Below are 111,776 nucleotides of genomic sequence, written 5' to 3' on the forward strand. Positions count from 1 at the left end.
TAATCTCGTTCATGGGGCTTCTCCTTCCAAAGGTTTCAGATTGACTTCGCACATCAATCTTGGTACTCGATACCGTGACCAGGAAGCGAGAAGTCCCTTTGCATTCATTTCTCGAAAAGAGGCACCGCATCGGCGCGAGCCCTCAGGGCCGTCGTTGATCGGCCGCGCCCCGAACGCAAGCACGACCCAAAGCCAAAGCAGCACAAAAGTCATTGCACGAAGGAAACTGACATGACGGCAATGGACAAATCCAGCCCCTTGGTGGAACTCAAGGACATCCGCAAGTCCTTCGGTGGCGTCAAGGCTGTGGATGGGGTGAGCATCAACCTGTATCCCGGCGAAGTGGTCGCGCTGCTGGGCCACAACGGCGCGGGCAAGTCGACGCTCATGAAGATGCTCGCGGGTGCGTACCCGATCGATTCGGGCGACACCCTGATCGCGGGCGAGAAGGTCAACATCCGCACGCCGGCCGAGGCGCAGGCGCAAGGCATCGAGACCATCTACCAGACGCTGGCGCTGGCCGACAACCTCGACTCGGTGGCCAACCTGTTCCTGGGCCGCGAGAAGATGACCGCCTGGAACACGCTGGACGATCACTTCATGGAGATACAGGCGCGCAAGGTGTTCCAGCGCCTGAACAAGAACTTCACCAACATCCGCATTCCCGTGCGGCGCCTGTCGGGCGGGCAGCGGCAGGTGGTGGCCATTTCGCGGGCGCTGTACTTCAACGCGCGCATCCTCATCATGGACGAGCCCTGCGCCGCGCTAGGCCCCGAGGAAACCGCCATGGTCGGGCGGCTGGTGAAGCAGCTGAAGGACGACGGCGTCGGCATTTTCCTCATCACCCACGACATGCCCGACGTGTTCTCGCTGAGCGACCGGCTCGCCGTGATGAAGAACGGCAAGCTCGTGGGCACCTACCGCACCGCCGACGTGACCGAGGACGAGGTGCTCGGCATGATCATCGCGGGCAAGCGGCCCGAAGGCAGGGAACAAGCACCGCATGCAGCGACCGCTGCCCTCGCTTCAGCCGCCTCCGGCGCCGCAAGGACCACGGCGGCCTGACGTGACCACCATCGGCGACCAGCAGCTGCTGAAGCGCATGAACCGCAGCGTGCTGCTGCGGCTGCTGCGCGCGCAGCCCGGCCTGTCGCGCGCGCGGCTGGCCACCGAAAGCGGCCTCACCAAGTCGACCGTGAGCCTGCTGGCGCGCGAGCTCATCGACGAAGGCTGGCTCAGCGAGGCCGACACCGCCGTGGCCGACGGGCTGGGGCGGCCGTCGACGCCGCTGCAGATCAACGTGGGCGTGCGCGCGCTGATGGGCGTGGAGATCGCGGTGGAAACCGTGCGCCTGGTGTGCGTGTCGCTGCAGGGCGAGGTGCTGTACTCGAACACCCACGCGCTGACCGACAGCGCGCCCGCCGGCGTGTGCGCGCAGGTGGCGCGCATGGCGGCCATCGGCCACGCGATGCTGCAGCGGCTCGGGCTGCAGCTGTCGAGCATCGGCGTGTGCGTGCCCGGCGCGGTGGACGACTGCACCGGCGTGGTCCGCTTCGCGCCCAACCTCGGCTGGCGCAACGTGAGCCTGCTGCCCGCGCTGGAAAAAGCCTTCGGCGCCGTCGGCCTGCCGGGCGTGACGGTGCAGCTGCAGAACGATGCGGATGCGGCGGCGCTGGGCGAGTACGAGTTCGCCGCTGGAGAGCGTCGCGCGGGCCAGCCGGACGCACAGGGGCAGGACGGCGAAGACCCGCTCATCTTCGTGAACTGCGACGTCGGCGTGGGCGCGGGCGTGGTGCTGAACGACCGGCTCTTCACCGGCGCGCAGGGCATGGCCGGCGAAATCGGCCACACCATCCTCGAACTCGACGGGCCGCGGTGCTCGTGCGGGCGGCGCGGCTGCGCCGAGGCCTTCTTCGGCTCGCGCGTGCTGGAGCGCCAGGGCGCCGACCTGCAGCGCGCCGCCGCGTTCTTCGGCGTGCTGCTGCAGAACCTGTGGGTCACCTTCAATCCGCGCGCGATCGTGCTCGGCGGCAAGGCGTGCGCGGACCATCCGGGCTTTGCGCAGGCGGCCTTCGAAAGCGTGAAGCGGCACGCCGACGGTGCCGGCATGCCGCCGCCGGACCTGCGCACCGCACGCTACGGGGCACTGGCGCCCGCGGTGGGCGCGGCGGCGCTGGCGCTGCACGAGTACCTGCGGCCGCTGCAGCCCGATGCCAAGGCGCGCCGGGCGCGTGCGCTGGCGCGCGCGGTGGCCTGATCAGCTGCAGGGGGAGGAAGAGGGCAACGCGGCGCCTTGCTCGGCGTCTTCCGAAGAGGGCAACGCGGCGCCTTGCTCGGCGTCTTCCGCAGCCCCTTCCCGCCAGCCACGCATGCGGCGGTACAGCGTGCCGCGCGACACGTTGAGCTGCCGCGCCGCCTGCGACACATTGCCGCCGTGCGCGGCGAGCGTGTCCTCGATCAGCTTGCGGCTGTGCTCGCGCAGCGTTTCCGCATGCGGCGCGGGTTCGTCGTTGTCGGTGACGCGCGAGACGGTATCGGCATCGAGGGCCATCGCCTGCGCGCCATGTGCAGCATGCGACCCATTCGGACCATGCGCGCCGTGTACGCCATGCGAGATGCCGCTCGATGCCTCCCCCGGCATCGCCACCCCATGGCGAAAGTCCGCGCCGTCCGGCCCCTTCAGGTGCGCCTGCACCCACACGCCCAGCCCGCTCGCCAGCCGCAGCGGTTGCGCGGCCTCGCGCCGTCCCAGCCGCAGCAGGCTCGCCATGTCGTGCCCCAGCAGGCACTCGACGTCGCGTTCATCCGCCGCCTCGGGCAGCCGCCCAAGCAGCCGCGCGCCGGCGTTGTTGAGCCAGGCGATGGTGCCGTCGGGCGCAATGCCGGCCAGCGCTTCCAGCGGCGTGCCCAGCAACGTGGGGCTGGCCTGGAAGCGCAGGATCAGGTGGTCGCGCGACTGCGCCTGCAGCAGCCGGTTCTCGATGGTGGTGGCATACAGCGCCACCATCGACGCCGCGTCGAAGCCGAAGCGCCGCGCCTCGGCCGTGAGGTCGAGCACGCCGGCCAGCTCGCCGCTCACGTCGCGGATGGGCGCGGCCGCGCACTGCATGTGGCGCAGCACGTCGAAGTAGTGCTCCGCGCCATCGACCGTGCAGGCCTGCCCGGTGCTGGCCACGATGCCCGGCGCCGTGGTGCCGACGATGCGCTCCGAAATGTTCACGCCCACGCGCGCCGTCTTGCACAGCACCGGCTGGTGCGCGGCGGGCGGCTGGTCGGTGACGTGCACCACCACGCCTTCGCTGTCGGTGAGGATCACGCGGCAGTCGGTGCCCGCGAGCATGTTCTCCATCTGCGCGAGCTCCTTGCGCGCCACCTCGAGCAGCTCGCGGTTGCGCGCCAGCGTGGCGTGCAGCCGGCTCGGTGTGACGGGGTCGAAGGGCACCAGCCGCTGGCGGTCGGCATGCGTGCGGGTGCAGCGCAGCCACGACTGGATCACCGCCTCGCCGACCAGGCCCGACGGGCGCACGCCTTCTTCGAAGAACTGCTGCCGCGCGAGCGCCACGCGCTGCGCGGGCGTGCTGGCGAAGAGCTGGCGCGGCGCATCCGCGGTGCCGATTCTGTCGAGTGCCATGGGGTCGTCGTCTCCCGGTTCGGGGCCAGCGCTGAATGTGTTCCGCAATGGAACATCGCCGGACTGGGGAAATCCCGGGGGTGAAGGCGAAGCCCCGGCGGACCATCCTTGCGGCACACAAGGAGACCTGCGATGACCACAACACACTCCGGGCTGCGGATGCTCGCCGGCGCATTGCTGTGCCTGGGCGGCACGGCCCTGGTCGCCATGCCGGGCGCGGCACAGACGGCGCAGACTGCGCAGGAGCGCGCCGCGAGCGCCACGAAGCGCGTCGACGGCGGCTTCATCCGCGCCAACGCGGCGCAGAAAACCCCCGACTGGCCCAGCGTGGGGCTCGACTACTCGGAGTCGCGCTTCAGCAAGCTCGACCAGGTGAACGCGGGCAACGTGAAGGACCTGGGGCTGGTCTGGTCGTACAACCTGGAGTCCACGCGCGGCGTGGAGGCCACGCCGCTGGTGGTGGACGGCATCATGTACGTCACCGCCTCGTGGAGCGTGGTGCACGCCATCGACACGCGCACCGGGCAGAAGCTGTGGACCTTCGATCCGCAGGTCGATAAATCGAAAGGCTACAGGGGCTGCTGCGACGTGGTGAACCGCGGCGTGGCAATTTACGAAGGCAAGGTCTACGTGGCGGCGTACGACGGCCGCCTCATCGCGCTCGACGCGGCCACCGGCCAGGCCGTGTGGGAGAAGAACACGCTCGAAGGGCAGAAGGGCAGCTACACCATCACCGGCGCGCCGCGCGTGTTCAAGGGCAAGGTCATCATCGGCAACGGCGGCGCCGAGTACGGCGTGCGCGGCTTCGTGACCGCCTACGACGCGAAGACCGGCGACCAGAAGTGGCGCTGGTTCGTGGTGCCGGGCGACCCGGCCAAGCCCTTCGAGGACGCCTCGATGGCGCGCGCCGCCAAGACCTGGGACCCGTCGGGCAAGTACTGGGAGGCCGGCGGCGGCGGCACCGCGTGGGACAGCTTCGCCTTCGACCCCGAGCTCAACCTGATGTACGTGGGCACCGGCAACGGCTCGCCGTGGTCGCACAAGGCGCGCAGCCCCGGCGGCGGCGACAACCTCTACCTGGGCTCGGTGGTGGCGCTGGACCCCGACACCGGCAAGTACAAGTGGCACTACCAGGAGACGCCCGGCGACAACTGGGACTACACCTCCACGCAGTCGATGATCCTGGCCAACGTGAAGCTCGACGGCAAGCCGCGCAAGGTGCTGCTGCACGCGCCGAAGAACGGCTTCTTCTTCGTCATCGACCGCACCAACGGCAAGTTCATCTCGGCGAAGAACTTCACCGAGGTGAACTGGGCCACCGGCTACGACAAGAACGGCCGGCCCAACGTGGTGGCCTCGGCGCGCGACGGCACCAGGCCCAACGACGCCATTCCGGGCCCGTTCGGCGCGCACAACTGGCACCCGATGTCGTTCAACCCGCAGACCGGCCTGGCCTACCTGCCGTCGCAGCACGTGCCGATCAACCTGATGGACGACAAGGACTGGAAGTTCAACGAAGACGTGCCCGGCCGCCCGCATGCCGGCCTGGGCTGGAACCTGGGCAAGTTCGCCAACGTGGAGCCGCCCAAGAGCAAGCCCTCGGGCCGGCTGGTGGCCTGGGACCCGGTGACGCAGAAGGAAGCCTGGGGCGTGGACTACGTGTCGCCCTGGAACGGCGGCACGCTCACCACCGCCGGCAACCTGGTGTTCCAGGGCACGGCCGACGGCCGGCTGCTGGCCTACAACGCCAAGACCGGCGACAAGCTCTGGGAGTCGCCCACCGGCACCGGCGTGGTGGCCGCGCCCTCCACCTACATGGTGGACGGCAAGCAGTACGTGTCGGTGGCCGTGGGCTGGGGCGGCGTGTACGGCCTGGCGCAGCGCGCCACCGAAAAGCAGGGCCCGGGCACGGTCTACACCTTTGCCGTGGGCGGCACCGCCAAGATGCCGGAGTTCGTGCAGTACCGCATGGACAAGCTGGTGCAGGGCGTGAAGTACGACCCCGCCAAGGTGCAGGCCGGCACCATGCTGTACGTGAGCAACTGCGTGTTCTGCCACGGCGTGCCGGGCGTGGACCGCGGCGGCAACATTCCCAACCTGGGCTACCTGGACGCGGCCTACATCGAGAACCTGGACAAGTTCATCCTGAAGGGCCCGGCCATGGCGCGCGGCATGCCCGACTTCACGGGCAAGCTGTCGGGCGACGACATCGAGAGCATCAAGGCGTTCATCCAGGGCACGGCGGACGCGATCAGGCCGAAGTAGCCTGCTGGCGGGCGAGCGTCATGGGCGCTCGCGGTGTGTCCTGCTATCGCCCGCCGTACCAGTACTGCGTGCTGGCCGCCCAGGTCGACTTCGGGTAGTTCGCGTGCAGGGCCTGCAGGCCCTTGCGCGACCAGTCGCCCACCGCCTTGTCCTGGCAGGTGTAGCGCGCCATCTTCACGGCCACCGACAGCGCCTGCGGCACCAGCGGGTCGGCGCGGTCGCGCTGCATCAGCGCCAGGCTTTCCTGCGTGAAGTACACCGAGTCCTGCGGCACCGTGCGCAGCCTGGCGACCAGCGCCGCCTGCTGCGCGCGTTCTTGCTGCGGCAGGAACGCGGGCATGTCGAAGTCGGCCTGCCCCGCGGCTTGCGACCCCGTGGTCGGCACGCCGAGCGTGTTGCACCACTTGCCGTAGCTGCCGACGGTCGCGCCGCGGTCGTAGGTGCGTACCAGCCCGGGCTTGAGCGGCGTGGGCCGGATGTCCCAGCCGGCGTCGGGCCAGTGCGGCGGCTGCAGCGTCTCGGTGGTGCTGGCCATGCGCTCCAGCAGCAGGCGGTGCCAGGCGGCCTTGTCCGTCGTCGCCAACGCGATCGAGCGGCGCATGCCGGCGATGGGGTCGGGGCCCGGACCTGAACGCCCGGCCGCCGCCGGCGCCTGAGCGGGAGGCTTCTGCGCGGACGCGATGCGCAGCTCGGCCGCGCGGCGGGCCGCGGCGTAGTCCTCGGCCAGCACGGCGCGCGTCCATGCGGTTTCCAGCAGCGTGTCGCGCAGCGCGGGCGCCAGCGCCGGGTCGGCGGCCAGGCGCAGCCACATGGCCAGCGGCGCGCGCGTGTTCAAGAAGCGCGCCACGTCGTCGTCGAAGGCACTGGCCAGCGGCACCGCGCTCGGCCTGGCCTCTTGCGACTCGGGGTCGCTGCGCGCCACCACCGGGCGGATCGCCAGGCGGCGCCATTCTTCTTCCGACGCGGCCGTGGGCAGCAGCAGCGCCTTCACGAGGTTCTGGCCCGAGAGGCTGTGGGCGATCAGCGGTGAATCCAACGACGGCGCGACGAGCTCGCGCGCCGCCTTGAAGCGGCCCTGCGCGAACAGGCGCTGCGCCCGCAGTTGCGTGGCGGCGAAGCGCGCGGGGTGGTCCGCGGGCACGGCCGCCAGCGCGGCCTGCAGCTGCGCCTCGCGCGGGTCGTCGGCCGCGGCGCTCACCGGCACCAGGCTCGCCGCGGCCATCAGCCAGGCGAGTTCGTGGGTGCGCTGGTAGCTGCTCCAGCTGACGGTTTCGCGCCACGTCGCTTGCGAGCCGAGCCCGCCCGACGGCCCGTCGAAGCCGCGCACCGTGCTGAGCCACTGCACCAGGTCCGACTTCTGTTCCGGCCCCACGTACGCGCAACCGGCGATGGCGCAGGTGCGGAACTCGTGGTTCAGCAGCAGCAGCCTGGCCGCGGCTTCCTCGGGTGTGCCCGGCGTCTTCAGGCTGTCGGCCAGGCGCTGCAGCCGCGTGCCCGGCGTGAGGTAGCGAATGCGCAGCGCCTCGGCCAGCCGGTGCACCGACGCGTGCAGCGGCTGCACGCGCGGGTTCTTCAACAGCGGCAGCGCGATGGCGTCCACCGCCTTGGTGAGCGCGGCCTGCTGGCGGAGCGCCTCGGGGCTTTCCTTGCCGGGGCCGTCGCCCTCCGAGAACGAGGGCTCGCTGCCGGGGTTCTGGCGGGCCAGCACGCGCAGGCGCATGTACGCCGCGAGGTCGCGCCAGGGGCTGGCCTTGCTGGCTGCGCTGTCTGCAATTTCGGTGAAGGCGGTGTCCGCGCCGGCCAGGTCATCGGCGTAGAAGCGCTGCGCGGCCAGCTGGTAGGCGTGGTCATCCTTCAGCCACGCGGGCGCGCGGGCGGGCAGCTCGGGCGCCGGGGTGGCGGCGGCCTTCTCGTTGCAGGTGTCGAACACGCTGTCCTGCATCTGCAGCCAGTGCAGCACGAAGGGCGCGGCGGCCTTGTCGCCGGCGGCCAGCGCCAGGCGCTGGGCGAGCGTCTTCGTCGCGTTGCGGAAGGCGTCGCCGTAGAAGCAGTTGGGGCTGGCTTGCAGGCTGTCGGCGTTCCACTGCGGGGCTTGCTGCGACGGCGGCGTGGCAGGCTTTGCCGTCTCCGCCAATGGACGGCCCAGCTTCGCGTAGGCGCTGCCGCGGGCCTCGCGCCATGCGGTCCAGGCGGTGTCGGTGTCGTCCATGCCGTTGTCCTCGCGCGGCAGCTTTTCCAGCAGGTCGGAAAAGACGCGCATCGCCTCCGGCGAAAGCGCCTGGCCGTGCAGGCGCCAGTACCAGAGCACCTGGTAGGGCACGAGGTAGTCGGTGTAGTAGCCGGCGGGCCGTTCGACGAACTCGCGCACCGGCTGGTCGGGCCGGGCGGTGGCGAAGAACAGGTCGACGGGGTCGCCGCCGCCGCTGGCGTGCGCGGTGGCGGCCATCAGCGATGCGGCCAGTGAGGCCGCCAGCGCGAGCCACCTGAAGCCGGCGCGCGTCGCACGCGGAATGGAGTGAATCATTGTTTTGCGTCCCTGGATTTGTTGGTGTCGGTGGTGTTGTTCGGGTCGTCCGTGTTTTCGGTACGGAGCTTCTGCAAGTCTTCGTTCTTCCACGCGCCCGTGTGGAACACGTAGCGCCGCTTCACGTTCTTCAACGCGGGCCAGGGCTCGCCGAGCAGCAGCCCGGCAGCATCGCGACAGGCCGCCACCGGCGCCTCGCCCGTGGCGGCCAGCCGCTGGCGAATGCGCGCAGATTCGGCCCCCATGCGGAAGTACATCGGCACCACCTCGTCGAGCAGGCCGGCCGGCAACCAAGGGTCGCCCACGCACCACGAGGCCAGCGCCGTGGCCGAGAGCCGCACGCGCGCGCGCATCGGCTGCAGGCGCTGCAGCAGCGCGACGTAGGCCTCGCGCTGGCTGCGGCGCGCCTCGAAGTCCAGCTGCACCCACCCCGAGCGGCTGTGCGCCGCCGCATGGTCCAGCGCGGCGCCGATCGCCTGCTGCTGCGCCTCGTCGACGGGCGAGGGTGCGAGGTTGTCGAGCGAGACGTGCACCACCGGAATCAAGGTGACGCCCGGGGCAATGCGCAGCGGCCACTGGCGCCAGGCCGTGCGGCTCTGCGTGCCGCTCAGGCGCACCGTGGCGTGCAGGTAGGCGATGCCCGTGCCCGCGGGCGGCGAGGTGAAGAGCTGGGGGCGGTCCCACACCCAAAGCAGTGTTCGAGCGGGTTGCGAGGCCTGCGGCGGCAGCGCTTGCTGCGCTTGCTCCGCCATGGCCGCAGCTCCGGCCAGCAAGGCCAGCACAGGCAGGGTGCCGCGAAGACGCATGAAAGAGGGGAGGGTGGCGTGCAGGAAAGCCCGGCGAGCATAAACAAAATCGCCGGCAAAAATGCCAGCAAAAAAGCCGCCTGGCCCCGGGGGGCGCAAGCGGCTTCGCGCGGCCTCGCGGCCGTGGATGCGGAAGGCGGCTGCGTCAGTCGGCGTACACGCCCGCGGCCTTGATGATCGGGCCCCACTTGGCGATCTCGGCGGAGACGAACTTCTTGTGTTCCGCCGGCTGGGTGCGGCTGTCGGTGGTAATCACGGCGCCCAGCGCCTCTTCACGCTTGATGAAGCCCGGGTCCTTCATGGCCGCGGTGATGGCGTCGTTGAGCTTCTTCAGCACCGGCGCGGGCGTGCCCTTGGGCGCGTACACGCCGTGCCAGATCGAGACCTCGAAGCCCTTCACGCCCGACTCGTCCAGCGTGGGCAGGTCTTTCAGCGCGGGCGTGGTCAGGCGCTTGGCGGTGGTGACGGCATAGGCCTTCACCTTCTTGGCCTCGATCTGCGAGGTGGTGTTGGTGGTCTGGTCGCACAGCAGGTCGATCTGGCCGCCCAGCAGGTCGGCGATGGCCGGGGCCGTGCCCTTGTAGGGAACGGGCGTCATCTCGACCTTCAGCGCGCTCTGGAACAGCAGGCCGCACAGGTGCGACGCGGCGCCCAGGCCGGCGTTGCCCAGGTTGATCTTGCCCTTGTTGGCCGCGATCCAGGCGGTCAGTTCCTTGTAGTTGTTGGCCGGCAGCGTGGGCTTGCCGATGAGCGTCATCGGCACTTCGTTGACCATGCCCAGGTACTCGAAGTCGGTTTCCACGTTGAAGGGCAGCTTGCGGTACAGCGCCGGCATGGTGGACATGCCGATGTGGTTCAGCAGCAGCGTGTAGCCGTCGGGGTTGGCGCGCGCCACCTTGGCCGTGCCGATGGAACTGCCCGCGCCCGCGGTGTTGTCCACCACGATGGTCGTGCCCAGCGTCTTCTGCATGGCTTCGGCCAGGTCGCGCGCCACGCGGTCGGTCGGGCCGCCGGCCGCGAAAGGCACCACCAGCGTGACGGTCTTGCCCGCCGGAAAGTCCTGGGCGTGGGCACCGACGGCTGCGGCGGCAATCGCCGCGAGGGCGAACAGTTTCTTCATGTCGTCTCCGAGAGGGGGTAAAAATGGCCGCGATCTTAAGGGCTGACTGGAGCCTGACCTATACCCAATAGCCCTTAGGCGAGCGGCGGGATTCGCGCGGCGGCCCGGGCCCGCGCGGGGCGCGAAAGAACCGCTGACCGAGCGGTTTTTCGCTCGGGCCGTGGCACTTCTTGCGCACCCGTCTGCCCGTCGTTCAGCCCGTCGGTCTGCCCGTCGACTTGTCCGACAAACGGACCCGACGCAGGACGATGCGGCCGTGCCGCGCAGCCCTTAGGGTGGGTCTTCATTGCCCGTTTTTCTGCAACCCCATGGAGATCCCACACATGCCCACCACCTCCTCTTGCCTTGACGGAATGAAGGTCGCCATCCTCGTGGCCGACGGCTTCGAGCAGGTCGAGCTGACCGAGCCGCGCAAGGCGCTGGACGGCGCCGGCGCGCACACGCAGATCGTTTCGCCGGCCGACGGCCGCGTTCGCGGCTGGAAGCACCACGACCCGGCCGACAGCTTCGAGGTCGACGTGCCGCTGAAGAGCGCCAACCCCGACGACTTCGATGCACTGCTGCTGCCCGGCGGCGTGGTCAACCCCGACACGCTGCGCATCGACGAGAAGGCTGTCGCCTTCGTGCGTGCCTTCGTGGAAGCGGGCAAGCCCATTGCGGCGATCTGCCACGGGCCGTGGACGCTCATCGACGCGGGCGGCGTCAAGGGCCGCAAGCTGACCTCGTGGCCCTCACTGCGCGCCGACCTGCAGAACGCGGGCGCGCAGTGGAGCGACGCCGAGGTGGTGGTCGATCACACCCTGGTGACCAGCCGCAAGCCCGACGACCTGCCGGCCTTCAACCGCGAGATGACGAAGCTCTTCGAAGTGGCGCACGAGGCGGAGCTGCACTGACCGCTGGAGCCGCAGGGCCCAGTGCCGCCGGTCCCGTGTAGCGGGCGCGCGGCCGTATCAGCTGGCCCGCCGCCTGCTGTTCCAGCACATGGGCGGTCCAGCCGACCGTGCGCGCGAGCGCGAACAGCGTGAGCGGCGCGCCGGCCGGCAGCTTGTGCACGGCCGCGAGGGCGGCCAGCGCGAAGTCGATGTTCACGGCCTCGCCCAGCAGCCGTTCGCCCACATCGCGCAACTCGGCGAACGACGCGGGCAGTTCGATGTTCGCCAGCAGCGCGTTGCAGCGCACGTCGCCGTTGGCGTACAGCGGATGCCCGAAGGCGGCGAGCGGCCGGTCGTGCGCCAGCCATTCGCGCACCGCGGCCTCGGTGCCGATGGCCGTGGCGTTGCGCATCAGGGCCTGCACCGCGGCGGCGGCGCCGCCATGCAGCGGGCCCGTCAACGTCGAAAGACCCGTGAGCAGGCACGCCGCCACCGAGGCGCCCGTTGATGCCGTCACGCGCGCCGCGAAGGTCGATGCGTTGAGCTCGTGGTCGGCCAGCAGCACCAGCGCGCGGCGCAGGTCGTCGGCGGCGCGCGGGCGGCGCCATGCCGACGCGATGCGAAGGTGCATTGGCATTGGCATCGGCAGCGGCAGCGGCAGCGGTGTGGTGCGAGAGGGCGCGGGGCCGAGCAGCGCATCGGCCAGCGTGCCGATCACCTCCGCGGCTTCCGCCTGCAGCACGGCGCGTGAGCGGCCGCGCGTGGGCAGGTCGGTGGCGGCGCGCGATGCCAGCGCGACCAGCCCGGCCTGCAGCGGCAGCGTGTTTTTCGGTGCCGATGCGGTTGCCAGTGCCGGTGCCGATGCCTTGATGTGCGCGCGCGAAACGAAGCCCGGCGCCGCGCTGTCCCACAGCACCCCCGCGGCTTCTTCGAGCGTGGCGTGCGCGGCCAGTTCGCACGCGTCCTGCCCGCGGTACAGCAACCGGCCCTCGGCCACCGTCGACACGCCCGAGGCCAGCACCGGCTCGCCCCACTGGATGGCTTCGCTCGCCACCGTCTCGCTGCTGCGCCGGCCGCGCGTGCGCGCCGCGACGCGCTGCACGTCGTCGCGGTGGTAGAGGCTGCGGCGCGGGTCGGCGGCGTCGGGCTTGGCGCGGATGCGCCCGCGGCTCACGCTGGCATAGAGCGTTTGCGGGCGCACCTGCATCAGCGCGAGGGCGTCGGCGGCGGGCAGCCACAGCGGTGCTTGGGTCGATGTCATGTTGACAGAATAGATCAAGATTGACGTCAATGTCCGTGTGGCCAGAATCGGGTTCATCGTGAACACAGGAGCAAAGACGATGAACGACGACGATGGCAGCCTCGAAGGCGTGGTGGCTGCGCGCACGGTGCTGTCCGAGGTGGACGGCGAGGCCGGGCGGCTGGTGATTCGCGGGCACGAGCTCGACGAGATCGCGCAGCGCTGGCGCTACGAAGACGTGGTGGCGCTGCTGTTCGAGGGCTTCTTCGACACACTGCCGCCGCAAGACGGCCTGCGCGCCGCCATCGGCCGCGCGCGCCGCGAAGCCTTCGAGCGGCTGCAGCCCAACGACGACGCGGTGTTGCGCCGCATGCCGCCCATCGAGGCGGTGCGCGCGCTGATGGCGCGCCTGCCCGATGGCGACGACCTGCCCACCGCCCTGCGCCTGCTGGCCGCGCCCGCGGTCTACACCGCCGCGGTCATGCGCTGGCGGCTGGGGGTGCAGGCGCTGCCGCCCGACGAGTCGCTGCCGCACGCGGCCGACATGCTGCGCATGCTGCACGGCCGCGCGCCCACGCCGGTGCAGGCCGCGGCGCTCGACACCTACCTCGTCACCGTGTGCGACCACGGCCTGAACGCCTCGACCTTTGCCGCGCGCGTGGTGGCCTCGACCGGCGCGGGGCTCGCCTCGGCCGTGCTGGCCGGCATCAGCGCGCTCAAGGGCCCGCTGCACGGCGGCGCGCCGGGCCCGGTGCTCGATGCGCTCGACGCCATCGGCACCGCCGCCAACGCGCGCGCCTGGCTCGAGGAGGCGGTGGCCGGCGGCCAGCGGCTGATGGGCTTCGGCCACCGCATCTACCGCGTGCGCGATCCGCGCGCCGATGCGCTGAAGGGCGCGCTGCGCAAGCTCGGGGCCGAGGGCAGCGTGAACGCGGCGCGCTTCGAGCTCGCCGAAGCCGCCGAGCAGGCCGCGCTCGCCATCCTGCGCGAGAAGAAGCCCGGCCGCGCGCTGGAAACCAACGTGGAGTTCTACACCGCGCTGCTGCTGGAGGCGCTGGGCTTCGGCCGCGAGAGCTTCACCTGCGTGTTCGCCGCGGGCCGTGTCGGCGGCTGGCTGGCGCATGCGCGCGAGCAGGTGAAGAAGGGGCGGCTGATTCGCCCGCAGTCGGTGTACGTCGGCCCCGCGCCCCGAAAGACGGAGGGCGAAGCCGCACTCGCGCACTGAACCTACACGGCGCGCGCGCCGTCATCCGATACCCTCGCTGGGTTCGCGTGCCCCTGCGGCACGCCTGATTCAAAGCGAAAGTATTCCTATGTCGGCGACCCCTTCCTACGTGCGCGCACTGCGCCTGCCCCGCGACTTCGCGCTCATCGCGGTGGGGCTGGACGCGGCGATGTTCGTCATCAACATGGCCTTGCTGCTGGTGCCGTCCAGGCCGGAGTCCGAGCAGCTGCGCAGCGCCTACGCCACGCCCGACGTGTGGGTGACGCTGCTCATCGGCATGGTCATGTCGTGGACGCTGGTTTCCACGCTGGCGTGGAGCCACGGCCGCAGCGCGCTCGAACGCATGGGCATGGCCCGCGTGGCGCTGGCGCACGACGCGCGGCTGCGCTTCGGCGGCGTGTGGGTGCTGGTGATGGTGCTGAACTACTACGCGCTGACGCCGCTGTTCTACGAGCTGCAGGTGATGTTCATGCCGGGCGGCCGCTTCGAGGATGCCTTCGCGTACTCGCCGCGCGTGTACATGGGCGTGGCGATGCTGCTGCAGTCGCTGGTGCAGCTGGTGGTGCTCGTGCTGGGCGTGTGGCTGGCGGCGTGGATCGCGCTGGCGAAGAGCCGGGTGGCGAACGCGAGCGTGCCGCGCATGGAGGCGCTCGATGCCGGGGAGGCTGTCGCCGTCGATGCGCCCGAGGCCCTCGGCGTGCCACCGCGCCGCGCCGTCGCCCTGGTGGTCGCCGCCATGTTTTCCGCGCTGCAGCTCTGGGGCAGCCTGGCCGCGGCCCGCTGGGCCTTTCCGGCACCGGGCTTGAGCGTCGTGGTGCTGCTGCTGACCTGGGGTCTGCCGCTGGTGGTGGGCTTCGCGCTGGCCTGGTGGGGTGCATGGCTGGGCACCCGGCCGGGAACATTTCCCGCGCTGCCCGCGGTGCGCCCGTTCAGGGCCGTGGCCGCGGGCGTGCTGTCGTTCGCGCTGGTGCAGGTGGGCTGCATCGTCATCGCGCTGGCATGGCTGTTCCTAGCGGCGAAGGCGTCGTTCAGCTTCTACAGCGGCGGCGGCATCGTCGGCTTCGTGCTGGCGCTGGTGCTGGTCTACATGGCGCTGGTGATGACGCTGGCGCGCTCCGTCACGCGCCGGCTCTACAAGAACAGCCTGTAGCCGCTGCTGCTACTTGTAGCTGCGCGCGTCCTCGATCACCTTGCCGTCGTTGGGCAGGCTGCCCGGCGCCACCTGCTCGATGGTGGCGCGCAGCTTGGTCACCTCGCGCGCCGCGTCGGCAATGCGCGCGTCCAGCCCTTCGGGGGCGCTCGCGCATTCGATCTTCAGCGTCATGCGGTCGTCGCCCATCTCGCCCGACACCACCAGCCGCGCGCGCTGCACTTCCGGAAAGCGCCGCACCACGTCGGCCACCTGCGAGGGGTGCACGAACATGCCGCGCACCTTGGTGGTCTGGTCGGCGCGGCCGAGCCAGCCCTTGATGCGCTTGTTGGTGCGGCCCGTGGGGCAGGTGCCCGCCAGCACCGCGGAAAGGTCGCCCGTGCCGAAGCGCACCAGCGGGTAGTCGGGGTTGAAGGTGGTCACCACCACCTCGCCGACCTCGCCGTCGGGCACCGGGTCGCCGGTGCCGGGCCGCACGATCTCTACCAGCACGCCCTCGTCGATCACCAGCCCTTCGCGCGCCGTGGTTTCGTAGGCGATGAGGCCCAGGTCGGCGGTGGCGTAGCACTGCGTGCCCTGCACGCCGTGCGCGGCAATCCAGTCGTGCAGGCTGGGCGGAAAAGCCTCGCCCGACACCAGCGCCTTGGTGAGCGAGGGCAGCTTCAGCCCTTTCTCCTCGGCCTTCTCCAGCAGTATCTTCAGGAAGCTCGGCGTGCCGGCATAGCCTTCGGGCTTGAGGTCGACCATGGCCTCGAGCTGCTGTTCGGTCTGGCCGGTGCCGCCCGCGAACACGGTGCAGCCCATGGCGCGCGCGCCGCTTTCCATGATCGAGCCCGCGGGCGTCATGTGGTAGCTGAAGCTGTTGTGAATGAGCTCGCCGTTCCTGAAGCCCGCGGCGTGCAGCGCACGCGCGGTGCGCCAGTAGTCGCGCGCCTCGCCCTCGGGCTCGTAGATGGTGCCGGGGCTGGCGAACACGCGCGGCATGCGCGCGCCGCGCCCGATCGAAGAGAAGCCGCCGAACGGATCGTCCTCGCGCCTGGCCTTCTGCAGTTCGAGCAATTCCGACTTGCGCGTGACCGGCAGCCTGGCGAGCGCTTCGCGCGTCGTGACGTCCGCGGGCTTCACGCCGTCGAGGATCTTCGTGAACGCGGGTGCGGCGGTCTGGGCCTGCGCGACCTGCCGGGGCAGTGCGGCGAGCAGGTCGCGTTCGCGTTCGGCGGGGTCACGGATTTCTAGGTTGTCGTAGTGGTCGGTCATGTCCGTACCCTTGGTCTTTCAGTTCGGTCTTGCGACGCGGGTGCACCCATCAAGCCAGCCACCTCTTGCGCCGCTTGTAGCTCTTCACGTCGCGAAAGCTCTTGCGGTCCGCGCCGCCGACGCCGAGGTAGAACTCCTTCACGTCCTCGTTCTCGCGCAGGCTCCTGGCCTCGCCGTCCATCACGATGCGGCCGTTTTCCAGGATGTAGCCATAGTCCGCGTAGCGCAGCGCCATGTTGGTGTTCTGCTCGGCCAGCAGGAAGGTCACGCGCTCCTTGGTGTTCAGGTCTTTCACGATCTCGAACACCTCTTCGACGATCTGCGGCGCCAGGCCCATCGACGGTTCGTCGAGCAGCACCATGGTCGGGTTGGCCATCAGCGCGCGGCCGATGGCGCACATCTGCTGCTCGCCGCCCGAGGTGTAGGCCGCCTGCGAGGCGCGCCGCGTCTTCAGCCGCGGAAAGTACGCGTAGACCTTCTCCAGCGTCTGCTGCACCGCGGCCTTGCCGTCGGTGCGCGTGTAGGCGCCGGTCATCAGGTTTTCCTCGATGGTCAGGTGGGCGAAGCAGTGGCGGCCTTCCATCACCTGGATCAGCCCGCGCCGCACCAGCTCGGCCGGCGACAGCGCCTCGATGCGCTCGCCGCGCAGCTCGATGGTGCCCTTGGTGACCGCGCCGCGCTCGCCCGCCAGCAGGTTGCTCACCGCGCGCAGCGTGGTCGTCTTGCCCGCGCCGTTGCCGCCGAGCAGCGCCACGATGCCGCCGTCGGGCACCGAGAGCGACACGCCCTTCAGCACGAGGATCACGTGGTTGTAGATCACCTCGATGCCGTTGACGTTGAGAAGGATGTTGGGTTCGCTCATGGTGATGTCCGAAGCATGTGGAAGGCGGCCGTGGTCGTGTGCGTGGTCGTGCGCATGCCCCGCCTTTCAGATGCCGGCTCGCGACGGAGCCGACGGGGAGGGCCGCGCCGCGCGCAGCCCCCGTGCGGTGCCTTACGAGCAGGCGCGCGGCTTGACGTTCTTGTCCTTCGCGTACTTGGCCGCGTATTCCTTCACCAGCGGGTCGATGTGGGTCTTGTCCGATTGGTACCAGTCCGACTTGATCTCCCACTTGCCGCCGTCCCACTGCACGATGCGCGCCCAGTCGTCGCCCATGTGGTTGCTGCACGAGGTCTTCACCGGCCGCATGACTTCGCCGAAGCCCAGCGCCTTGAGCTTGTCGGCCGTGAGGTTCAGGTTCTCGAAGCCCCAGCGCACCTGCTCGGGCGACAGCGGCTTGCCCTTGCCGTACTTCTCTTGCGCGGTGCGGATTGCCTCGACCTGCAGCATCGAGATCATCATGCCGCGGGTGTGCGCGATGGAGCCGATGCCGTCGGCCGGGCCGGTGCCCTGGCCCTTGTCGTACACCAGCTTCTTCAGGTCGTCGTGCACCTTGTCCTTGGCCGCGCTGTTGTGCAGCGTGATGGCGTTGTAGCCCTTGGCGCCGGCGCCGATGTCCTTCACGTCATGGTCCGATCCGGCCCACCACACCGCGTAGATCTTCTCGCGCGGGTAGCCGCTGGCCTGCGCCTCGCGAATGCCGGCGGGCGTCATCACGCCGGCCGACCAGAACAGCACGTAGTCGGGCTTCTGCTGGCGAATCTGCAGCCAGGTCGACTTCTGCTCCACGCCGGGCGGCGTGACCGGGAACAGCGAGAGCTCGAAGCCCTCGGCCGCGGCGCGCTTCTGCAGCAGCGGAATCGGTTCCTTGCCGTAGGGCGAGTCGTGGTAGACCAGCGCGATCTTCTTGCCCTTGAGGTTGCCCTTCTCCTTCTTCGCAATGTCCTGGATCATCACGTCGGCCGCGGTCCAGTAGGTGCCCAGCAGCGGAAAGTTCCACTCGAACACCGTGCCGTCGGCCGACTGCGACAGGCCGTAGCCCGGGGTCTCGACGACCACCTTGTCGACGAAGGCCTTGTCGGTCACCGCGAAGGTGATGCCGGTGGACTGCGTGTCGAAGCCCGAGGCGCCCGAGCCCTTGGCCTTCAGGCGCTCGTAGCACTCCACGCCCTTGGCCGCGTCGTAGGCGGTTTCGCATTCTTCGTACGTGAGCTTCACGCCGTTGACGCCGCCGTCGCGCGCGTTCACCAGCTTCAGGTAGTCCTGCTTGCCGTCGGCCCATGGAATGCCCAGCGGTGCGAACTGGCCGGTGCGGTAGACCAGCAGCGGCACGAACTGCTCGGCCGGCTGGGCCTGCGCGAGCGAGCCCGCGACGGCCATCGAAAGCCCCGCAGCGGCAAGTGCCGCGGTGCGTGCGAGTTTCCTGAATTGCATGGCTTGTCTCCTTTTATTGAGCACGTGAGTGCGTGGTGAAACGGGATGCGGTAACCGGATGCGGTAGCTGGATGCCGGGGGTCAGTGCGGGAAGGGCCACAGCCGCAGCTTCTGCCGCGCGGTGGACCACAGCCGCGCCAGGCCGTGCGGCTCGACGATCAGGAAGAACACGATGAGCGCGCCGAAGATCATGTGTTCCAGGTGCGACGCGGTGGCCGTCGAAATCGACAGCCCCAGCCAGTGCGGCACGTAGTTCAGCAGCAGCGGCAGCAGCACGATGAAGGCCGCGCCGAAGAAGCTGCCGGCAATGGAGCCCAGCCCGCCGATGATGATCATGAACAGCAGCTGCAGCGACTTGTCGATGCCGAAGGCCGCGGGCTCCCACGCGCCCAGGTGCACGAAGCCCCAGAGCGCGCCGGCCACGCCCACGATGAAGCTGCTCACCGCGAAGGCCGTGAGCTTGGCGTACACCGGGCGAATGCCGATCACCGAGGCGGCCACGTCCATGTCGCGCATGGCCATCCATTCGCGCCCGATGGCGCCGCGCACCAGGTTCTTGGCCAGCAGCGCGAACACCACCACCAGGCTCAGGCACAGCAGGTACTTCTGCGTGGGCGTGTTGAACTCGTAGCCCAGCATCTGCAGCGAGTTGACGCTCACCGAGCCCGAGGACGAATCGTTGGTGACCCACTTCACGCGGTTGGTGAACCAGTCCATGAAGAACTGCGCGGCCAGCGTGGCCACCGCCAGGTACAGCCCGCGGATGCGCAGGCTCGGTATGCCGAACAGCACCCCCACCACCGTGGCCGCCAGCCCGCCGCCGATGAGCGCCACCAGCAGCGGCATGCCCTCGATGCGCACCTGCAGGTTGTAGGCCGCGTAGGCGCCCACCGCCATGAAGGCGCCGGTGCCCAGCGAGATCTGCCCGCAGTAGCCCACCAGCACGTTCAGCCCGATGGCGGCCAGCGCCAGGATGAGGAAGGGAATGAGCACCGCGCGAAAGCTGTAGTCGCTGGCCAGCAGCGGCACCGCCACGAAGGCAATGGCCGCCAGCGCCAGCATGGCCCAGCGGTCTTGCGCCACCGGGAACAGCGCAAGGTCGGCGCGGTAGCTGCTCTTGAATTGGCCGTTTTCTCTGTAGAACATCTTTGTGTGCCTTTAGACGCGGTCGATGATCTTGTCGCCGAACAGGCCCTGCGGCCTGACCAGCAGCACCGCCAGCGCGAGCACGTAGGCAAACCAGTTCTCGATGCCGCCGCCCAGGAACGGGCCCAGGTAGATCTCCGACACCTTCTCGCCCGTGCCGATGATCAGCCCGCCCAGGATGGCGCCGGGCACCGAGGTCAGGCCGCCCAGGATCACCACCGGAAACGCCTTCAGCGCCACCAGCGAGATGGAAAACTGCACGCCCAGCTTGCTGCCCCAGATCATTCCCGCTACCAGCGCGACGATGCCGCCGATGGACCACACGATGACCCAGATGCGCGCCAGCGGAATGCCGATCGACTGCGCGGCCTGGTGGTCGTCGGCCACCGCGCGCAGGGCGCGGCCGGTGCCGGTCTTCTGGAAGAACAGCGTCAGCGCCACCACCAGCGCGGCGGCGATCACGGCGGCGTAGAGGTCTTCCTTGCTCAGCAGCAGGCCGCCTTCGAACACGTTCTCAAGCACCAGCAGCGGGTCCTTGGGCATGCCGATGTCGATCTTGTAGGTGGCGCTGCCGAAGATCAGCTGGCCCGCGCCGTCGAGCACGTACGAGATGCCCAGCGTGGCCATGAGCAGCGTGATGCCCTCCTGGTTGACCAGCCGGCGCAGCGCGAGCCGCTCGATGAGCCAGGCCACCGCCACCATGCACGCCGCCGCGGCGATGAAGCCGAGCACGGCGCCCAGCACCACGCTCTGGAAGCCCAGCCACTTCGGTATCCATTCGGCGAAGCGCGCCATCGCGAGCGCGGCGAACAGCACCATCGCGCCCTGCGCGAAGTTGAAGACGCCCGAGGCCTTGAAGATCAGCACGAAGCCCAGCGCCACCAGCGCGTAGAGCATGCCGGCCATCAAGCCGCCGAAAATCGTTTCGAGAAAGAAACCCATGGGGCCCGCCGTTCCTAGTGTTCCGCGCCGAGATAAGCCCGGATCACGTCTTCGTTGTTCCGAACCTCGTCGGGCGTGCCGTCGCCGATCTTCTTGCCGTAGTCCAGCACCACCACGCGGTCGGAGATGTCCATCACCACGCCCATGTCGTGCTCGATGAGAACGATGGTGGCGCCGAACTCGTCGTTCACGTCGAGGATGAAGCGGCTCATGTCCTGCTTTTCCTCCACGTTCATGCCGGCCATGGGCTCGTCCAGCAGCAGCACCTGCGGCTCCATGGCCAGCGCGCGGCCCAGGTCCACGCGCTTCTGCAGGCCGTAGGGCAGGCGGCCCACCGGCGTCTTGCGGTGCGGCTGGATCTCCAGGAAGTCGATGATGTGCTCGACGAACTCGCGGTGCCGCAGCTCTTCGCGTTCGGCCGGGCCCCAGCGCAATGCCTGCGCCAGCAGGCCGCTCTTCATCTTCAGGTTGCGCCCCGTCATGATGTTGTCGAGCACGCTCATGCCCTTGAACAGCGCCAGGTTCTGGAACGTGCGCGCCACGCCCATCTCGGCCACCTGGCGCGAGTTCATGTGCTTGAAGGTCTGGCCGCGGAAGGTGATGGAGCCCTGCTGCGGCCAGTACACGCCGTTGATGCAGTTCAGCATCGAGCTCTTGCCCGCGCCGTTCGGCCCGATGATGGCGCGCACCTCGTGCTCGCGCACGTTGAAGCTGATGTCTGTCAGCGCCTTCACGCCGCCGAAGCTCAGCGAGATGTTCTGCACGTCGAGGATGACGTCGCCGGTCTTTCGCGCGCTCATGCCGCTGCCTTCACGATGGGAAAGGTCTTCGCCTCGACGATCTTCAGCGTGGCGCTCACCGCGCCCGTGCGGCCGTCCTCGAACTTGACCTGCGTCTCGATGAACTGCTCGGTCTTGCCACCGTACAGCGCCTCGAGCAGCACCGCGTATTTCTCGGCGATGAAGCCGCGGCGCACCTTGCGCGTGCGGGTGAGCTCGTCGTCGTCGGGGTCGAGTTCCTTGTGCAGCACCAGGAAGCGCGCGATCTGCGTCTCGCCCATGCCGTCCTCGCCCGCGAGGTCGGCGTTGACCTTGCCGATGCACTCGGCAATGAGCGCCAGCACGTCGGGCTTGCCCGCCAGGTCGACGTAGCCGCCGTAGGCGAGCCCGCGCCGCTCGGCCCAGTTGCCCACCGCCTCGAAGTCGATGTTGATGGCCGCGCACACCTCGTCGCGCCCGTTGCCGAAGCACACCGCTTCCTTGATCTGCGGGAAGAACTTGAGCTTGTTCTCGATGTAGTTGGGCGCGAACATGGCGCCGCCCACGAGCTTGCCCACGTCCTTGGCGCGGTCGATGATGCGCAGGTGCCCTTCGCTGTCGAGCACGCCCGCGTCGCCGGTGTGGAAGTAGCCGTTGGCGTCCAGCACCTCGGCGGTGGCGTCGGGGCGCTTGTAGTACTCCTTGAGCACCGACACGCCGCGCACCAGCACCTCGCCGTCGTCCGAGATCTTCAGCTCGATGCCCGGCGCGGCGGTGCCCACGGTCTGCAGCTTGACCTTGCCGTCCTGCTGCAGGCACACGTAGGCGCAGGTCTCGGTCTGGCCGTAGAACTGCTTCAGGTTCACGCCGATGGAGCGGTAGAAGCGGAACAGGTCGGGCCCGATGGCCGCGCCCGCGGTGTACGCCACGCGGATGCGGCTCATGCCCAGCACGTTGCGCAGCGGCCCGTAGACCAGCAGGTTGCCCACGGCATACATCAGGCGGTCGCCCGCGCTCACCGGCGCGCCGTTGAGGATGTCGGCGCCCACGCGCTGCGCCAGCGCCATGAACTTCGCGTACAGCCAGCGCTTGGGCGCGGCCGCGTCTTCCATGCGGATGGACACGGCCGTGAGCAGCCCTTCGAAGGTGCGCGGCGGGCCGAAGTAGTAGCTCGGGCCGATCTCGCGCATGTCGTTCATCACCGTCTCGCTCGACTCGGGGCAGTTCAGCGTGAAGCCGCCCACCAGCCACTGCGCCACCGAGAACAGGTGGTCGCCCACCCACGCCATCGGCAGGTAGCTCATGATGTCGTCGCCGGGGCCGAGCCGGTCGGTCTCCACGCCGCCGCGGCCCGCCGCGATGAAGCTCGCATGCGTCTGGCACACGCCCTTGGGCCGCCCGGTGGTGCCCGAGGTGTAGAGGATGACGCCCACGTCGGTCGCCTCGCCGGCGGCCACCGCGCGGTCGTAGTAGCCCAGGTTGGCCTTGTCGAACTCGCGGCCCAGCGCGCGCAGCTGCTCGTAGCTGATGAGCCCGGGCTGGTCGTAGTGGCGCAGGCCCTTGGGGTCGTCGTAGATGATGTGGCGGATGCAGGGGTAGCGCTCTTTCTGCAGCTCGCGGCACTCCAGCAGCTTGTCGACCTGCTCCTGGTCTTCGACGACCACGAACTCGATGGCGGCGTCCTGCAGCATGAAGACCATCTCGCCGGCCACCGCGTCCTGGTACAGCGGCACGGGCACGCCGCGCAGGCTCTGCGCGGCGACCACCGCCATGTACAGGTGCGGCCGGTTGGCGCCCACGATGGCCAGGTTGTCGAAGGCCTTGAAGCCGAGGCTCGCCAGGCCGCAGGCCATTTCGCGCACTTCCTGCGCCACGGCGTTCCAGGTCCAGGTTTGCCAGATGCCGAGGTCCTTCTCGCGCACGGCGGGCGATTCGGGTCGGGCCTCGGCATGCGCGAGCAGCAGACGGGGGAAGGTGGGAGCGGTAGTTTGCACAGTGGGCGGATCGTAGGTCTCACTTTGACGCCCGGTTGTCGTTCCAACGACAATCCTAGGGACACTACTCCCCGGAGTTTCCCGATGCCTGCTGGCAACCTTTCCTCCAACAACGTGCTCGGCGGTTCCATCAAGGACCGCGTGCGTCCCCCCAACGGTGCCGAGCTCGGCAGCATTCCCTGGCTGCACACGCTCACGCCCGCCGAGCGCCGCCGCGCCGAGGCCACGCTGGTGGTGGGCGAGGCCGAGCCCGGCGACCTGGTGTGCCGCGTCGGGCGCTCGCCCACCTACTGGTTCGGCGTGGTCGAGGGGCTCCTGAAGATGAGCAACGACAACGCCGACGGCGGCTCGGTCACCTACACCGGCGTGCCGCCCGGCGGCTGGTTCGGCGAAGGCACGGTGATGAAGCGCGAGCCCTACCGCTACAACATCCAGGCGCTGCGCCGCAGCGTGGTGGCGGGCCTGCCCATCGAGAGCTTCCACTGGCTGCTGGACCACTCCATCGGCTTCAACCGCTTCGTGATGAACCAGCTCAACGAGCGGCTCGGCCAGTTCATCGCGGCGCTGGAAATCGACCGCCTCAACAACCCCGACGCCCGCGTGGCGCGCAACCTGGTGTCGCTGTTCAACCCGGTGCTGTATCCGGGCGTGGGCGAGGTCCTGCGCATCACGCAGCAGGAGCTGGCGTACCTGGTGGGCCTGTCGCGCCAGCGCGTGAACGAGGCGCTGAACGGCCTCTCGGCGCAGGGGTTGATCCGCGTGGAGTACGGTGGCCTGCGCGTGCTCGACCTGCCGGGCCTGCGCGTGAGCGCGATGTCGAACAAGAAGAACAACCCCGCTGCGAACCCCGCCGCGAACCCTGCTGCGGGCAGTGCCGCGAACAGCACCGCTGAAATGGAAACCCAATGAGCCTCGAAGACCAGATCCAGATCGTGCCCGCCAATGCGCAGGCCGCTTTCATCCCGCCGCCCGAAACCGCGAAGGCCAAACCAAAGCCCGACGGCCCCACGCTCGAGGAAGCCTTGGAGCGCAACGAGCAGCTCACCGAGCAGCTCGACGCGCTCCACCAGGTGCTGGCCAAGCCGCTCGCCGAGATCCTGGCCGACCGCGAGAACGCCGACGAGGCCGCGCTCGCCTGGGACCGCTTCGGCGCCATGTGGATGCTGTCGCAGCGCGCCATGCGCCGCGTGGCGCTCGACCTGGCGGCGCAGCTCGGCGTGAGCGAGCAGGAGGTGGTGGCGCGCGCCATGGACAACGCCAACGCCGTGCTCAACGGCGCGGACGAGGTCGACCTGGGCGGCACCGTCGCGCCCGCGCAGCTGGAGCACATCGCGCGCCACCGCGCCTTCTTGCGCAAGCAGTTCAAGACCGGCTGAGCGCGCCGCGCCGTTATTCGATTGCCCTTACCCTTGCCGCCTTCGTTCCAGAAAGACTTTTCCAGATGACCGCTTCCCACCTCACCCTCATCACCGGCGCCTCGCGCGGCCTGGGCCAGGCCATGGCCGAACAGCTGCTGCAGGCCGGCCACGTGGTGCTGGGCATTTCGCGCAAGCAGAACCCCGAGCTCGCGGCGCTGGCCGGCAAGGCCGAGGCCGCCGGCGCCGAGCTCACGCAATGGGAGCAGGACCTGTCCGACCCCGTGGCCGCCGCGGCGCGCCTGTCGGACTGGCTGAAGACGCTGGACGGCCAGCGCTTCGACAGCGTCACGCTCATCAACAACGCCGGCACCGTGGGCAACCCCGCGCCCCTGTCGGGCGCGGTGGCCGCCGAGCTGTCGCTGGCGCTGCGCATCGGGCTGGAGGCGCCGATGTTGCTGACCTCCGCGTTCCTGGGTGCCACGCGCGAATGGCGCGGCGCGCGCAAGGTGCTGAACATCTCGTCGGGCCTGGGCCGCAACGCCATGGGCAGCCAGGCGCCGTACTGCGGCGCCAAGGCCGGCATGGACCACTTCTCGCGTGCCGTGGCGCTCGAGGAGGCGCAAGCGCCGAACGGCGCGCGCATCGTCTCGCTGGCGCCGGGCGTGATCGACACCGACATGCAGGTGCAGCTGCGCGGCGCCTCGGCCGAGAAGTTTCCGGACCGCACGCGCTTCGAGAAGATGAAGAACGAAGGCATGCTCGACAGCCCCGCCACGGCCGCGGCCAAGGTGCTGAAGTACCTGGCGCGCGAAGACTTCGGCGCGAACCCCGTGGCCGACGTGCGCGACCCGGCCTGAACGGCACCCTCACGCAAGAAACGGCAGCACACCATGGCCACCGCCAAGTCGATAGACACCAACGACTACAAGCTCTTTCCGTCGCCGCGGAACGTGCACCGCGTCATCTTCGAGCACCAGGTCTTCGTGCCGTACCCGTACGCGCTGATCGTGATGGACGAGTTCTATTTCAAGGGCCGCTTCAGCCTGTTTTCTGCGTGCAGGATGAGCGACGGAAAGATGGGGCAGGTGGCGACGTTCGAGCTGGAGACGGACGTGGATATCTTCAATACGAAGTTCGTGCCGGACTGAGTGCAGCCTTCGTGGGCTTGTCCCCTCTCCCCCTGGGGAGAGGGTCAGGGTGAGGGCCGGCGGCCCGACAACATCGCGCAGTCTTCATTGCCGCCACCCTCACCCCAGCCCTCTCCCCGAGGGGAGAGGGAGCAAGAGCCGCGGTTCGCACGCGCGCGCTCTCGGACGATCACTTCTGCATCGCAAACCGGTCACGCTGCGCCTGCGCGCATTCCCCCATCACATTCAACGCCCGCTCCACCGTCGGCGTCCCCAGCACGAACGGGTTCGCCCCCGCCGGCTGCTGCCGCAGCGCCGCCAGCTTGGCCTGCGACCCATCGAAGCCCGAGTGGTTCGACACCAGCACGTCGATCTTCTGCGCCTGCGCCAGCGTGCCCATGCGCCGCGTGGCGTCGATGTAGCTGCCCAGGCGCGGCACGTTGTTGCCGAAGTTGAACGACGTGCCGCCCCACAGCATGGCGCGGTGCACCTGCCCGCCCGCGCGCACGTCGAACACCGGCGAGAGCGTGCCCATGGTGTGTCCCGGCGTGAGGTACAGCGTGACGGTGGTGTCGCCCAGCGTGAGGCGGTCGCCATCTTTCACCGACAGGTCGCGCGGGCCGCGCTTGGGGGGCGCGCCCCAGATCGGCGTGGCGAACTCCAGCCGGGTCTCGGTCATCGTCCAGTCGGCCTCGCTCATGACCACGCGCGCGCCGTATTTCTGCGCGAGGTAGGGCACGCCGCCGTAGTGGTCGCCGTGGCCGTGCGTGACCACCACGTACTTGATCTGCGCCGGGTCCAGGCCCAGCTTGCGCATGCCGCCCTCGATGAGCGCGGCCGCCTCCACCTGGTTGTTCAGCGCATCGATGAGGATGATGCCGTCCGAGGTCTTCAGCGCCCAGGCGCTCACCCAGTCGGCGCCCACGAAGTAGAGGTTGTCGAAGGCCTTGCCGGGCGGCGGCGCGGGCTTGTCGATGAGCGCGGTAAGGCTCCTGTCGAGCTCGGCCTGCGCCGGCCGCGTGGAGGGGGCGGGCTTGCACAGCGCGAGCAGGGCGCCGAGGTCGCTGCCGGCGTAGCGCGTGGCGGCGGCGACGTGCGATGCGACCGAAGCATCGCTGGGCGCGGAAGCGCCCGCAACCGGCGCCTGCGCGCAGCCTTGAATGAACGCGGCCACCGCGGCCAGCGCGGCGGTCTTCAGAAGCGCGTGCGAAGAATGGAAAGTACGGGAAGGCGAAAGAACCATCGGTGTCTCCATGCCGTCGGTGCGGCTTGTTCTGGAGACACCATTCTGCGGCGCGGGGCGTTATTCGATTGTCGCGCCCGAGGCTTGCACGATGCCCTTCCACTTCTCGTAGTCGGTCTTCAGCAGCGCGCCGAACTTCTCGGGCGTCATGCTCTGCGGCTCCGCGCCCTGGGCAATGATGGCCGCCTGCATCTCGGGCGTGGCCAACAGCTTGTTGATCTCTGCGTTCAGCGTGGCGACCACGTCCTTGGGCGTCTTGGCCGGCACGAACACGCCGTACCAGGTGCTCACGTCGAAGTCCTTGTAGCCGAGCTCGGCCACGGTGGGCGTGTCGGGCAGCGAGGTGCTGCGCTTGGCCGAGGTGACGGCCAGCGGACGCAGCTTGCCCGCCTTGATCTGCGCCATGGCCGAGGGCACCGACGACACCATCAGGTCGACGTTGCCCGCCAGCACGTCCATCATGGCCGCGTTGGAGCCCTTGTAGGGCACGTGGCGCATCTTGATCTTGGCGGCGCTGTTGAAGATCTCGCCGGCCAGGTGGATGGTGGTGCCGTTGCCGGGCGAGCCGTAGGTGATGGTGTCGGGCGCGGCGCGCGCGGCCTTCACCACGTCGTCCAGCGACTTGAACTTGGAGTTGGCCTGCGTGACGATCACCACCGGCGTGTAGGCCACGTGGGCCACGGCGGTCAGGTCCTTCACCGGGTTGTAGCTCAGGTTCTTGTAGAGCCAGGGCGCGACGACCATGTTGTCCTTCTGGCCCATCACGATGTCGTAGCCCGTGGGCGCCGAGCGCGCCGCCTCGGCGATGCCGATGGTGCCGCCGGCGCCGGCGCGGTTGTCGGGCACCACGGTCCAGTGGACGGTCTCGGTGAGCTTCTGGGCCACCAGGCGCGCCAGGATGTCGGTGCCGCCGCCGGGCGGGAAGGGCACGATCATGCGGATGGGCTTGGCCGGGTAGGCCGCGCCCTGGGCGTGGGCGGTGGCCGTGAGGGCGAGCGAGAACGTGAGAGGAAGGGCCAATGCGATGGCCAGCGTGCCGAGGTGTCTGCGGATCATGGGTTGTCTCTTTGTAGGGGGCGGTTCGCTCGTGCAGTGGTCGTCTTCACTGCACCGGGGGTGCAGTGTGCCGCAAGGCGCGCCAAGGGGTTTTCTTCATTCGAGATGGGGCCCGTATCGACACGCGGGGGCCGACACACGGCGGCATGGCGCTTTGACACGGTGCCTTGACACGGCGCCGCGCGAGGCAAATACTTCACCGATCGGTTGAGTATTCTTGTCGAAGGAGACGCTCATGCTCGCAAACATCGACGCGGTCGCCAACCTGGCGGTGAAAGACCTCGCCGTGGCCCGCCGCTTCTACGAAGACACGCTGGGCCTGGTGCAGCACAAGACGGAGGGCGACGAAGTCATCGTCTACCGCAGCGGCGGCACGCGCATCAACGTGTACCGCTCGCAGTTCGCGGGCACCAACCAGGCCACGGCCGTCACCTGGCAGGTCGACGGCGACCTCGAGCGCATCGTGGCGGCGCTGAAGGCCAAGGGCGTGCGTTTCGAGCACTACGACATGCCCGACACGCAACTGATCGGCGACGTCCATGTCATGGGAGACATGAAGGTCGCCTGGTTCAAGGACCCCGACGGGAACATCCTGAACCTGATCAACGGCTGATCGGCCGTCGACCGGTTGCCGCAGGTCGATCAGCCGAAGTTCTTGGCCGCGAAGTCCCAGTTGGCCAGCTTGGCCAGGAAGGTCTCGACGAACTTCGGGCGCAGGTTGCGGTAGTCGATGTAGTAGGCGTGCTCCCAGACGTCCACGGTCAGCAGCGCGGTGTCTTCGGTGGTCAGCGGCGTGCCGGCGGCGCCGGTGTTCACGATGTCCACAGAACCGTCGGCCTTCTTCACCAGCCACGTCCAGCCCGAGCCGAAGTTGCCCACGGCCGACTTCACGAAGGCTTCCTTGAACGCGTCGTAGCTGCCCCACTTGGCATCGATGGCCTTGGCCAGCGCGCCGGTCGGTGCACCGCCGCCTTGCGGCTTCATGCAGTTCCAGAAGAAGGTGTGGTTCCAGATCTGGGCCGAGTTGTTGTAGATGCCGCCGCTCGACTTCTTGATGATCTCCTCGAGCGTCATCGATTCGAACTCGGTGCCCTTCTGCAGGTTGTTGAGGTTCACCACATAGGCGTTGTGGTGCTTGCCGTAGTGGTACTCCAGGGTTTCCTGCGAGTACTCGGGTGCCAGTGCGTCGAGCGCGTAGGGCAGGGGTGGGAGCTTGTGTTCCATCGTGGTTTCCTTTTGGGTTGTTGAAAAACAGGGAGAGAAAAAGTAAAGCGAAAAGGCGGGGGCCAAGTGCCGTTCAGGGCGCGCTCGCCTTCGGTTCGACCCGGTAAGCGCAGCGCCGCGCGCCCGCCAGCACGTGCTCGACGCGGCTCACGCTCACGTCGGGCCCCAGCACCTCGTCGAAGAGCTGAAGTTCGCTGCGGCAAAAGCCGGTGCAGGCCTGCGCCGCGGTGCAGATGGGGCAGTGGTTCTCGATGAAGAGAAAGCTCTGGCCTGGGTTTTCCTGGCCGTCCCCGTCTGCTTTGACCTCGGCCCTGACCTCGGCACTGAACTCGGTCCTGAACTCGGCCCTGAACTCGGCCATGTAGCCCTCGCGGCTGCGAATCTCCGCCAGCCGCTCCAGCCGCGTCTTCAGGCTGCGCGCGCCGCGCATGGCTTCCTTGTAGTTCGCGCGCATGACGGCCTCGCGCGCGCCGATGAGCTGGTCCATGCCTTTCTCGCCGAACACGCTGATGACGGCGCTGATCATCTGCACCGTCATCTCGGCGTGGGTGTCGGGAAAGCGCTTGTGGCCTTCGCCGGTGAGCCGCCAGATCTGCGTGGGCCGGCCGCGGCCGCTGGAGCGGCTCTCGGCGTCGACCAGGCCCTCGGCCTCCAGCTTGGCCATCTGCTGGCGCACCGCCTCCACGGTCACGTTCAGCACCTTGGCGATGTCGGGAATGCCGAGCGCGCCCCGCGTCTTGAGCGTGGAGAGGATGCGGTCTGCCGGCTGGTGCGGCATCCAGGCGGGCTTGGCATCTGGTGCGGACATGGCGAGTTCGGTCGTGGAGGAAAACAGGGCCATTGTCAGGTGCTTGCGTCTCCCTTGGCATCGTGGGGTGCTTGCCAGCCGCCCCCCAGCGCCTTGTACAGCGCGACCAGGCTGGTGTACGAGGCCGTCTCGGCCTCGGCCACCGCGTCCTGCGCGCGCAGCAGGGTGCGCTGCGCGTCGAGCACGCTCAGGTACGGCGCGGCGCCTTCGCGGTAGCGCACCTCGGCCAGCTCGGCGGCGCGCGCGCTGCGTGCCGATGCCTCGGCCAGCCGCTGCAGGCGCAGCTGGTTCTGGCCGTAGCCGGTGAGCGCGCCTTCGACGTCTTCGATGGCGCGCAGCACGGTCTGCTCGTACAGCGCGCGGTCGCCCTCGGCACGGGCCTCGGCGCCGCGCACGCGGGCCTTCACCGAACCCAGGCGCAGGGCCGGCCAGCTCACGCCCGGCGTCACGCTGAAGGCGCGGCTCGACGCGCTGCCCAGGTCCGCGCCGCGCAGCGCCACGAAGCCCAGGAAGCCGCCGATGTCGAAGCGCGGGTACAGCTCGGCCGTGACCGCGCCCACGTCGGCCGTGCTGGCCGCCAGCCCGCGCTCGGCGCGCAGCACGTCGGGGCGGCGGCGCAGCAGCTCGCCCAGGTCGCCGATGGGCAAGCGCTTGTCGAGCACATGCAAGGCCCGCGGCTGCAGCATCGGCGCCATCTCCGCGGGGCGCAGGCCGGCCAGCACCGCGACGCGGTAGGCGGCCTGGCGGCGCGTGGTTTCCAGCGCGGGCAGCTGGCTCTCGGTGGTCGCCAGGTTGGCCTGCGCGCTGGCCAGGTCGCCTTCGAGCGCGCGGCCGGTGCGCACCTGCGCCTCGGTCACGCGCAGGCTGCCGCGCAGGCTGTCGAGCGTGCGGCGCGTCACGGCCATGCGCTGCTCGGCGCCGCGCATCTCGTAGTAGTTGCGCGCCAGCTCGGCCACGGCCACGAGGCGCACCTGCGCCAGGTCGGCCGCGCTCGCCTCGGTGCGCGCGGTGGCGGCGTCGTCGAGCCGCCTCAGCCGGCCGAACAGGTCGATTTCCCACGAGGCGTCGAAGCCCGCGCGGCTGCTCTGCGACAGCGAACGCACATCGGGCTGCGCGGCGCTGTTGCCCTGGGCGATGCCGCGCGTCTTGCTCGCGCCCGCGGTCACCACCGGCAGCCGGTCGAGCTCGGCCTCGGCCTGCGTGGCGCGGGCCTCGAGCAGGCGGGCCTGCGCGATGCGGATGTCGTGGTTGCCGGCCAGCGCGCGCTCGATGAGCGCGTCGAGCTGCGCATCGTCGAGCTGGCGCCACCAGTCGCGCTGCACCGCGTCGCTCGCGAACAGCGAGCGCTCGGGCGCCGAGATGGCGACCGGCGCTTCCACCGGCGCGGTGTAGGTCGGGCCGACCGCGCAGCCGGCGAGCACGAGCGCGCTCAGTGCGAAGGGCGTTGCAAGGGAAAAAAGCCGGTTCATGGTCATGCGCCTTCGGTCAGTGCGTGGAGTTCGGCCGCGCGTTGCGATTGGCTGGCCGGGCGGTGGTCGCGCGCCAGCAGCGTGTACATGGTGGGCAGCACGAACAGCGTGAACAGCGTGCCCACCAGCATGCCGACCACGATCACCAGGCCGATGCTGAAGCGGCTGTTGGCACCCGCGCCGCTGGCGAACAGCAGCGGCACCAGGCCCATCACCATCGCGGCCGTGGTCATCAGGATGGGGCGCAGCCGGATGCGCGCGGCCTCTTCGATCGAGGCGCGGCGGTCGAGTCCCTTGTGCATCTGGATCTCGTTGGCGAACTCCACCATCAATATGCCGTGCTTGCTGATGAGCCCGATGAGCGTCACCAGCCCGATCTGCGTGTAGATGTTGATGGTGCCGAAGCCCAGCGCCAGCGGCACCAGCGCGCCGCAGATCGACATCGGCACGCTGATCAGGATGATCAGCGGGTCGCGCAGGCTCTCGTACTGCGCCGCCAGCACCAGGTAGATCACCACGATGGCGAACACGAAGGCCATCACCAGCGCCGAGCCCTCCTGCGTGAACTGCCGCGCATCCGATTGCCAGTCGTAGCTGAAGCCGGCGGGCAGCTTCTTCGCCTCGTCGCTCAGGAAGGCCACCGCGTCGCCCATGGTCACGCCCGGCATCGGAATGGCCTGGAAGGTCGATGCGTTGAGCTGGTTGAACTGCGTGAGCTTGTTGGGCCCCACGCTGGTCGACAGCTGCACCAGGTTGGCCAGCGGCACGCTCTGGCCGCTGGCGCTCTTCACGAAGTAGCGCGCCAGCGCCTCGGCCGTCAGGCGCTGCTCGCGCGGCGACTGCGGAATCACGTCGTAAGAGCGGCCGTCCATGCCGAAGCGGTTGACGTAGTTCTCGCCCACCAGCACGGCCAGCGTGTCGCCAATGGCCTTCATGGTCACGCCCATGCTGTTGGCCTTGGCACGGTCCACGCGGATCTCGACCGTGGGGTTGTTGAACTCCAGGTCGCTGTCGACCACGGCGAACTTGCCGCTGTCGCGCGCCGCCTTCTTCAGCGTTTCCATCGCCTCGAACACGCTGGCGTGGTCGCCCGCGCTGCGGATCACCATCTGCACCGGAAGCCCGCCGGTCGAGCCCGGCAGCGAGGGGAGCTGAAAGGCGAACACGCTGCTGCCTTCCACGTCGTTCATGCGGCCCTGCGTGTCGCCCTGGATCTGGTCGGCGTTGCGCTGGCGGTCTTTCCAGTCGGAGAGCTGCACGCCGCCGATGCTGTTGGCCACGCCGTCGGAGCCGTTGATGAGCCAGCGCCCGGTGTTCTCGGGCAGTGCGGCGAACACCTCGTCCCACTTCTTGCCGAACTTCTCCACGTAGTCGATGTTGGCGTGCTGCGGCGACTTGATGGCCGTGAGCACCATGGCCTGGTCTTCGCCTGGCGCCAGCTCGCGCTGAGCCGCGTTGTACAGGAAGGGCAGGCTCGCCAGCACCACGGCCGCGAACACGCCCGTCACCCAGCGGTGGCGCAGCGACACGTCGAGCAGCCGGCCATAGCCCGTCGACAGGCGGTGGAAGAAAGCCTCCGCCGCGCGCGCCATGCGGCTGCCGGTGGCGTCCCGCGGCAGCAGGAACGAACTCATCACCGGCGACAGCGTGAGCGCGATCACGCCCGACACCACCACCGCGCCGGCCAACGTGAAGGCGAACTCCTTGAAGAGCGAGCCCGTGAGCCCGCCCATGAGTCCGATGGGCGCGTACACCGCGGCCAGCGTGAGCGTCATCGCGATCACCGGGCCCGCCACTTCGCGCGCGCCGATCAACGCGGCCTGCACGCGCGACTTGCCCTCCTCGATGTGGCGGTGCACGTTCTCCACCACCACGATGGCGTCGTCCACCACCAAGCCGATGGCCAGCACCATCGCCAGCAAGGTCAGCAGGTTGATGCTGAAGCCGAACAGCAGCATCAGCGCCGCGGCGCCCAGCATCGACAGCGGAATGGTCACCACCGGAATGAGCACCGCGCGCAGCGAGCCCAGGCACAGGAAGATCACCAGCACCACGATGGCGATGGCCTCCAGCAGCGTCTTCTGCACCTCGTCGATCGACGCCTCGATGAAGCGCGCCAGCTCGAAGGGCAGCTGCACCTCCACGCCCGGCGGCAGGTTCTGCTTGATGCCGGGCAGCAGGTTGCGAATGCGCTTCACGATCACCAGCGGGTTGCCGTTGGGCGCGGCCTGCAGGCCGAGGTAGATGGCGGGCACGCCGTCCATGGTGGCGCTGCTGTCGGCGCTGGCGGCGCCCAGCTCCACCGTGGCCACGTCGCCCAGGCGCACCAGGGCTTCACCGTCGCGCTTGACGACCATGTCGCGGAACTCCGCCACGTTCACCAGGTCGGTGTTCACGCGAATGTTCGACACCACGTACAGCCCCTTCACCTGCCCCGGCGCGGCCTGCACGTTGTTCTGGCGCAGCGCGTCGGCCAGCTCGCCGGCCGAGATGCCGCGCGCGGCCATGCGGTTGGGGTCCAGCCACACGCGCATCGCCAGCGTCTGCCCGCCCGACACCTCCACGCCCGACACGCCCGTGATGGACGCGAACTGCGGCTGCACCACGCGCGACAGGTAGTCGGTGAGGGCGGGCATCGGCATCGTCTTGCTCGAGAAGCCCACGTAGGCCACGGCCGTGGCCTCGCCCGACGACTTCAGGATGACCGGGTCGAAGGCCTCGGCCGGCAGCCGGTACTTCACCTGGCTGACCTGCGCCATCGCCTGCGTGAGCGCCTGGTTGGCGTTGGCGTTGAGCTTCATGCGCACGCTGATCACGCTGCGCCCCAGCGTGGAAGACGACGACAGGTAGTCGACGTTCTCGATGGTCGCCACCGCCTGCGCGATGGGCTGCGTGACAAAGCCCTGCATCAGCTCCGGCGAGGCGCCCGGGTACTGCGTGGTGATGGTGAGCGTGGTGCTTTCGGTGAGCGGGTACTGGCGCACCGGCAGGTCGCCCAGCGCACGCGCGCCCAGCAGCAGGATGAGCGTGCTCACCACGAGCGCCAGCACGGGCCGGCGCACGAAGAGGTCGGTGAACTTCATGACCGGGGCTCCTGCAGCGCCAGCGTGTCCTTCTCGGTCGGCGCCACGGCGGCGCCGGTGTACAGCCGCAGCTGGCCCGAGGTGACGACCTTGTCGCCGGGCGCGAGGCCCTTCTCGATGACCACGTGGCCGTCCTGCCGGTCGCCGGCCTTCACGAACACCTGCTGCGCGGTGTAGCCCTCGCCCTTCTCGGCGGCGCGCACCACGAACACCGAGTCGCCGTGCGTGCTGTAGGTGAGCGCGGTCTCGGGCACGGTGATGGCGTCGGCGCGCGCGGGCAGCGCCACCTTTCCGTTGACGAACATGCCGGGCGTGAGCGCGCCGTCGGCGTTGTCCACCGTGGCCTGCAGGCGCACGGTGCGCGTGTCGGTGCCGATCTGCGGCTCGATGGTGCTCAGCCGGGCCTGGAACACGCGCCCCGGGTACGCGTCGACCGAGAGCGCCACCTGCTGGTTGCGCTTGAGCACGGGCAGCGCGGTCTCGGGCAGCGTGAGGTTGGCGAACAGCGTGCGGGCGTCGGTGAGCGACACCAGCGCATCGCCCGCGCGCACGAACTGCCCGAGGTTGACGCGGCGAATGCCCAGCACGCCGTCGAACGGCGCCTTGACCTGCTTCTGCTCGCGCATCGCCTGCGCGCGCTTCAGCTCGCCGCTGGCCTGGTCGAAGGCGGCCTGCGCCTGTTCGAGCTGCTCCTGCGTGGCGGCCTGCTGCGGCAGCAGGCGGCGCGTGCGCTCCAGCAGCGCGCGGGCATTGGCGCGCTGCGCGGTGAGGCGCTCGAGGTCGCCTTGCTCGGGCGCGTCGTTCAGCTGCACCAGCAATTGGCCGGCGCGCACTTCGCCGCCGGGCGTGAAGAGGATCTTCGCGACGCGCCCTTCCACCTCGGCCGGCACCTCGACCTGGCGGTTGGCCTCCAGCGTGCCGATGCCGCTCAGGAAGCGCGCCACCTCGGTCTTCTTCGCGGCGGCCACCGCCACCTTGGCCGGCGGCATGCCGCCGCCCTGCGCATGGGCTGGCGCGGGCTTCGCGACAAGCCCATAGCCGGCGCCTCCTACCACCACGGTCGCAAGGCCGGCACCCAGCCACGCCCTTGATTGCTTGTTCATACGACGTCCATTATTAATCAAAGAAAGTGCTTTGATTATTAAAGGGCGCCCGGTGGCCTGTCGAGGACGGCGTGGCAATGGCCGTCATAGCCGAGGGCTATCCGTGCGGCGCGGGTCCCTGGCGGTACTGCTCGGCCATGAAATCGACAAAGGCACGCACCGCCGGCGGCACGTGCCGCGTGCGCGGGTACAGCGCCGCGTACGTGCGCTGCCCGAGCGTGACCTGCGGCAGCACGCGCACCAGCGCGCCCGCGTGCAGGTCGGCGCGCACCGTGTGCCATGTGAAGGCCGCGATGCCGCTGCCGCACCGGGCCGCCGCGTACAGCGCGGTGACGGTGTCGCAGGCGAAACGCGCGCCGGGCCTGAACGCCTGCTGTCCGCCGCCTTGCAGGTGCAGCGTCCAGTGCGCGGGGCTCTCGGGCCCGTTGTGCTGCAGGCACTGGTGGTGCGCCAGGTCTTCCGGGGTGCGGGGCAGGCCGTGCGCCACGAGGTAGCGCGGCGCCGCGACCAGCACCATGTCGGAGACCGCGAGCGTGCGCGCCATGAGCGAGGTGTCTTCCAGCCCGGCGCTGATGCGCAGCGCCACGTCGATGCCTTCGGCCACCAGCCGGGTGAAGCGGTCGGTGCTCGTCACCTCCAGCCGCAGGCCGGCGTGCCGCGCCTGGAAAGCCGGCAGCCACTCGGGCAGGTCGAGCGTGGCGATGGCCAGCGGCATGCTCACCTTCAGCGTGCCGGTGGGCGCGGTGGCGTTCGAGGCCACGTCGGCATGCGCCGCGTCGAGCCGCGAAAGAATGTCGGCGCAGGCCGCCAGGTAGCGCTGCCCCGCCTCGGTCAGCGTGATGCCGCGCGTGTCGCGCCGCACCAGCTGCGCGCCCAGCGAGGTCTCCAGTGCCTGCAATTGGCGCGACAGGCTGGAATGCGTGGTGCCCAGCGACTGCGCCGCCGCCGACAGGCTGCTGGCCTGCGCGATGCGTTGAAAGGCGCGCATCGCCTTGAGCTGGTCCATGCGCCGCCCTCCCGCGGTAATTTCAGAAGCCCGGCATTTTCAGGCAAGCGGCAGCGCGACGACCTGCGCGGTGCTCAGCACGTCGCCGAAGGTGTCCTCGATCTCGGCCAGCGCCGCGCGGTGCAATTGGTCGTGCGGCACCGTGTCGCCGTTCTCCCGGCGAATGGAGCGGGTGGCCGTGGCGTCCGAGGCCACCACCACCTCGAAGCCCTGCGCCGCCGCGTCGCGCGCGGCGCCGGCCACGCAGGCGTGGGTCATGAGCCCGGCAATGACCAGCGCCTGCGCGCCGGCCTTGCGCAGCTGCTGCGCGATGTCGGTGCTCGCGAAGACGCTCACGCTGGTCTTCTGCACGAGGGTGTCGCGCGGGCGCGGCTGCATGTCGGCGTGGAAGGCGAAGGCCTCGCTGCCCTGCGCGAAGGTCGCGGCATCGGCCGGTGCCACGTGTTGGATCTAGAACACCGGCAGCGCATGCCGGTCGGCCCAGTCGAGCAGGCGCCGGGCGTGGGCCATGGCGGCCGGTGCGTCGGCGATGGGCATGCGGCCGGTGAAGTACTCGTTCTGGAAATCGATGACGAGCAGCGCGGTGCCCTTGGCCGGCAACTGCTGGCGGGCGCGCACGCCCGACATGGCGCGGATCGTGGGGGTCGGGGTGGAAGCGGAGCCCGTTGCTGAAGCCGTTGCCGAAGCCGTTGCCGAAGCCGTGCGGCCGACGACCCCGGCGACGCCGGCCGCGAGAGGCCATGCCAGCGTGCCCATGAGGCCGCGGCGCGAGAGAGTGAACATGGTGGGTTCCTTGAAGACGGAGGTTGGTCGAAAGCGACGCAGCAAAGTCTAGGAACGGCACCAGCCCGCGCACAGGGTCGCGCGGCGACAACTGCTGTGCGTGCCGCGCACGGCACGGGGTGTCGGGGGTGCCCGAGGCGCGGCGTTTTTACGCTTTCTTTATACGGCTCCGCCGACTCTGTTCCCCGTTTTTACGCACCGCTGCCGAGACTGGAGGCCTTGTGTTTCGCTCCAGGAGCAATTGAATGGACATCGTCTGGATGGGCGCCTTGCTGGCGCTGTGGGCCGTGGTGGGGGCCATGGTGGTCGGGCTGGACAAGCTCGACGCGCCGAAGAACCCATCGAAGGCGTCGAACGCCTTGAAGGCGCCCGGCGCCGTCGACGGAGCCGCATCGTGATCGGCCTCGAAGTGCTGTACGGCTTCGGCGCCCTGATTGCCGTGATCCTCTTCGCCTACCTCGTGTTCGCGCTGATCTGCGCGGAGGAGTTCTGACATGACCGCCTCCGCCTGGGGCCTGCTGGCCCTTTTCTTCGCGGTGCTGGGCGTGCTCGCCTGGCCCGTCGGCAAGTTCCTTGCCGCGATGTGCAACGAGCGCCTGCCGCGCTGGATGCAGCGCGTCGAGGCGCCGCTGTACAAGCTCGCGGGCACCCGGCCCGAGCAGTCGATGCACTGGCTGCGCTACGCGTTCGCGCTGCTGGCCTTCAACGCCATCGGCGCTGTCTTTCTCTATGCGCTGCAACGCGTGCAGGGCTGGCTGCCGCTGAACCCCGCGGGCATGACGGCGGTGTCCAGCGACTCGGCCTTCAACACCGCCGTGAGCTTCGTGGCCAACACCAACTGGCAGGGCTACGCCGGCGAGTCGACCATGAGCTACCTCACGCAGATGCTCGGGCTCTCGGTGCAGAACTTTCTGTCGGCCGCCACCGGCATCGCCGTGGCGTTCGCGCTGGTGCGCGGCTTCGCGCGGCGCGGGGAAGGCGGCGAAGGCAAGGGCCTGGTCGGCAACTTCTGGGCCGACGTGACGCGCATCACGCTGTGGGTGCTGCTGCCCATCTCGTTCGTGCTCGCCATGGTCTTCGCGGGCCAGGGCGTGATCCAGAACTTCGACGGCTACAAGACCGTGAACACGCTGGAGACCACCGCCTTCCAGCAGCCGAAGAACGGCCCCGATGGCCAGCCGCTGAAGGACGACAAGGGCCAGCCGGTGATGGAAGACGCCACCACCGCCACGCAGACGCTCGCCATGGGGCCGGTCGCTTCGCAAGAGGCCATCAAGATGCTGGGCACCAACGGCGGCGGCTTCTTCAACGCCAACTCGGCGCACCCTTACGAGAACCCGACGGCGCTGGTGAACCTGCTGCAGATGATCGCGATCTTCCTGATCCCGGCGGCGCTGTGCTTCACCTTCGGCCGCGTGGTGGGCGACATGCGCCAGGGCTGGGCCGTGCTGGCCGCCATGACGGTGATGTTCGTCATTGCCGTGATGGTCATCACGCCCGCCGAGCAGGCCGGCAACCCGCTGCTCGCGTCGCTGGGCGTCGACCAGGTGGCCAGCGCGCTGCAGTCCGGCGGCAACATGGAAGGCAAGGAGCTGCGCTTCGGCATCGACGCATCGACCCTGTTCGCCGCGGTGACCACCGCCGCCTCGTGCGGCGCGGTCAACCTCATGCACGACTCGCTCACGCCGCTGGGCGGCATGGTGCCCATCGTGCTGATGCAGCTCGGGGAGGTGGTGTTCGGCGGCGTGGGCTCGGGCCTGTACGGCATGCTGATCTTCGCGATGCTCGCGGTGTTCATCGCCGGCCTGATGATCGGGCGCACGCCCGAGTACCTCGGCAAGAAGATCGAGGTGTGCGAGATGAAGCTGATCTCCATCGCCATCCTGGTCACGCCCATCCTGGTGCTGGCGGGCACGGCGGTGGCGGTGGTCGCGGGCGCGGGCAAGGCCGGCATAGCGAACCCGGGCGCGCACGGCTTCTCCGAAATTCTGTACGCGCTGACCTCGGCCGCCAACAACAACGGCAGCGCCTTCGCGGGCCTGTCGGCCAACACGCCCTTCTACAACGGCCTGCTCGGGCTGGCCATGTGGCTGGGCCGCTTCGCGATGATCGTGCCGGTGCTGGCCATTGCCGGCTCGCTCGCGGCCAAGAAGCGCCTGCCCGTCACCGGCGGCACGCTGCCCACGCACGGCCCGCTGTTCGTCTCGTTGCTGATCGGCACGGTGCTGCTGGTCGGCTTGCTCAACTATGTGCCGGCGCTGGCCCTGGGCCCGATCGTCGAGCACCTGGTGCTCTGGAAGTAAGGAGCCCGTCATGACCGCCAATACAAAAACCTCTCTCTCGCTGTTCGACGCAGCGCTGGTCAAGCCCGCTCTGTGGGGCGCCTTCGCCAAGCTCAACCCGCGCACCCAGTGGCGCAACCCGGTGATGTTCATCGTGTACATCGGCAGCATCCTCACGACGCTGCTGTGGGTGCATGCGCTGAGCTTCCCGGGCGACACCGGCATGAAGCCCGCCTTCGTGCTCGCCATCACCGTGTGGCTGTGGTTCACCGTGCTGTTCGCGAACTTCGCCGAAGCGCTGGCCGAAGGCCGCAGCAAGGCACAGGCCGCGTCGCTGCGCGGGCTGCGCAAGGACACCTGGGCCAAGAAGCTCACCGAGCCGCACCACGGCGCGCAGTGGCTGCCCGAACAGGCGCCCAACCTGCGCAAGGGCGACATCGTGCTGGTGGAAACCGGCGACGTGATCCCGCTGGACGGCGAAGTCATCGAAGGCGTGGCCTCGGTCGACGAGAGCGCCATCACCGGCGAATCGGCACCGGTGGTGCGCGAATCGGGCGGCGACTTCTCGGCCGTGACGGGCGGCACCCGCGTGCTGTCCGACTGGCTGGTGGTGCGCGTGTCGGTGAACCCGGGCGAGTCGTTTCTCGACCGCATGATCGGCATGGTCGAGGCCGCCAAGCGCCAGAAAACGCCCAACGAGATCGCGCTCACCATCCTGCTTGTGGCGCTGACGCTGGTGTTCCTGATGGTCACCGTCACGCTGCTGCCGTTCTCGGTGTTCAGCGTGGAGGCGGCCGGCGCCGGCACCGTGGTGTCGCTCACCGCGCTGGTCGCGCTGCTGGTGTGCCTGATTCCGACCACCATCGGCGGGCTGCTATCGGCCGTGGGCGTGGCCGGCATGAGCCGCATGATGCAGGCCAACGTGATCGCCACCTCGGGCCGCGCGGTGGAAGCCGCCGGCGACGTCGACGTGCTGCTGCTGGACAAGACCGGCACCATCACGCACGGCAACCGCCAGGCGACCTCGTTCCTGCCCGCCCCGGGCATCACCAAGGCACGGCTGGCCCGCGCCGCCATGTTCGCCTCGCTGGCCGACGAGACGCCCGAAGGCCGCAGCATCGTCGAGCTGGCGCGCCGCGACGGGCTGGACACCAGCGCCGTCGACGGCGCGCGCTTCGTGCCCTTCACCGCGCAGACGCGCATGAGCGGCGTCGACCTGCCCGCGGCGCCCAACAGCCTGGACACCGACGACGTGCTGCTGCGCAAGGGCGCGGTGGAGGCCGTGCGCCGCCACGTCGAGGCGCTGGGCGGCAGCATGGCGCCCGAGGTGCTGCGCGCCGCGGAAGAAACCGCGCGCCGCGGCAGCACGCCGCTGGCCGTGGCCGAAGGCAACCGCGTGCTCGGCGTGGTCGAGCTGAAGGACATCGTCAAGGCCGACATCAAGGAGCGCTTTGCCGAGCTGCGCCGCATGGGCATCAAGACGGTGATGATCACCGGCGACAACAAGCTCACTGCCGCCGCCATTGCCGCCGAGGCCGGCGTGGACGACTTCCTGGCCGAGGCCACGCCGGAAGACAAGCTGGCGCTCATCCGCCAGTACCAGGCCGAAGGCCGCCTCGTGGCCATGACCGGCGACGGCACCAACGACGCCCCCGCGCTCGCGCAGGCCGACGTGGCCGTGGCCATGGGCAGCGGCACGCAGGCCGCCAAGGAGGCCGGCAACATGGTCGACCTGGACTCCAACCCGACCAAGCTGCTCGAGGTGGTGGAAACCGGCAAGGCGCTGCTGATGACGCGCGGCTCGCTCACCACCTTCTCGATCGCGAACGACGTGGCGAAGTATTTCGCCATCATTCCGGCGATCTTCGTGTCGACCTACCCGCAGCTGGGCGCGCTGAACGTGATGCGCCTGGCGAGCCCGTCGTCGGCCATTTTGAGCGCGGTGATCTTCAATGCGCTGGTCATCGTGTTCCTGATTCCGCTGGCGCTCAAGGGCGTGCGCTACCGGCCCGTGGGCGCCGCCGCGCTGCTGCGCCGCAACCTGGCCATCTACGGGCTGGGCGGCCTGCTGGTTCCCTTCATCGGCATCAAGCTGATCGACTGGCTGCTCGTCGCAGTCCACCTGGTCTGAGGAGTTCTCGTCATGAACAACAACAACGGCAACCACGGCAACCACGGCAACATCGTTCGCCCCGCGCTCGTGCTCTTCGTGCTGCTGAGCGCGCTCACCGGCCTCATCTACCCCATGGCCGTCACCGGCGCCGCCAAGGCGGTGTTCCCCGCGCAGGCGGACGGCAGCCTGGTCGTGCTCGACGGCACCACCGTGGGCTCGAAGCTCATCGGCCAGAACTTCAGCGACCCGAGGCACTTCTGGGGCCGGCCGTCGGCCACCGCGCCGCAGCCGTACAACGCCAGCGCCTCGGGCGGCTCCAACCAGGGGCCGCTGAACCCGGCGCTCACCGACGCGGTGAAGGCGCGCGTCGAGGCGCTGCGCGCGGCCGATCCGGGCAACACCGCGCCGGTGCCGGTCGACCTGGTCACCACCTCGGGCAGCGGACTCGACCCCGACATCAGCCCGGCCGCCGCCAGGTACCAGGCGGCGCGCGTGGCGCGTGCGCGCGGCGTGCCGATCGAGCAGGTCAACGCGCTGATCGCCAACAACACGCAAGGCCCGCTGTGGGGCTTTCTGGGCGAGCACCGCGTCAACGTGCTGGCGCTGAACATCGCGCTGGACGCGTCTTCCGGTGCCTTCAGTCCGTCGACCCCGCGTTGAGGAGCAAACAACCATGGCCTATGCCGCCTACCGTGAACACCCCGGCGTGCCGCGAATGCACGCTCCCATGAACAACCACCCGAGCCCGTTCTATGTGCTCGACGTCACCGTGTGCTGTGCCGACGCCCTGCGCGTGCGCCGCAGCATCGCCGGCTGCCCCGACGCGGGCGTGGTGCGCTGCGAGCCGCTGCTGCACGGCTGCTGCTCGCAGGAAAGCGACGCGCCCTGCGTGCGCCTGATGATCCGCCTGCCGCTCGCGCGCTATGCCGACGTGCTGCACCGGCTGATCGAGTGCGTGCCCTCCGGCGAGATCGGCCGGCTCGTGAGCTGGCGCGAGCACCTCGCGCGCTGCGGCCTGCGCCATGGTCACTGACCTGCTGCTGGCCTTGCTGGCCATGGCGGCGCTGTTCGTGCCGCTGGGCTTTGCGTGGTGGGTGCTGTCGCGCACCGTCCGGCGCCACCATCGTCCCCGCGGCAAGGACGAGTCGGCGCGCTGACAGGCGTGCCGTTTCCGCATGCGGGCCGATCTCCGCTCCGAAGCCGCCGGGTCAGGCCGGGCCAGTCTTCGCCGTGTTTCGCGCGTTGTTTCGCGCCATGTCCCGCGCCAGCCCCGCGCAACCCAACTGCACCGCGGCGCCCGCGAACATCGCGATCTGCAGCCCCCGGGCACCGCCGTGCGCTGCCGCAAAGAGCGCGCCCAGCATCGCGACGCCGAGCGTGGCGCCCGCGATGCGCGCGACGTTGATCAACGCCGACGCCGTGCCCGAGCGCGCGGCATCGACCGCACCGACCGCCGCGCCCATCAGCGGGCCGGTGGCCAGGCCCATGCCGATGCCCGTCGACACCAGCCCCGCTTGCGCGAGCGCGAGCGCGAGCGCGATCGATGCGAAGGGCGCGCCGATCCCGATCAGGATCAGCCCGCAGCCGATGACCGCCACGCCGCCGCAGGTCATGGTGCGCGCGCCGAGCCGCGTGGTCAGCCTGCCGCTGAACGGCGAGACGGCCACGAACGCCAGCGCCATCGGGATCAGCGCGCGGCCGGCCTGCGTGGCGTCGAGCGCGCCGGTGCTCAACCAGGTGAGCGGCACCAGGAACAGCGTGCCGTACATGCCGAAGGTCATGCCGACGGTGGCGACCATCGCGCCGCGGAACGCGCGAACCTTGAAGAGGTCGAGCGGCACCAGCGCCGCGGCGCCCTTGCCGCGCTCGATGCGAAGAAACAGCGCGAAGGCGACCACGGCCCCCGCCAGCACGGCGGCAGCCAGCGCCGGCGCGTCGTGCGATTGGATGGCGGCGAAGGCCAGGCCGCCCAGCGCGAGCGCACCGGAGACCTGCGCCGGCATGTCGAGGCTGCGGCCGCTGGGGTCCGACGATTCGGGAATCGCGCGCAACGCCAGCACCAGCGCGGCCCCGCTCAGCGGGATCACCGCGAGAAAGATGCTGCGCCATCCGAAGTGATGGATCAGCACGCCGCCCAGCGGCGCGCCGATGGCCATGGCAAGGCCGTTGCATGCGGCCCAGATGCCCAGCGCCCGGCCGCGCTCGGCGGCGTCCTGCCACACCACCCGAACGATCGCAAGGGACGCGGGCATCAGCAGCGCCGCGCCCAGGCCCGCCAGCGCACGGCCGGCGATCAGCATCCAGACCGACGTCGAAAACGCGCACAGCAGCGTGGCGCCGGTGAACACCGCCGCACCCGTCATGAAGATGCGGCGCCGGCCGTACAGGTCGGCCAGCAGGCCCCCGGTGAGCAGCAGCACGGCGTAGACCAGGTTGTAGCTGTCCACCACCCACTGCAGCGCGATGACGCTCGCGGAGAAATAGTCCCCGATGGGGCGCGTGCCGAGATTGACCACGGCCATGTCGACCTGCGCGACCAGGACCGCCAGGCACAGCGTGACCAGCGCGAGCCCGCGGTGCCCGCCAGCGGCGCGGCCGGGCGGCGAAGGAGCCGGAGGGGTGGGAGAAGAGGTGCTGTTCATGGTGTGTCTGCTTTCCAGGCTTCAGACGATTCATTCTGGGCCGCGGGAAATTCGCCGCTTCGCCCGCGAGCGAAGCGTTCGACACGCCACTGGCGCCCCTGCCACCCGATGCGATAACCTGAGTTGCCGATGAACGACATGCTCCGCCCCGACCCCGACGCCCTGATTGCGCAGCTGCGCAACAGCGAGGCGCGCGCCCAGCGCGGCAAGCTGCGCATCTACTTCGGCGCCAGCGCCGGCGTGGGAAAAACCTGGGCCATGCTGAGCGCCGCGCAGCGCGAGCAGGCGGCGGGGCGCGACGTGCTCATCGGCGTGGTCGAGACGCACGGCCGCAGCGAAACCGCCGCGCTGCTCGCAGGGCTGGCCGCGCTGCCGCTGCGTGAGCTGGCCTACCGCGGCCGCACGCTGGCCGAGTTCGACCTGGACGCCGCGCTGGCCCGCAAGCCCGCCGTGCTGCTGGTCGACGAGCTGGCCCACACCAACGCGCCCGGCTCGCGCCACGCGAAGCGCTGGCAGGACGTGCAGGAGCTGCTGGCCGCGGGCATCGAGGTGTGGTCGGCGCTGAACGTGCAGCACCTGGAGAGCCTGAACGGCACGGTGGGCGCCATCACCGGCGTGCGCGTGCACGAGACCGTGCCCGACACCGTGCTCGACGAGGCCGACGAGGTGGTGCTGGTCGACGTCACGCCCGACGAACTCACCGCGCGGCTGGCCGCCGGCAAGGTCTACCTGCCCCAGCAGGCCGAGCGCGCAGCGCAGAACTTCTTCCGCAAAGGCAACCTGATCGCGCTGCGCGAGATTGCGCTGCGCCGCACGGCCGAGCATGTGGAAGACGACGTGCGCGGCTGGCGCGTGGAGCAGTCGGGCGCCGGCGCGGGCGGCACCTGGGGCAACGGCAAGGGCCGCGGCCTGCAGGCCTGGAACACCTCGGGCGCCATCCTCGCGTGCGTGGGCCCGCACGAAGGCGCGGCGCAAACGGTGCGCACCGCGGCGCGGCTGGCCGGCCAGCTCAATGTGCGCTGGCATGCGGCCTACGTCGAGACGCCGCGGCTGCAGCGGCTGGCCGCGGCGGAACGCGACCGCATCCTGGCGGTGCTCAAGCTGGCGGAAGAACTGGGCGCGGCCACGGCAGTGCTCACCGGCGCCGACGTGGCCGAGCAGCTCGCCGAGCAGGCGCGCCGGCTCAACTGCGCGACGCTGGTGCTCGGGCGCTCCGAGCCGGCGGCGGGCTGGCGCCGCTGGTGGCCCGCGGCCGCGCAGCCGCTGTCGGCGGCCATCGCCGCGCAGGCGCCCGCGCTGGACATCATGGAAGTCGCGCGGGCCGACAGCTCGCGCCGCCTGTCGCGCGCGCCGCTGGAGGGCGCGCGCATCGACAGCGACGACCACGAGAAGGCGCCCACCTACTGGCCCGCCTACGCCTGGGCCACCGCCACCAGCGTGGCGCTCACGCTGCTGTGCACGCCGCTGGCCAGCGTGCTGGAGCTGTCGAACATCGTCATGCTGCTGCTGCTCGGCGTGGTGGGCGTGGCGATGCGCTTCGGGCGCGGGCCCTCGGCGCTGGCCGCGCTGCTGAACGTGGCGGCGTTCGACTATTTCTTCGTGCCGCCGCGCATGTCCTTCGCGGTGAGCGACGTGCAGTACGTGCTGACCTTCGCGATCATGCTCGGCGTCGGCCTGCTGGTGGGCCAGCTCACCGCGGGCCTGCGCTTCGCGGCCGGCGTGTCGACCAGCCGCGAGCGGCGCGCGCGCTCGCTGTTCGAGCTCACGCGCGAGCTGTCGGCCGCGCTCGAAAGCTCGCAGGTGGTCGCGCTCGGCGCGGCCGCGGTGCGCGGCCATTTCGGCGGCGATGCGCTGGTGCTGGTGACCGACGCGGCCGACCAGCTGGTGCTGCCCGCCGAGCCGCCCCGGGGCTTCGACCCGCAGGTGGCCGACTGGGCCTTTCGCCACGGCCAGAGCGCGGGCCTGGCGACTGCCACGCTGGCCGCGCAGCCCTGGCACTACGTGCCGCTGCAGGCGCCGATGCGCGTGCGCGGCGTGCTGGCGCTGTCGCCCGCGCAGCCGCGCTGGCTGCTCATTCCCGAACAGGCGCAGCAGCTGGACACGCTGGCGCGCCAGATCGCCATTGCGCTGGAGCGCGTGCACTACGTCGAGGTGGCGCAGCAGGCCGTGGTCGAGATGGAGTCGGAACGCCTGCGCAACGCGCTGCTCGGCGCCATTTCGCACGACGTACGCACGCCGCTCACCGCGCTCATCGCGCTGGCCGAGTCGCTGCAGACGCTGCCGCCGGATGAACATGCCGACGCCGCGCGCGCCATCGTCGCGCAGGCGCACGAGCTGCATGCGCTGGTGAACAACCTGCTCGACATGGCGCGGCTCGAAAGCGGCATTGCCGGCGGCGCCGTGAACCTGCGGCGCGACTGGCAGTCGGTGGAAGAGGTGGTGGGCTCGGCCATTCGCGCGGCGCGCACCTCGCTGGGCAGCACCGTGGTGCAGACCGCGCTCGACCCCGACCTGCCGCTGGTCGAGTTCGACGCGGTGCTGATCGAGCGCGTGCTGGTCAACCTGCTGGAGAACGCCACCAAGTACGGTGCGCCGCCCATCGTGGTCGGCGCGCGGGCCGAACCCGGCACGCTGGTGCTCACCGTGCGCGACCACGGCCCGGGCCTGCCCGCCGCGCTGCTCGGCCACGAACAGAAGCTGTTCGACAAGTTCACGCGCGGCGAGGCCGAGTCGGCCACGCCCGGCGTGGGCCTGGGGCTGGCCATCTGCAAGGCGGTGGTGAGCGCGCACGGCGGCGAAATCGCGGCGGGGAATGCGCGCAGCGGCGGTGCAGAATTCACGGTCGCCTTGCCGCGCCGCGAGCCGCCGGAACCCGCCGAAGCCCAACTCTGAAGCCATGCCATCTCCCACCGCCATCGTGATCGAAGACGAGCCGCAGATCCGCCGCTTCGTGCGCGGCGCGCTCGAAGCCGAGGGCTGGCTGGTGCATGAGGCAGGCACCTTGCGCGACGGCCTGGCGGCGGCCGGCACGCGCCAGCCCGACCTGCTGGTGCTCGACCTGGGCCTGCCCGACGGCGACGGCGTGTCGCTGATTCGCGATGTGCGCGGCTGGTCGGCCGTGCCGATCATCGTGCTGTCTGCGCGCACCGACGAGGCCGACAAGATCGCCGCGCTGGACGCCGGCGCCGACGACTACCTGACCAAGCCCTTCGGCACCGGCGAGCTGCTCGCGCGCGTGCGGGCCAACCTGCGCCGCCCGCGCGCGGCGGGCGGTGGCAGCGACGAGCCGCCCGAGGCGCTGTTCCGCTTCGGCGACATCGAGCTCGACCGCGCCGCGCGCCTGGTGCGGCGCGCCGGCGCCGAGGTGCACCTGACGCCCACCGAGTACCGCCTGCTGTCGGTGCTGGTCGCCAACGCCGGCCGCGTGCTCACCCAGCGCCAGCTGCTGCGCGAGGTGTGGGGGCCGTCGCACACCGACCAGAGCCACTACCTGCGCATCTACATGGGCCACCTGCGGCAGAAGCTCGAAGCCGACCCGGCGCAGCCGAAGCACCTGCTGACAGAGACGGCCGTGGGGTACCGGCTGGTCGTCTAGCGGTGCTGCTGCGCGTTGGCCCGCACGTTGGGCCTCCAGGTGCCGTGGAAGCCGAAGGGCACGCGGTGCGGCAGCCGGGCCACCGCCGCCGCGCCGGCCGCGAGGTCGGTGGCGTCGAACACCAGCAGGTCGCTGCGCTGCTGCCCCGCGCGCCATGCCACCGCCAGCAACCAGCCGTCGCCTTCGGCCGCGTCGGGCGTGCGCGGCACGAACACCGGCTCGGACGCCACATCGCCTTCAGGCAGCGTGTGCAGCGTGCGCTCGCCGGTGTCGAAGTCGAAGCGCGCCAGGCTGTCGTAGAGCACGCTCTCGCTGTCGTCGCGCAAGCGCGGCGTCGCGTGGCAGGTGTAGAAGCCGTAGCGGTTGCGCCGCCCGGTGTAGCGCTCGTCGATGCGCGGAAACTCCGCCGCCAGGTCGTCGAGGTACTCGCGGCGGAAGGTGTTGTCCGCACGGCCCAGGTCGAAAGTCCAGCGGCACAGGCGCGCGGCCATCGCGCCGGGCTCGCCGGGGCGGCCTTCGGCATCGGGCAGGCCGGGGGCGGTGTCCGACTGCATCACGTAGGCCACGATGGTGTCGCCTTCGTCCCAGGCGTTCATCACGTGGAACACGTGGCAGGCGTCGGTGTCGAACCAGCGCAGCACGGGCGCTGCATTCGCGTTGCTGTCGCGTTGCATCACGCCGACGTGCGTGCGCAGGCTGGCGTCCCATGCCAGCAGCGGCTTGCCGCGCATCGCGCGCTCCATGCTGAGCGTGAGCGGCGTCACGGGGAACAGCACATGCCCGCGCGTCAGCATGAAGTCGTGCGCCATGCTGGCGTACGGCGCGGTGAAGGTCCGGCGCTGCGTCACCTCGCAGTGCCGGTCCATCACGCCGTAGAGCATGGTCGGCGAGCAGGGCCCATCGGGCGAGTAGGCGAAGAAATGCAGCTCGCCGCTCTCGGGGTCTTGCTTCGGGTGCGCGGTGCAGCGCGAGTCGATGCGGTCGCCGAAGCTCTGGTGCCCTTTGGACGCCAGCGTGTGCGCATCCAGCTCGAAGGGCTGGTGCGATTCTTCGAGCGCAAACAGCCGCTCCCCGTGCCACAGCATGCTGGTGTTGGCCGTGCCGCCGTTGCGGCCCTGCGCCAGCGGATCGCTGGTGGCGGGGTTGCCGAAGGTGCCGAACAGCGCGCGTCCCGCGTCGTGCTCCAGCTGCCATTTCGGCGTGCGCGCCCAGCGGTTGCGGTAAGACACCTTGCCCGCTTCGATGTGGAACGCATGCACCATGCCGTCGCCGGAGAACCAGTGGTAGTGGTCGTCGCGCGGCGCGTACTGCGGGCTCGGGCCGACCCGGTAGAGGCTGCCCGAGAGGCCCGGCGGCAGCGTGCCTTCGATGTCGAGCGCCGCAAGGTCGTGCTCCTCGGTGAGCGGCGCGTAGTTGCCGGTGAAGAAGTGCGGGTTCGTCTGTGTGAGCGGGGTCATTGCGTTGCTGCTTGCGTCGTGAATGTCGTCGGTGTCGTTGGCGTGGTGGAGGCGTTCAGGCGTTGGACGGTGCATCGAGCCGGGCGATGGCCTGCTGCACATAGGCCGCCAGCGGCGCATCGATGCCCGAGCCGACGCGCAGGGCCGGGTCGTTGCGAAGGGCGTGCTGCAAGCGGGCGTCGAGCGCCGCATCGCCGCCCGCCTTGGCCAGCGACAGCACCCGCCACCGCTGCGCGAGCGCACGCATCGGCGCGCCGTCGGCGGGCGCATCGGCCAGCATCTGCTGCCGCACTTCGGCGATCAGCGGTGGCCACGCATCGGTCTGCCCGACGTAGTGCCGGCGCAGCGTGGCCATGTCGTCGGCATTGCAATGCGGCGCATAGAGCGCGAGGCGCGCATACGCCATCGCGTGCGAGATGTACTGGATGCCGGCCCGGTCCACGCCGGTGAGCGCGCGCAGCGACGGCTCGTTCCAGTGCATGGTGTAGAGCTTGATCAGCAGGCCTTCGTCGCCGCCCGCTTCTTCGAGCAGCATGTCGATCCAGCGTCGCGCCAGGGCCTGCGCCGGCGGGCTTTCAGGCGAAATGCCGGCGGCGACCAGTTCGCGCAGCGAGCTCGCCAGCGCGGCGCGCTTGCGCGTCCTGGTCTCGACGGCATCGGTGGCCTGGGTGGTGCCGGCGTCATCGCCGTGCCGCGCACCCAGCGTGCGCAGTTCGTCGTCGCTGAAGTATTTCGCCCCCGCGACCATGCTTTCGAGCGCCAGCAGCCAGTCGTCGAGCCCGGGCTCTTCGCTGGCCTGCAACTGGCGCTGCATGGCCAGCAGGTGCGCGCGCAGGGCCGTGGCCTGGCGGATCTCGCGGTCGAGTTGCGTCACCTGCTGCGCGACGACGTCCGACAGCCCGCCGGCCGCGTCGTCGAGCAGGCGCTGTATCTCTGCTAGCGACAGGTCGAGCCGCCGCAGCGCCTGGATGCGGTAGAGCCGCGCCACGTCCTTGCCGTCGTACAGCCGGTAGCCGCCGCTGGACCGTTGCGACGGCACCAGCAGGCCGATGTCTTCGTAGTGCCGCAACGCGCGCACCGTCAGCCCGGTGCGCCGGGCGAGTTCGCCGATCTTCAGAAACATGCCTTCCCTCTCTGTATCTCTCTGTCCGTATGTCTTCAAGTCGAAGGCATCCTAGGGTGTGACGCAACGAGAGGGTCAAGCGTTTTGCTTGTCGGGCACGGTAGACGCGTAGTGACAATCACCGGCATGCACCCGAAGACGAATCACCTTGTCGCGCTCGTCGCGCTGTTCGGCGCCGCACTCCAAGTCACCCTTCATGCCGCGCCGTTGCCGGCGGTGGACGCGACCTGGACCCCCGCGCTGAAGCGCGCCGTCGCCGCATCGGACGACGCCTTCATCGTCGGCGCGAAGACCTTCGAGCAGGACGGCCGGACGTACCTCTACCTGGTCACGCAGCAGCCTTCACGCAGCAACCGTGGCGCGGGTTACTGCGGCGCGGGAACGGAAGACGTGTTGCGGCTCGTCGAGGTGTCGAAGCCGTCGTTGCGGATGGTGGAGCGGGACAGCTTGCTTGTTCAGAGCTGCCTGGAAACGATCGAGCTCGACGATGACAGAGGGGCGTCGCTGCGCGAGCGTTTGGGGCGCTTCCGTACGCCGGACAGCCTGTGGTTGACGTGGCTTGCCCATCCGAAGTTCGGCTCTGTGCGCAAGGAAGTGACTGTGCGCGGTGGGCGGCTTGTGCTGCAGTAGGCGCTTGTGTTCGAGGGTGCCGGTTCGGGGCGTGTGAACAGGCCGCCGGGTACTTCCCTCCGCGAATGTCCTCCGCCCTGCGGGCTCCCCCTTTATTTCGCTGCGTGAAGCACCCGACGCCCTGTTCACTGGGGCGCGCTGCGGGTGAACCGCGATCAACAACCGCTGCGCATAACGATCACGACGGCGCGGTGCCCCTTTTCGAGAAATAAAGGAGGAGGCCGAAGGCCGGGGGACATTCGAGAAAAGGGGCACCGCGCCGGCGTGATCGCGCCCTGAACATCAGCCCCCTGAACATCAACGCCCCGAACAACAGCGCATCACACGCAACAAATGCTTCAAGCAGCAATCCCCTTGTTCGGATTCAGCAAGAACTTCTCGCCCGTGGCCTGCTTGCCGTACACGCCGATTGCATCCAGCTGGAGCGCCTCGACAAGCGACACCTCGCGCGTGTACTTGCTGGCGAACGTCGTTTTCAATTCGGCGACGACCCGTGCCTTCAGGCGCTTCGTGCCTTCGTCGCCGAGCTTGCCGAGGAAGGGGAACAGCAGCCATCCACCCATGCCCCAGGCCATGCCGAAGTTGCGCACGAACTCCGTCGGGCTGCGGTCCAGGCCGCCGTAGATGTACACCTGCTTGTGCGTGGTCGAGCCGTAGCGGCTGTATTCCTTGGCGGTGCGGTTGAGCGCCGCTTCCATGCACCCGAGGATCTGGCCCGCGAGCTTGCCGCCGCCGGTCGCGTCGAAGGCCAGCGTGGCGCCGGTCTCGACCAGCGCCTGCGTCAGGTCTTCGGTGAAAGTGGTCGCGCTCGCGTTGCACACGTACTTTGCGCCCAGCCCGCGCAGCAGGTCTTCCTGCTCCTGCTTGCGCACGATGTTCACCAGCGCGATGCCGTCCTTCTGGCAGATCTTGTTGAGCATCTGCCCCAGGTTGGACGCCGCCGCCGTGTGCACCAGCGCCTTGTGGCCCTCCATGCGCATGGTCTCGACCATGCCGAGCGACGTCAGCGGGTTGACGAAGCACGACGCGCCTTCCGACGGCGTGGTGCCTGCCGGCAGCTCGATGCACTGCGCAACCGCCACGGCCCGGTACTGCGAGTACATCGCGCCACCGATGGCCGCCACCGTCTTGCCCAGCAGCGCCTGCGCCTGCGGCGACGAACCGGCCTTCACCACCACGCCCGCGCCCTCGTTGCCGACCGGCATCGACTGGTTGAGGCGGCCCGCCATCGCGGGCCTTGCGCGCTCGGGCACCGTGGCGGTCACCACGGGCCGCTCGGGCGTGCCCGAGGCCTTCGCGGTGCCCATGTCGGCCGCGCCGAACAGCAGGCCGAGGTCCGACGGGTTCATCGGCGACGCCTCGACGCGGATCACCACTTCATGCGCCTGCGGCTCGGGAATCGGGTCGTCGTGCAGCGAGAGTTCGAGTTCGCCGTTCGCGCGAACGAGGGAGCGGATCTGCAGTGCCATGGTGGAAGCCTTTTGAAGGGGTTCGTAGATGGCCTGTGGCCACGGGGCGGCCAGTATAGGAGCGCGTTTCGAAACCTGCAGGCGCCTTCAGGACACCACCGGAATCACCGGGGCATGGGCCAGCGCGTGGCGCATCTTCACCGGGTCGAGCCGCTCGATGTAGCGCGGAATGTTGCGCCACAGCGTGTGATAGCCGTAGCCGCCGCGCAGCATCTCGTGGCGCGCGCTGTCCTTGTCCCAGTCCTGCACGGCCATGCGGTACACCGCGGCCACCACGCCGGTGCGGTCGGCGCCGTGCATGCAGTGGATGAGCACCGGCCCGTGCTTCTCGGCCTCGCGAATGGCCGCGAGCGCGCGCAGCACCTTGGCGTCGTCGATGGACCATGTGTTGATCGGCACGCGCACCAGCCGGATGCCGGAGCCCGCGAACACCTTCTTGTCGTCGTTGAACGAACGCAGGCTCACCACTGTGCGAATGCCCAGCTGCTGCAGCGCCGCCATGTCCGCGCGCCGCGGCTGCGCGCTGCGGTACAGCGTGGGCGTGATGCGGTGCAGGTTCTCGACGTGGAGCTCGTCCAGCGCGTCGGCCCAGTGGCTGGGGCGCGGGTCGACAGGGCCCTTGTCGTCGCCGGGTGTGCGTGCCTTCGTCATGGCTTGCGCGGCCAGTGGCGCACCACCAGGATCAGCAGCGCTACCGCCAGCCCGCCCCAGTAGTCCACCGGCGCGCCCCATGCCCAATGCTTGTGCCAGAACGCATCGACCGGGTTGAAGCGTGCCCAGCCGAAGGCCGGGTTGATGAGAAACCAGAGAAAGTCCTCGCACACCCAGAACACGATGAGGCCGACGGCGGCCAGCCCCACGTTGCGCCACGTCCATCGCCCGTTGAAGGCCAGCGGCGAGAAGAACACCAGCGCCATGAAGGTGAACACCCACGCGTGGTAGCCCGTCATCGCGCGGCCGCCCCAGAACAGGTCGAGCCAGATGCTGTTCTCGATGCGCCACGTCGGCAGCGACGTGGCCCAGCCCGCGCCGCCCTCGATCTGGATCTCGGCGTTGGCGAAGAAGAACGCCATCACGACCACCCAGGCGAGGTAGCCGAGCGTGCGGCCCACGCCGGTTTTTTCGGCGGCGGCGTTCATGCCGCCGTTCCCGTCGCGGTCGTTGCTTTCGCCGCGCCCAGCACATGCTGCAGCACCGCGCGCGCCGCCTGCGGCTTGCCCAGCGCGCGGCTGCGCGCGGCCATGGCCGCGAGCTTGGCCGGGTCGGCCATCAGCCGCGCGACCTTGTAGTCCAGGCCGATGGCGTCGTATGCGAGCCAGCCCGCGCCTTCTTCCATCAGGAAGCCGGCGTTGTGTTCTTCCTGCCCCGGAATGGGCGAGATCAGCAGCATCGGCTTGCCCAGCGCCAGGCATTCGGACACCGTGAGCCCGCCGGGCTTGGTCACGACCAGGTCGGCCGCGGCCATGAGCTTGTGCATCTCGTTGGTGAAGCCGATGGCCACCACGCGGCCGGGGTGGCGCCTGGCCAGCGCCTCGAGCTTGCCGTGCGCCTCCACGTTGCGCCCGGCCACGGCAATCACCTGGAAGTTGCCTGGCGTGCCGTTGGTTCCGCCCAACCCGAGCACACGCTCGACCATGCTCGCGAGATCGCCCACGCCCGCGCCGCCCGAGGCCATCAGCAGCACGGGGCGCGCCGGGTCGAGCCCGAGTTCGGCCACGCAGGCGTCGCGCGAGAGCGCCGGCGCATCGGGCTCGGAAAACGCGGGCATCACCGGAATGCCCGTCACATGGATGCGGTCCGCCGGAATGCCGCGCGCCCGCAGCCTGAAGGCCACTTCCTCGGTCGCTGCCAGGTAGCCCGCCATGCCCGGCACCAGCCACATGTTGTGCAGGTCGTAGTCGGTGATCTGCAGCCACACCGGGTACTCGATGCGCCCGCGGTTGCGTTCGCGCATCAGCAGCTCGGCCGGCAGAAAGTGCGTGCAGACGACGGCATCGGGTTGCTCGCGGCGAATTTCCTTCACCAGCGCCCCGGTGCTCAGCCGCTCGATGCCGCGGCGCAGGCGTTGCGAGGGCGCGTGGTGCGGCGTGGTGTCGGTGCGTTGGTGCAGGTAGGACCAGAGCTCGGGTGCGCGGTTCACGAGCTGGATGTACCAGTCCGTGTAGACCTTGCGAAACCCCCCGGCCACGTGGGCCATCGCGTCGATGTGGACCGCCGTGCAGGGCGGGGCGAGGGTCTGGGCGGTGGCGGCGAGCGCCTGTGCTGCACGCACGTGGCCGTTGCCGGCGCTCACGCTGAGGATCAGGAGTTTGGTCATGAATTCCGGGAGTTGCGCGGATTATGGCGATGGCGTGTGGCACTCGCCCTGATCACGCGCCCCTCTCGCACGCCCTGGTTCACACGCCCTTCAGAGCGGCGCCCGAGAAGTGACGAACTGATTCACCCCTTCCGCAGCCCGTGCCCGAATCGCTTCGAAGCTGGTGCTCTCCACGATGCGCCCGTTCTCGAACACCGTCTGCAGAAGGTCGACCTGCCCCGGCGGCAGCGCCTCTTCGCGCACCGTGTTCTCCACGCCGCCCGAACCGCGCACCAACGCAAGACGCCCCTTCTTCGATGCCTTGCTCACGTCGCCCACCGGCGACTTGTACACGTCGCGCCACTCGCCGTTCACCTGCATGGCCGAGCACTTCATGGCCCACTGCATCGTGTCGCGATTGACCTGCTGCAGCAACCCGCCGCCCATGCCGAAGGAGATGTTCTCGGTGGAAAAACCGTTGTGATAGAAGTTTGACAGGCACAGCCGCAGCGAGTCGAGGTTGACGCCGTCGCCCTGGATGATGCGCACGTTGTTCAGCACCCTGAAGCCCTTCGCGTTCGTCGTCGTACCGAAACGCTCCGCCAGTATCTGCGCCACCTTCAGCGTCGTTTCCGCCGGGTCGCCCGAGTCGGGCCGCACCACCAGCGTCGAACCCGAGGCCACGACCTTCGCCTTCAGCTCGTCGCCCCAGATGCGCGCGCAGGCGTTGAAGATGTCGTAGCTGTCGCTCACCACCGCGAAGGTGGCGCCGGGCTTGCCGAACTGGTCGATCATGTTGCTGTACGCATCGGCTTCGTGGTCGCGCCCCCAGCCCGTGATCGTGCTGTGCTCGGCCGCCGGAATCGAAAAACCCGCCACGTCGCAGTCGTAGTACCGGCGCGCCGCCACCAGCGCCGCCAGCGTGTCCGTGCCCATGAAGTTCACCAGGTGGGCCATGCCGCCCAGCGCCGCCGATTCCAGGCTCGACACGCCGCGCGCGCCGAAGTCGTGCAGCCTGAACGCGATCTGCCCCTGCGGGTCGTCGCAGGTGGCTTCCAGGTAGCGCAGCAGCGTGGTGCGGGCAGCTGCCGACAGCGTGGCCACCGTGGTCGGGTACCAGATGGCGCGCAGCAGCTCGGTCTCCAGGAAGCTCGTTACCCAGAAGAACTCGGGGTCGGTGTTCTCGATGGTGGCCAGCACGTTGTGCACCGGCGTCACGCTGCCCTCGGGCACCGCGCGGATGCGCACCGGCATCAGCCCGCCGTGCTTCTCGATGAGGCGCAGCCAGCCTTCGCGGTTGAAGGGCTCGCCGTGCACCGCCATCAGGGCCGCGGCCTCTTCGACGTCGTCGAGCGTCACCGGCGTCTGCAGGTATTCGCGCAGGTAGGCCTGCAGGCCGAAGAACAGCGAGTGGCTGAAGATGCCGCCGCGCGACTCGATGTAGCTGTACACCGTTTGCGTGCCGGGCGGGTACTGCATCCAGTGCGACACCTTGTAGGAGTCGGTGCGAAGCAGCAGGTTGTTGCCCAGGGGCGTGGAGGTGAGATTGCGGTTCATGTGTGAAAGCTCCTTTCACTGTGGCACCCGTCAACCGGGGCCGTTCTTGCTGACAAAGCCCGGTCGTTCAGTTCTTGCCCAGGCCACCCAAAAAATGATTCGCGATGAAGAAGTGGTCTTCGTAGATGAGGTCCTGCATGTCGAGGAACTCGGCAATGGGAACCCACCGCACCTCGGCCGCGTCGTCGTCGGCGCGCACGTCCGACAGGCCGGTCCACTGGTTGTGCGCCAGCTCGAAGAAGAAGCCGTGTGTGATGGTGCGCCCGCGCTGCGAGCGGTCGGGCGCGTCGAACACATGGCTGGCCTTCATGCTGCCGTTGAGCACGGGCACCGGCACCTTCAGGCGGGTTTCTTCCTTCAGCTCGCGAATGGCCGCGTCCTGCAGCCGCTCGTGCTGGCCGACGAAGCCGCCGGGCAGGGCCCAGGTGCCCTTGCCGGGATGGAACTTGCGCTGCACCAGCAGGATGTGGCCGGCCTCGACCACGATGGCGTCCACCGTGGTGTAGATGGGCGGAAAGCTGCTGCCGGCGTAGCGGTACTTGTCGCGGTAGTCGACCAGGAAGGCGCGCTCTTCGCAGAGCTCGGCGTAGTCGGCGGTGCGGGTGAACTGGTCGAGAAAGGCGGCCGTGCCGTCGGGCAGGTCGGCGCGTGCCAGCTGGCCGCGGTTCTCGGGGTCGAAGTAGAGGCTGCGCACGTCGGTCGCGTTGAGGCTTTCGACGCTGTTCTGGCCGACGAATTCCCAGTGCGGAAAGAGCTTGAGGTAGTAGCTCGACGCGTCCTTCAGGTGGCCCACCAGCGCCACCCTGGCCTGGGCCGGCGCGTGGCCGTCCTGCACGATGAGCCGCTCGACGGCGGACTGGATCGACGCGATCCAGAGCTGGTCGTTGTAGGGCGAATCGCCCACGCCGACCACGCTCACGCGCATCTGCTCGCTGCCGCGCAGGCAGGCGCGCACCATGCGTTCGCGCTCGTCGAAGGTGAAGGGGTTCTTCACGCTGCGCGGCTTGCGGTCGGAGCCGACCACCACGATCACGCGTTCAGCGGCGCGCAGGCCTTCTTCGATGAGTCTTTGGTGTCCGAAATGGACGGGTTGGAAACGCCCGATGACGATGGCGTATTGAAACTTGCGTGCAGTCTGAGTGCTTGGTGTGGTCACTTGGGAATCCCCCAAAAAGGGCGAGATCAACTCTCGCTTGCGTTCAGGATAGCATCGGTGCCGCACATTGATCAAGCCCTCCGATGACCGAGCCTTCCAACTCCCCCCACGCGCCCGTGCGCCTCAACAAGCGCATGGCCGAGCTCGGCATGTGCTCGCGCCGTGAGGCCGACGAGTGGATCGCCAACGGCTGGGTGAAGGTCAACGGCAAGCCGGCCGAGATGGGCGTGAAGGTCACGCCCTCCGACCGCGTGGAGGTCGACAAGGCCGCCAAGGGCCAGCAGGCCAACCAGGTCACCATCCTCATCAACAAGCCCATCGGCTACGTGAGCGGCCAGGCCGAGGACGGCCACGAGCCCGCGGTGACGCTGTTCACCCCGCAGAACCGCTGGGCCGACGACAACGCGCGCTTCTTCTTCAGCCCCCAGCAACTGCGCGGCCTGGCGCCGTGCGGGCGGCTGGACATCGACTCCATCGGCCTGCTGGTGATGACGCAGGACGGGCGCATCGCGCGCCAGCTCATCGGCGAAGACTCGGTGATGGAAAAGGAATACCTGGTGCGCGTGGCCTACCACGGCCTGGGCCAGCCCGCGCCCCCGGGCCAACTGGTGCGCATGGACGACGACGACCCCATCACCACCAACGTGCAGGCGGTGTTTCCGCCGGCCATGCTGGCCCGGCTGCGCCACGGCCTGAGCCTGGACGGCCAGGCGCTGAAGCCGGCGCGCGTCGAATGGCAGAACCCCGAGCAGCTGCGCTTCGTGCTCACCGAAGGCAAGAAGCGCCAGATCCGCCGCATGTGCGAGCTGGTCGGCCTGAAGGTGGTGGGCCTGAAGCGGGTGCGCATCGGCAAGGTCATGCTGGGCAACCTGCCGGTGGGGCAGTGGCGCTACCTGGGGCCGCACGAGAAGTTCTGAAAAGCCGGCTCAGGTTGCCTTAAGTCTGGGCAATTACGCTGCGCCCGGCGCAGGCACTTCCGATCATCCCGTTCGCGTGCTACCTTGCGGCCGAAGGAGACGCCGCCATGCGCGTACTGTTGGTGGAAGACGATGAAATGATCGGGCGCAGCCTGAAGCAGGCGCTCGAAGGCGCGGGCTGGTCCGCGGACTGGGTGCGCGACGGCGAGCTGGCGCAAAGCGCACTGGGCGACGGCGGCTACACCTGCGTGCTGCTCGACCTCGGCCTGCCCCGGCAAGACGGCACCGAGGTGTTGCGGCGGGCCCGGGAGCGCGGCGACGCCACCCCCGTGCTGGTGCTGACCGCGCGCGACGGCCTGGACGACCGCATCCACAGCCTCGACCTGGGTGCCGACGACTACCTGCTCAAGCCCTTCGAATTCCGCGAGCTGCTCGCGCGCATGCGCGCCGTGGTGCGCCGGCGCGACGGCGCCGCGCATTCGCTGGTGGGCGGCGGCGCGCTGCAGCTCGACCTGACCACGCGCGAGGTGGTGGTCAACGGCGCGCGCGAGGCGCTCACCGCGCGCGAGTTCGCGCTGCTGCATGCGCTGCTGGAGCGGCCCGGCGCCATCCTGTCGCGCGAACAGCTGGAGAACCGCATCTACGGCTGGGGCGAGGAAGTGACCAGCAACGCCATCGACGTGCTCATCCACGGCATGCGCCGCAAGCTGGGCGCGGACTCGATCCGCAACGTCCGCGGCCTGGGCTGGCGCGTGGCTGCATGAACGGCGCGGTGCGCGGCGCGGGCCGCTGGTGGCGGCCGCGTTCGCTGCGCACGCAGCTGCTGCTGTGGCTCATCACGCTGCACCTGGGTGCGGCCGTGCTCACGGCGTGGTTTTCTTTCGTGGCCTACGGCAACCTGGTGCACAACGCGCTGGACGACCAGATGCGCCTGGTGGCCGAGTCGTACGCGGGCAGCGACCCGCTGAAGCTGCCGCAGCCGATGGACGGCGAGGCCGCGTTCTCGCGCGGCGCCTTCATCGTGCAGATCTGGAGCGCCGACGGCGCCACGCTGCGCGCCACCTCGTGGCCGGTGCTGTCGGTGCCGCTGCAAAAAAGCCCCGGCTTCGGCGATGTGAGCACCGGCGCGCACGCGGGCTCCAGCTGGCGCGTGTTCACCGCCGAGCCCGGCCCGCGCGCCGACCAGCCGCGCGTGCAGGTGCTGCAGAACGAGGACTACCGCCGCCGCCGCGCGCTGCGCCGCGCGCTGCTCGAAGGCCTGCCCATCACGCTGCTGCTGCCGCTGGCGCTGCTGATCCTGTGGGTCATCGTGTCGGCCGCCTCGCGCTCGCTGCGCGCGGTGGCGCGCGACGTGGCCTCGCAGGACGAGCGCAGCCCCACCGAGCTTTCGTTGGCGCGCGTGCCCGACGAGATCGCGCCGCTGGTGGGCGCCTTCAACAACCTGCTGTCGCGCGTGCGCAGCGCCTTCGCCACGCAGCGCCGCTTCGTGCAGGACGCCGCGCACGAGCTGCGCACGCCCATGGCCGCCATCGGCCTGCAGATCGAGAACCTGCGCGCGCACGTGCCGGCCGGCGAAGCCACCGAGCGCTTCAACCAGCTCGAGGCCGGCGTCACGCGCGCGCAGCACCTGATCGAGCAGCTGCTGCACCTGTCGCGCCAGGACGCGCCGCAAGGCAGCAACGCGCGCGAGCGGGTCGACATCGAGGTGCTGCTGCGCGAGAGCGTGAGCCAGCTGATGGTGCTGGCCGATGCGCGCCGCGTGGACATCGGTTTCGAGAGCGAAGGCCGCATCGCCGCCGTGGTCTTCGCGCCCGCCGCCGAGCTGCGCAGCGTGTTCGACAACCTCATCGACAACGCGCTGCGCTATGCGCCCGAGGGCGGCGTGGTCGACGTGGCGCTGCGCCAGGTCGACGGCCACGTGGTGGTCGATGTGCTGGACAACGGACCCGGCATTCCGCAGGCCGCGATGGGCCGCGTGTTCGACCGTTTCTTTCGCGTGCCGGGCTCGGCCGTGGGCGGCAGCGGGCTGGGCCTGGCCATTGCGCGCACGGCCGCCGAGCGGCACGGATTGCGTATCGAGCTGTGCAACCGAAGCGACGGCCCGGGCCTGATGGCGCGGGTGCATTTGCCATCCTTGCCCACGTAGAGTGGGTAGAAACGAGCATGCCGGCCCGCGGCATCACTCACTCGCAGCTAAGTCTTCGCTCACCGTCCCCTCAGTCTGCGTGCCTAGAGTGCATCCAGGTCCTGCTACGGGCAGTTCGCCCGATGGCACGCGACCGGAGACAACCTGAACCCAGGAGAAGACACATCATGCGCACTTCCTTCAAGCTTCTTGCCGTTGGTTCCTTCGCTGCGCTGGCAGCCTTGGGCGCGGTCAACGCATCGGCCGAAACCATGGACGGCTCGGACTTTCATCCGCTGCAGATGAACTCGCCCGAACGCCCCGACGTGCAGGCCGGCGCCATGGCCGCCGCGCGCCCGACCGGCACCGAACCCGTCGGCCAGTCGACCAGCGCACCGGCAATGAACTCCACGCTGCCCGTGTCTGACATCCAGGCCGGTGCCTATGCCGCGTCGCACCCCACCGGCACAGAGCCGATCGGGCAATCGACGTCGCTGCCGATGGTGAAGTCGGGCACCGGCAGCTGACGCTTCAGTCGTCGTTGTTGTTGCTGAGCAGCGCGCGGTAGATTGCCGCGCCAAGCAGCGCGCCCGCGATGGGCGCCACCCAGAAGAGCCACAGTTCCGACAGCGCGGCCGGCGGCCCGAACAGCGCCGGGCCCGTGCTGCGCGCCGGGTTGACCGAGGTGTTGGTCACCGGGATCGAGACCAGGTGGATCAGCGTGAGGCACAGGCCGATGGCAAGGCCGGCAAAGCCGCCGGCCGCGCGCCTGGCCGTGGACCCCAGGATCACGATCAGGAACACCGCTGTCATCACCACTTCGCACAGCAAGGCGGCCACGAGGCCGTACTTGCCGGGCGAGTGCTCGCCATAGCCGTTGGTGGCGAAGCCGCCGATGTCCGCGCCCGGCTTGCCCGTGGCGATGAGGTAGAGCACGCCGGCCGCCGCGATGGCGCCGAGCACCTGCGCCACGATGTAGCCCGCCAGCAGCGAGGCCTTGAAGCGGCCCGCCGCGGCCAGGCCGATGGACACCGCCGGGTTGAAGTGCCCGCCCGAGACCGGGCCTAGCGCATACGCCCCGGTCACCACCGTGAGGCCGAAGGCCAGCGCCACGCCAGCAAAGCCGATGCCCGTGCCGGGGAAGGTCGCCGCCAGCACCGCGCTGCCGCAGCCGCCGAACGTGAGCCAGAAGGTGCCGATGAATTCGGCGGCCCATTTCTTGTAGGTACTGTGTTCCATGACGCCCGATCCTGAAGTTGAGAAAGCACGCAGGGCGCAGCCCGGCGCGGGCGGATTCTAGGAACGGTGCGAGAGCGGAAGCGGCCGTCGCGATGCACGTCTTTCGCGCGATCGGAACCTGTTCACGGTTGTTGCGGCTTTGTAGATCCGCGCCCTTTCTCCGGGTTTTCGGACTGTGCTTTCCTTCACGCTTTTACAGGGCGTGACGGCCGCCTTGCCCATCTTGCGGAAAGCGCAGCGCGCCAGGTCCCCGCACCTGACGCAGGTGCTGGCCGCGCTTTGACGCGGGCGCTATCCTGCCGCTTCGCGCGCTTCAGATCCACCGAAGCGTCGAGCCACCGAACGACAAGGAGACCCCTGCATGCACCGCTTCGCCTTCCGCCGCCTCGCCACCGGCGCGCTCACCGCCACATGTGTGGCTGCCGCTGCCTTTTTGGGGGTGTCGAACGCCGCCGCGCAGGGCACGGTCAACGCGCTGTGCAGCACCGACGCGGGCTGGTGCGAAGCGGCCGCGACGGCCTTCACGCGCGAGACCGGCATCCGCGTGCTGCAGGCCCACAAGGGCACGGGAGAAATCGGCGCCCAGCTGCGCGCCGAGGCCGCCAACCCCAAGACCGACATCTGGTGGGGCGGCACCGGCGACCCCTTTCTGCAGGCGGCGGAACAGGGGCTGCTGGAGCCCTACCGGCCGGCGTACATCAACGACCTGTACGACTGGTCGGTGCGCCAGTACGCGATGTCGCAGAACATGGTGGGCGGCTTCTACACCAGCGCGATGGGCTTCGGCTTCAACACCGACGTGCTGCGCAAGAAGAAGCTGGCCGAGCCGAAGTGCTGGGCCGACCTGATCAAGCCCGAGTACAAGGGCGAGATCGAAATTTCGCACCCCGCCACCAGCGGCACGGCCTACACCATCATCGCGGGCCTGGTGCAGCAGATGGGCGAGGACGCCGCCTTCGACTACCTGAAGAAATTGCACAGGAACGTCACCAGCTACACCCGCAGCGGCCAGGCGCAGGCGCCCAACGTGGCCAAGGGCGAGGTGGCGATCGGCGTGAGCTTCATCTTCGGCTTCGAAAAATGGCGCCACGACAAGTTTCCGGTGAAGACCGCCGCACCCTGCGAAGGCACGGGCTACGAGGTGGGCGGCATCGCGCTGGTGAAGGGCGCGCGCAACAAGGACAACGCCAGGCGCTACTACGACTGGCTCATGAGCCCCGCGGGCCAGTCCATCGGCGCGAAGGCCGGCAGTCTGCAGTCGCCGGCCAACAAGACCTTCAAGCCCGACGCGCGCATTCCGTCGATGGCCGACGTGAAGCTCATCAAGTACGACTTCGAGAAGTACGGCAAGGCCGACGAGCGCAAGCGCCTGATCGATCGCTGGACGCGCGAAGTCGAGTCACAACCGCGCTAGGGCTCGCCCCCAGCCTGGGAGCTTCAGGACGTGCAGGCTTTGTTGTGCGAGGCGTGCATGCCCTTGGCCTTGGCGTCGGCCTCGCTCAGGTACTCGCCCTTCTTGGTCTTGCCGTAGTAGCGGTCGCCCATGCAGTGGTAGACCTTGGTCTCGTCGTTGGCCCACACCTTGCCCGCGCCACCGCCGGGGGCGGCCGCCATCTTGGTGAGGTCGGGCGCGCCGGGGGTGCGGGTGGCGGTGCCGGTGCTCGGGGCCACGCCGGTTTTGTCGACGCTGGCGGACTGGGTTTCCACGGCGGGAGCGGCTGCTGCCGTTGCGCCAGGTGCCGGAGCTGTGCCAGCCGCCGTTTTTCCGTACCAGGTCTTGATGCCCTTGTGCCCGCGGCAGGCGCCGGACTTGGTGTCGGGCGAGGCGTAGCTGTCGTCCTTGCACTGCACGGTGGTGCCGGCGGGGGCGCCGGCGGGCGCCGCCGTCTGGGCCTGGGCCTGCATCTGTGCGGTCAGCGCGGCCAGGCCGAGGCAGGCGGCGATCCACAGCGTGCGGGGGGTGTTGTTCATGCAAAGCTCCTGATGGTGAAGGGAAAGATCCACGCCGGAGCTTTGGGGCGCGATCCCAGCGGCAGCTGACTTGAGGAGGCGATCTTGTCCCGTCTCGCCCATTCAGGCCGTCGATCAGGGAGAACTGGCAGTGAAAGTGACCATGCCAAGGTAGGTGCCCGCCCTGCGGCTGGCCAGGTTGGCATAGGAAAACGTCCAGGTGGCCGAGCGCACGGTCACCAGGTTGCCTAAGGCGGTGCCGGCCACGTTCACCGGCGTGCCTGTACCCGTGTTGGGAATGGCGGGCGCCGGCAGGTTGGTGTCGCTGCTGGCAATGGCGATCTCCGACATCGGGATCGTGCTGGTGCCGTTCGACAGCGGCGTGGTGGCGGTGGCGCGCAGCGTGACCTGGCCCGCGTTGCTGCGCACTTCCACCGGCAGAGCGTTGCCGCTGGGCGTCACGCTGAAGGTCGGCGCCGCGCCGTTCCAGTTCACCGGCTTGTTGTTGCCGGCCGTGGGCGTGGTGGGGCCGCCGGGAATGGTCGGCGCGAGCGCGAAGCTCACCATGCTGGTGGTGCCTCCGGGCGTGGGCCAGGCGCCGTCGCCGATGCGAAAAAAGATGAACTTGTCGATGGCGATGGTGAAGTCCAGCGCCACCGCCCCCGTGCTCAGCGGCACGGTCGCACTGGGCACCGCGCTGCTGGAGGCGGCACGGGCCGTGTCCGTGTCCGTGGCCGCCGAGGCGACGGCGAGCAGGGCCACCGCGTTGGCGAAGGTGCCCCGCAGGTGCCTCACTTCAACTCCACGTCCATCTTGAAGCTGCCCTTGTCCCAGTCCAGCGTGCCGCTGGCCTTCACCGGGTACACGGGCGCCGGACCGCTCTGCCCGCCTTCGCCCTTGGGCACGAGCGCCAGCGTGCGGGTCTGGCCCGGCAGGATGGGCGTGCCCTCGGGCACCAGCTCGAAGGCGCGGCCCTTGCTGTCGACCGCGTCCAGGCTGCCTTCGAGTCGGCCGTGCGCGTCGCCGGTGTTGACCACCGTCACCAGCGTGCGGCGGGCGCCGGCGGTCTCGCCGCTGGCGATCTGCTTGATGTCGAGCTTGGGCTCGGCGCCGTCGAGCATCACGTAGACCGCCACCGCGATGCGCCCGGTGACCGGCAAGCTCAGGCTGGCGCCGCTGCTGCGAATGACGGTCTGCTGTGCCGGCTCGCTGCCTTCGATGGCGATCATGAAGCGGCATTCCCCGCGCGCCGTGCCGGCCGGCGGCTCGACCTGGAAGCGGAACGACTTCTTGCTGCGCGCCGGCACCGACAGCGTGCGCCGCTCCAGCAGCACCCACGGCCTGCAGCTGCCGGGCAGCAGTTCGTCGTGGTACCCGATGTTGCCCTCGGCCGAGTAGGTCCAGTCAATGGTGCGGATCGTCACGTCGGTGGCCGTGGGCGCCAGGTTGTGGATGTCCAGCGACTGCCCGATGCGCGCGCCGGGCTTGCCGGAGAGCTCGAAGCGCGAGGGGGTGACGCCCAGCTCGAAGGGCGCCGCATGGGCCGCGCCCGCGATCAGTGCCGGCAGCAGCCACGTTCTTGCGCAAGACAATCGAAGGAGGCGGGGAGCGTTCATGGGGAGGTCTCGATTTCGAAGATCGACTCGAAGCTCAGCGCCGCGCCCGTGGGCAGGCGCAGCTCGCGCGGATCGATGCGCAGCGTCAGGTCGAAGGTTTCGTTCATCCACGGCGTCTGCACCACGCCGTTCCACACCTGCACGCGGTCGCCGGGGCGTCCGCTGCCGCTGGCGAAGGCGCCGTTGCCGCGCCATTGCACCTGCAGGCCAGCGGGCGAGCGAAGGCCGGCCACGGCGGGCGGAATCACGTAGAAGATGCGCGCCCGGCGCCCCACGTGCGGGGCCGTTGCCAGCCGGTATTCGATACGCCCGAAAGGCAGCACCACCAGGTTGCCGTCCATGGCCTGCGCGTTGGCGAAGTCGCTGCGCACCTGCGCGCGCGGCGAGGCCGAATCGTCCAGCCGCGCGACCAGCGCCCACGCGGCCGCGGGCGACAGCAGCAGCAGGGCGATCCACCGGTGCGCGCGGGCTCCGTTCATTCCATCGACGCCGTGAAGCGCACGGTGCCCTTGTAGTTGCCGCCCGGGTAGATGGTGCTGTTGTCGTAGGAGAACTGCAGCCGCGTGGCCGTCACGTTGTTCGACTGGTAGGTCCACGTGCCGACGCCCAGCAGGCACAGCAGGCCGACGCAGATGGACGCGTTGGCGTTGTAGTTGGCAATGGTCTGGTTCGCGCTGCCGTCGAAGCGGCCGCTCTGGATGTCGCCCGAGGCCGCATTGCCGTTGTTCGACGCCACCCAGCTGATCGTGTTGAAAGGAATGGTCTGGGAACCGCAGCCGCCCGACTGGCACGCCAGCGCGATGGACGAATCCACCCGCAGCGTCACCGGCCGCGCCAGGGTGTTGTTGACCATCGGCCGCATCGGCATCACCCAGACGTCGATGGCCGGCGTGCCGGTGACCGCCGTCGGCGTGAGCCCCGCGTTGGCGCCGGTCACGCCGAAGGCCACGGTGTCGACGGTGGTGCCGGCGGACCCGACGCGCAGCGTCAGCGCATAGGTGCTGCCGGTGTCGGTGACGGTGGTGATGACGGCGTGCGCGCGCGGCGCCAGGCCGAGGCCCAGCACCGGCGTCAGTGCCAGCAACGCGGCCGGGACCATCGAAGCCGCCCGGGTGGCCGCGGGCCGCCCGCGCATCAGACGCCCTGCGCGGTGTAGGTGATGGTGTTGGTGTACGTGTTCGCGACCCAGCCCGCGGGCGTGCCGCCGAGCGCGTACGCCCAGGTGCCCGTGGCCACCACGTTGGACGCGAACGGGGTCGACGCGCAGGCGCCGAGGTTGGCACCCGGATGCGGCAGCGTGCCGGTGGCGGTCACGGTGAAGTCGGCGTTTGCCGGGCCGCCCACGGCATTCCACGCGCCCATCGCGCAATTGATGGTGCCGGTGCCCGCGTTGGTCCAGGCGTACACGGTGAGCGTGCCGCCTGCGGTGGTGGTGGTGACGGTGGGCGCCGCGCCGTTCCAGTCGACGTTGGTGTTGTTGACGTTGGCCAGCGGCGTCGTCGGCACACCGGGAATGCTGAGCGCAGAGGTCCATGTCACGGTGTCGACCGTGGTGTTGGTCGAACCTACGCGCAGCAGGATGAGCTTGGGCACGGTGACGCTGAGGTTCACCTTCGCCTGCGCGGTGATGGTGCCCGTGCCGGAGCCGTACTGGCTCTCGGCCATGGCCGCGCCCGCGAGCAGCGCGAGGGCCGCGAGCGACAGGGCCCGCAAGGGGCGGGGGCATGCAGTGGATTTCAGCGTCATGGACTCTCCTTGGGTTGATGGGAACTGGCAGGACATGTCGGAAACCGTCCGGCGGCGCGCTTCATTCGCTCACTTTCGTTACTGGAATGACGGCGCTGGCCTGACCGCGCAGCGGCACGTTCACGCTCGTGCCGCTGTCCTGTGCCGCGCCCCAGGGCAGGGGCACGCTCTCTGGCGTCAGCGTGAGCTGGTGCCGTCCGCTGGTCACCAGCGGAAACTCGAAGCGGCCGTCGCGGTCGGTGATGGCGCGGTAGCGGCCGTCGAGCAGCACCTCCACGCCAGCCGCGCCGGCCTCGCCGGGCTGCGGCTCGCCATCGCGGTTGGCGTCGAAGAACACGCGCCCCGACACGCTGCCGCCGCCGGCTCCGCCGCCTGCGGCATCGCGCATGCCGGCGGCCTGGAAGGCCGTGCCGCCGCTTCCTTCCCAGCGCAGGTACACGAAGGCGGTTTTCTCGTTGCTGCGGTACAGGTTCGGACCTGAGAGCGAGGTCTGCACCAGCGCGGCGCGCGCCTGGTTGAAATTGGCGACGAAGCCCACGCGCCAACCGCGCGACAGCTCCTTCTCGGCCGTGAGCGAGCCCGACAGCCCCCGGCTCGTGTAGAGGCCGCCGCTTTGCGAGGTGTAGCGCAGGTTGCCGGCGAGCTGCACGCCGCTGTCGAGCCAATAGCGCCACTGCAGGCCGGCCGTGGGGTAGTTGCGCGCGGTGCCGCCGCTGCGGTCGTGCGCGTAGCCGAGGGTGGTGGTGAACTCGGGGCGCATCGTCTCGTAGCGCCCGCCGATCCAGTCCTGCTCCCACTGCAGCTCCTGCCCGGTGGCCGCGCTGTCGCCGAGCACCACCAGCTCGTTGCGCCGCGCGGTGAGCGTGAAGCGGCTGCGCGGCCAGTCGAACAGGCGGGTCTGGAAGAACGCGTTGGCGTAGAGGCTGCGGCTGTCGGCCGTGGCCAGGCCGGTGCTTCCGGTACCTGTGGCGGTGCCTGGCCGGTCGTAGCGCGTGCGGTACACGCTCAGGCTGCCGCCGAGAGAGTTGTAGCGGTCGAACACGTACTGCGCGTTGCCATTGGCGCCGGTGCGCGTGTAGCCGGAGAGGCTGAAGTTGCTGTCCGGCTGCGCGCGCTCATGGTCGAGCCCGACGCCCCAGCTCAGGCGGCTGGTGCTGCGGTCCATGCGCCAGTACGCGCCGCGCGTCCCGGTGGCCAGCGCGAAGTCGCCGAAGTACAGGTCCGGCCGCGCGGTGTAGGCGCCGAACTCGTGGCGGTACGGGCCCGTGCGCGCACTCGCCTCCAGGAAGATCCCGTGCGAGCCGCCGGTGCTCACGCCCGGTGTCTGCGAGCTGGTGCGGCTGCCGATCAGCGTGGCGCGCGCCTTGAAGTCGCCGTCGCGCACCACCTCGCGGCCATAGCCGAGCGAAGCGGCCCAGCTCGTGACGTCCTTGCGGCCGAAGCCGATCGCCGTGAGCGGATCGAGGTAGTAGGCCGGAATGTCGCGCGCGCGGTCGAGCTGCACCGACGCGAACCACGGATCGCCCAGGCGCTGCGTGATCCCGAGCCACCCCAGCGTGCCCTGGCTTTTCTCGTACCCCGGGTACGGACCGCCCGCCAGGTTGCCGCGCTCGCCGTAGCCGGCGCGCACGTCCGTCTGCGTGTTGAAGATGCGCGCCGACGCGCCGCGCACCAGGCTCGAGCCGAGCGACAGCCGGTAGTTGCGCGCCAGCCCGTCGGTGAGTTCGCTGTAGACGTCGCCCACGGCGGTGTCGGCGAAGGTCTGCGTGGTCAGCGGAAAGCCCAGGTTGCGCAAGGTGTAGCGACCGCTGGTCGAACGGCGCGCATAGCCCAGCGAGCCGATGCCGCCGCCGCCCAGGAAGCTGTCTCCGCTCAGGTGCCGCGCGTCGGCCTGCAGCACGAACTCGCCGTAGTTGAGCGTCTCGCGCCGGTATTCCAGGCGCTGCCCGAACTCGGTGGCGCGCTGGCGGCGGTAGCCCGTGGAGGTGGCGTCGCCGAAGCCGATGCGGCTTTCCACCAGCCAGGCGCGAAAGCCCTGAGGTTGCTCGGCCTGAGGTTCGGCTTCGCTGCCACCGCCCGTGTCCACGCTCATGAAACGGTCTTCATAAGCCTTGGGCGCGGCGTCGATGAGCGCCTTCAGCCGCACCTGCTCCGCCTGCGCACGGTCGATGGGTTCGATGCGCGCGTCAGCCACGAGCGGGGCGGCCGGCGCCGCGGGGTTGCGGGGGGCGGAGCTCGTCTGCGCATGCGCGCACGACAGCGAGGCCAGGGCGGTTGCGCATCCCAGCCATGCGTGGGCAAGGCAGGGCAGGCAGGGTAACCCCGGGAACCCCGAGAGGCCCGGCACGGGCGCCCGGGCCACGCGCGGAGGTACCGCGGCGGGAGCTGCCGCGATCCACAGTGTCACTCGATTCATCAAACGACATCCCTGTTTTCCCGGGGCGTTGCCACCCTGTTCCGAATCGAAGATCAGGATATTTCAGAACTGTCATCTACGGTAACTTTTGATGTCACCGTGGGTATCGTCCGACGAGAGCGTTGGTTTTTGTCCTTCAGCATTGCGCAAAATGCGAGCTTTCGAATTCGTCGCGTCCTTGATGAAGTCGAAGGACCTCCCCATCTGACGCGCTGGTGCGGCGTAACCTCCGGGACGCCTTGCCGGCTTAGAATTTTTTGGCTTCGACATTTCTTATTCCATGGCTGACTCCTCCAATACCAAACTCCCGTTCCAGGCCGAAGTCGCGCAACTGCTGCACCTCGTCACGCATGCGCTGTACTCGAACAAGGAAATCTTTCTTCGCGAGCTGATCTCGAACGCATCGGACGCCTGCGACAAGCTGCGCTTCGAGGCGCTCGACCATCCCGAGCTGTACGAAGACCAGCCCGAGCTCGACGTTCGCCTGAGCTTCGACAAGGCCGCGCGCACGCTCACCATCACCGACAAGGGCATCGGCCTGTCGCGCCAGGAGGCCATCGACAACCTCGGCACCATCGCCAAGAGCGGCACCAAGGACTTCATGAGCAAGCTGAGCGGCGACCAGAAGGCCGACGCGCAGCTCATCGGCCAGTTCGGCGTGGGCTTCTACTCGGGCTTCATCGTGGCCGACAAGATCTCGGTCGAGTCGCGCCGCGCGGGCCTGCCCGCAGAGCAAGGCGTGCGCTGGGTCAGCGGCGGTGCCGGCGACTTCGAGGTGGCCGACATCACGCGCGCCGCGCGCGGCACCAGCATCACGCTGCACCTGCGCGACGATGCCGACGAATACCTCAACGCCTGGAAGCTCAAGCAAATCGTCGGCAAGTACTCCGACCACATCTCCCTGCCCATCCTGATGGAAAAGGAAGAGTGGAAGGAAGGCGAGAACGACCAGCCCGGCGACATGGTGAAGACCGGCGAGTGGGAAACCGTCAACAAGGCCAACGCCCTGTGGAGCCGCCCCAAGAAGGACATCAGCACCGAGCAGTACGAAGAGTTCTACAAGAGCATCAGCCACGACTTCGAGGCGCCCCTGGCCTGGAGCCACAACCGCGTGGAAGGCAGCACCGAGTACACGCAGCTGCTCTACATTCCGGCCAAGGCGCCGTTCGACCTGTGGAACCGCGAGAAGAGCGCGGGCGTGAAGCTGTACGTGAAGCGCGTGTTCATCATGGACGACGCCGAGGCGCTGATGCCCAGCTACCTGCGCTTCGTGAAGGGCGTGATCGATTCGGCCGACCTGCCGCTGAACGTGAGCCGCGAGCTGCTGCAGGAAAGCCGTGACGTGAAGGCCATTCGCGAAGGCAGCACCAAGCGCGTGCTCGGCATGCTCGAAGACCTGGCGAAGAAGCAGAAGACCGGCCCTGAAAGCAGCGAAGGCAAGATCGACGTGGGCTCGGGCGAATCGGTGCCCGCGCCCGAGCCGACCGAGGCCGTGACGGACGTGGTCGACAAGAACGCGCCCACCGCCGCCGAAGCCGCCGCGGCGCATGCCGACGAATCCGGCAAGTACGCCAGGTTCTACGCCGAGTTCGGCGCGGTGCTGAAGGAAGGCCTGGGCGAGGACATGGGCAACCGCGACCGCATCGCCAAGCTGCTGCGCTACGCCTCCACCACCACCGACACGGTGAGCGTGAGCTTCGCGGACTACAAGGCCCGCATGAAGGACGGGCAGGACGCCATCTACTACATCACCGCCGACACGCTGGCCGGCGCCAAGAACAGCCCGCAGCTCGAGGTCTTCAAGAAGAAGGGCATCGAGGTGCTGCTGATGACCGACCGCGTGGACGAGTGGGCGCTGAACTACCTCAACGAGTTCGACGGCACGCCGCTGCAAAGCGTGGCCAAGGGCGCGGTCGACCTGGGCAAGCTGCAGGACGACGACGAGAAGAAGGCCGCCGAGCAGGCCGCCGAGTCGTTCAAGCCGCTGCTGGAGAAGCTCAAGGAAGCGCTCAAGGACAAGGCCGACGACGTGCGCGTGACCACCCGCCTGGTCGACTCGCCCGCCTGCCTGGTGGTGCAGGACGGCGGCATGAGCACGCAGCTCGCGCGCATGCTCAAGCAGGCCGGCCAGCCCGCGCCCGAGCTCAAGCCGGTGCTCGAGGTGAACGCCGAGCATCCGCTGGTGAAGAAGCTCGAAGGCTCCGCGCACTTCGACGACCTGGCGAACATCCTGTTCGACCAGGCGCTGCTGGCCGAAGGCGGCCTGCCGGCCGACCCCGCGGCCTATGTGAGGCGCGTGAACGCGCTGCTGGTGTGACGCCGCGGCCGCGCGTCGTCCGTGGTGCGGCCCTGGCTTCGGCCGGGCTGGTGTTGCTGATGGCGGGCGGCTGCTCGCACTACCACGTGGGGATTCCGCTGGTCCCCGGGCTCTCGCTGGGGCTCGGCGCCACGAAGGACGGCAATTTTTCCGTCGGCCTGAACACCGGCTTCGGCCCGCTGGGCGCGGGCGTGGCGGTGAACAACGGCGGGCAGGTGACCGGCTCGGCCGGCGCGGCTGTCGGCGTCGGGCCGATGAGCACCGGGGTCGGCAAGGGCGCGGTGCTGTACGACCCGAAGACGGCGCCGGTCGCACCGACCGCACCGGCCGTCGCGGGTGGTGCGCCCGTTGCGGGTGGTGCGGTGGCCGCGGCAACCCCGGCTCCGGCGGCCACGCCGGTGCGCTATTCGACGCCCGCCGATCCCTTCACACCCATCGCGGCCGCCTCGCCTGCGACGGCTGCGCCAGCGGCAACTACGACGCCGCCGGCGCGTGCCACGGCCCCGGCCAGGGCACCGCTGGTCAAGATCACGCGCCCGCCGCCGCAGCCTCCCATGCCGGCGACACCCGCGGTGAACGTCAGCTACCGCACCCCTGCTGTCGCCGCTGCCGCGGCCTCCGCGCGCGATGCCGGCACCCCCGGTTCCCCGGGCAACCCCATCGCCCCCTGACCGGGCGACCACCCCCCGTTCCCCGTCCCCCCGTTCGCAAGGACAAGGCCGCGCCGCGAGCAGGGCGGGCTGCTGTCGGCCTAACATGGCGGCTCCTTCTCCTTCGGAGACCGACGCCCCCATGACCCGCAGACCGCTGCTGCTGCAACTCCTGGCGCTGGCCGCCCTGGCCGCCACGGCGCTGCCCCGCGCGGGCAAGGCGCAGTTCGCCTCCTCCGTCTATCCCGTCAAGCCCATCCGCTGGATCGTGCCGTACCCGGCCGGTGCCGGCGCCGACATCGTGGCGCGTACCATCGGCACGCAGCTGGCCATCGACGCGGGCCAGCCGGTGCTCATCGAGAACCGTGCCGGCGGCAACACCGCGCTGGGCGCCATCGAGGCCGCCCGCGCCGCCGCCGACGGCTACACCTTGCTGTCGGCCGACAACGGCATGCTGGTGTTCAACCCCGCGCTGTACCGCAACCTCAGCTACAACCCGTCGCGCGACTTCGCCCCTGTCACCCTGCTGGGCCGGTTGCCCATGGTGATGCTGGTCGGCCCGTCCAGCGGCCAGAAGGACGCCAAGGCCTTCATCGAGGACGCGCGCGCCTTCCCCGGCAAGGTGAGCTTCGCCTCGGCCGGCACCGGCAGCCCGCAGCACCTGGCCATGGAGCTGCTGGAGCGCGAAGCCGGGCTGGAGATGGTGCACGTGCCCTACCGCGCCGCCGCGCCCGCCCTGGCCGACGTTGCCGGCGGCCAGCTGCCCGTGATGATGTGCGACCTGGCCGCCTCGCGCCGCTTCATCCAGAGCGGCAAGCTGCGCGCGCTGGCCGTGGCGCACCCGCAGCGGCTGAAGGAGCTGGCCGGCGTGCCCACCTTCGCCGAGCTCGGCATGCCGCACGTGGAGGCCGCCGCGCTCATGGGCCTGGTGGTGCCGGCCAGCACCCCGGGCGAACTCGTGTCGCGGCTGCAGCAGTCGGTGGCCAACGCCATCCACAACCCGGCCGTGCAGCGCAAGCTGGCCGAGTTCGGCGTCGAGCCCGTGGGCGACGCACCCAGCCAGTTCGCGGCGCTGCTGCAGGGGGAGTCGGCCCGGTGGCATCCGCTGATCCGGGACCTGAACCTCACGTTGGATTAGCAGGGCTTCTGCTTCCGCAAGGGCTGGGTTCGAACGGCCGTACCCGGCGGCCTGCTCACCCGTCCCGAAGGACTTGCTCGCCCGTCACACGCTCCGCGCCGGCAAGCCGGGACAGCAGCGCAGTCCAATGCCCGAGCCGATCGACAGCGCCCTGCCGACCTTCGTCGGCATTTCCGGAACCCGCCGGCAGGGCCAGCAGTTCCCCGGCAGCAACAGCCACGGCCCGCGCGAACTTCGCCGCGTCGCCACGCCACACCACCACGCGGTGCGTCAGGCCGAGCTGCGCCGCGCGCCCCGCGTTGATCGCCTGCTCGGGCTGGTCCGTCAGCAGCAGCAGGATCGGCTTTCGGTAGACCGACGCGATCGACAGCGCCGCCATGCCCGGCGCCGAGACGATGAACGCGCTGTGCGCCGCCGCCTCGATCCAGTGCTCATCCCGCGCGTGCCAGTGCGCGCGCTGCGCATAGCCCTCGCCGACCAGGTGCGCGGGCACGCCCGCGTCGGCCAGGCCCTGCTCCAGGCCGTCCGCGAGCGCTGCGTCCTTGAAGTGCGGGTTCAGGTACACGGCCGCCACGCGCTGCGCCGCATCGCTGTGGTCCACCGCATCGACCACCGCGACCGGGGTGGCCAGCCGGTGGCGCCCGTGGCCGTCGTGCTGGGGCTCGCCATACGCGAAGTCGTGCTCGATGCGCGCGCGGCTGCGGTCGATCTGCCACGCCACGATGCCGCCGAACAGCCTGGCGACCGGGCCCGGCATGCGGCCCTTGAAGTTGGTTTCGAGCGCGCGCCGCAAGCTCGCGCCGTACACATGCACCACCTTGCGCCGCCAGAACGGCAGCCAGCCCATCAGCAGCAGCGCGGGGTGGAACGAGTCGTTCACCACCAGGTCCGCGTGGCGGAAATGCGCGCTCAGCGTGCCCACGTCGCGCAGCATGCGCCCGGGGTGGAACATGTAGTGCGCCACGTTGCGGTCGGTCTCGCGGCGCAGCATGTTCTGCTGCGCGTCGAACTGCACCGCGTAGTGGCGCGAGAGCACCGGCGCGTCGATGCCGAAGCCCGCCAGAAAGCGCGCGCCCTCGTCGGACGTGGTGAGCACCTGTACCTGCGCGCCGGCCGCGCGCAGCGCATGCGTGAGCAGCTGCGCGCGCATCAGGTGGCCGCGCGCGTCCGCGGTCGCGAGGTAGAGGATGCGCGGGGGCATCGGCGCGGGGGTCAACTGGCGCGCGTCACTTGCAGGCACTTGGCAGGTGTCACGCGTGCACGGGCCGCGCCGCGCCGGGTCGCAGCCGCAAGGCCACGCCGGCGAGCCACATGCCCAGCGCGCCGGTCACGCCGAAGCCGCGCTCGGTGTCGCGCACCTCGCCCATCAGTTGCGCCAGCCGCGCCTGCTCGTGCGGCGCCACGCAGCGCTGCAGCGTGTGGCTGCACAGCCGGATGTGGCGGTCTTCGTCGGCCAGCACGCGCGTGAGCAAGGGGTGCAGCGCATGCTGCTCGCCGATCAGCGCGCAATGGCGCTGCAGGATGCGCGAGGCCATCTGCTCGGCCGCCAGGCCGATGGCATAGGCCGGCACCAGCCCGCCCTGCGCGAAGTGCGGCGCATGGCGGCGAATGAGCGCCTGCCAGCGCGCGAGCTTGCGGCGGCTGAACCAGTCGGGCCGCGGCGCTTCTTCGGGCGACGCCGCGGCCTGCGCGCTGCCGCCGCGTTCGACGATGGCCTGCGCGAACAGGCGCGCATGCAGCTGCTCGTCGGCCAGGTGCTGGTCGAGCTGGCGCACCAGCCAGTCGGGCGGCGCGATGCGCAGCTCGCGCTGCAGCGCCTGCTCCGAAGACTCTTCACCCACCAGGTAGAAGCGCAGCAGCAGCATCTCGCCCGCGTTGCTCGCATGCAGCTGGCGCAGCGCGGCGCGCTTCACGTGGTGCACCAGCCGCGCCTGCAGCGCCGGCCAGCCGCGCAGGGGCGGCGGCAGGAGGCAGTCGAAGCCGGGTGCGATGGAAGGGCGTTCAGCGTCCATCGGCCTTCGCCTGCGGGCTCGCGGGCTGCTGCTGTTGCTGCCAGCCCAGCACCAGCCCGATGAAGCTGTCCTGCAGGAACGCGCGCGCCGCCGCGTCGGCGCCGGCGAACTCGCGCTGCTGCCCGTCGTAGCGCACATAGCCCTTGCCGTTGGTGGCGCCCAGCACCAGCTTCTCGTTCTTGTGGAAGCCGCGCTGCAGCAGCGGTTGCAGCAGCGACTGCTGTTCGAGCCCGTACAGGAACAGGTCGCGCTGCACCACCTGGCGCGGGATCTTGCCGCTGAGCGCCTGCAGCTCCAGCGTCCAGTTGCCCTGCCGCATGGCGTCGGCCAGTTCGCGGCCCTTGGCGCCGGGCGCGCGAAAACGCGCGCGCGCCACCGACTTGGAGGCCTTGCTCAGCCCCAGGCCGATGGTGATGTCGGCGTCCTTGGCGCCATCGGTGCGGTTGTCGTCCACCTGCACCAGCACGTTGGCCAGGCGCGCGGTGAGCGACGGCTTGGCCAGCGCCTCGACCACCTGGTCGGCAGAGAGCACCACGCGGTCGGTGCCGGCGTCGTTCACCACCACCTGGTAGGGGTCGATGCGGATGTCGCTGAACTCGTCGCCGAGGGGCGAGTGCGCATGGCTGCTCACCGACCACTCGGTGCCCGAGCGGCTCAGCAGCGCATGAAAGGTGAGCGGCACGCGCTGGCCGCTGCGCGCCTGGCCGGAGCCCTGCAGCAGCATGTCGCCGACGATGGTTTTTTCCGCATAGCTGCGCGTGTTGGCGAAGCGGATGGTGTGCGCGGCGCTGTCGAGCGCCGCGCGGGTGTCGGCGTCGTCCAGCGCGAGGCGATTGCAGTCGTTGCCGGCGCCCGCGAGCGCGGCGAAAGGGCAGCCCGCGTCGGACCTGAAGTTGAAGACGCCGCGGCCGGCGAAGTCGGCGGCATGGGCGAAGGCGCAGGCGCCGGCGAGCGCGAGGCCCAGCGCCAATCGGTGGCCGATGAAGGAGGAGCGGATGTGCATGGTCTTGTCTTGTTGTTCTTCTTCGGGAGATGCCGTCAAGTGCAGCGAAAGGCTGTGAATTTCGAGACGAGCTCAGGGCCGGTGGTACGACAGCGCCTGCGCATCCGCGTTGGTGCGCCCCGTGGTGTGCCAGCCGATGCCGCGCGCGAACGCGCCCAGCATGTCGACCGCCGAGAACCCGAGGATCAGCGCCACGCCCGCCAGCCAGCGCAGCCCGCGCAGGGGCGGCAGGTCCTGGTGGTTCAGCGCCCTCACGCTGAAGCCCAGCCGCGTGAACAGCACGGCCAGCGGCCCGATCGGGCCGCTCCTGGCCAGCCACTGCCAGCGCGGCGACACATAGCTGCGCAGCAGGTGCGGCGTGAGCGAGTAGGTGTCCTGCCCGCGCATCCAGCGCAGCTTGAGCGCCTCGGCGCGCGTGTCGGGCAGGTGGTGCTCGGTGTGGGCCGCCGCGGCGTAGTGGATGGGCACGCCCGCCGCCTTCAGCCGCATGCCCAGCACCTGGCAGTGCGCGCGGTACACGCCGTCCAGCGCCTGGTAGCTGTGCTGCGCGAACACCTCGCGGCGAAAGGCCACGTTGTTCGCGTAGAAGTTGCTCGTGGCGCCGGCATGGTCGGCGTTGGGGAAGTACATGAAGTCGATGGTGGTCAGCGCCGTGCCCACCACGTTGGCCGCGTAGCTGGTGCGCCCGGCCACCACGGCGGGGGCGTCGGCGCGCGTGAACGGCAGCAGCATCTGCAGCAGCCAGTCGTCGTCGGGCAGGCAGTCGGCGTCGGCGAACACCACGTGGGTGCAGCGCTGCGCGTCGGTGGCCTCGAAGCCGACGTTCTTCGCGTCGTAGTAGCCGGTGGTGGTGTCGATGCGCACGAACTCGACCGGGCGGCCCGCGAGCGCGCTCACGGCCTCGCAGGTGGCGGGGCTGAAGCCGTCGTGCGTGACGATCACCTGCGCCAGCGCGGTGAGCGGCAGCTTCTGTTTCGCCAGCAACGCGACCAGGCGCTGCAGGCTGGTGCTGGCCTTTGCCTCGGCATCGGCTCCGCCGCGCAGGTTGTTGGTCTCCAGGACCAGCGCGCAACGCGCGGCAACTTGATCGGGCATCATCGAATTTTCCTGTCCGGACATTGTTTTGAAGGCTTCCATCCTGCTTTTATCGCACAACCGCGCCGGCGACCAGTGCGCCACATCAAGCGCGCCGAGGGCATGGTCATGAAAGTCAGCCTCTTCGGCGCCGGCTACGTCGGCCTGAGCTTCGCCGCCACCCTGGCCGAGGCCGGCCACGAGGTGCTGTGCGCCGACGCCGACCTGGCCCGCATCGAGGGCCTGCAGCGCGGCCTGGTGCCCCTGCACGAACCGGAGCTGGACGCGCTGGTGGCCGCCGGCCTGGCCGCCGGCACGCTGCGCTTCACCCCCGACGCGCACGCGGCCTGCGAGCATGGCGAGGTGATCTTCATCGTGGTGAACACGCCCGCCGACGCCCAGGGCCGCGTCGACCTGCGGCATGTGATGGCGGTGGCCGCGGGCATCGGCCGGCACCGCGACCGCGAGGCGCTGGTGGTGTGCAAGTCGACGGCGCCCGTGGGCACCGCCGACCAGGTCGAGGCCGTGCTCGCCGGCGAGCTGGCGCAGCGCGGCGCGCGGCACCGCATCGCCGTGGCGGTGAACCCCGAGTTCCTGCGCGAAGGCTCGGCGGTGCGCGACTGCCGCGCGCCCGAGCGCGTCGTGATCGGCTCGCAAGACCCGTGGGCCATCGCGCTGCTGGCCCGGCTCTACGAACCCTTCGTTCGAGACCCGAAGCAGCTGCTGGTGATGGACCGCCGCTCCGCCGAGCTCACCAAGTACGCCGCCAACGCGATGCTGGCCACGCGCATCAGCTTCATGAACGAGATGGCGCGCGTGGCCGAGCAGGCGGGCGCCGACATCGACAGCGTGCGCCGCGGCATCGGCGCGGACCGGCGCATCGGCCCCGACTTCCTGCAGGCCGGCGCCGGCTACGGCGGCTCCTGCCTCGCGAAGGACGTGCGCGCGCTGAAGCACGCGGCCGAGCGCGGCGGCCACGCGCTGCGCATCCTGTCGGCGGTGGAGGCCACCAACCACGAGCAGAAGGGCCGCCTGTTCGAGCTGATGACGCACCACTTCGAAGGCCGCATCGCGGGCAAGACCATCGCCGTGTGGGGCCTGGCCTTCAAGCCCGACACCGACGACATGCGCGACGCGCCGAGCCTGGTGCTGCTGGAGCGGCTGTGGGCCGCGGGCGCGCGCGTGCAGGTCTACGACCCGGCGGCGATGACGGCGGCGCGCGACATCGTCGGCGAACGCGCCGAACGTGGCGATGTGCGCTGGTGCGGCACGGCCGACGAGGCGCTGCAGGGCGCCGACGCGCTGGCGCTGGTCACCGAGTGGCCGGAGTTTCGCGCGCCCGATTTCGCGCGCATCGCGCAGGCGCTGCGCACGCCGGCGCTTTTCGACGGCCGCAACCTGTACGACGCGGCGCAGGTCGAGGCCGCGGGCATCGCGTACTACGGCATCGGCCGCGGCCGGTCGTCAATGCGGCGTTGAAGCGTCGGGGCCGGTGGGCAGGAAGGCATCGCCCGGCGTCAGCGGCGCATGGCGGTAGCTGGCCGGCGTGCGGCTGAGCTTCACCGGCGCGCCGATGCCGCGGTAGCCGCCCGGCATGTCGACCACCATCTCGCGGTGCAGCGTGTGCGGGTGCTGCAGCGCGGCATCGACCGGCAGCACGGGCGCGGCGGGCACGCCGGCGGCCATGAGTTGCTCGACCAGCGCGCGGCCGTCGAACGCGGCCATCGCGGCCTCCAGCTGCTGCTTGAGCCCGGCACGGTTCACCGAGCGCGCACCGGCGCTGCGGTAGAGCGGGTCGTCCGACAGGGCGGGCAGGCCGATGCAGCGGCACAGGCTTGCGAACTGGCGGTCGTTGCCCACGGCGACGAACACGGGGTCGGTGCCGGTGGCGAGCGCGTCGTAGGGGTAGATGTTGGGGTGCGCGTTGCCGGTGCGGCGCGGCGCGGTGCCGTCCATGAACCAGTTGGCGGCATGCGGGTGCAGCAGCGAAAGGCCGCTGTCGTACAGCGCGGCTTCCACGAACTGGCCGCGCCCGCTGCGGTTGCGCTCCTGCAGGGCGAGCAGCACGCCGATGACGGCGTTCAGCCCGGTCACCATGTCGACCACCGGTAGGCCCACGCGCAGCGGGCCGCCGTCGGCCTCGCCGTTGATGCTCATGATGCCGGTCATGGCCTGCACGGCGGCGTCGTAGCCGGGCAGCGCCCCCAGCGGACCGTCGGCGCCAAAGCCCGACACGCGGCACCACACGAGCCGCGGAAAGCGTTGCGACAACGTCTCGTAGCCGATGCCCCAGCGTTCCATGGTGCCGGTCTTGAAGTTCTCGATGAGCACGTCGGCTTCGGCCACCAGCGCGAGCAGTGCGTCGCGGCCTTCTTCGGTCGAAAAGTCGAGGTGCTGCACGCGCTTGTTGCGGTTCAGCCCGTGGTAGTACGAGGCCACGCCTTCCTTGAAGGGCGGGCCCCAGGTGCGCGTGTCGTCGCCCTGCGGCGGCTCGACCTTGAGCACGTCGGCGCCATGGTCACCGAGGATCTGGCCGCAGTAGGGGCCGCCGAGGATGCGGGAGATGTCGAGGACGCGGATGCCGGCGAGGGCGCCTTGGGGGTGGGTCATTGCTTGTGTTCCGTGATTTGCGTTGCGTTGCTTTGTTCAGGGCGGGTGAACAGGCCGCCGGGTCGTGGCCGATCAACGATCGCGCCCTGAACGACCACGGTCGAATCAGTCCAGCTGCGCCCCGGACTTCTGCACCACGTCCTTCCACTTCACAGACTCCGTGCCAATGAACTGCCCGAGCTTCTGCGGCGAGGTATCGGCCGGCGCTTCCAGGCCTTGGGAGGCGAACATCTGCTTCACCTTGGGTGAGTTCAGCACCTCCGCGAACGCATGGTTGAGCTTGGCGATGCGGTCGGCGGGCGTGCCGGCCGGGGCGACGATGCCGAAGAACACGCTCACGTCGTAGCCCTTGTAGCCCTGCTCGGAAATCGTGGGCACGTCGGGCAGCGCCTGCGAGCGCGCGACGGTGGCCACGCCCAGCGCGCGCAGCTTGCCGGCCTTGACGTAGGGCAGGGCGGTGAGGATGTCGGTGAAGGTCATGCTCACCTGGTTGCCCAGCAGGTCGTTGAGCGCGGGGCCCGTGCCCTTGTAGGGAATGTGCTGCAGGTCGGTGCCGGCCACGGAGTTGAAGAGCACGCCCGCCAGGTGCGACGACGCGCCGTTGCCCGACGAGGCGTAGCTGAGCTTGCCCGGGTTGGCCTTGGCATAGGCCACGAGCTCGGGCACGTTCTTCACCGGCAGCGCCGGGTTCACCACCAGGATGTTGGGCAGGTAGCCGACCTGGATGACGGGCGCGAAGCTCTTCACCGGGTCGTAGTTGATCTTGCGGTACAGGCTCTTGTTGATGGCCAGCGGGCCCGAGGTGCCGAACATGAGCGTGTGGCCGTCGGCCTCGGCGCGCGCGACGTACTCGGCGCCGATGTTGCCGCCCGCGCCGGCGCGGTTCTCCACGATCATGGGCTGGCCGAGGCGGTCCTTCATCTCGGCGGCCAGCGTGCGCGCCATGGCGTCGGTGGGACCGCCGGGCGGAAACGGAATGACCAGCGTGAGCGGCTTGGAGGGGAAGGCGTCGGCGGCTTGCGCGACGGGGAAAGCGGCGGGCAAGGCGTTGAGCACGGTGGCGGCACAGGCGGCCAGCAGGAAGGTCGAGCGTTTCAAGGGATGTCTCCGGTTCTTTGTGTGGGGCAGGGCAAAGGTTCAGGCGAGCGCCGCGTCGTTGCGGTCGGTGGTGGCGACCGCGGCGGCGTTCCAGTCCGCCGGCATGGCGTCGGGCGAGAGCGGGTCGCGCGGCAGCACGCGGTGCAGCAGCACCAGCTGCGACCAGCGCAGGCGTGGCGCGGAGCCGCTGTGCGCGGCCTCCCAGGCCATCGCGATGGCGCTGGTGCAGTGGTAGAGCGCGGAGGCGGCCTGGCGCGCGAGCACGTCGCCGCCTTCGCGCGCGGCGGTTTCGGTCAGCGCGGCGGCGCGCGCGAGCGCGTCGCGCAGGGCCTTGGCGTAGCCGGGGGCGAGGGCGAGGGCAAGAGCGTGGGCGCGGGCCGCGTCGTCGAGCAGCTTCTCGCAGTGCGCGCGCAGCACGGGCAGCGAGCCTTCTCGCTTCACCGCGCGAACCACGTCCAGCGCCACGATGTTGCTGGTGCCTTCCCAGATCGAGCCCAGGTGGGCGTCGCGCACCAGCCGCGCGTCGCTCCACTCCTCGATGTAGCCGCAGCCGCCGCGCACTTCCATCGCGTCGCCCGTCACCTTGCGCGCGTCGCGGCAGGCGCGGAACTTGATGAGCGGCGTGAGGATGCGCAGCAGCGCGTAGGCGTCCGGCTCGCCGGCGTCCGAACGCGCCAGCGCCAGCGCGGTCTGGCACACCATGGTGCGCGCCTGCTCGGCCGGCAGGCGCAGCTTGTCGAGCTGGCGCTGCATCAGCGGCATCTGCGCCAGCGTGCGGCCGAAGGCGCGGCGCTCGGACGCGATGAACTCGGCCTCGGCCACCGCGCGGCGCATCAGGCCCGCGGCGCGCACGCCGTTCGACAGGCGCGAGTTGTTGACCATGTCGGCCATCTGCACGAAGCCGCGGCCGGCCTCGCCCACCAGGTAAGCGATCGCGCCTTCGAGGCGGATCTCGCCGCTGGCCATCGAGCGCGTGCCCAGCTTGTCCTTCAAACGGATGATGCGGTAGCGGTTGAGGCTGCCGTCGTCGAGCCGGCGCGGCAGCAGGAACAGCGACACGCCCTTCATGCCGGGCAAGCCGCCGGACGCATCGTCGGCGCGCGCCAGCACCATCGCGAAGTCGGCATCGGGGTTGGAGCAGAACCACTTGTCGCCCGTGAGGCGCCAGCTGCCGTCGGCCTCCTGGTGCGCGAGCGTGGCGGTGGCGGCAATGTCGGAGCCAGCGGCCTGCTCGGTCATGAACATCGCGCCCTGCGCCAGTTCGTCGAAGTCGAGCGAGGTCAGGCGCGGCAGGTACTTGGCGACCAGCTCGGGCGTGCCGAACTTCTTCAGCGTGCGCGTGAGCGAGTCGGTCATCGACACCGGGCAGCACAGGCCGAACTCGGCCTGCACGAACAGGTAGGTCAGCACGTATTTCACGAGCGGCGGCATCTTGCCCTGCCAGCCCAGCGTGTCGTCGCGGTGCGAAACGGCGGCCAGGCCGAACTCGCTGAGCGCGAGGCGTTCCATCTCGACATACGCCGGATGCTTGACGACCGTTTGCTCGTCCAGCCCGGTGCGCGTGCGCTGCTTCAGCGTGGGCGGGTTGCGGTCGGCGGTGCCGGCCAGCTCGTCGAGCAGGCCGCCCGCGAGGCCGCCCAGGCGCTCGAAGTGCGGCTGCATGTGGGCGCGCAGGTCGTCGGGCAGGTAGAGCGCGAGCAGGCCGTGCAGCTCGGTGTCGGTGCTGAAGAGGTTCTGGCCGTGGCGGTCGGGGATGGGGTGCGGCGCGATGGGTGCGGCTTGCGGCGCCGCATGCGCGCCGTGGGCAACGCGTGCAACGGGTGCAACGGGTGCAACGGGTGCAACTGGTTCTTGCATGGCTTCTTGTCTCCTGGTTCGCCGCATTGTTGAAGCCCCGACGATCTGTGTCTAATATCGATTTGGTCTTGTTCTATTCGTTCTGACTATCCATGGAACTGCGGCACCTGCGCTACTTCTCCGTGCTCGCCGAAGAGCTGCACTTCGGCCGCGCGGCGCGCCGCCTGTCGATCTCGCAGCCGCCTCTGTCGGTGGCGATCCGGCAGCTCGAAGAAACCGTGGGCGCGCGCCTGTTCGAGCGCAACAGCAAGGAGGTGCGACTCACCCCCGCCGGCGAGGCGCTGCGCATCTCGGCGCGGCGCGTGCTGCTGCAGGCCGAAGAGGCGGCCATCGAAGCGCGCGACGTGGCATTCGGCTCGGCGGGGCGGCTGCGCATCGGCTTCGTCGGCGCCATGCTGTACCGCGGACTGCCGCAGGCGCTGCGCGCGTTCCAGGCGAAGCACCCGGCGGTGCGCATCACGCTGAGCGAGCTGAATTCGGGCGTGCAGATCACCGAGCTGCTGAACGACCGGCTCGACCTGGGCTTTGCCCACACGCGCCGCGTGCCGCTGGAGCTGCAGCACCGGCTGCTGCTGTCGGAGCCCTTCGTGGCCTGCGTGCCGGCCGGCCATGCGCTGGCGCGCAAGCGCGTGCTGGCGCCGATGGACCTGCGCGACCAGCCCTTCGTGCTGTTCTCGCGCGAGGCTTCACCGGACTATCACGAGCGCATCCTGTCGATCTGCGCCGACGCGGGCTTCCTGCCCGAGGTGCGGCACGAGGTGCGCCACTGGCTGGCCGTGGTGTCGCTGGTGTCGCAGGGCCTGGGCGTGGCGCTGGTGCCGCAGGCGATGCGCCATTCGGCGCTGCGCGGCGCGGTGTTCAGGCCGCTGGACCGGCCGGTGGCGCAGTCGGAGGCCTATGGCATCTGGCGCAACGGGCCGGCGAACGTGCTGGTCGAGCGCTTGCTGCAGGGCGTGGCCGACAGCATCGCGGCAGGGCAGCAGGCCCCGCTGCAGCCCTAGGCGTACAGGGGCTCTTCCGCCATCTGCTCGCACTGGTCTTCGAGCACCAGGATCTGCCCCTTCCAGTAGTCGCTGGAGCCGAACCACGGAAAGTTGATCGGGAAGATCGGGTCTTCCCAGCGCCGCGCCAGCCACGCGCTGTAGTGAATGAGCCGCAGCGTGCGCAGCGGCTCGATCAGCGCCAGCTCGCGCCGGTCGAACTCGCGGAACTGCTCGTAGCCGTCGAGCAGGCCCGACAGCTGCGAGGTGCGCTGCGCGCGGTCGCCCGACAGCAGCATCCAAAAGTCCTGCACGGCGAAGCCGGTGCGCGCGTCGTCCAGGTCGACGAAGTGCGGGCCGCCGCCGGGGCGGTCGGTGGGCGTCCACAGGATGTTGCCGGGGTGCACGTCGCCGTGCAGGCGCAGCTTGCGGGGCTTGAAGTCGGAGGCCGGCGGCTGCAGCGCGAGGGCCGTGGCGCGCACCATGTCCAGCGCTTCGTTGCACATCTTTTCCCAGTCGCGCTGCATGTCGAGCGGGATCTTGTCGTTCTCCAGCAGCCAGTCGCGCGAGTCGAGGCCGAAGGTCTGCAGGTCGAGCGCGGGGCGGGCCTCGAAAGGCTTGGCGCTGCCCACGGTGTGGATGCGCGCCAGGAAGCGGCCGACCCATTCGAGCACCTCGAAGTTGTCGAGCTCGGGCGCGCGGCCACCGCGGTACGGGCTCACGCTGAACGCGAAGCCGGCGTGGTGGTGCAGCGTCTTGCCTTCGAAGGCCAGCGGCGGCACGGCCGGCACTTCGCCGGCGGCCAGTTCGAGCGAGAAGCCGTGCTCTTCGAGAATTTCGGCGTCGCTCCAGCGGCCGGGGCGGTAGAACTTGACGACGACCGCGCTGCGGTCTTCCAGGTAGACCTGGTACACGCGGTTCTCATAGGAGTTCAGGCCGGTGAGCCGGCCGTCGCCGTACAGGCCGAGCGTCGCGAGCGCGTCGAGCACCACGTCGGGCGTGAGGCTCTCGTAAGGATGGTTGTTCGCGGGCGCTGCAGAGGAAAGGGTCATGCGGCGATTGTCGCCACACGGCGCCCGCCGGGCTCAGGCGCTCACGGGTTGTTTGTAAAGAGAAAGGACATGGCCCGTGCGCGGGTCGCCCTTGCCTTCGAGCACCTGCGCGTAGGCGGCGGTGACCGCGTCGCCGCCATGGTGATGCGTGGCGTGCAGCCACGGATTCTTCGCATCGCTCACCGTGGCCATGAACGCGTGCCAGGCCGCGACCATGCGCCGGCCGAATTCCTCGGCGCCCCATTCGGCGGTGCGCTTCTTGATCTGCGCGGGCGCGAAGAACAGCGTGGCGCGCGGACCAGCCAGGTCTTTGCCCGCGCCCTTGGCCGCCAGCTGCTCGACGTGCGTGCCGCCGATGGAGCTGCTGTACTTCAGGTTCGTGAAGCGCTCGTGGATGGCGTTGCGCAGCGCGCCGTTGCCCGCGAAGTCGATGTACACGCAGGGCGTGTCCGCGTCGAGCGCCGAGAGGGCGTCGTAGGTCAGCACGCGGTCGTAGCAGCCCAGGCTTTCGCAGAAGGCGACGTTGGCGGGCGAGGTCAGGCCGATCACCTCGATGCCTTCGCCCTGGTGCCGCTGGTGCAGCTGGAACGCCGTGCCGTAGGCCGTCTTGCTCGACGCGCTCGACAGCAGCATGGTCTTCGCGCCGAAGAAATCGTTGTCGGCCATGAAGTCGTCGATCAGCCACGAGGTGATGAACAGCGGGCGCAGCAGCGACTGCGTGTCTTCGGTGCCGGCCGTGTACAGCGGGTCGCTCGCGCAGCGGAAGTACTGGTTGTAGACGGCCGGCAGCGCCGCGCGGTGCTCGGCCATGTCGGTGAAGCGCTCGGGCGACAGCCGCCCGGGGCTCAGCACCGCGCTGGAGGCCATCGGCCAGTAGCCGTACAGCCGCTCGCCCACCGCCACGCCCGGGTGCAGCGACTGCACCACGCTGGCGAAGCCCCACACCGGAATGCTGCCCCAGCCTTCTTCGCCCGTCGGGTAGAACTGCCAGTAGCTCATGGCGTCGCCGAAGGCCGCGTAGGTGATGTTGTTCGAGGTGAGCGCAAAGCTGTCGATGCGCACCCGCACCTGGCCGTCGGCCAGGGCTTCGTCGGTGGCGGTGTGCAGGCGCGTGGTGGCGAGCTGGTCTTTGCGAACGAGGAGGCTGGTCGTGCTCATGGTGAAGCTCCGGCAGTGGATGTGCCCGCGACGTTAGCCAAGCTCGGTGAAAGGCGCTACCGCGCGGGGCGTTTCGGCGTCACCCGTGAGACAACGGTGGACGTCGGCAGGCGTCGGCACGCGCAAAAAAAGGCGGCCCGTTGCCGGGCCGCCTTCTTGTGTGCCGAACGGGGCGATCAGGCGATCGTCAGTTCGACGTCGATGTTGCCGCGCGTGGCGTTCGAGTACGGGCACACCTGGTGGGCGGTGTCGACCAGCTTCTGCTTGGCTTCCGCATCGAGGCCCGGCAGCGTGATGGCCAGCTTCACGGCGATGCCGTAGGCGGCGCCGCCGTTCGTCGGGCCGAGGGAAACGCTGGAGTCGATGGCGACGTCTTCAGGCACCTTCACGCCGATCTTCGGGCCCACGGCCTTCATCGCACCGATGAAGCAGGCGGCGTAGCCGACCGCGAACAGCTGTTCGGGGTTGGTGCCGGGCTTGCCGGAGCCGGGCGAGCTCAGCTTGACGTCGATGGCGCCGTCGCTGGACTTGCCTGCGCCGTCACGGCCGCCGACGGTGTGGGCTTCTGCGGTGTAGAGCACTTTGTCGAGCTTGGTGGTCATGGTGATTTCCTTTGGTGAAGTGAGGAAGGGACGGGGGTGGACACGGCCGCGCGGGTTCACGCGGCTTTCTTGATGCGGTCGCGCAGCGTCTGGATCTGCTGCGTGAGCGCAATGAGTTCCGGCACCGAGCATTCGGTGGCGGCCATGAGGCAGGCGGGCACGTCGGCCGCCTTGGTCTTCAGCTTGCGGCCCGCGGCCGTGAGCGTGATGTGCACGCGCCGCTCGTCGGCCACGTCGCGCACGCGCGCCACGTAGCCGTTGGCCTCGAGCCGCTTGAGCAGCGGCGTGAGCGTGCCCGAGTCGAGCGACAGCAGCTCGCCGAGCGCGGAGACCGTGGGGCCGTCCTGCTCCCACAGGGCGAGCATGACGAGGTATTGCGGGTACGTGAGCTGGAGCTTTTCGAGCGCGGGCTTGTACAGGCGCGTCATGGCCAGCGAGGCGGAATACACCGCGAAGCACAGCTGGTTGTCCAGCTTGAGCATTTCGTCGTGGGGGGCCGGGGTGGAGCGCATGGGCTGAAGTGTAGCGAGCAATTGAATTGCGTGCAATATAAATCGAAAGCTTCTGTTTCAGCGAGTCCAGCGGCCTGGCCGCTGAGGTCACGCGGCCTTGCCGCGGCCCGTCTTCCTGGTGTTTTCGGTGCGCGGCGCGCTGGCCGCCGCGGCCGCCATGCTGCCATTGGCCTGGTCGATCCACAACAGGGCATCGACGTAGGACATGAACCGGTTGAGGTATTCCGGCGAGAGGTCGCGCATCAGCAGCAGCGCGCGGTGCACCAGGTGGTGCGAGTTGAGCGGCCCCGCGTTGTCGGGCACCTTGGCCAGCGACTGCGTCAGGCGCCGCTCGGCGCTGAGCTTCGACCAGGTGCTGCGGAAGTAGGTGACGGCCTTCAGCTCGGGCGTGGTGCCGCCCGATGGCAAGCCCACCGCAGGCGCCGGCGCATGCTGCGCGATGTGCTCGACAAGCTCGGCGAGCGCGCTGCGCGCGGTCAATGGTTCTGGCGCGGCGACGGCATCGGGCCGCTGCGCCAATGCTTCTGCGTTCCCTGCATTCGCTGCATTGGCTTCCGTGTACACCGCGAGCAGCTGCGCGATGCGCTCGTCCAGCATGCGCCGGGTGTCGCCGCCGTGCGCATCCGCGCGCCGCGCCATCGCCTCGATGAAGCGAAAGCGCACCGGGTCGGCGTTGTGCGCGCCGCGCTCGCGCAATGCCGCAAGTGCCGCAAGCGCGGCGCCCGCATCGAATGTGGGTGCGTCGTTCACGGTGTCACTGGTGCTCACGGCTACTCGCGGGCTTTCGTGCCCATCCCCATGCCCGACCGCGAGGGCCGCGGCGTGGGCGCCATTTCCACGCGCCGGTTCTTCGAGCGGCCGTCGGCGTCGGCATTCGACGCCACGGCCTGTTCCGCGCCGAAGGCCGCCGCGAAGATCGACGACGAGGGCACGCCCGACTCGATGAGCGCGCGCGTCACCGTGAGCGCGCGCTGCGCCGACAGCTCCCAGTTGTCCGCGAACTGGCGCGCGTTGTCGCGCATCTGCCGGTCGTCGGTGAAGCCGCTCACCATCAGGATCTCGTCGCGCGAGCGCAGGTACGCCGACAGCGGGCCGGCCAGGCTCTTGAGCAACTGCCGCCCTTCGGGCTGCAGGTCGGCCGAGTTGAAGGCGAACAGCACGTTGCCGCTGATGCCGATGCGCCCGTTGGTCAGCGTGACGCGGCCCGCCGCCAGCGGGCCCGCCAGCGCCTCTTCGAGCGTCTGGCGGCGCTTGGCCTCGGCCTCGCGCTGCTGCACCTCCGACTCGAGCTTGGTCGCCAGCTCCAGCTGCATGCCCAGCGCGCACACCAGGATGAGCACGAAGGCGCCCAGCAGGCCCGACATCAGGTCGCCGAACACCGCCCATACGGGCACGCCCGGCTCGGTGCCGCCGTCCCCACCGTCCGCACCGTCGAGTTGGTCGTGCATCACGCCTCGCTGCCCACGGCCGCCTGCCGGTCGGCAACGCGCTGCAGGTCTTCCACGATCTGCTTCTGCGACATGATGCTCAGGTCGATCACCTCGCGCGCCTGCGCCACGTAGTACTCCAGCTGCTCGTCGCTGCGCGAAATCGACTTGCCCAGCGCGCCTTCGATGCGCTGCAGCTGCGCGGCCATCTTGTCGTTCGATTCACTGAACAGCTGCACCGCCAGGCCGAAGGCCTCGCCCATGCTGGCCACTTCCACGGCGCCGCCCGCGATCTGCGCGGCCACGCCCGACATGCGGTTCGTTTCCTCGTCGATCTTCTCGGTGAAGCGGCTGCCCACGCGCTCGAGCACGTCGGCCGACGCGGCCACCAGCGAATCGACCGCGGCGCGCTGCTCCGTGGAGGCGTGGTTCACCGCGTCGAGCAGGGTGGACAGCGTCTCGAGGATGCGGCTGCGCTCCTCGAGCATCGCGTTGTCGCGCGCCATGCTGTCGGAGAGCTTCTGGCGCAGCTCGGCCACCACCTCGGCCGCGACGCGGGGCGCGTCGGAGGCGGCCTGCAGCAGCTGCGCGATCTCGGCCGTGGTGCTCCTGGCGTGCGCGTCGTTCTGCGCGGACATTTCGCGCGCGGTCTGCGCCATGGTCTCCAGCAGTTGCTGCTGCTGCGCCAGCGTGTTCGCGCCGGCCTGCCGCCATTCGTGCTGCAGCGTATCGGCCACCGACGCGAGCGACTGCGTCCAGGCGGACAGTCGCTGCTCGTCGCGCGCCACCAGCCCGGTCTGCAGCTCGGCGTGCGCCTGGCCCACGGTGCCAAGCAGCGAGGCGGAATGCGCCTCGAAGGTGGCGGCGGCGGCGGTGAGCGCCTGCTGCGTGTCGGCCGACAGCTTCTCGCTCGCCTGCTGGTGCTGCGCCAGGGCGCTGCCCCAGGTGGTCGACACGGTGCCGACGGCGCTTTCGAGCCGCGCCGCCACGCTGTCGACCAGCGCACCCGAGCGCTCGCCGAAGGTCTGCGCGAGCTGGTCGTGCGCGCCGCGCACATCGGCGGACAGCGCCTCGGTCGTGCGCTGGTGTTCGGCCAGGGTGGCCTGCCAGCTGTCCATGCTGTCGGCGAGCTTCTCGCGCACCGACACCATCACTTCGCCCGCGACGCGTGGCGCCTCGGCGGCGGCCTGCAGCAGCTGCGCGATTTCCGCGGTGGTGCTCTTCGCATGCGCTTCGGTCTGGGCCGACATTTCGCGCGCGGTCTGCGCCATGGTCTCCAGCAGGTGCTGCTGCTGCGCCAGCGTGTTCGCACCGGCCTGTTGCCATTCGTGGCGCAGCGCATCGGCCATCGACGCCAGCGATTGGCTCCACGCGCCCAGGCGCTGTTCGTCGCGCGAAGCGAGCGCGCCCTGCAGCTCGGTGTGCGCCTGGCCGACGGTGCCCAGCAGCGAGGCGGAATGCTGCTCGAAGGTGGCGGCCGCGGCGGTGAGGGCCTGCTGCGTGTCGGCGGACAGCTTCTCGCTGGCGCGCTGGTGCTGCGCCAGCGCGCTGCCCCAGGTGTCCGACACGGTGGCCACGGTGCCTTCGAGCCGCGCGGCCACGCTGCCCACCAGTTCGGCCGAGCGCTCGCCGAAGGCCTGGGCCAGGCGGTCGTGCGCGCCGCGCACGTCGCTGGACAAAGCCTCGGTGGTGCGCTGGTGCTCGGCGAGCGCCAGCTTCCAGGTGTCGGCCACGCGGCCGGTGGTGGCCTCGAAGCGGTTCGAAAGACCGTCGAGCTGCTGCTGCACCGTTTGCGCGAGCGTGTCGTGCAGCGAGGCCGTTTCGCGCGCGATGCCGGCCATGGTGGCCTCGACCACGGGCTGGATCGCCGCGCTCGCGATCCGCGCGCTCTCGGTCAGGCTGTGCTGCAGCGACTTGTCGACGGACGCGGCCAGCCCGACGTAGGCGGCCTCGGTGCGGTGGTGGAAGTTGTCCTGCCCCGCGGCAAGGCGCTCGTTCAGCGCCAGGCTCTGGCGCTCCATGGCGGCCATCACGGCCTGCAGCTGGCCCACCAGTTCGGGCATGGCCTCGGCCTGGCGCTGCAGCAGCTTGAAGGACTCTTCGCGCTGGTGCACCTGCGAGTACGGGCGCAGGGTGGTCGCTATCTTGCTGTCGAGCAATTGCCCGGCCTGCATGCGCTCGCGCCGGCTCAACGCCGAGGCAAAGCCCAGCATCGCCGATGCGGCCACGCCCGCCACCGAGGTGCCGAAGGCCAGGCCCAGGCCCTTCACCGGCGCGGAAAGCGAGGCGCGAATGGATTGCAGGTCGGTCGAGCTTTCCAGCGCGATGCCCGTGCCCTTCAGCGTGACGACCATGCCCAGGAAGGTGCCCAGCATGCCCAGCAGCACCAGGAAGCCGGCGAGGTACGGCGTCAGCGCCGGGCCGGGCAGGCCCACGCGCTCTCCCTCGATGCGCAGGCGCACCGCGTTCTGCAGCGAGGGGTGCAGCTGGGCCAGCCATGCGCCCAGGCTGGCCGGCGGCGCGTTCAGCTCGGCCACGGCCTTGCTCAAGGTGGAGGTGGCCTGGTGGAAGCGGTGCAGCTCCAGCGCCCCCATCACGTAGAACGCACCGACCAGCAAAGTGACGCCGAGCGCCAGCGGGTTCGAGCCGATGTAGCCCGCGCCGGCCCAGGCCACCACGGCCAGGCCCGCGGCCATGACCGCGTGATGAAGGATTCTGTTCATTGGGGAATGTCTTTGTGTTCTGCGCGAAGGGCTTCGAGCAGCCCGTCCACAGGTTGGAATCGGAGTTCGAGTTCCGCCAGCAGCACGTCGCGTGCGTCCTGGTGGAAGGCGTCGAGCCAGCCCTCGGGGGCGGCCTGGCGCAGGCGCTTGAAATGCTTTTCGAGCAGGGTGGGCACGCTGCCCAGCAGGCTGCGCTCCTGCGCGCCCAGCACCTGCTCCATGACCACGTCGACCGCCGCGAGCCGCGCCATGGCGGGCGACTTGCCCGCCAGCCGGGCGCGCAGCCGGCCGCGCAACGGGCCGACGGCCGCGTCCATCGCCTGCTGGCGCGCGAGGTAGCGCTGCCGGTAGGGGGCGAAGTCGGTCAGCGGGAGCGGTGCGGTCGGCGCGGCCTGGGGGTCGATGGCGATGTCCTTCGGGCCTTCGGGGCCGGGCGTGAGGGCGATGGCGGCCTTCGGCGTGTTGGGCGTGTTGAGCGCCTTGGGCGTGTTGGACGCTTTGGGCGTTTTGGATGAGGCCGTCGAAGCGGCCGCAGGCGCCTGCACGAACGTGCTGTCCTGCACGATGGCGCTCGTGAGCGCCGCGCGCACACGGTTACATTCGTTCGCTTCCGCGTCGGCGCCCTTGCCCATGCTCGCGCGCGCACCGGACGGCGAGGCCGCCGGGGTGCCGTTCAATGCGGCGGAAAGTGAGATGGCATCGGTCCAGCCGAACCATTGGCTCAGCCGGTCCGCGGTGACTTGCCGGGGCTCGCGAACATCGACCTGCGAGAGCCGTGAAAGCAAGCGAACGAGCGCCGAGCCGTTGAATCCTGTGCGCCCTGAAACTTGCGCCATACAGCCAGTTACCGCCAGTCCGAAAAACTCGGCAGTCTACACCGAAGACCCTCTGTGGCCGGCCCCGTTACAGCCTCTGACGCGCGGGTGGAACAGCCTCTCGGCCTGCTGCAGATGGCGGCTGTTCAGCCCCTGAACCGCCTGCGCGTGAGCGCCAGCGCCAGCCAGAACGCCGCCACCGCGTACACCGCCAGCACCGCCGCGTGCAGCCACCAGTCGGCGGGCCACTGGTCCATGAACAGCGGGCGCACCAGCGCCACCGCGTTGGTCAGCGGCAGCCAGGCGGCCACCGCCTTCACGGCCGCGGGCAGCTGTTCGAGCGGAAAGAACACGCCGCTCAGGAACATCATCGGCGTCATGAACAGCGTGAAGTAGTAGGTGAAGAAGTCGTAGCCCTTGGCCAGCGCGTTGAAGATCAGCGCGATCGACGAGAAGGTGATGCCCGCGCCGATCAGCACCAGCCACGCGACGACGAGCTTCGGGCTGTGGCTGATGCCCAGCCCGAGCATCACGAACAGGATGGCGGTCACCGTGAAGATCGACTTGAACGCCGCCCACAGCATCTCGGCCAGCACGATGTCGTCCAGCCCCACCGGCGCGTTCATGATGCCGTCCCAGGTCTTTTGCACGTGCATGCGCGAGAAGGCCGAGTACAGCGCCTCGAAGCTGGCCGCGTTCATCGCGCTCATGCAGATCGAGCCGCTGGCCAGGAACAGGATGTAGGGCACCTTCACCCCGTCGACCGCCACCTGCCCCACCAGCGCGCCCATGCCGTAGCCGAAGGCCACCAGCCAGATCAGCGGCTCGGCGATGTTGCCGATGAGGCTCGGAATGGCCAGCTTGCGCCACACCAGCAGGTTGCGCAGGAACACGGGCCACCAGCGCATCGAGAGTTCGGGCGCGCGCCACACCGAAGGCGTGGGCGCGATGGCGGACGGGTTCGCTGTTTCGGTGGATGTCGTGGTGGTCGTATTGGTCGAGGTCGTCGTGTTCATGGTCTAGCCGTCCTCGCGAATCTGGCGACCCGTGAGTTTCAGGAAAAGGTCTTCCAGGTTCGCCGGCCGGTGGAAGGTGCGCAGCCCGCCGTGCCGGGTGAGCGCGTCGAGCAGCCGGCGCGCGTCCTGCGTGTAGAAGAACACCGTCTCGCCGCTTACCTCCACGCGCGCCGCCATTGCCTTCAGCTCGGCCGATTCGGCCAGCGCCAGCGCGCCGTTGCCGTACACCTCGACCACGTCGGGCTCCAGGTGCTCGGCGATCAGGTCGCGCGGCTTGCCTTCGGCGATCTTGCGGCCGTGGTCGAGCACCAGCAGCCGCGAGCACAGGCGCTCGGCCTCGTCCATGAAGTGCGTGGTCAGCAAGATCGACTTGCCCTGCTGCAGCAGCACCTGCAGCCGCTCCCACATCAGGTGGCGCGCCTGCGGGTCGAGCCCGGTGGTGGGCTCGTCGAGCAGCAGCAGCTTGGGGTCGTTGACCAGCGCGCGCGCCAGCGACAGCCGCCGGCGCATGCCGCCCGAGAGCTCGCCGGGCTTGGCGTCGGCCTTGTGCGAGAGCGCCGCGAACTCCAGCAGCTGCGGCACGCGCGCGCGCACCTGCGCCTTGCCGAAACCGAAGTAGCGGCCGTACACCACCAGGTTCTCGGCGCAGCTGAAGTCGGGGTCCAGCGTGTCGAACTGCGTGACCACGCCCAGCTGCGCCTTGATGGCCAGCGCGTCGCGCGGCATCTGCAGGCCCAGCGCCTCGATGGTGCCGCCGTCGGGCGCGGTCAGCCCCAGGCACATGCGGATGGTGGTGGTCTTGCCCGCGCCGTTCGGGCCGATCACGCCCAGGCATTCGCCGGGCGCGATCTCGAACGACAGGTCGTCGACCACGGTGGTGTCGCCGTAGCGCTTGCGCAGCTGGCTCGCGCGAAAGAGCGGGGACGGTGGAAGGGACGACGAAGGCGAAGACGCAGGTGAAGACGAAGGTGAAGACGCGGGGGGTGGGGTGGGGAGGGAGGAGGGCGGCACGCGGCCATTCTGACGCAGCCGCGCAACAGCGCGTCCCATCGCTTCAATCGATGGACAAGCGGCGCAACTTGGGTGCAGCCGGCGGCGTCACAATCGATAACAGTTTTTGCCAATCTGCATTTGGCGGGGGGAGGCCCAAGGAATGCTGCGTTTTCGGCTCGCGTGGTTCGCATGGTTCGCGCCGCTTGCGTTGTTGTCGCTGGGCGCCTGCGCCCCCTTTTCACCGATTCACAAACCCCTGGCCTCGGCCGACCGCGGCAAGGTGCAGGAGGTCGACGTGCGCGTGGTCGTCGCGCAGGAGAGCTTCATGTTCTCCGCGCAGCCGCCCGGCATGAGCGCGGCCCTGGGCGGCGGCCTGGTCGGCGCGCTGATCGATTCGTCGGTGCAGCAGTCGCGCCAGAAGGCCATGAGCGCCGAGGTGCAGGCCATCGTCGGTCCGCTGCTCGACTACGACTACCGCGTCGAAGCCGCCAAGGCCCTGGACATCGCGCTGGCCGAGCCGACCACGTTTCCGCTGAAGGTCCGCTCCTCGCAGCTGCTCGCGGCCATGCCGCTGAAGGCCGAGCAGGACGCGCGCATCGCCGCCACCCGCGGCGGCCCGGCCTACCTGCAGCTGCTGATGCAGTACGCGCTGGAGCCCGGCCTGGGCGCCTTCACCACGCGCACCTCGGCCCTGCTGTGGCAGGACGGGCGCAGCGAGCCGAGCTACCGCGCGTCGGTCATCTTCCAGACGCCCATCGGCGGCACCGCGCGCTCGGCCGTCATTCGGCGGCTCACGGCCAACGACGCCCAGGTGCTGCGCGGCGTGATGCGCGAGTCGCTCGCGCAGACGCTGCATGCGCTGGCCATGGACATCGCGGGCGCCCGCTCCGCCGGCGTGAAGACCGCGCGCTTCAACGTCAACGGCTCGTGGGTCACGCTGGCCGGCAACAGCTTCGACGAGCAGCCGGGGCGCGTGCTGTTCCGCGACCAGGACGGCGCCCTGTACTCGGTGCGGAGCGCGGCGCCGTGAGGGGGCGGCCTTCGACCGCCTTGGTGCCGTGCCTGCTCGGCGTGCTGCTGAGCACGCTACCGGGCGTCTCGCGCGCCGTGACCGAGAGCGAGCCGCTGCCCATGGTCTTCGAGACCGCGCCCGAGGCCTCGGCGCGGGCCGAGCAGCCCGAGTCCGCGGCCAATGCACCCGTGCGGCTGGTGCGCGGCTGCACGCTGTACCTGCCCCGCATCGAGGACGCGCGCAGCAACAAGGCCAACGTCGGCAACCTCACCGTGATGCTGCCGACCGTGCATGCCACGCCCCGCTCGGTGCAGTCGCTGCGCAGCGGCGACGCCACCGCGTGGACGCGCGGCGCGCTGCTGTCGACCCGCCGCTACGGCTTTCAGCCGGTGGCCGCGCCCCCGCCCGGCAACCCGGCGCCCAGGCAGGTCACGGCGGAGGTCGCGCTGCGCCTCGCGCACGCCTGGTCGGTCGACCTGAACCTGGTGTCGCACGTGGTGCTCAAGGTGGGCTACCGCCTGCCCGGCGGCGAGACCGTGGTGCGGCAGTACCACGGCATGGGCACGCGCACCAACTTCGCCAGCGGCAACGGGGAGTTCATGACGGTGCTGAACCTGGGCCTCGAAGAGGCGGTGCGCGGCATGGCGCTGGACGCCGCCGCGCTGTGCGACGGCAAGCCGTTGCCCGAAGCGGCGGTGCCGCAATGAAGGGCATGCTGGAGCTGCAGCTGACCTGCGGCGCGCTGCACGATTCGCAGATTCCGCTGTTCGTCGCCACCTGCGAGCAGGTCGGCCTGCGGCCGTTGCTGATCGACCACCACCATCCGCAGCCACATCCGCATCCAGACTCGCATGGCCACCCGCCCGGTGGGCCGCCGCCGCAGCGCCAGCCCTCGGCCACTGCCTGGCTGCGCGCCGACCTGGAAGAGGCCCGCGCCGAAGCGATGGCGCTCGCGCAATGGCTGGCGCATGCGGGCGTGGCCGTACTCGACGTGAAGGTCGATGCGCCGGTGCAGGACCTGGAGCGCTTCGGCCCCAGCGGAACCCATGGCGAGCACGGCCATCACGGCTACGGCGGCTACCAGGGCCGGTATTTCGAGTGGCGCGGCAAGCTGCGCCAGCCGAACGACATGGCCGCCCTGCAGGCCCTGTGCAAGCAGCACGGCGCGCAGCTGTCGCGCGACAACTTGCGCGACACCTGCTTCGTCACGCTGCGCAGCCGCGAGCCGCAGGCCGGCTTCGATGCCCGCGTCGAGGCGCTCGCGCAGCAGCTGGCGCACGGCGGCTGGCCGCTGCTGAAGCAGCATTCGGAGGTGTGCCTGCACGACAGCCGCGAGCTGCCGAACATCGACTGGCTCGCGCCCTACCTGCTGCCGCCAGACGACCCGGCGGACCCGAAAGACCCGGCCGCGCCGGCCGAACGCTAGAGCCTGAGCCCGCTGAACTCCGCCTTCATCCACTCGATGAACGCGCGGGTGCGCGCCGGCAGCAGCCGCGCGTTCGGGTAGATCACGTTCACCGGCCGCGGCTGCGGCTCGAAGTCTTCCAGCACCAGCGCCAGCCGGCCCTGCGCCACATGCGGCAGCACCTGGTAGGAGAAGAAGGTGCCGAAGCCCATGCCCGCCGCGCAGGCCTCGATGGCCGGCGCGATGTGGTTGAACTCCAGCCGGGCGTCCGGCGTCACGCCGATCGACTTGCCGCCCTCGCGGAACAGCCACTGCGAGGGCGCGTCGACGCGCCCGCGCACGCAGGGCGCGCCTTCGAGCTCGCGCGGGTGGCGCGGCATGCCGTGCTGCGCGAGAAAGGCGGGGCTCGCGGCCACCACGCGGCGGATGGTGCCCAGCGTCTGCGCCACCAACGACGAGTCTTCCAGCGGGCTGATGCGGATGGCCACGTCCACGCCTTCTTCCAGCAGGTTCACCGCGCGGTCGTGCAGCCGCACGCTGCAGCGCACCTTCTGGTGGCGCTGCATGAAGCGCACGATGGCCGGCGCCACGTACATGTGGCCGAACAGCACCGGCGCCGCGATGGTGAGCTGCCCCGCCGGCTCGCGCGCCTCGGCCTTCAGCGCCAGGTCGGCGGCGTCGGCCGCGTGCAGCACGTCGCGCGCGCTCGGCAGGTAGTGGCGGCCTTCCTCGGTGAGCGACAGGCGGCGCGTGGTGCGGTGGAACAGCCGCACGCCCAGGTGCGCCTCCAGCGCGGCCAGCGATCGCACCACCACGGGCAACGACGTGCCGAGCGCCGCGGCGGCGCGGGTCAGGTTGCCCTGGTCGGCAATCTGCACGAAGGTCTGCATGGCTTTGAAACGGTCCATGGCCGCGATTAAACCGGAAAACGCAGCAGTCAAATACAGCAATGGCTATTCATTCATTCGGCGCAAGAGAGAACAATCGAGGCTTGCGAACCTAAACGCCTGCAACCTCCACGCCAGAAAGCCGCCGCATGAACGCCGATGTCACCCGCCCCCTGGAGCAGACCCCTCAGCCCATCAAGCTCCACGGCTTCGCGCTGTCGGGCCACGTGCACCGCGTGAGCCTGTTCCTGGCCATGCTGGGCCTGCCCTTCGAACACATCGAGCTCGACCTGGGCGGCGGCGAAAACCGCACGCCCGCGTTCCTCGCGCTCAACCCTTTCGGCCAGGTGCCGGTGATCGAAGACGGCGAGCTGGTGCTGGCCGATTCCAACGCCATCCTGATGTACCTGAACGAGCGCTACGCGAGCGACCCCGCGCGCTGGATGCCGCGCGACGCGGTGGGCGCGGCGCGCGTGCAGCGCTGGTTCTCGGTGGCGGCCGGCCCGCTGGCCAACGGCCCCGCGGCGGCCCGCATCCTGGCGCTGTTCGGCAAGGGCGGTGACGCCACCGAGATCGCCACGCGCGCGCATGCCTTGCTCTCGGTGATGGAGCAGCACCTGCAGTCGCAGCCCTTCCTCGCGGGCGAGCACGCCACGCTGGCCGACATCGCGAACTACGCGTACGTGGCGCATGCGCCCGAGGGCGGCGTGTCGCTGGAGGCCTATGCGCAGGTGCGGGGCTGGCTCGAACGGGTGGAGGCCTTGCCGGGCTTCGTGCCCATGGCTGGCACACCAGCGCGCACGCCGGCTGGTACACCGGCGCGGCCGGAGGCGGTCGCATGATCGCCGCGCCCTTCCATGCAGGCGAGCGCGCGCTGCAGACCCTCGCGGGTTCGCGCGAGCAGATGGAGGAATTCGGCTCGCGCATCATCCGCGACCGCATGCCCGAGCAGCACCGCGCATTCTTCGCGCAGCTGCCGTTCCTGGTGGTGGGCAGCCTCGACGCCGAACTGCAGCCCTGGGCCAGCGCGCTGGCCGCGCCGGCCGGCTTCATGCAGTCGCCCGACGCCGCGCACCTGCATGTCGGCGCCTTGCCCGCGGCGGGCGATCCGCTGGCGGGCCAGCTGAAGCAGGGCGCGCTGCTGGGCCTGCTCGGCATCGAGCCGCACACGCGGCGGCGCAACCGCATGAACGGCACGGTCGAGTCGCTCGATGCAGGCGGGTTCATGGTCGCGGTGCAGCAGAGCTTCGGCAATTGCCCGCGCTACATCCAGGCGCGCGAGCCGGTGCCGGCCCCGGCGCGTGGCGGCGAGCCGCCGGTGCAGTGGCTCGACAAGCTCGACCTGGCCGCGCACCGCCTCATCGGCAGCGCCGACACGCTGTTCATCGCCACCGCGTACCCGAACGAAGTGGCGCAAGGCGACGAGGCCGACGCGAGTTCGCACGGCGTCGACGTGTCGCACCGCGGCGGCCGCCCTGGCTTCGTGCGCATCGACGGCGACGACACGCTCACCGTGCCCGACTTCAACGGCAACCGCTTCTTCAACACGCTGGGCAACCTGGCGGTGCACCCGCGCGCGGGGCTGCTCTTCATCGACTTCGACAGCGGTGACCTGCTGCACCTGGCGGTCACGGCCGAGATCGTGTGGAACGGCCCCGAGGTCGAGGCCTTCGAGGGCGCGGAGCGGCTGATGCGCTTTCATGTGACGCACGCGCTGCGCCGCCCCGCAGCCCTGCCGCTGCGCTGGGGCGATGCCGCGCTGTCGCCGCACCTTGCGGGTACCGGTCAGTGGAACACCGGAATGCGCGCGTTGGCCGACGGCCGGTAGCCCCAGCCGCGCTGGCGCTGCGCTTCGAGGTCGGGCGCGCGTTGCAGCAAGGCTTCGAGCCCGGCCGCCGCCAGCGTGCAGGCGAGTGCCTGGCCGGGGCAGGCGTGCATGCCGTGGCCGAAGCCGAGCATGCGCCGCTGCGCGCGCACGATCACGAAGCGGTCGGGCGTTGGGTTGAAGCCGGGGTCGCGGTTGGCCGAGGCGAGCAGCACCAGCACCGCATCGCCCGCGGCCAGCGTGGTGCCGGCGATGGCGACGGGCTCCACCACGAAGCGCCGCGTGTTCTGCACCGAAGGGTCGTGCCGTGCGGTTTCTTCGACGATGGCCTGCAGCCCGTCGCGCGTGCGGGTCTCGGCACGCAGCGCGGGCTCGCGCATCAGCGCGACGAGGCTGTTGCCGAGCAGGCCCGCCGTGGCGTCGCAGGTCTGCGACAGCAGCCCGACGAGGTTCGCGAGCAGCGCGCGCGACGGCGCCGCGCTTTCTGCCGGCACACCGGCCAGCACACCCTCGAGCAACGAGCCGCGGCGTGGTGGCGCACCGGCAACCAGCGCCTCGAAACGCGTCATCAGTTCGCCCGCCGCGGCGCTGGCCCCTTGCAACTGCGCCGCCGTGGACAGCGGCGACAGGCAGGCGACAAAGTCGCGCATCCACCGGTCGACCTGCGGCAACGCATCGTCGGCAAAGCCCAGCAGGTGCGCCACGGCGCGCACTGGCATCGAGAACAGCGTGTCCGACAACGGCTGCTCGCGCGGCACGCGCTGCGCCACCCGCAGCGCCGCTTCGCGCACCGCGTTCAGGTCGAGCCCTACCAGTCCGCGCTGCAACGCGGGCCGGTGCGCCGCATGCGCTGCGCCGTCGTTCATGCGCACCAGGTGGCCGAACACCTCGCCGGCCGCGCTGCCCACGATGGCGCGCGGCACCGGCTCGGCGGCCGGCCGCACGCGCAGCGGGCCGTGCGCCTGCAGCACCTGCGCGACGACCTCGGCCCGGCTCGCGACCCACACGCGCAGGGCGTCGTGCCAGGCGAGCGGCGGGCCTTCGCGCAGGGCGGCGTAGTACGGGTAGGGGTCGGCATGCGTGGCGGCGGCGACCGGGTCGATCGTGGTGTCGGGTGCATCGGATGCATCGGGGGTGGCTTGTTTCATGGCCGCAGTGTGCGATCGGCGCCGCCGCCACACTTCGCCCGCGAGCGAAGTGTCGGATGCAGCGCCGTTTTACGATGCGCGCATGGACACCTCCACGTCACCCGATTCTTCCGCCGATTTCCAGCTCGCCCGCCTGGCCGGCGCCATCGCCGAGCCGGCGCGCGCCCGCATGCTGGGCTGCCTGATGGACGGCCACGCGCGCACGGCCACCGAACTCGCCACCGTGGCCGAGGTGGCCGCGTCCACCGCGAGCGCGCACCTGGCGCGGCTGAAGGACGAGCGGCTGGTCGAGCTGCTCGTGCAGGGCAAGCACCGCTACTTTCGCCTGGCCAGCGACGAGGTGGCGGCCGCGCTCGAAAGCCTGATGGTGCTGGCCGGCGCGCCACGAGCACCGAGCGGGCAGAGTGCACCTTCCACGGCCAGCTTCGTGCCCAGCACGCCCAGCCGCCTGCGCAGCGCGCGCACCTGCTACGACCACATGGCGGGCACCGCCGGCGTGGCGCTGCACGACCGGCTGCACGCGCAGGGCTGGCTCAGCGGCCTGCACAGCGGCTCCTACGAGCTCACGCCCGACGGCGCCATCGCGCTGGAAAGCCTGGGTGTCGAGGTCGATGCGGTGCGGCGGTCACGCCGCCGCTTCGCCTGCGCCTGCCTCGACTGGAGCGAGCGGCGCCCGCACCTGGGCGGCGCGCTGGGGGCGGCGTGGCTGCAGCTGTCGCTGCGCCGCGGCTGGGTGCGCCAGGAGCTCGACGGGCGGGCGCTGGTGCTCACGCCGAAGGCGCAGCGCGAAATGCCCGAGCTGTTCGCCTGAAGCAAAACGAGCGCGGGGTGCAGCAGGAGCGCCGCAGGAGAACTCAGGCCTTCAGCTTGAGCAGGTAGATCAGCGGGCCGGCCATGGCGGTGTCGAGTTCGAGGAAGCTCTCGAAGTCCTTGCCCGCCATCCAGTACGGGTCCCAGTTGTTGCGCTTGATGGTCTTGGCCCACAGCTCGTGGGTGGTGGCCTTGCGCACGGCGTCGAGCAGCACGGCCTTGCGGTACGGCGGCACCTTCTTGCCCGTCATCACGCCGCGCCAGTTGGCCAGGTCGGCGTCCACGCCCTGTTCGCGCACCGAGGTGATGCCCTGGAACGGATGCTTCGACGACACGCCGATGGCGCGCAGCTTGCCGCTGGCCAGGCTCTCGCTGAATTCGCTGTAGCCCGAGATGCCGGCCACCGCCTTGCCCGAGTCCAGCGCCGCCACCACCTCCGCGCCGCCCGGGTGCGGCAGGTAGGACAGGGTGGACGACGCGCCCGCCACGCGCGCCAGCATGCCGGCGTACATGTGGTCCACGCCACCGGCCGAGCCGCCCGCGATGACGGTGTTGGCGGCATCGGCGCGCAGCTGCGCGATCAGGTCCTTGGGTGTCTTGATGGGGGAATCGGCCTTCACCGCCACCACCTCGTAGTCGCTGGTGAGCCGCGCGATCGGCGACACGCTGGCCATGGTCACCGCGGGCTTCTGCAGCGCCACCGCGCCCACCATGACCATGCCGCTGATGAGCAGGGTCTCGGGGTCGGCGTCGTATTTTTCCGCGTACTTGGCCAGGCCGATGGTGCCGCCCTTGCCGCCGATGTTCTCGTACACCACGCCGCCCACGGCGCCCGAGGCCACCAGCGCGGCGCCGAGCGCGCGGCCGGTCTGGTCCCAGCCACCGCCTTCGTTGGCGGGAATCACGATGCGCAGCCTGCTGCTCTGCGGCGCATCCGCCGCGCGCGCCGCCCCGGGCCACAACGCGGCTTGCCCTGCGCCTGCTGCTGCGGCAGAAGCCGCGATCCATGCCGAGAAGCTGCGGCGCGAGAGAGGAACGGAAGGCGACTGGGGCATCTTGTTTCCGGTTTTCTGTGGGGAAACCGGATGATGTCCGCGAAACGGTGCATTCATGCACGCCCGCGGGCAGGGACAAACCCTGATGGACGCGGGGGTTTTGGGGCGCGGCCCGCCTGTGCGCAAGGCGCCGCGCCGCTGCCGCTTACTGGAACGCCACCTCGGCAAAACTGCGCAACTTGCGGCTGTGCAAGCGGGTGGAGCCCTCTTCGCGCAAGATCTCGATGGCCCGCATGCCGATGCGCAAGTGCTGCTCCACGCGCTCGCGGTAGAAGTGGTTGGCCATGCCGGGCAGCTTGATCTCGCCGTGCAGCGGCTTGTCGCTCACGCACAGCAGGGTGCCGTAGGGCACGCGAAAGCGAAAGCCGTTGGCCGCGATGGTCGCGCTTTCCATGTCGAGCGCCACCGCGCGGCTCTGGCTGAAGCGGCGCTGCGGCTGGTTGCCCGGCAGCAGTTCCCAGTTGCGGTTGTCGGTGCTGGCCACGGTGCCGGTGCGCATGATCTTCTTCAGGTCGGGCCCCTCGTAGCGCGTGACGTCGGCCACCGCCTGCTCCAGCGCCAGCTGAATTTCCGACAGCGCCGGAATGGGCACCCACAGCGGCAGCTCTTCGTCCAGCACGTGGTCCTCGCGCACGTAGGCGTGGGCCAGCACGTAGTCGCCCAGCTGCTGCGTGTTGCGCAGGCCGGCGCAGTGGCCCAGCATCATCCACGCATGCGGGCGCAGCACGGCGATGTGGTCGGTGATGGTCTTGGCATTGGCCGGGCCCACGCCGATGTTGGTCATGGTGATGCCGCTGTAGTCCTCGCGCACCAGGTGGTAAGCAGGCATTTGCGGCAGCCGCGGCGGCGCCGTGCCCTGGCTGCCGTCGAGCAGGTGGCCGAAGGTGTCGCTCTGCCCCGCCGCCAGGCCGCGCCGGCGCGTGATGACGTTGCCCGGCTCGATGAAGGCCACGTACTCGCTGTTCTCGTCGGCCATGGCCTCGTGGCCCAGGCGCACGAACTCGTCGATGTAGAACTGGTAGTTGGTGAACAGCACGAAGTTCTGGAACCACTCAGGCGCCGTGCCCGTGTAGTGGCGCAGGCGGTGCAGCGAATAGTCCACGCGCGCCGCCGTGAACAGCGACAGCGGCTGCGCCTCGCCGTCGCGCGCCTCGTAGGTGCCGTTGGCGATGCCGTCGTCCATCACGCCCAGGTCGGGCAGGTCGAACACGTCGCGCATGAGCGCGCGGCGCTCGTTGCTCATCGTGCCTTCGATGTGGTCGTTCTCGGCGAACGAGAAGTGGATGGGAATGGGCTGCGTGCTGGTGCCCACCTCGATCTCGACCTGGTGGTTTTCAAGCAGCAGGCGAAACTGGTCGAGGTAGTAGCGCGAGAACAGGTCGGGCCGCGTCAGCGTGGTCTCGTAGCGGCCCGGGCCGGCCACGAAGCCGTAGCTCAGGCCCGCGTTGGCCGGCGGCGTGTGGCGCGACACGGTGTGCGTGTGCACCCGCACGAACGGGTAGCAGGCCCGCACCCGGCCGGGCAGTGCCTCGCCGGCGACGAAGCGCAGCATCGACTCGCGCAGGTGGGCGATGCCGCCCTGGTAGATGGCCTTGACCTGGTCCAGCGCGGCGGCTGCGTCGGTGAAGCGGGCGGGAGCAACGAAGGTGGGCATGTAGGGCATGGCGGCATTGTGCAATGGCTGCCGCGTGGTTTGCCTTGGCGCCGGTCGCCTTGTTCACCCGCCCCGGACAACACGCGCAACAGGCCGCAACTCAGGCCAGCAGGCAGCCCAGCACCTTCACCAGCATGTCGTTCACGTCCGCGGCCTGCACGGCGCCGGGCAGCGCCACGTCGCCATGCATCACGAACACCGGCTTGCCCCACTTCAACCCCATCGCCATTTCGGACAGCGTGCCCATGTTGCCGCCGATGGCGATCAGGCACACGCCGCTGCGCGCGATGATGCCGTTGCGCATCTCGCCCATGCCGGTGGGGATGGCCACGCTGAGCCATTCGTTGGCATTGCGGTCGTCGTCCTCGGGCAGGATGCCCACGGCGATGCCGCCGGCTTCCACCGCGCCGCGCGAGGCCGCGGCCATCACGCCGCCGCGCCCGCCGCACACCACCGCCATGCCCGCGCCGGCCAGCGCGTGCGCCACCGCGTACGCGGCCTCGCACTCGGCCGGGCCGCCGTCGCCCGGGCCCAGCATGGCCACCGGTTGCCGGTGGCGCGTGGGGCCCCACTGCCTGCGCGCCAGGCGCGTCAGCGCCTCAGTGACCGGCGCCGACAGCACCGCGCTCGCGCCTTCTGGTAAAGACATCGCCCACTCCCATCACGATCACACACACCACCATCAGCACCAGCGACAAGGCCGCCGCCACCGCGAAGTCCGATCCCCCGTCGCCCACCTGCGCCAGCAGCATCAGCGGCAGGATGTTCAGCTGCGTGCCCACCAGCGCCAGCGCCGTGCCGTAGGTGCCCATCGCAATCGCGGCCACCATGCAGGCGTTCGACAGCACCGAGGGCATCACCTCGGGCACCACCGTGTCCCAGAACGCGCGCGCCTTCGACGCACCCAGCGTGCGCGCCGCCTGCGCCGGGCGCAGGTCGAGGTTGGCGAACACCGGGTACAGCGACAGCGCCACGCGCGGAATCAGGTAGTAGGCGTAGGCAAAGCCCAGGCCCGACACGCTGTAGATCCAGCTGCCGATCACCGCCGGGTCGGCCCCCAGCCCCGCGAGCAGCTGCGTCACGAAGCCCGCGCGGCCGAAGGCCAGGATGAAGCCGTAGGCAATCACCAGCCCCGAGAAGGCCAGCGGCAGGCCCAGCAAGGTCATCATCCATTGGCGCCGGCCTTCGGGCTGGCGCGCCAGCTCGATGGCGATGCAGGTGCCCACCAGCGCCGATATCGCGCCCGCTGCCAGGCCCAGGCCCAGCGTGTTGCGCAGCGCGCCGAAGAACAGCGGGTTGCCGAACAGCCGCGCGAAGGCGCTGCCGCCATCGCCGAAGGCCTCGGGCAGCAGCGCCGCGAGCGGCACCGCGAAGAACAGCGCCATGAAGGCCCATGCGGGCCAGGCGCCAAAGCGTCGCATCACGGCGGGTTCTTCTTTCCTACTTGCCCAGGGCGGCCTGCGCCCAGAGCTTGTCGACCTCGGCCTTGCGCTGCGACGCCTTCACCACGTCGAGCGGGCGAATCTGCGGCGCCGCCGGCATCTTGGCCGCGATGTCGGCGCTCAGCGGCGTGCCCGGCACGGCCGGCCGCACGAAGCCCTGCGCGAACAGCGCCTGGCCGGCCTCGCTCATCACGAAGTTCAGCCACAGCTTGCCGGCATTGGGGTTCGGCCCGTTCTTCACCAGGCTGATGGCGTAGGGCGCGGCCACGCTGGCTTCCTTGGGAATCACCACCTCCACCGCGTCGCCCATGCCGTCGACGTGCTTGGCCTTCAGGCCGTCGTTCTCGTAGCTGATCCACACCGGGATCTCGCCCTTCAGGAACTTGGCGTAGGGCGTGGTGCCCTCCACGCGCAGCACGTTGCCGGCCGAGTGCAGCTTGCCCAGGTAGTCGGTGCCGGGCTGCACGTTGTCCACGCTGCCGCCGTTGGCGTAGGCCGCGGCGAAGGTCAGCACCTGGCCGATGCCGGTGGAGCGCGGGTCGAGGTACACCACCGTGCTCTTGAACTCGGGCTTGAGCAGGTCGGCCCAGCCGGTGGGCACGTTCTTCACCAGCTTCCTGTTCACCAGGAAGGCGATGTTCAGCGTGTGGATGGTGAACCATCGGCCCTCGGCCTCGCGGAACACCGCCGGCAGCTTGTCGAAGTTGGTGGGCTGGAAGGGCGCGACCACGTCCTTCTTCGCGGCATCGACGCCCGAGGCCGCGAAGTAGTAGGCGGTGTCGGCCTGCGGGCGGCGTTTGGTCTTCTCGAGCGCGACCACGGTGGCGGCGGAGCCGATGTCGTTGTAGGTCAGCTCGATCTCGGGGTAGCGCTTCTTGAAGGCGGCGAACAGCGACTTCCAGTTGGCCCATTCGGGGCCGGTGTCGAAGGAGACGCACAGGCCTTCCTTCTGCGCTTCTGCATACAGCGCCTTCTCGCCCGCGTAGAGCTCGGGGCCGTCGAAGGCGAAGGCGGTGTGGGCCGAGATGGCGGCCAGCGACAGTGCGCCGGCGGCCTGGATCAGATGTCTGCGTTGCATGGTGGCTCCTTGGAGGAAGAGAGTCGAAAAGGGTCGAGAGAGAGTCGAAAGGGAGTCGAAAGAGAGCGAGAGATCAGTTGTCGAGCAGCCGAAGGTGTTCGGGCGCGATCGCAATGGCCTGCGCGGCCGGCCGTGCCGACTCGGCGAGAAAGGGCCTGGCGGCGCCGGGCACCTCGAAGTCGTAGCGCGTGAGCGCGCCCAGGTAGCGCTGCGCGCCGGTGCGCCCCGCCAGCAGGTTCACGCTGCCGGGCGCCGGGTCGGGCTGTATGTGTTCGGGGCGCACCAGCACGTGCACCGCCGCGCCGAAGGCGCGCGTGCCCGTGGGCGCGGCCAGTTCGGCAAAGCCCAGGTCGATGCGGTCGGCGCCGCTCACCTTCGCGCCCAGGATGGTCGAGAGCCCGACGAACTCCGCCACCGCACGGCTCGCGGGGTGTTCGTAGATGTCGCGCGGCGTCGCGATCTGCAGCAGCCGGCCGTCCTTCAGCATGGCCACGCGGTCGGCCATGACCAGCGCTTCTTCCTGGTCGTGCGTGACCAGCAGCGTGGTGGCGTTGAAGCGCTGCTGAATGGCGCGGATCTGGTCGCGCAGGTGGCCGCGCACGCTGGCGTCGAGCGCCGAGAGCGGCTCGTCGAGCAGCAGCGCGCGCGGGTCGATGGCCAGCGCGCGTGCCAGCGCCACGCGCTGCTGCTGCCCGCCCGAGAGCTGCGCGACGGCGCGCTGCGCGAAGTCGCCCAGGCCCACGATGTCGAGCAGCTCCTGCGCGCGCTGGCGCCGCTCGGCCGTGCCCACCTTGCGCAGCTTGAGCCCGTAGGCCACGTTGTCGAGCACGCTCAGGTGCGGAAAGAGCGCGTAGCTCTGGAACACCATGCCGATGTGGCGCTGGTGCACCGGCGTGCGCGACATGTCGTCGCCGCCGAGCGCAATGCGCCCGGCGTGGCCCGTTTCCAGGCCGGCCACCAGCTTCAGCAGGGTCGACTTGCCCGAGCCGCTGGGCCCGATCACCGCGACCAGCTCGCCCGTGCGCACGTCGAGCGACACGTCGTGCAGGCCGTGCGTGCTGCCGGGGTAGTTGTAGCTGACGTTGTCGAGAAGAAGGCTCATGGCAGGTTACGCGCGTTGCTTCACCAGGGAGGAAGAAAGAAGCGCCGACGCGCTCGCCAGCACCAGGAGGATGACCGTGGCCGCGCAGGCGAAGCCCGTCGCGCCGTAGAAGGCCTGCAGCAGCACCACCGGGTAGGTGCGGTTCTGGAAGCTCGTGAGCAGGTTCGACACGCCGAACTCCCCCACCGAAATGGCCGCCACCATCACCAGCCCGCTCACCAGGCTCTGGCGCAGGCTGGGCAGCACGATGCCGCTGAACTGCTGCCAGCCCGAGGCGCCCAGCGTGGCGGCCGCCTGCTCGAGCCGGCCCAGGTCGAGGTGGCGCAGGTCGGTCAGCAGCGTGTTGGTGAGGTAGGGCAGCGTGAGGATGGCGTGCGCGGCGATCAGCAGCGGCATCGAGCCCAGCCAGGGCGCCAGGTCGGTGTTGAAGACGATCATGTAGCCGAAGGCCATGGTGATGGGAGGCACCGCCACCGGCGTGGCGCTCACGATGCGCGCCGCCAGGCTGCCGCCGCGGCGCGCCCCGTGGTACAGCGCATAGGCCAGCGGCAGCGCCAGCACCGTGTTGATGGCGCAGGCCGCCAGCGCCACCACCAGGCTGTTGACGAAGGCCTTGCGAAACGAGGTGTCGAGCCACAGGTCGACGTACCACTGCCCCGTGACGCCCGTGGGCAGCAGCGTGTTGGTCCAGTTGCCGCCCAGGCTGCCGATCATCAGCAGCACGATGGGCAGCAGCAGGTACAGGCCGTAGATGAGCGAGATGCCGCGAACCAAGGTTGTCTCCAGTGTCATCGGCGCCCGGCATACTTTCCGGATGCGCTACTGTCTGCGCAGGTCTTGCCGCAGCGATGCCCCGAATTCTAGGAAGCGCATGCGCACTCATGGGTGAAAGTTGGATGATGACACTTGAGCAGTTGGAAAGCGTTTTTCACGCAGCTTTCACACATGCGGGCCAGGGCCCAGGCCGCAGCGCAGGCTTGGGCGCGCGCGGGGCGGCGCGATGAAGCGCGACTGCCCCACCATCCAGGAGCTGCTGGCCTTCGACGCCGTGGCGCGGCACCAGAGCATCACGCTGGCGGCCGGCGCGCTGTGCATCACGGTGAGCGCGGTCAGCAAGCAGATCGCCGGGCTCGAGGCCTTCCTGGGCCGCGAGCTGCTGCAGAAGAACGGCCGCGGCGTGCAGCTCACGCCGCAGGGGCGCGTGTACTGGCAGAAGATTTCGGGCGGCCTGCGCGCCATCGAGACCGCGACCTTCGAGGCCCGCTCGGGCGATGCCGGCGCCGGCCTGCTCACGCTGGCGAGCGTGCCCACCTTTCTCACCAAGTGGCTCATTCCGCGGCTGCCCGCCTTCAGCCAGAAGAGCCGCCACGTGATGCTGAGCTTCAGCCGCCACCTGGAGCCCAGCGACGGCATTCCCGCGGGCGTGGACGCGGCCATCCGCTACGGGCCCGACGGCTGGCCGGGCGTGGTGTCGGAGTACATCGCGGGGCGCGAGTTCGTGCTGATCGTGGCGCGCTCGCTGGTCGAGGGGCGCCACCGCATCGCGCAGCCCGCCGACATCCTGGGCCACACGCTGCTGCACCACGAGGGCGCGCCCACCGCCTGGCGCCAGTGGGCCGCGCAGCACGGCGTGCCCGAGGTTCAGACCGTGGCCGGCCCGCGCTTCGCGCAGTACTCGGCGCTGATCCAGGCCGCGCTCAACGGGCTGGGCATCGGCCTGGTGCCCCGGCTGCTGGTGCAGGAAGAAATGGCCGAGGGCTCGCTCCTGAGCCCCTGCGGCACGCCGGTGAGCGTCAACCAGGGTCACTACCTGTGCTACCGGCCCGACCGCCTCGACCTGCCGGCCTTCGCGGCGTTTCGCGAATGGCTGCTCGACGAAGGCGTGGCCTCGCGCGGCGCGGAGGCGGGGGCGGGGGCCGAGGCCGAGGCATGATTTCCACAGTCGAACAACCAGGGATCGAAGCGATGAAAGTTGCAGTGATGGGCGCCGGCGCGGTCGGCTGCTACTACGGCGCCATGCTGGCGCGCGCGGGCCACGAGGTGGTGCTGGTCGGACGGCCTTCGCACGTGGCCGCCGTCGAGGCGCGCGGCCTGCGGCTGGAAACCAGCGCCTTCGACGAGCACGTGCCGCTGGCCGCCAGCACCGAGGCGAGCGCGGTGCAGGGCGCCGACCTGGTGCTGTTCTGCGTGAAGTCGACCGACACCGAGGCCGCCGCCGCGCAGATCGCGCCGCACCTGGCGCCCGATGCGCTGGTGCTCACGCTGCAGAACGGGGTGGACAACGACGCGCGCGTGCGCTCCGTGCTCGCGTCGAACGACGTGGCCGCCGCGGTCGTCTACGTGGCGACCGAGATGGCCGGCCCCGGCCATGTGAAGCACCACGGGCGCGGCGAGCTGGTGATCGCGCCTTCGCGCCGCAGCGAAGAGATGGCGCGCCACCTGGAAGCCGCGGGCGTGCCCACGCACATTTCCGCCAACGTGCGCGGCGCGCTGTGGGCCAAGCTGATCCTCAACTGCGCGTACAACGCGCTCTCGGCCATCACGCAGCTGCCCTACGGCGTGCTGGTGCAGGGCACGGGCGTGACGGATGTGCTGCGCGACGTGGTGGCCGAATGCCTGGCCGTGGCCAAGGCCGAAGGCGTCGATGTGGTCGGCGACACCGAAGCCGCCGTGCGCGGCATCGCGCAGACCATGCCCACGCAGTACTCGTCGACCGCGCAAGACCTGGCGCGCGGCAAGCTCAGCGAAATCGACCACCTCAACGGGCTGGTCGTGCGGCGCGGCGAGGCGCTGGGCGTGCCCACGCCCGCGAACCGCGTGCTGTTCGTGCTGGTGAAGCTGCTCGAGAACAAGCAGCAGGCAACGAAGGTCGAGAAGGTAGCGAAGGTAGCGAAGGTTTAGCCCGGCATCGGTTCGCGCATCGTCACGAACTCTTCGGCGGCGGTCGGGTGGATGCCGATGGTGCTGTCGAACAGCGCCTTGGTCGCGCCCGCGCGCATCGCCACCGCAAAGCCCTGCACCACCTCGCCCGCGTCCGCGCCCACCATGTGCAGGCCGACCACGCGGTCGCTCTTCTTGTCTACCACCAGCTTCATGAAGGTGCGCTCGGTGCTGCCCGACAGCGTGTGGCGCAGCGACTTGAACTCGCTGGAGAACACGGTGATCTCGCCGAACTTCGCGCGCGCGTCGATCTCGCTGTAACCGCAGGTGCCGATGTTCGGGTGCGTGAACACGGCGGTGGGAATGAACTCGTAGTCCATGCGGCGCTTGCCCTTGCCGAACAGCGCGTCGACCACCACCATCGCCTCGGCCAGCGCCACCGGCGTGAGCTGCACGCGCGTGGACACGTCGCCCACCGCGTAGATCGACGGCACCGAGGTGCGGTAGTGCGCATCGACTGCGATGGCGCCCTTGTCGTCCAGCTTCACGCCCGCGGCCTCCAGGCCCAGGCCCTGCGTGTTGGGCACGCGGCCGGTGGCGAAGAGCAC

Annotated in this window: 103 protein-coding genes and 1 pseudogene (1 of these 104 running past the window's edge); 39 read left to right on the forward strand and 65 right to left on the reverse strand. The window is 69.9% G+C overall.

The window, feature by feature from the left end:
- Nucleotides 1-231: 231 nt before the first annotated feature.
- Nucleotides 232-1,065 carry an ATP-binding cassette domain-containing protein gene (locus tag QTI51_RS34000; RefSeq protein ID WP_116910257.1) on the forward strand — a complete coding sequence of 278 codons (834 nt, stop codon included), beginning with the start codon at nt 232-234 and terminating at the stop codon, nt 1,063-1,065.
- A 1-nt stretch (nt 1,066) separates the two neighbouring features.
- Complete coding sequence (locus QTI51_RS34005; protein WP_116910256.1) at nt 1,067-2,257, forward strand: ROK family transcriptional regulator; 1,191 nt, start codon at nt 1,067-1,069, stop codon at nt 2,255-2,257.
- On the opposite strand, the gene QTI51_RS34010 is transcribed toward QTI51_RS34005, so the two are convergent.
- On the reverse strand, nt 2,258-3,631 hold the full coding sequence (locus QTI51_RS34010; RefSeq protein ID WP_116910255.1) for a helix-turn-helix domain-containing protein: 1,374 nt from the start codon (nt 3,629-3,631) through the stop codon (nt 2,258-2,260).
- Between the two features lie 132 nt (nt 3,632-3,763).
- Between QTI51_RS34010 and QTI51_RS34015 the strand changes: the two genes are divergently transcribed.
- Complete coding sequence (locus QTI51_RS34015) at nt 3,764-5,896, forward strand: PQQ-dependent dehydrogenase, methanol/ethanol family (RefSeq protein ID WP_116910254.1); 2,133 nt, start codon at nt 3,764-3,766, stop codon at nt 5,894-5,896.
- Nucleotides 5,897-5,939: 43 nt separating this feature from the next.
- On the opposite strand, the gene QTI51_RS34020 is transcribed toward QTI51_RS34015, so the two are convergent.
- The 3 genes from QTI51_RS34020 to QTI51_RS34030 all read right to left on the reverse strand — a co-directional run bounded on the left by QTI51_RS34020 (nt 5,940) and on the right by QTI51_RS34030 (nt 10,346).
- Entirely contained in the window at nt 5,940-8,420 is a 2,481-nt protein-coding gene (locus QTI51_RS34020; RefSeq protein ID WP_116910253.1) for a hypothetical protein, read from the reverse strand.
- Nucleotides 8,417-9,226 (reverse strand): hypothetical protein, encoded by an 810-nt coding sequence (locus tag QTI51_RS34025; RefSeq protein ID WP_132748851.1) that lies wholly within the window; start codon nt 9,224-9,226, stop codon nt 8,417-8,419. Before QTI51_RS34025 ends, QTI51_RS34020 begins: the two co-directional genes overlap by 4 nt.
- Nucleotides 9,227-9,371: 145 nt before the next feature.
- The gene (locus QTI51_RS34030) at nt 9,372-10,346 is read right to left on the reverse strand and encodes a tripartite tricarboxylate transporter substrate-binding protein (RefSeq protein WP_116910251.1); all 975 of its coding nucleotides are present in this window, start codon (nt 10,344-10,346) and stop codon (nt 9,372-9,374) included.
- Nucleotides 10,347-10,669: 323 nt separating this feature from the next.
- Between QTI51_RS34030 and QTI51_RS34035 the strand changes: the two genes are divergently transcribed.
- Complete coding sequence (locus tag QTI51_RS34035; RefSeq protein WP_116910491.1) at nt 10,670-11,239, forward strand: type 1 glutamine amidotransferase domain-containing protein; 570 nt, start codon at nt 10,670-10,672, stop codon at nt 11,237-11,239.
- Here QTI51_RS34035 and QTI51_RS34040 read toward each other — a convergent pair.
- A complete protein-coding gene (locus tag QTI51_RS34040; RefSeq protein ID WP_116910492.1) occupies nt 11,184-12,479 on the reverse strand; it encodes a citrate synthase in 1,296 nt (431 codons plus the stop codon). The genes QTI51_RS34035 and QTI51_RS34040 overlap by 56 nt on opposite strands.
- Nucleotides 12,480-12,558: 79 nt before the next feature.
- Here QTI51_RS34040 and QTI51_RS34045 point away from each other — a divergent pair, with 79 nt between their 5' ends.
- Nucleotides 12,559-13,683, forward strand: a complete 1,125-nt coding sequence (locus QTI51_RS34045; RefSeq protein ID WP_116910250.1) for a citrate synthase/methylcitrate synthase — start codon at nt 12,559-12,561, stop codon at nt 13,681-13,683.
- A gap of 88 nt (nt 13,684-13,771) precedes the next feature.
- Nucleotides 13,772-14,833 (forward strand): hypothetical protein, encoded by a 1,062-nt coding sequence (locus tag QTI51_RS34050; protein WP_116910249.1) that lies wholly within the window; start codon nt 13,772-13,774, stop codon nt 14,831-14,833.
- Nucleotides 14,834-14,842: 9 nt separating this feature from the next.
- On the opposite strand, the gene QTI51_RS34055 is transcribed toward QTI51_RS34050, so the two are convergent.
- The 7 genes from QTI51_RS34055 to QTI51_RS34085 form a co-directional block, all read right to left on the reverse strand.
- Nucleotides 14,843-16,090, reverse strand: a complete 1,248-nt coding sequence (locus QTI51_RS34055; protein WP_116910248.1) for a phenylacetate--CoA ligase family protein — start codon at nt 16,088-16,090, stop codon at nt 14,843-14,845.
- A gap of 49 nt (nt 16,091-16,139) precedes the next feature.
- Nucleotides 16,140-16,952, reverse strand: coding sequence for an ABC transporter ATP-binding protein (locus QTI51_RS34060; protein ID WP_116910247.1), 813 nt, complete (start codon nt 16,950-16,952; stop codon nt 16,140-16,142).
- A 132-nt stretch (nt 16,953-17,084) separates the two neighbouring features.
- The gene (locus QTI51_RS34065) at nt 17,085-18,404 is read right to left on the reverse strand and encodes an ABC transporter substrate-binding protein (protein WP_116910246.1); all 1,320 of its coding nucleotides are present in this window, start codon (nt 18,402-18,404) and stop codon (nt 17,085-17,087) included.
- A gap of 81 nt (nt 18,405-18,485) precedes the next feature.
- A complete protein-coding gene (locus QTI51_RS34070) occupies nt 18,486-19,550 on the reverse strand; it encodes a branched-chain amino acid ABC transporter permease (protein WP_116910245.1) in 1,065 nt (354 codons plus the stop codon).
- A 12-nt stretch (nt 19,551-19,562) separates the two neighbouring features.
- Entirely contained in the window at nt 19,563-20,492 is a 930-nt protein-coding gene (locus QTI51_RS34075; RefSeq protein WP_116910244.1) for a branched-chain amino acid ABC transporter permease, read from the reverse strand.
- A gap of 14 nt (nt 20,493-20,506) precedes the next feature.
- Nucleotides 20,507-21,292 carry an ABC transporter ATP-binding protein gene (locus QTI51_RS34080; protein WP_116910243.1) on the reverse strand — a complete coding sequence of 262 codons (786 nt, stop codon included), beginning with the start codon at nt 21,290-21,292 and terminating at the stop codon, nt 20,507-20,509.
- Nucleotides 21,289-23,244 carry an AMP-dependent synthetase/ligase gene (locus QTI51_RS34085; RefSeq protein WP_116910242.1) on the reverse strand — a complete coding sequence of 652 codons (1,956 nt, stop codon included), beginning with the start codon at nt 23,242-23,244 and terminating at the stop codon, nt 21,289-21,291. The genes QTI51_RS34080 and QTI51_RS34085 overlap by 4 nt, the downstream gene beginning before the upstream one ends.
- 84 nt (nt 23,245-23,328) lie before the next feature.
- Here QTI51_RS34085 and QTI51_RS34090 point away from each other — a divergent pair, with 84 nt between their 5' ends.
- From QTI51_RS34090 to QTI51_RS34105, 4 genes are all read left to right on the forward strand, one after another.
- Nucleotides 23,329-24,153: a Crp/Fnr family transcriptional regulator gene (locus tag QTI51_RS34090; protein ID WP_286517472.1), complete on the forward strand. Its 825-nt coding sequence runs from the start codon at nt 23,329-23,331 to the stop codon at nt 24,151-24,153.
- A complete protein-coding gene (locus QTI51_RS34095) occupies nt 24,150-24,620 on the forward strand; it encodes a hypothetical protein (RefSeq protein ID WP_116910241.1) in 471 nt (156 codons plus the stop codon). The genes QTI51_RS34090 and QTI51_RS34095 overlap by 4 nt, the downstream gene beginning before the upstream one ends.
- 65 nt (nt 24,621-24,685) lie before the next feature.
- Entirely contained in the window at nt 24,686-25,459 is a 774-nt protein-coding gene (locus QTI51_RS34100) for an SDR family NAD(P)-dependent oxidoreductase (protein WP_116910240.1), read from the forward strand.
- Between the two features lie 33 nt (nt 25,460-25,492).
- A complete protein-coding gene (locus QTI51_RS34105; RefSeq protein ID WP_116910239.1) occupies nt 25,493-25,750 on the forward strand; it encodes a hypothetical protein in 258 nt (85 codons plus the stop codon).
- Between the two features lie 169 nt (nt 25,751-25,919).
- Here QTI51_RS34105 and QTI51_RS34110 read toward each other — a convergent pair whose 3' ends face one another.
- Nucleotides 25,920-26,972, reverse strand: coding sequence for an MBL fold metallo-hydrolase (locus QTI51_RS34110; protein ID WP_116910238.1), 1,053 nt, complete (start codon nt 26,970-26,972; stop codon nt 25,920-25,922).
- A gap of 60 nt (nt 26,973-27,032) precedes the next feature.
- Complete coding sequence (locus tag QTI51_RS34115) at nt 27,033-28,028, reverse strand: Bug family tripartite tricarboxylate transporter substrate binding protein (RefSeq protein ID WP_116910237.1); 996 nt, start codon at nt 28,026-28,028, stop codon at nt 27,033-27,035.
- A 235-nt stretch (nt 28,029-28,263) separates the two neighbouring features.
- Here QTI51_RS34115 and QTI51_RS34120 point away from each other — a divergent pair, with 235 nt between their 5' ends.
- Nucleotides 28,264-28,641, forward strand: a complete 378-nt coding sequence (locus QTI51_RS34120) for a VOC family protein (RefSeq protein WP_116910490.1) — start codon at nt 28,264-28,266, stop codon at nt 28,639-28,641.
- Between the two features lie 29 nt (nt 28,642-28,670).
- On the opposite strand, the gene QTI51_RS34125 is transcribed toward QTI51_RS34120, so the two are convergent.
- From QTI51_RS34125 to QTI51_RS34155, 7 genes and pseudogenes are all read right to left on the reverse strand, one after another.
- Entirely contained in the window at nt 28,671-29,252 is a 582-nt protein-coding gene (locus QTI51_RS34125) for a superoxide dismutase (RefSeq protein ID WP_116910236.1), read from the reverse strand.
- Between the two features lie 73 nt (nt 29,253-29,325).
- A complete protein-coding gene (locus QTI51_RS34130; protein ID WP_286517474.1) occupies nt 29,326-30,060 on the reverse strand; it encodes a helix-turn-helix transcriptional regulator in 735 nt (244 codons plus the stop codon).
- Nucleotides 30,061-30,095: 35 nt separating this feature from the next.
- On the reverse strand, nt 30,096-31,535 hold the full coding sequence (locus QTI51_RS34135; protein WP_116910235.1) for an efflux transporter outer membrane subunit: 1,440 nt from the start codon (nt 31,533-31,535) through the stop codon (nt 30,096-30,098).
- Nucleotides 31,532-34,612, reverse strand: coding sequence for a MexW/MexI family multidrug efflux RND transporter permease subunit (locus QTI51_RS34140; RefSeq protein ID WP_116910234.1), 3,081 nt, complete (start codon nt 34,610-34,612; stop codon nt 31,532-31,534). Before QTI51_RS34140 ends, QTI51_RS34135 begins: the two co-directional genes overlap by 4 nt.
- Nucleotides 34,609-35,715 (reverse strand): efflux RND transporter periplasmic adaptor subunit, encoded by a 1,107-nt coding sequence (locus tag QTI51_RS34145; RefSeq protein WP_116910233.1) that lies wholly within the window; start codon nt 35,713-35,715, stop codon nt 34,609-34,611. Before QTI51_RS34145 ends, QTI51_RS34140 begins: the two co-directional genes overlap by 4 nt.
- Nucleotides 35,716-35,812: 97 nt before the next feature.
- Nucleotides 35,813-36,721, reverse strand: coding sequence for a LysR family transcriptional regulator (locus QTI51_RS34150; protein ID WP_116910232.1), 909 nt, complete (start codon nt 36,719-36,721; stop codon nt 35,813-35,815).
- Nucleotides 36,722-36,760: 39 nt separating this feature from the next.
- Nucleotides 36,761-37,348, reverse strand: a pseudogene (locus tag QTI51_RS34155) (cysteine hydrolase family protein).
- A 401-nt stretch (nt 37,349-37,749) separates the two neighbouring features.
- Here QTI51_RS34155 and QTI51_RS34160 point away from each other — a divergent pair.
- From QTI51_RS34160 to QTI51_RS34190, 7 genes are read left to right on the forward strand one after another with little or no spacing between them, the layout of a single operon-like run.
- Nucleotides 37,750-37,902 (forward strand): hypothetical protein, encoded by a 153-nt coding sequence (locus QTI51_RS34160; RefSeq protein ID WP_165840357.1) that lies wholly within the window; start codon nt 37,750-37,752, stop codon nt 37,900-37,902.
- Nucleotides 37,899-37,997, forward strand: coding sequence for a K(+)-transporting ATPase subunit F (gene kdpF, locus QTI51_RS34165; RefSeq protein WP_116910231.1), 99 nt, complete (start codon nt 37,899-37,901; stop codon nt 37,995-37,997). The genes QTI51_RS34160 and kdpF overlap by 4 nt, the downstream gene beginning before the upstream one ends.
- Before the next feature lies 1 nt (nt 37,998).
- On the forward strand, nt 37,999-39,807 hold the full coding sequence (kdpA, locus tag QTI51_RS34170; protein ID WP_116910230.1) for a potassium-transporting ATPase subunit KdpA: 1,809 nt from the start codon (nt 37,999-38,001) through the stop codon (nt 39,805-39,807).
- A gap of 10 nt (nt 39,808-39,817) precedes the next feature.
- Nucleotides 39,818-41,917: a potassium-transporting ATPase subunit KdpB gene (kdpB, locus tag QTI51_RS34175; protein ID WP_116910229.1), complete on the forward strand. Its 2,100-nt coding sequence runs from the start codon at nt 39,818-39,820 to the stop codon at nt 41,915-41,917.
- A gap of 12 nt (nt 41,918-41,929) precedes the next feature.
- Nucleotides 41,930-42,559: a potassium-transporting ATPase subunit KdpC gene (gene kdpC / locus QTI51_RS34180; RefSeq protein ID WP_116910228.1), complete on the forward strand. Its 630-nt coding sequence runs from the start codon at nt 41,930-41,932 to the stop codon at nt 42,557-42,559.
- 13 nt (nt 42,560-42,572) lie between these two features.
- The gene (locus tag QTI51_RS34185; RefSeq protein ID WP_116910227.1) at nt 42,573-42,932 is read left to right on the forward strand and encodes a hypothetical protein; all 360 of its coding nucleotides are present in this window, start codon (nt 42,573-42,575) and stop codon (nt 42,930-42,932) included.
- Nucleotides 42,922-43,056: a hypothetical protein gene (locus tag QTI51_RS34190; protein ID WP_286517482.1), complete on the forward strand. Its 135-nt coding sequence runs from the start codon at nt 42,922-42,924 to the stop codon at nt 43,054-43,056. Before QTI51_RS34185 ends, QTI51_RS34190 begins: the two co-directional genes overlap by 11 nt.
- A gap of 51 nt (nt 43,057-43,107) precedes the next feature.
- Here QTI51_RS34190 and QTI51_RS34195 read toward each other — a convergent pair whose 3' ends face one another.
- Nucleotides 43,108-44,541, reverse strand: a complete 1,434-nt coding sequence (locus QTI51_RS34195) for an MFS transporter (protein WP_286517484.1) — start codon at nt 44,539-44,541, stop codon at nt 43,108-43,110.
- 129 nt (nt 44,542-44,670) lie between these two features.
- Here QTI51_RS34195 and QTI51_RS34200 point away from each other — a divergent pair, with 129 nt between their 5' ends.
- Together QTI51_RS34200 and kdpE are read left to right on the forward strand one after the other, a co-directional pair.
- A complete protein-coding gene (locus QTI51_RS34200) occupies nt 44,671-47,433 on the forward strand; it encodes a DUF4118 domain-containing protein (RefSeq protein ID WP_116910225.1) in 2,763 nt (920 codons plus the stop codon).
- 4 nt (nt 47,434-47,437) lie between these two features.
- Entirely contained in the window at nt 47,438-48,136 is a 699-nt protein-coding gene (gene kdpE / locus QTI51_RS34205) for a two-component system response regulator KdpE (protein ID WP_116910224.1), read from the forward strand.
- Here the strand turns inward: kdpE and QTI51_RS34210 are convergent.
- Nucleotides 48,133-49,593: a carotenoid oxygenase family protein gene (locus tag QTI51_RS34210; protein WP_116910223.1), complete on the reverse strand. Its 1,461-nt coding sequence runs from the start codon at nt 49,591-49,593 to the stop codon at nt 48,133-48,135. The genes kdpE and QTI51_RS34210 overlap by 4 nt on opposite strands.
- Nucleotides 49,594-49,648: 55 nt before the next feature.
- Complete coding sequence (locus QTI51_RS34215; RefSeq protein ID WP_116910222.1) at nt 49,649-50,716, reverse strand: MerR family transcriptional regulator; 1,068 nt, start codon at nt 50,714-50,716, stop codon at nt 49,649-49,651.
- A 111-nt stretch (nt 50,717-50,827) separates the two neighbouring features.
- On the opposite strand from QTI51_RS34215, the gene QTI51_RS34220 reads away from it, so the two are divergent.
- Nucleotides 50,828-51,346: a hypothetical protein gene (locus QTI51_RS34220; protein WP_132748852.1), complete on the forward strand. Its 519-nt coding sequence runs from the start codon at nt 50,828-50,830 to the stop codon at nt 51,344-51,346.
- Nucleotides 51,347-51,684: 338 nt separating this feature from the next.
- Here QTI51_RS34220 and QTI51_RS34225 read toward each other — a convergent pair whose 3' ends face one another.
- The 6 genes from QTI51_RS34225 to QTI51_RS34250 form a co-directional block, all read right to left on the reverse strand.
- Nucleotides 51,685-52,815 (reverse strand): zinc-binding dehydrogenase, encoded by a 1,131-nt coding sequence (locus QTI51_RS34225; RefSeq protein ID WP_116910220.1) that lies wholly within the window; start codon nt 52,813-52,815, stop codon nt 51,685-51,687.
- An 87-nt stretch (nt 52,816-52,902) separates the two neighbouring features.
- Nucleotides 52,903-53,466, reverse strand: a complete 564-nt coding sequence (locus QTI51_RS34230) for a dual specificity protein phosphatase family protein (protein WP_116910219.1) — start codon at nt 53,464-53,466, stop codon at nt 52,903-52,905.
- Complete coding sequence (locus QTI51_RS34235; protein WP_116910218.1) at nt 53,463-53,954, reverse strand: hypothetical protein; 492 nt, start codon at nt 53,952-53,954, stop codon at nt 53,463-53,465. The genes QTI51_RS34230 and QTI51_RS34235 overlap by 4 nt, the downstream gene beginning before the upstream one ends.
- Nucleotides 53,951-55,132, reverse strand: a complete 1,182-nt coding sequence (locus tag QTI51_RS34240) for an MGDG synthase family glycosyltransferase (protein ID WP_116910217.1) — start codon at nt 55,130-55,132, stop codon at nt 53,951-53,953. The genes QTI51_RS34235 and QTI51_RS34240 overlap by 4 nt, the downstream gene beginning before the upstream one ends.
- A 90-nt stretch (nt 55,133-55,222) precedes the next feature.
- Entirely contained in the window at nt 55,223-56,668 is a 1,446-nt protein-coding gene (locus QTI51_RS34245) for a nicotinate phosphoribosyltransferase (RefSeq protein ID WP_116910216.1), read from the reverse strand.
- A gap of 67 nt (nt 56,669-56,735) precedes the next feature.
- Nucleotides 56,736-57,890, reverse strand: coding sequence for a bifunctional nicotinamide-nucleotide adenylyltransferase/Nudix hydroxylase (locus QTI51_RS34250; protein ID WP_286517488.1), 1,155 nt, complete (start codon nt 57,888-57,890; stop codon nt 56,736-56,738).
- Between the two features lie 17 nt (nt 57,891-57,907).
- On the opposite strand from QTI51_RS34250, the gene QTI51_RS34255 reads away from it, so the two are divergent.
- The 4 genes from QTI51_RS34255 to QTI51_RS34270 all read left to right on the forward strand — a co-directional run bounded on the left by QTI51_RS34255 (nt 57,908) and on the right by QTI51_RS34270 (nt 61,393).
- Complete coding sequence (locus QTI51_RS34255) at nt 57,908-58,741, forward strand: pseudouridine synthase (protein WP_116910214.1); 834 nt, start codon at nt 57,908-57,910, stop codon at nt 58,739-58,741.
- Between the two features lie 107 nt (nt 58,742-58,848).
- Entirely contained in the window at nt 58,849-59,505 is a 657-nt protein-coding gene (locus QTI51_RS34260; RefSeq protein WP_116910213.1) for a response regulator, read from the forward strand.
- Nucleotides 59,502-60,887, forward strand: a complete 1,386-nt coding sequence (locus QTI51_RS34265) for a sensor histidine kinase (RefSeq protein ID WP_116910212.1) — start codon at nt 59,502-59,504, stop codon at nt 60,885-60,887. Before QTI51_RS34260 ends, QTI51_RS34265 begins: the two co-directional genes overlap by 4 nt.
- Nucleotides 60,888-61,054: 167 nt before the next feature.
- Nucleotides 61,055-61,393: a hypothetical protein gene (locus QTI51_RS34270; protein ID WP_116910211.1), complete on the forward strand. Its 339-nt coding sequence runs from the start codon at nt 61,055-61,057 to the stop codon at nt 61,391-61,393.
- Between the two features lie 4 nt (nt 61,394-61,397).
- On the opposite strand, the gene aqpZ is transcribed toward QTI51_RS34270, so the two are convergent.
- A complete protein-coding gene (aqpZ, locus tag QTI51_RS34275; RefSeq protein ID WP_116910210.1) occupies nt 61,398-62,105 on the reverse strand; it encodes an aquaporin Z in 708 nt (235 codons plus the stop codon).
- 361 nt (nt 62,106-62,466) lie between these two features.
- Here aqpZ and QTI51_RS34280 point away from each other — a divergent pair, with 361 nt between their 5' ends.
- Complete coding sequence (locus QTI51_RS34280; protein ID WP_116910209.1) at nt 62,467-63,519, forward strand: ABC transporter substrate-binding protein; 1,053 nt, start codon at nt 62,467-62,469, stop codon at nt 63,517-63,519.
- Between the two features lie 23 nt (nt 63,520-63,542).
- Here the strand turns inward: QTI51_RS34280 and QTI51_RS34285 are convergent, their stop codons facing one another.
- The 7 genes from QTI51_RS34285 to QTI51_RS34315 all read right to left on the reverse strand — a co-directional run bounded on the left by QTI51_RS34285 (nt 63,543) and on the right by QTI51_RS34315 (nt 69,611).
- Nucleotides 63,543-64,076, reverse strand: coding sequence for a DUF3761 domain-containing protein (locus QTI51_RS34285; protein ID WP_116910208.1), 534 nt, complete (start codon nt 64,074-64,076; stop codon nt 63,543-63,545).
- 114 nt (nt 64,077-64,190) lie between these two features.
- Entirely contained in the window at nt 64,191-64,850 is a 660-nt protein-coding gene (locus tag QTI51_RS34290) for a hypothetical protein (protein WP_286517490.1), read from the reverse strand.
- A complete protein-coding gene (locus QTI51_RS34295; RefSeq protein WP_286517492.1) occupies nt 64,847-65,671 on the reverse strand; it encodes a COG1470 family protein in 825 nt (274 codons plus the stop codon). The genes QTI51_RS34290 and QTI51_RS34295 overlap by 4 nt, the downstream gene beginning before the upstream one ends.
- Nucleotides 65,668-66,150, reverse strand: coding sequence for a hypothetical protein (locus tag QTI51_RS34300; RefSeq protein WP_116910206.1), 483 nt, complete (start codon nt 66,148-66,150; stop codon nt 65,668-65,670). Before QTI51_RS34300 ends, QTI51_RS34295 begins: the two co-directional genes overlap by 4 nt.
- Nucleotides 66,147-66,770: a hypothetical protein gene (locus QTI51_RS34305; RefSeq protein WP_116910486.1), complete on the reverse strand. Its 624-nt coding sequence runs from the start codon at nt 66,768-66,770 to the stop codon at nt 66,147-66,149. The genes QTI51_RS34300 and QTI51_RS34305 overlap by 4 nt, the downstream gene beginning before the upstream one ends.
- 35 nt (nt 66,771-66,805) lie before the next feature.
- A complete protein-coding gene (locus tag QTI51_RS34310) occupies nt 66,806-67,417 on the reverse strand; it encodes a hypothetical protein (protein WP_286517495.1) in 612 nt (203 codons plus the stop codon).
- Between the two features lie 61 nt (nt 67,418-67,478).
- Entirely contained in the window at nt 67,479-69,611 is a 2,133-nt protein-coding gene (locus tag QTI51_RS34315) for a hypothetical protein (RefSeq protein WP_286517498.1), read from the reverse strand.
- A gap of 502 nt (nt 69,612-70,113) precedes the next feature.
- Here QTI51_RS34315 and htpG point away from each other — a divergent pair.
- The 3 genes from htpG to QTI51_RS34330 all read left to right on the forward strand — a co-directional run bounded on the left by htpG (nt 70,114) and on the right by QTI51_RS34330 (nt 73,938).
- Entirely contained in the window at nt 70,114-72,150 is a 2,037-nt protein-coding gene (gene htpG / locus QTI51_RS34320; protein WP_116910205.1) for a molecular chaperone HtpG, read from the forward strand.
- Nucleotides 72,147-72,821 carry a hypothetical protein gene (locus QTI51_RS34325; RefSeq protein WP_116910204.1) on the forward strand — a complete coding sequence of 225 codons (675 nt, stop codon included), beginning with the start codon at nt 72,147-72,149 and terminating at the stop codon, nt 72,819-72,821. The genes htpG and QTI51_RS34325 overlap by 4 nt, the downstream gene beginning before the upstream one ends.
- A 121-nt stretch (nt 72,822-72,942) precedes the next feature.
- Entirely contained in the window at nt 72,943-73,938 is a 996-nt protein-coding gene (locus QTI51_RS34330; protein ID WP_116910203.1) for a Bug family tripartite tricarboxylate transporter substrate binding protein, read from the forward strand.
- 55 nt (nt 73,939-73,993) lie between these two features.
- Here QTI51_RS34330 and QTI51_RS34335 read toward each other — a convergent pair whose 3' ends face one another.
- The 4 genes from QTI51_RS34335 to QTI51_RS34350 all read right to left on the reverse strand — a co-directional run bounded on the left by QTI51_RS34335 (nt 73,994) and on the right by QTI51_RS34350 (nt 78,051).
- A complete protein-coding gene (locus QTI51_RS34335; RefSeq protein WP_116910202.1) occupies nt 73,994-75,139 on the reverse strand; it encodes a glycosyltransferase family protein in 1,146 nt (381 codons plus the stop codon).
- A gap of 49 nt (nt 75,140-75,188) precedes the next feature.
- Nucleotides 75,189-75,950, reverse strand: coding sequence for a hypothetical protein (locus tag QTI51_RS34340; protein WP_116910201.1), 762 nt, complete (start codon nt 75,948-75,950; stop codon nt 75,189-75,191).
- Nucleotides 75,940-76,953, reverse strand: coding sequence for a hypothetical protein (locus QTI51_RS34345; protein ID WP_116910484.1), 1,014 nt, complete (start codon nt 76,951-76,953; stop codon nt 75,940-75,942). The genes QTI51_RS34340 and QTI51_RS34345 overlap by 11 nt, the downstream gene beginning before the upstream one ends.
- A gap of 72 nt (nt 76,954-77,025) precedes the next feature.
- A complete protein-coding gene (locus QTI51_RS34350; protein ID WP_116910200.1) occupies nt 77,026-78,051 on the reverse strand; it encodes a glycosyltransferase family 2 protein in 1,026 nt (341 codons plus the stop codon).
- A 105-nt stretch (nt 78,052-78,156) separates the two neighbouring features.
- On the opposite strand from QTI51_RS34350, the gene QTI51_RS34355 reads away from it, so the two are divergent.
- Complete coding sequence (locus QTI51_RS34355; RefSeq protein WP_116910483.1) at nt 78,157-79,506, forward strand: UDP-glucose dehydrogenase family protein; 1,350 nt, start codon at nt 78,157-78,159, stop codon at nt 79,504-79,506.
- Here QTI51_RS34355 and QTI51_RS34360 read toward each other — a convergent pair.
- From QTI51_RS34360 to QTI51_RS34370, 3 genes are all read right to left on the reverse strand, one after another.
- Nucleotides 79,492-80,637, reverse strand: a complete 1,146-nt coding sequence (locus tag QTI51_RS34360; RefSeq protein WP_116910199.1) for a CaiB/BaiF CoA transferase family protein — start codon at nt 80,635-80,637, stop codon at nt 79,492-79,494. The genes QTI51_RS34355 and QTI51_RS34360 overlap by 15 nt on opposite strands.
- Nucleotides 80,638-80,742: 105 nt before the next feature.
- On the reverse strand, nt 80,743-81,735 hold the full coding sequence (locus tag QTI51_RS34365; protein ID WP_116910198.1) for a Bug family tripartite tricarboxylate transporter substrate binding protein: 993 nt from the start codon (nt 81,733-81,735) through the stop codon (nt 80,743-80,745).
- Between the two features lie 39 nt (nt 81,736-81,774).
- Complete coding sequence (locus tag QTI51_RS34370; RefSeq protein ID WP_286517503.1) at nt 81,775-83,592, reverse strand: acyl-CoA dehydrogenase family protein; 1,818 nt, start codon at nt 83,590-83,592, stop codon at nt 81,775-81,777.
- Between the two features lie 92 nt (nt 83,593-83,684).
- Here QTI51_RS34370 and QTI51_RS34375 point away from each other — a divergent pair, with 92 nt between their 5' ends.
- Nucleotides 83,685-84,593 (forward strand): LysR family transcriptional regulator, encoded by a 909-nt coding sequence (locus tag QTI51_RS34375; protein WP_116910197.1) that lies wholly within the window; start codon nt 83,685-83,687, stop codon nt 84,591-84,593.
- On the opposite strand, the gene QTI51_RS34380 is transcribed toward QTI51_RS34375, so the two are convergent.
- From QTI51_RS34380 to QTI51_RS34425, 10 genes are all read right to left on the reverse strand, one after another.
- The gene (locus QTI51_RS34380) at nt 84,590-85,624 is read right to left on the reverse strand and encodes a serine/threonine protein kinase (protein ID WP_116910196.1); all 1,035 of its coding nucleotides are present in this window, start codon (nt 85,622-85,624) and stop codon (nt 84,590-84,592) included. The two genes, QTI51_RS34375 and QTI51_RS34380, sit on opposite strands and share 4 nt — an antisense overlap.
- Before the next feature lie 33 nt (nt 85,625-85,657).
- Nucleotides 85,658-86,782 carry a DUF2855 family protein gene (locus QTI51_RS34385; protein WP_116910195.1) on the reverse strand — a complete coding sequence of 375 codons (1,125 nt, stop codon included), beginning with the start codon at nt 86,780-86,782 and terminating at the stop codon, nt 85,658-85,660.
- Nucleotides 86,783-86,958: 176 nt separating this feature from the next.
- Entirely contained in the window at nt 86,959-87,384 is a 426-nt protein-coding gene (locus QTI51_RS34390; protein WP_019657755.1) for an organic hydroperoxide resistance protein, read from the reverse strand.
- 56 nt (nt 87,385-87,440) lie between these two features.
- On the reverse strand, nt 87,441-87,896 hold the full coding sequence (locus tag QTI51_RS34395; RefSeq protein ID WP_116910194.1) for a MarR family winged helix-turn-helix transcriptional regulator: 456 nt from the start codon (nt 87,894-87,896) through the stop codon (nt 87,441-87,443).
- Between the two features lie 87 nt (nt 87,897-87,983).
- Nucleotides 87,984-88,664: a DUF2894 domain-containing protein gene (locus tag QTI51_RS34400; protein WP_286517514.1), complete on the reverse strand. Its 681-nt coding sequence runs from the start codon at nt 88,662-88,664 to the stop codon at nt 87,984-87,986.
- A gap of 2 nt (nt 88,665-88,666) precedes the next feature.
- Nucleotides 88,667-89,344: an OmpA family protein gene (locus tag QTI51_RS34405; RefSeq protein WP_116910193.1), complete on the reverse strand. Its 678-nt coding sequence runs from the start codon at nt 89,342-89,344 to the stop codon at nt 88,667-88,669.
- Nucleotides 89,344-92,046 carry a DUF802 domain-containing protein gene (locus QTI51_RS34410; protein WP_116910192.1) on the reverse strand — a complete coding sequence of 901 codons (2,703 nt, stop codon included), beginning with the start codon at nt 92,044-92,046 and terminating at the stop codon, nt 89,344-89,346. Before QTI51_RS34410 ends, QTI51_RS34405 begins: the two co-directional genes overlap by 1 nt.
- A complete protein-coding gene (locus tag QTI51_RS34415; RefSeq protein WP_116910191.1) occupies nt 92,043-92,882 on the reverse strand; it encodes a DUF3348 domain-containing protein in 840 nt (279 codons plus the stop codon). Before QTI51_RS34415 ends, QTI51_RS34410 begins: the two co-directional genes overlap by 4 nt.
- Nucleotides 92,883-93,007: 125 nt before the next feature.
- The gene (locus tag QTI51_RS34420) at nt 93,008-93,877 is read right to left on the reverse strand and encodes an ABC transporter permease (RefSeq protein WP_116910190.1); all 870 of its coding nucleotides are present in this window, start codon (nt 93,875-93,877) and stop codon (nt 93,008-93,010) included.
- Nucleotides 93,878-93,880: 3 nt separating this feature from the next.
- Nucleotides 93,881-94,927 (reverse strand): ATP-binding cassette domain-containing protein, encoded by a 1,047-nt coding sequence (locus QTI51_RS34425; RefSeq protein WP_503011572.1) that lies wholly within the window; start codon nt 94,925-94,927, stop codon nt 93,881-93,883.
- Between the two features lie 103 nt (nt 94,928-95,030).
- On the opposite strand from QTI51_RS34425, the gene QTI51_RS34430 reads away from it, so the two are divergent.
- Genes QTI51_RS34430 through QTI51_RS34440 form a run of 3 tightly spaced genes read left to right on the forward strand, consistent with a single transcriptional unit; the run spans nt 95,031 to nt 97,308 of the window.
- Complete coding sequence (locus tag QTI51_RS34430; RefSeq protein ID WP_116910189.1) at nt 95,031-95,900, forward strand: hypothetical protein; 870 nt, start codon at nt 95,031-95,033, stop codon at nt 95,898-95,900.
- 23 nt (nt 95,901-95,923) lie between these two features.
- Nucleotides 95,924-96,589: a hypothetical protein gene (locus QTI51_RS34435; RefSeq protein WP_286517517.1), complete on the forward strand. Its 666-nt coding sequence runs from the start codon at nt 95,924-95,926 to the stop codon at nt 96,587-96,589.
- Nucleotides 96,586-97,308, forward strand: coding sequence for a hypothetical protein (locus QTI51_RS34440; RefSeq protein WP_207786713.1), 723 nt, complete (start codon nt 96,586-96,588; stop codon nt 97,306-97,308). Before QTI51_RS34435 ends, QTI51_RS34440 begins: the two co-directional genes overlap by 4 nt.
- Here QTI51_RS34440 and QTI51_RS34445 read toward each other — a convergent pair.
- The gene (locus QTI51_RS34445) at nt 97,305-98,195 is read right to left on the reverse strand and encodes a LysR family transcriptional regulator (protein ID WP_116910187.1); all 891 of its coding nucleotides are present in this window, start codon (nt 98,193-98,195) and stop codon (nt 97,305-97,307) included. The two genes, QTI51_RS34440 and QTI51_RS34445, sit on opposite strands and share 4 nt — an antisense overlap.
- 128 nt (nt 98,196-98,323) lie before the next feature.
- On the opposite strand from QTI51_RS34445, the gene QTI51_RS34450 reads away from it, so the two are divergent.
- Nucleotides 98,324-99,016 carry a glutathione S-transferase family protein gene (locus QTI51_RS34450; RefSeq protein ID WP_116910186.1) on the forward strand — a complete coding sequence of 231 codons (693 nt, stop codon included), beginning with the start codon at nt 98,324-98,326 and terminating at the stop codon, nt 99,014-99,016.
- Nucleotides 99,013-100,002: a pyridoxamine 5'-phosphate oxidase family protein gene (locus QTI51_RS34455; RefSeq protein WP_116910185.1), complete on the forward strand. Its 990-nt coding sequence runs from the start codon at nt 99,013-99,015 to the stop codon at nt 100,000-100,002. Before QTI51_RS34450 ends, QTI51_RS34455 begins: the two co-directional genes overlap by 4 nt.
- On the opposite strand, the gene QTI51_RS34460 is transcribed toward QTI51_RS34455, so the two are convergent.
- Entirely contained in the window at nt 99,960-101,147 is a 1,188-nt protein-coding gene (locus QTI51_RS34460) for a cytochrome P450 (RefSeq protein WP_116910184.1), read from the reverse strand. The two genes, QTI51_RS34455 and QTI51_RS34460, sit on opposite strands and share 43 nt — an antisense overlap.
- Nucleotides 101,148-101,229: 82 nt before the next feature.
- On the opposite strand from QTI51_RS34460, the gene QTI51_RS34465 reads away from it, so the two are divergent.
- Nucleotides 101,230-101,958, forward strand: a complete 729-nt coding sequence (locus QTI51_RS34465; RefSeq protein WP_286517523.1) for an ArsR/SmtB family transcription factor — start codon at nt 101,230-101,232, stop codon at nt 101,956-101,958.
- 43 nt (nt 101,959-102,001) lie between these two features.
- Here the strand turns inward: QTI51_RS34465 and QTI51_RS34470 are convergent, their stop codons facing one another.
- From QTI51_RS34470 to QTI51_RS34500, 7 genes are all read right to left on the reverse strand, one after another.
- Complete coding sequence (locus QTI51_RS34470) at nt 102,002-103,012, reverse strand: Bug family tripartite tricarboxylate transporter substrate binding protein (protein WP_207786712.1); 1,011 nt, start codon at nt 103,010-103,012, stop codon at nt 102,002-102,004.
- Nucleotides 103,013-103,157: 145 nt separating this feature from the next.
- On the reverse strand, nt 103,158-104,675 hold the full coding sequence (locus tag QTI51_RS34475) for an AMP nucleosidase (protein ID WP_116910183.1): 1,518 nt from the start codon (nt 104,673-104,675) through the stop codon (nt 103,158-103,160).
- 91 nt (nt 104,676-104,766) lie between these two features.
- On the reverse strand, nt 104,767-105,315 hold the full coding sequence (locus QTI51_RS34480; RefSeq protein WP_116910182.1) for a TIGR00725 family protein: 549 nt from the start codon (nt 105,313-105,315) through the stop codon (nt 104,767-104,769).
- A complete protein-coding gene (locus QTI51_RS34485; protein WP_116910181.1) occupies nt 105,266-106,087 on the reverse strand; it encodes an ABC transporter permease in 822 nt (273 codons plus the stop codon). The genes QTI51_RS34480 and QTI51_RS34485 overlap by 50 nt, the downstream gene beginning before the upstream one ends.
- Nucleotides 106,088-106,106: 19 nt before the next feature.
- Nucleotides 106,107-107,186 carry an extracellular solute-binding protein gene (locus QTI51_RS34490; protein WP_116910180.1) on the reverse strand — a complete coding sequence of 360 codons (1,080 nt, stop codon included), beginning with the start codon at nt 107,184-107,186 and terminating at the stop codon, nt 106,107-106,109.
- Nucleotides 107,187-107,259: 73 nt separating this feature from the next.
- On the reverse strand, nt 107,260-108,288 hold the full coding sequence (locus tag QTI51_RS34495) for an ABC transporter ATP-binding protein (protein WP_116910179.1): 1,029 nt from the start codon (nt 108,286-108,288) through the stop codon (nt 107,260-107,262).
- Nucleotides 108,289-108,294: 6 nt separating this feature from the next.
- A complete protein-coding gene (locus QTI51_RS34500) occupies nt 108,295-109,080 on the reverse strand; it encodes an ABC transporter permease (protein WP_116910178.1) in 786 nt (261 codons plus the stop codon).
- Between the two features lie 208 nt (nt 109,081-109,288).
- Between QTI51_RS34500 and QTI51_RS34505 the strand changes: the two genes are divergently transcribed.
- Together QTI51_RS34505 and QTI51_RS34510 are read left to right on the forward strand one after the other, a co-directional pair.
- Nucleotides 109,289-110,221 (forward strand): LysR substrate-binding domain-containing protein, encoded by a 933-nt coding sequence (locus tag QTI51_RS34505; RefSeq protein ID WP_116910177.1) that lies wholly within the window; start codon nt 109,289-109,291, stop codon nt 110,219-110,221.
- Nucleotides 110,222-110,253: 32 nt separating this feature from the next.
- Nucleotides 110,254-111,189: a ketopantoate reductase family protein gene (locus QTI51_RS34510; RefSeq protein ID WP_116910176.1), complete on the forward strand. Its 936-nt coding sequence runs from the start codon at nt 110,254-110,256 to the stop codon at nt 111,187-111,189.
- On the opposite strand, the gene gorA is transcribed toward QTI51_RS34510, so the two are convergent.
- Nucleotides 111,186-111,776, reverse strand: the end of a protein-coding gene (gorA, locus tag QTI51_RS34515; RefSeq protein WP_116910175.1) for a glutathione-disulfide reductase. Its footprint extends 777 nt past the window's final position; 591 of the gene's 1,368 nt are visible here — the last part of the coding sequence; its start codon lies off the right edge, out of view; its stop codon occupies nt 111,186-111,188. The two genes, QTI51_RS34510 and gorA, sit on opposite strands and share 4 nt — an antisense overlap.

Source organism: Variovorax sp. J22G73, from assembly GCF_030317035.1.
Lineage (GTDB): Bacteria > Pseudomonadota > Gammaproteobacteria > Burkholderiales > Burkholderiaceae_C > Variovorax.

Bases quoted from the DNA above. Each gene is read 5' to 3' on its own strand.
- kdpC (WP_116910228.1), top strand. From the start codon at position 41,930: ATGAACAACAACAACGGCAACCACGGCAACCACGGCAACATCGTTCGC.
- QTI51_RS34375 (WP_116910197.1), top strand. From the start codon at position 83,685: ATGGAACTGCGGCACCTGCGCTACTTCTCCGTGCTCGCCGAAGAGCTG.
- QTI51_RS34335 (WP_116910202.1), bottom strand. From the start codon at position 75,139: ATGCCCCCGCGCATCCTCTACCTCGCGACCGCGGACGCGCGCGGCCAC.
- QTI51_RS34415 (WP_116910191.1), bottom strand. From the start codon at position 92,882: ATGGCGCAAGTTTCAGGGCGCACAGGATTCAACGGCTCGGCGCTCGTT.
- QTI51_RS34345 (WP_116910484.1), bottom strand. From the start codon at position 76,953: ATGCACATCCGCTCCTCCTTCATCGGCCACCGATTGGCGCTGGGCCTC.
- QTI51_RS34030 (WP_116910251.1), bottom strand. From the start codon at position 10,346: ATGAAGAAACTGTTCGCCCTCGCGGCGATTGCCGCCGCAGCCGTCGGT.
- QTI51_RS34490 (WP_116910180.1), bottom strand. From the start codon at position 107,186: ATGCAACGCAGACATCTGATCCAGGCCGCCGGCGCACTGTCGCTGGCC.
- QTI51_RS34390 (WP_019657755.1), bottom strand. From the start codon at position 87,384: ATGACCACCAAGCTCGACAAAGTGCTCTACACCGCAGAAGCCCACACC.
- QTI51_RS34260 (WP_116910213.1), top strand. From the start codon at position 58,849: ATGCGCGTACTGTTGGTGGAAGACGATGAAATGATCGGGCGCAGCCTG.
- QTI51_RS34370 (WP_286517503.1), bottom strand. From the start codon at position 83,592: ATGCAAGAACCAGTTGCACCCGTTGCACCCGTTGCACCCGTTGCACGC.
- QTI51_RS34150 (WP_116910232.1), bottom strand. From the start codon at position 36,721: ATGGACCAGCTCAAGGCGATGCGCGCCTTTCAACGCATCGCGCAGGCC.
- QTI51_RS34385 (WP_116910195.1), bottom strand. From the start codon at position 86,782: ATGAGCACGACCAGCCTCCTCGTTCGCAAAGACCAGCTCGCCACCACG.
- QTI51_RS34510 (WP_116910176.1), top strand. From the start codon at position 110,254: ATGAAAGTTGCAGTGATGGGCGCCGGCGCGGTCGGCTGCTACTACGGC.
- QTI51_RS34055 (WP_116910248.1), bottom strand. From the start codon at position 16,090: ATGACCGACCACTACGACAACCTAGAAATCCGTGACCCCGCCGAACGC.
- QTI51_RS34145 (WP_116910233.1), bottom strand. From the start codon at position 35,715: ATGAACAAGCAATCAAGGGCGTGGCTGGGTGCCGGCCTTGCGACCGTG.
- QTI51_RS34265 (WP_116910212.1), top strand. From the start codon at position 59,502: ATGAACGGCGCGGTGCGCGGCGCGGGCCGCTGGTGGCGGCCGCGTTCG.
- QTI51_RS34285 (WP_116910208.1), bottom strand. From the start codon at position 64,076: ATGAACAACACCCCCCGCACGCTGTGGATCGCCGCCTGCCTCGGCCTG.
- QTI51_RS34075 (WP_116910244.1), bottom strand. From the start codon at position 20,492: ATGGGTTTCTTTCTCGAAACGATTTTCGGCGGCTTGATGGCCGGCATG.
- QTI51_RS34130 (WP_286517474.1), bottom strand. From the start codon at position 30,060: ATGTCCGCACCAGATGCCAAGCCCGCCTGGATGCCGCACCAGCCGGCA.
- QTI51_RS34475 (WP_116910183.1), bottom strand. From the start codon at position 104,675: ATGCCCTACATGCCCACCTTCGTTGCTCCCGCCCGCTTCACCGACGCA.
- aqpZ (WP_116910210.1), bottom strand. From the start codon at position 62,105: ATGGAACACAGTACCTACAAGAAATGGGCCGCCGAATTCATCGGCACC.
- QTI51_RS34190 (WP_286517482.1), top strand. From the start codon at position 42,922: ATGGTCACTGACCTGCTGCTGGCCTTGCTGGCCATGGCGGCGCTGTTC.
- QTI51_RS34310 (WP_286517495.1), bottom strand. From the start codon at position 67,417: ATGACGCTGAAATCCACTGCATGCCCCCGCCCCTTGCGGGCCCTGTCG.
- QTI51_RS34495 (WP_116910179.1), bottom strand. From the start codon at position 108,288: ATGAGCCTTCTTCTCGACAACGTCAGCTACAACTACCCCGGCAGCACG.
- QTI51_RS34225 (WP_116910220.1), bottom strand. From the start codon at position 52,815: ATGGCACTGCAGATCCGCTCCCTCGTTCGCGCGAACGGCGAACTCGAA.
- QTI51_RS34330 (WP_116910203.1), top strand. From the start codon at position 72,943: ATGACCCGCAGACCGCTGCTGCTGCAACTCCTGGCGCTGGCCGCCCTG.
- QTI51_RS34240 (WP_116910217.1), bottom strand. From the start codon at position 55,132: ATGACCAAACTCCTGATCCTCAGCGTGAGCGCCGGCAACGGCCACGTG.
- QTI51_RS34305 (WP_116910486.1), bottom strand. From the start codon at position 66,770: ATGGTCCCGGCCGCGTTGCTGGCACTGACGCCGGTGCTGGGCCTCGGC.
- QTI51_RS34050 (WP_116910249.1), top strand. From the start codon at position 13,772: ATGTCGGCGACCCCTTCCTACGTGCGCGCACTGCGCCTGCCCCGCGAC.
- QTI51_RS34025 (WP_132748851.1), bottom strand. From the start codon at position 9,226: ATGCGTCTTCGCGGCACCCTGCCTGTGCTGGCCTTGCTGGCCGGAGCT.
- QTI51_RS34450 (WP_116910186.1), top strand. From the start codon at position 98,324: ATGAACGCCGATGTCACCCGCCCCCTGGAGCAGACCCCTCAGCCCATC.
- QTI51_RS34465 (WP_286517523.1), top strand. From the start codon at position 101,230: ATGGACACCTCCACGTCACCCGATTCTTCCGCCGATTTCCAGCTCGCC.
- kdpB (WP_116910229.1), top strand. From the start codon at position 39,818: ATGACCGCCAATACAAAAACCTCTCTCTCGCTGTTCGACGCAGCGCTG.
- QTI51_RS34065 (WP_116910246.1), bottom strand. From the start codon at position 18,404: ATGCAATTCAGGAAACTCGCACGCACCGCGGCACTTGCCGCTGCGGGG.
- QTI51_RS34430 (WP_116910189.1), top strand. From the start codon at position 95,031: ATGCTGCGTTTTCGGCTCGCGTGGTTCGCATGGTTCGCGCCGCTTGCG.
- QTI51_RS34200 (WP_116910225.1), top strand. From the start codon at position 44,671: ATGAACGACATGCTCCGCCCCGACCCCGACGCCCTGATTGCGCAGCTG.
- QTI51_RS34010 (WP_116910255.1), bottom strand. From the start codon at position 3,631: ATGGCACTCGACAGAATCGGCACCGCGGATGCGCCGCGCCAGCTCTTC.
- QTI51_RS34340 (WP_116910201.1), bottom strand. From the start codon at position 75,950: ATGGACGCTGAACGCCCTTCCATCGCACCCGGCTTCGACTGCCTCCTG.
- QTI51_RS34215 (WP_116910222.1), bottom strand. From the start codon at position 50,716: ATGTTTCTGAAGATCGGCGAACTCGCCCGGCGCACCGGGCTGACGGTG.
- QTI51_RS34160 (WP_165840357.1), top strand. From the start codon at position 37,750: ATGGACATCGTCTGGATGGGCGCCTTGCTGGCGCTGTGGGCCGTGGTG.
- QTI51_RS34425 (WP_503011572.1), bottom strand. From the start codon at position 94,927: ATGGGACGCGCTGTTGCGCGGCTGCGTCAGAATGGCCGCGTGCCGCCC.
- QTI51_RS34295 (WP_286517492.1), bottom strand. From the start codon at position 65,671: ATGAACGCTCCCCGCCTCCTTCGATTGTCTTGCGCAAGAACGTGGCTG.
- QTI51_RS34360 (WP_116910199.1), bottom strand. From the start codon at position 80,637: ATGACCCACCCCCAAGGCGCCCTCGCCGGCATCCGCGTCCTCGACATC.
- QTI51_RS34035 (WP_116910491.1), top strand. From the start codon at position 10,670: ATGCCCACCACCTCCTCTTGCCTTGACGGAATGAAGGTCGCCATCCTC.
- QTI51_RS34045 (WP_116910250.1), top strand. From the start codon at position 12,559: ATGAACGACGACGATGGCAGCCTCGAAGGCGTGGTGGCTGCGCGCACG.
- QTI51_RS34135 (WP_116910235.1), bottom strand. From the start codon at position 31,535: ATGACCATGAACCGGCTTTTTTCCCTTGCAACGCCCTTCGCACTGAGC.
- QTI51_RS34445 (WP_116910187.1), bottom strand. From the start codon at position 98,195: ATGGACCGTTTCAAAGCCATGCAGACCTTCGTGCAGATTGCCGACCAG.
- QTI51_RS34140 (WP_116910234.1), bottom strand. From the start codon at position 34,612: ATGAAGTTCACCGACCTCTTCGTGCGCCGGCCCGTGCTGGCGCTCGTG.
- QTI51_RS34080 (WP_116910243.1), bottom strand. From the start codon at position 21,292: ATGAGCGCGCGAAAGACCGGCGACGTCATCCTCGACGTGCAGAACATC.
- QTI51_RS34270 (WP_116910211.1), top strand. From the start codon at position 61,055: ATGCGCACTTCCTTCAAGCTTCTTGCCGTTGGTTCCTTCGCTGCGCTG.
- QTI51_RS34100 (WP_116910240.1), top strand. From the start codon at position 24,686: ATGACCGCTTCCCACCTCACCCTCATCACCGGCGCCTCGCGCGGCCTG.
- QTI51_RS34235 (WP_116910218.1), bottom strand. From the start codon at position 53,954: ATGAACGCCGCCGCCGAAAAAACCGGCGTGGGCCGCACGCTCGGCTAC.
- QTI51_RS34095 (WP_116910241.1), top strand. From the start codon at position 24,150: ATGAGCCTCGAAGACCAGATCCAGATCGTGCCCGCCAATGCGCAGGCC.
- QTI51_RS34460 (WP_116910184.1), bottom strand. From the start codon at position 101,147: ATGAAACAAGCCACCCCCGATGCATCCGATGCACCCGACACCACGATC.
- QTI51_RS34395 (WP_116910194.1), bottom strand. From the start codon at position 87,896: ATGCGCTCCACCCCGGCCCCCCACGACGAAATGCTCAAGCTGGACAAC.
- htpG (WP_116910205.1), top strand. From the start codon at position 70,114: ATGGCTGACTCCTCCAATACCAAACTCCCGTTCCAGGCCGAAGTCGCG.
- QTI51_RS34280 (WP_116910209.1), top strand. From the start codon at position 62,467: ATGCACCGCTTCGCCTTCCGCCGCCTCGCCACCGGCGCGCTCACCGCC.
- QTI51_RS34440 (WP_207786713.1), top strand. From the start codon at position 96,586: ATGAAGGGCATGCTGGAGCTGCAGCTGACCTGCGGCGCGCTGCACGAT.
- QTI51_RS34230 (WP_116910219.1), bottom strand. From the start codon at position 53,466: ATGACGAAGGCACGCACACCCGGCGACGACAAGGGCCCTGTCGACCCG.
- QTI51_RS34455 (WP_116910185.1), top strand. From the start codon at position 99,013: ATGATCGCCGCGCCCTTCCATGCAGGCGAGCGCGCGCTGCAGACCCTC.
- QTI51_RS34245 (WP_116910216.1), bottom strand. From the start codon at position 56,668: ATGAACCGCAATCTCACCTCCACGCCCCTGGGCAACAACCTGCTGCTT.
- kdpE (WP_116910224.1), top strand. From the start codon at position 47,438: ATGCCATCTCCCACCGCCATCGTGATCGAAGACGAGCCGCAGATCCGC.
- QTI51_RS34015 (WP_116910254.1), top strand. From the start codon at position 3,764: ATGACCACAACACACTCCGGGCTGCGGATGCTCGCCGGCGCATTGCTG.
- QTI51_RS34105 (WP_116910239.1), top strand. From the start codon at position 25,493: ATGGCCACCGCCAAGTCGATAGACACCAACGACTACAAGCTCTTTCCG.
- QTI51_RS34060 (WP_116910247.1), bottom strand. From the start codon at position 16,952: ATGAGCGAACCCAACATCCTTCTCAACGTCAACGGCATCGAGGTGATC.
- QTI51_RS34070 (WP_116910245.1), bottom strand. From the start codon at position 19,550: ATGTTCTACAGAGAAAACGGCCAATTCAAGAGCAGCTACCGCGCCGAC.
- QTI51_RS34410 (WP_116910192.1), bottom strand. From the start codon at position 92,046: ATGAACAGAATCCTTCATCACGCGGTCATGGCCGCGGGCCTGGCCGTG.
- QTI51_RS34255 (WP_116910214.1), top strand. From the start codon at position 57,908: ATGACCGAGCCTTCCAACTCCCCCCACGCGCCCGTGCGCCTCAACAAG.
- QTI51_RS34090 (WP_286517472.1), top strand. From the start codon at position 23,329: ATGCCTGCTGGCAACCTTTCCTCCAACAACGTGCTCGGCGGTTCCATC.
- QTI51_RS34040 (WP_116910492.1), bottom strand. From the start codon at position 12,479: ATGACATCGACCCAAGCACCGCTGTGGCTGCCCGCCGCCGACGCCCTC.
- QTI51_RS34505 (WP_116910177.1), top strand. From the start codon at position 109,289: ATGAAGCGCGACTGCCCCACCATCCAGGAGCTGCTGGCCTTCGACGCC.
- QTI51_RS34480 (WP_116910182.1), bottom strand. From the start codon at position 105,315: ATGTCTTTACCAGAAGGCGCGAGCGCGGTGCTGTCGGCGCCGGTCACT.
- QTI51_RS34300 (WP_116910206.1), bottom strand. From the start codon at position 66,150: ATGAACGGAGCCCGCGCGCACCGGTGGATCGCCCTGCTGCTGCTGTCG.
- QTI51_RS34185 (WP_116910227.1), top strand. From the start codon at position 42,573: ATGGCCTATGCCGCCTACCGTGAACACCCCGGCGTGCCGCGAATGCAC.
- QTI51_RS34000 (WP_116910257.1), top strand. From the start codon at position 232: ATGACGGCAATGGACAAATCCAGCCCCTTGGTGGAACTCAAGGACATC.
- QTI51_RS34420 (WP_116910190.1), bottom strand. From the start codon at position 93,877: ATGAACACGACGACCTCGACCAATACGACCACCACGACATCCACCGAA.
- QTI51_RS34195 (WP_286517484.1), bottom strand. From the start codon at position 44,541: ATGAACAGCACCTCTTCTCCCACCCCTCCGGCTCCTTCGCCGCCCGGC.
- QTI51_RS34110 (WP_116910238.1), bottom strand. From the start codon at position 26,972: ATGGTTCTTTCGCCTTCCCGTACTTTCCATTCTTCGCACGCGCTTCTG.
- QTI51_RS34125 (WP_116910236.1), bottom strand. From the start codon at position 29,252: ATGGAACACAAGCTCCCACCCCTGCCCTACGCGCTCGACGCACTGGCA.
- QTI51_RS34405 (WP_116910193.1), bottom strand. From the start codon at position 89,344: ATGCACGACCAACTCGACGGTGCGGACGGTGGGGACGGCGGCACCGAG.
- QTI51_RS34020 (WP_116910253.1), bottom strand. From the start codon at position 8,420: ATGATTCACTCCATTCCGCGTGCGACGCGCGCCGGCTTCAGGTGGCTC.
- QTI51_RS34485 (WP_116910181.1), bottom strand. From the start codon at position 106,087: ATGCGACGCTTTGGCGCCTGGCCCGCATGGGCCTTCATGGCGCTGTTC.
- kdpA (WP_116910230.1), top strand. From the start codon at position 37,999: ATGACCGCCTCCGCCTGGGGCCTGCTGGCCCTTTTCTTCGCGGTGCTG.
- QTI51_RS34350 (WP_116910200.1), bottom strand. From the start codon at position 78,051: ATGATGCCCGATCAAGTTGCCGCGCGTTGCGCGCTGGTCCTGGAGACC.
- QTI51_RS34355 (WP_116910483.1), top strand. From the start codon at position 78,157: ATGAAAGTCAGCCTCTTCGGCGCCGGCTACGTCGGCCTGAGCTTCGCC.
- QTI51_RS34470 (WP_207786712.1), bottom strand. From the start codon at position 103,012: ATGCCCCAGTCGCCTTCCGTTCCTCTCTCGCGCCGCAGCTTCTCGGCA.
- QTI51_RS34210 (WP_116910223.1), bottom strand. From the start codon at position 49,593: ATGACCCCGCTCACACAGACGAACCCGCACTTCTTCACCGGCAACTAC.
- QTI51_RS34115 (WP_116910237.1), bottom strand. From the start codon at position 28,028: ATGATCCGCAGACACCTCGGCACGCTGGCCATCGCATTGGCCCTTCCT.
- QTI51_RS34120 (WP_116910490.1), top strand. From the start codon at position 28,264: ATGCTCGCAAACATCGACGCGGTCGCCAACCTGGCGGTGAAAGACCTC.
- QTI51_RS34380 (WP_116910196.1), bottom strand. From the start codon at position 85,624: ATGACCCTTTCCTCTGCAGCGCCCGCGAACAACCATCCTTACGAGAGC.
- QTI51_RS34500 (WP_116910178.1), bottom strand. From the start codon at position 109,080: ATGACACTGGAGACAACCTTGGTTCGCGGCATCTCGCTCATCTACGGC.